Source organism: Methylobacterium planeticum (assembly GCF_008806345.1).
Classification (GTDB): Bacteria; Pseudomonadota; Alphaproteobacteria; order Rhizobiales; family Beijerinckiaceae; genus Methylobacterium; species Methylobacterium planeticum.
The window spans coordinates 164,023-274,725 of the sequence record NZ_VZZJ01000005.1 but is presented as its reverse complement, the minus strand read 5'-3'; the positions used below and the strand labels follow the sequence as shown (position 1 = coordinate 274,725).

Genomic DNA, 110,703 nt, shown 5'->3' with positions numbered 1-110,703 from the left:
GCCGCGGGCCGGCGAAGGGGTGTCCGGGGAGAGCGCGTCCGCGCAAGCGCACCGAAATCCGGCGCACCTGCCCCTCGGGCGCGATCTCTGCTAGCGTCGCCGTTCGAGCCTCGGGGCGCGCGGCCGGTATCGTCCCTCGACGCGGCGGAGACCTGTTGCATGGCGGGAGTCTGACGGGTGGCAACGTTCAGCATTCTCGTGGCCTTCACGGTGCGCCTGCTCCTCATCCTCCTCTTCCTGCCCTTCAGCGCCCTGGACAAGATCCTCAACTTCCGGGGAGCGGTCGGGCAGGCCAGCGAGGCGGTGTCCTCGCGCCCTGCCGCCACGGCCCTGATCCTGACCGGGCTGTTCGTCGAGATCGTCATGTCGCTCGGTATCCTGACCGGCATCGCCGACCGCGCCGCCGCCTTCGTCCTCGCCGGCTATTGCGGCGTCACGGCCCTTCTGTGGAAGCAGTTCTGGAAGCCCGGCGACTTCTGGGCGGGCAGCGACAGCCGTGCCCGCGGGCTGTTCTGGGACTTCCTCAAGAACTTCGCCCTCGCGGGCGGCTTCCTGCTCGTGACCTTCGGAACGGGCGCGGCGACGGTCGACGCGTTCCTCTCCGACCCCTTCGCGTCGTCGCACCCGTACCGGCTCGCCGACCAGCCGGTCCGGCCGTGACGGGGGACTGAGCGGCCGGAGCCGGTCTGAAGCGCGTTCAGGCGGTGCCCCCGCCCGCACCGTTGTCAGGCCGCGCGGAACCGCCCAGACAGGTCGGCGATGCGTCGCGGGACGGACCGCGGCGGGGATCCCGGAGAGGTCACGCCATGGCCCACTTCATCAACGCACGCGAAACCCTCGTCACCGACGCCATCGACGGCCTGATCGTGGCGAGCGGCGGGCGCCTCGCCCGGCTCGACGGCTATCCCGAGATCCGCGTGGTCCTGCGCGCCGACCCCGATCCGGACAGGGTCGCGGTGGTGTCCGGGGGAGGCTCCGGCCACGAGCCGGCCCATGCGGGGTTCGTCGGGCCGGGCCTCCTGAGCGCGGCCGTCTGCGGCGACGTCTTCGCCTCGCCGTCCGTCGATGCGGTGCTGGCGGGGATCCTGGCGGTGACGGGGCCGGCCGGATGCCTGCTCGTCGTCAAGAACTATGCGGGCGATCGGCTGAATTTCGGGCTCGCGGCCGAGCGCGCCCGCGCCCGGGGCCTGCGGATCGAGACCGTGCTCGTCGCCGACGACGTCGCCCTGCCGGAGGCCAAGCAGCCGCGGGGCATCGCCGGCACGCTGTTCGTCCACAAGGTCGCGGGCCACGCCGCCGCCTCCGGCGCCGCGCTCGATTCCGTCGCGGCGCTCGCCCGCCGCGCGGCCTCGGCGGTGCAATCCCTCGGGATCGCGGTCTCGACCGCGACGATTCCGGGCGCCGAGCCCCAGCCGCGCCTCGCCCCGGGGCAGGCGGAGCTCGGGCTCGGGATTCACGGAGAGCCCGGCGCCGAGCGCATCGCGCTGCCATCCGCCGCGGACCTCGCAGGGCTGATGACGGCGCGCTTCGGGCCCCCGGTCGTCGGGGCGGAGCGGCTCGCGCTCCTCGTCAACAATCTCGGCGCGACGACCGCCCTCGAGATGCAGGTGCTGACCCGCGCCGTGCTCGACACGGACCTCGGCAGGCGCGTTCGCCTGCTGCTCGGCCCGAGCCCGGCCATGACGGCGCTCGACATGCACGGCGCCTCGCTCTCCTTCCTGCCCCTCGACGACGCGCTGGAGGCGGCGCTGCGCGCGCCGGTTGCGGTGCCGGCCTGGCCGCGCGCGCAGCCGGTGGCGCCCGCGGCGCCGGCGCGGCCCCTGCCCGAGGGACTGCAGCGCGAGGCCTTCGCGCCCTCGCGGGACGCCCTGGTGGCGGGACGGATCGAGGCGGTGGCGCGCGCGCTCGCCGCCGCGGAGGCCTCGCTCAACGCCCTCGATGCGCGGGTCGGCGACGGCGATACCGGCACCACCTTCGCGGGGGCCGCCCGCGCGGTGCTGGCCGATCTCGATCGCCTGCCGCAGGCCGACGCGCCCGCCCTCGCCCGGGCGCTCGCCGAGCGGATCGGCCGGGCCGCGGGCGGATCGAGCGGCGTGCTGGCCTCGATCTTCTTCGCCGCGACCGGCGCCGCCCTGGCCGGCGGGGCGGCCTGGCCGCGGGCGCTGGCGGACGGGGTCGCGCGGGTCCGGAGCTACGGCGGTGCCGCACCCGGCGACCGCACCCTGCTCGATGCCCTGATCCCGGCTGTCGCCGCCCTCGAGGCGGGGGGACTGGCCGGGGCGGCCCGCGCCGCGCAGGACGGCGCCCGCGCCACCGCCGCGATGGAGCGCGCCGCCACGGGCCGCTCGAGCTACCTCGCCGCAGGCGATCTCAGGGGCATCGCGGATCCGGGCGCCGCGGCGGTGGCGGAGGCCTTCTCGGCTCTGGCTTCGGCCTGACCGGCTGCGGCGGGCGGGCTATCGTCCGTCGGCCTTCACGATCCGCGCCAGATCGTCGGACTTTTCCAGCACCGAGAGCCAGAAGCCGCGCGGTTCGAGCTCCTCGGCGGCGCCCGCCTTCAGGTAATCGTCCAAGGCCGTGATGGCTTCCAGCCGCTCCAGCCCCGTCTCATGGGCGGCGAGGTAGTCGCTCAAAGCGGCACCGATCGCGTCGTCCGTCGTGACGCCGTGATCGGCCATGGTCTTCAAGGTGCTGAGGCAGTTTTCGAGATCATTCATCGCGTGAGCGTATCAACACGCCCGGCGGGTCGCCAGATCATCGGCCAGCGATGTTCACAAGCAACGCTGCGCTCAACAGAAAATCTGCGGTACTTGCATGGGTTATTCCGACCGTGCCGGATCTTGTGCTTTGGTGCAAGGCGGCGAAGAATCGGCATCCTCGACGCGCTCGGGATCTTGATCGCCGCGATGGGCTGATCGATGGATTGGCCCTCACGCCAATAGGGAGTTTCGTGTGCCGGACCCTGCCGAAGCGACAGCCGTCGACTTGTTTGGACTGACGGCCGACGTCGTCGCCGCCTACGTTTCCAATAATGTCGTCTCCGCCGCGGACCTGCCGGCGCTGATCCGCGGCGTGCATGCGGCGATGGATGCGGCCGCCAACAGCAACGTCCTGCAGGCGGCCGCCCCCGTGAGGCCGAGCGCCGCCCAGATCCGGAAATCCATCACCCCCGACCATCTCGTCAGCTTCGAGACCGGGGGCCGCTTCAAGTCCCTCAAGCGCCACCTCGCGAAGCTCGGCCTGAGCGCGGACGCCTATCGGGTCAAGTGGGGGCTGCCCGCGGATTACCCGTTGGTGGCGCCGGCCTACTCGGCGCGCCGGTCCGAACTCGCGCGCCAGATGGGATTGGGGAAGGGCCGAGGCGGGGCGGCGCGCGGCGACGAGCCTTGAACAGGCCGCCCCGGATGGTCGTGGTGCCGTGGTCTAAGAGGAATATAAGTCTCGACCCCTCTTTTCTCGGTTGCAGCGTGCTGCCATATAGGTCTCAGAAGTTCACACGGAGAGAAGCCATGAAGTGGTCCGCCCCCATCGTCCAGGAAGTCTGCGTCGGCATGGAAGTCACCAGCTACGAGTCGGCTGAGATCGACACCTTCCACTAAGCAGAGTTTCAGGTCATCGACTGATCAGGGCGGCCCGGTTGGGCCGCCTTTTTTGTTGCCGGATCGTGACGACTTGATCGATGCCGGCCCCTCGCGCCGGCGGGCTTCGCCTGAGCGTACCGAGCCCCGCCTGGATTGTGTGGCATGGACCCTGGGCCTGCCGTGCGGACCGGATCGATCGAGGCTTCGGGTCCCTGCACAGAAAAAGGGCCGCCCCTGAGGACGGCCCAAGTCTAGGGAGGAAACGCCCGCTAGGGCGGGTCGCAGGCATCGCGACGCCATCGCGATGCTGCAATGCGGAAAACCCGGCACGCGCGACCTTGTTCCCGATGAAGCAACCTCGGGCCCCGGCCCGTGCGAATGTGGGCCGTCCGGAGAGCGCCCGGATTGCGGGTCTCGACCGGCGGCGATCCGCGCGCGCCTTGCTGAGGACCGTCCCGCGACACCGACCCGACGCGCGGACGGGGCGCATCTCGATGGGGTCGCCGCGAGTTTTGGTCGGATTCGTACCGAACGGCGCGGCCTCTCGACGAGGCTCGATCCCGGCTTGAGCCAAATTTGTCCGAAGACTAGCCTGTCTGCCCAGATCGGTTCGGAGCGGTGTCATGAATGACGAGGGCCGCCTTCTCAACGCAGCGCTGATCCGTGACAGCCGGCAGGCTCGGGCCGATCTCGCGCGGGCGATTCAACGCTCGCGGGATCAGGTTCTGCGGTCTCGCGCGCTTCTCGGCGATTCGCCCGGGCCTCCGCCCGGCCTGCCGGCGCGCCCCCGCTCCGCGGTCGCGATGGCGATCCCCCGATAGGGCCGTCGGTCGCCGCCACCCGTCCGGCCGACGCAAGGCCCCGCAGTGATGAGCCCGGCGGGCTCCGGACGGGGCGCGTGCGTCACCCGCGCGGCGTGGCCGCGCGCACGGGAGCCTGCGAATTCCGGTGGAGGGAGGCCGTCAGGACATCGCCTCTCGGCGGCCCTCAATGCAGGAGGCCGAACGTCCGCGGGGCGCAGAGGCAGGCCTCCGAGAACGGCAGTTCCCAGATGAGCACCCCCCGTGCATCCGTCACGAGCAGCGTGGCCGAGGCGAGCTGCGCGTTTCCCTCGAGGCGCGCGTTCAGGAGTCCGACGACCTGCCGCCCGGTCGTCCAAGCCCCGCCGTCATCCGCCAGCACGACGCTTCGGATCGGCTTCACCGCGCCGTCGCCGAACCGGACACTGAACTGATACTGCGCCATCCTGCCGACAGCCCGTCATTTCGTGGAAAAGAAAATGCAAAATCTGCATTTTCGTTCCTTCGTCGGCTCAGCTCGAATTTTTTTCAGTATTTTACCGCTTGGGTAATCGCGCTCGACGTCTCAGCGCCCGCGAACTTGCGTGTATATCACTCCGCATGGAGGTTCGGTGAACACGCTTTGGTTCGTCATCGCCGCGATTCTTGTTCTTGCGATCAGCTCCAGCTACGCGTCGGTACGCTACTCACAACATCGACGTGGCTTCGAATTTCTCGCAGGAACGCTGCTTCTGGTGAGCTTGGGAATGATCAGCCGCAATCTTCATCTGTTCTTCTGAAGACGCAAATTCCGTCTCAGCGCGACGACATGCGGACCTGCCCGCGATGACGGCGCCCGGATACCGGCCGGCGCGATCCCGGGCGCTGCCGAGGTGCAGACCCGGACCCGCGGACGCGGCACGCCCCGCGTGACGTCAGGCGGCGGCGGCCTGGCTGTGATCGATGTGCCAGGCAGTCGAGAGGTCGAGGGCCGCCGTCAGGACGATCCGGTCCGCGGCATCGCGCACGACGACGCGGAGCTTCTGGTTGAGGTATCGCTCGGGCTGGTCGGCCGCGATCTGGCACAGGGCGCGGAGCGCCTCGTCGGAGATGGATTTCCGGTCGGCGCAGTCGGTCCCTTCGTGGTCGCAGGCCGACAACTTCAGATCGTGCACGTCAAAGAAATACCGAGCCACGGATCGATCTCCTGAACTGTGTTGGATGGTGGGGAACCGCCGCGCGCTCGGCTTGGCGAATCAAGTAGATGATTCACTATATCCGAGATCACCTAAGCTAAATCAACAGGTTAGAGCGTACGATGCGGTACGCTCGTGCCAAAATCTCGGCGTTAACGGATTTTTAACCTTTCGTGCTCGGGTTGAAAAACGTCGTCATCACAGCAATTTGCCTCCAGCCTCTCAGGCGATCAGCCATGTCCTGACGTGGCAGCTGGTGTGCGAGGCCGCGCGGCGATCGCATCCGCACCGCGCGCCGATCTCGGGCGATGCGGCGCGTGCCGCCCGGATGACGAAATCCGCCTCAGTGGAGCGGCGTCGCCGGCGGCGGCAGGCCGAGCGCCCTGGCGACGTGGCGGAGCTTGTCGGGGTTTCGCGTGATGAAGATGCCCGCGACCTTCCCGTTCTCGACGGCGAGCGCCGTCACCTGCAGGACGCCGCCGCGCTCGAGGCTGGCGAAGCCGGGCAGGCCGTCGACCCGGATCGCCCTGAGGAAGGTCGCCGGCTGGACGGCCTTGCGGGCGAGGCCGCGGAACAGGCGCAGGATGCGCTCCGCCCCCGCGATCGGGTTGGGAAAGGCGTGGACCTTGCCGCCCCCGTCCGAGCGCATCACCACGCCGTCCGACAGCATGGTCCGGAGCGCGCCGAGGTCGCCGCTGCGCGAGGCCGCGAAGAAGGCCTCGGCGATGCGGTCGCCCTCCTCCCGGGCCACGGGATAGCGCGGGCGGTCGGCCTGGACGTGCCTGCGGGCACGCACCGCGAGCTGCCGGACCGCCGCGGGATCGCGGTCGAGGGTCGCGGCGACCTCGCCCAGGGGCAGGCCGAAGACGTCGTGCAGGAGGAAGGCCGCCCGCTCCAGCGGGGACAGCCGCTCCAGCGCCATCATCAGCGTCAGGGTCAGGTCGTCGCCCGCTACCGCCCCCTCCTCCGGCATCTCGACGAGCGGCTCGGGCAGCCAGGACCCGACATAGGTCTCCCGCCGGGCCCGGGCCGACTTCATGGCGTCGAGGCAGAGCCGCGTGACGATGCGGGACAGGAAGGCCGGGGGCGCCTCCACCCCGGCATGGTCGACCTGCCACCAGCGCAGCCACGCGTTCTGGACCACGTCCTCGGCCTCGGCCACCGAGCCCAGCATCCGGTAGGCGAGGCGGAGGAGGCGCGCGCGGTGCGCCTCGAAGACGTCGGTGCCCGCCTCATCCGGCATCGCGCGAGGGATCCGGGTTCTGGACGCCGCGCAGGCCGACCTGCAGCCGGTTCCACAGGTTGATCGCCCCGATCTGCAGCGTGAGCTGCACCTGCTCGTCCGGCGTGAACGCGGCCTCCAGCGCCGCGTAGACCTCGTCCGGCGCCCCGGTCTCGGCGATCCGGGTCAGGGCCTCCGTCCAGGCGAGCGCCGCCCGCTCCCGGTCGCCGTAGAGGGTCGATTCCCGCCAGGCGTTCAGCAGGTAGATCCGCATCTCGCTCTCCCCGTGCCGGCGGGCCTGCGTCGCGTGCAGGCCGATGCAGTAGGCGCAGCCGTTGATCTGCGAGGCGCGCAGCTTCACGAGTTCGAGCAGGCCGCGCTCCAGGCCGCTCGCCTGGATGCTGGCCTCGAGCGCCATCATGGCCCGGATGCCGGCCGGCGCGTGCGCGTAGGGATTGTCGACGCGTGGGGTCATGATTCGTCCTCCATCTCGGCGGCGGGTCCGGTGACCTCAAGGGACCGGGGTCGTGAGGGTCGTCTCGCTGGTGTCGACGACGAAGACGGCGAGGAGCCGGGCGGGCTCGCTCCGGCTCGCGTTGGCACTGACGCCGTGCCGGTCGCCCGGCAACTCGGCGAAGCTCTCCCCGGCCCGGTAGACCCGCTCCGGCCCGTCATTGACCTGGCTGCGGATCGCGCCCTCCAGCACGGTGGCGTAGATGAAGGCGCTCGGTGGATGGGTGTGCGCGGGGGACGCGCCGCCCGGCCCGTAGGCGACGAGCACGCCCTTCAGGCTCTTGCCCGGAACGTTCGGGAGCGCGTGGTCGAACACCACCGTCACGGTCGCGTCGACCGTCCCGGTCGCGTCGGCGGTGGCGCCGGGGTGGGGGGCCTCGTGCGCGCCGGCGGCGCCGGCGAGGGCTGCCGCCAGCGCGACGGTGCAGATGAGTCTCTGGAGCATCGGACATCTCTCATGGGGTCGAGCATGCAGGGGGTCGGGCAAGCATGGGTCGGGCAAGGCCGGCCGGGCGATCCGGCAGCCTTCCGGGGCGCGGATCCGGGCGCAGGTTACGCCGGGACCGGGTGTCGGCCCAGCCACGTCCCGAAGCGCGTCGCGGCGAGGCGCGCGTCGGGTCCGGGCACCAGGGAGCGCGCCTCGAGCGTGACGCCGAAGTAGCGGGCGCTCGGGTCCGTCACGACCATGCGCGCGTCGCCCAGGGTCCCGAGGTAGCGGCGGACGAGGTCGTCGAGGCGCAGCACCTCGGGACCGGCGATCTCGATCTGACCGTCGGCGGGGCTCGCGAGCGCGATTGCGGCGAGGGCCGCCGCCACGTCGTCCGACGCGATCGGCTGCACCAGGGCCGAGGACAGGCGCACGGTCTGCCCCTCGGTGGCCGATCGGGCGATGCCGCCCACGAACTCGAAGAACTGCGTCGCCCGCACGATCGTGTAGGGGATGGGGCCGCCCCTGATCAGGGTCTCCTGCGCCAGCTTCGCGCGGAAGTAGCCGCTGGCCACGAGCCGGTCGGTGCCGACCACCGAGAGGGCGACGTGATGCCTCACGCCGGCCGCGGCCTCGGCGGCGAGCAGGTTGCGCCCCGAGCGCTCGAAGAAGTCGAGGACCGCCCGATCCTCGAACGAGGGGGCGTTCGCCACGTCGACGACGATGTCGGCGCCGGCGAGCGCGTCCGCGAGCCCCTCCCCCGTGACGGCGTTGACGCCCGTTCCCGGCGAGGCCGGGAGGACCGCGTGGCCCCCCTGCCGAAGCCGCTCCACGAGCTTCGCCCCGATCAGCCCGCTGCCGCCGATGACCACGATCTTCATGCCGGTCTCCCGCGTCCTCAGTCGCGCGCCCCGCATTCTCCGGTGCGCATCCGGACACAGGACGAGGCAGCCTCGGCGGCTGTGACATCGCGGCGGAATTTCTTCGACGCGGGACGCGGCCCCGCGACCGGCGCGAAAACCCGCCGGCGCGCCGTCAACCCGTCCCGTCGCCCCGCAGGGCCGCCTGGAACTCCGCCTCGGGGAGCAGCGCCCCGCCGGTGGTCCAGACCACGTGCGTCGCACGGTCCCCGCCCGGGGGGGCCGGCAGGGCGGCGAGGAAGGGCCGCACCGCCGCGAACCCGGCCGCGGCGGAGGGTTCGAGGCGCAGTCCCGCCCCGGTCCAGAGCTCGCGCAGCCATGCGCTGAGATCGGCGTCCGACACGGTCACGACCGCCTCGATCAGCGGCCCGACCGTCCGGGCGACGCGCATCGACGCGCTCGCCACCGCGAGGCCGTCCGCTTCCGTGCGGTTGTCCAGCCCGACCTCGTAGACGCTGACCGGCCGTTCGAGCCCGGCCGCGAGCTGCACCAGCATGCAGGGGGCGGCGACCGGCTCCACGAAGATGCAGCGGACGGCGTCGCCGAACAGCAGCGTCAGGCCGAAGCTCACGCCCCCGGGCGCGCTCCCGACGCCGCAGGGCAGGTAGACATAGAGCGGGTGATCGCGATCGACCGCGACGCCGGCGGCCGCGAGCTGGCGCCTCAGGTCGAAGGCCGCCGTGGCGTAGCCGAGGAACAGGTCGAGGGAATCCTCGTCGTCGACGAAATGGGCGTCCGCCCGGTCCGCGAAGGCGGCCCGGGCCGCCGCGACCGCGCTGCCGTAATCGCCCGCATGCTCGACGACCTCGGCGCCGATCTCGCGCAGGCGCTGCTTCTTCCAGGCCTTGGCGTCGTGGGACATGTGCACCTCGACCCGGAAGCCGAGGGCGCGCGCCATCACGCCGACGCTGAAGCCGAGATTGCCGGTGCTCCCGACCGCGACCGTGTGGGCGCCGAACAGGCGCCGGGCGTCCGGATCCGCGAGCCGCGCATAGGTCTCGCCGGGCCTGAGCAGCCCCTGCGCCAGCGCCAGCGCCTCGGCATAGACCAGGACCTCGTAGACGCCGCCGCGGGCCTTGATGCAGCCCGTGACGGGCAATTCGTGATCGGCCTTCACCCAGACCGCGCCGCCCTGCCCGCCCGCGACGCGCCGGGCCATGGGGGCGGCCAGGGCACGGAAGGGCGAGTCGATCCGGCCGGTCCCGAGGGCGTCGAAGAGGTGCGCCAGCAGCGGGTCGAAGCGGCGCCAGCGGGCCTCCGCCGCCTCGACGTCGGCGCGCGTGAGCGTCAGCGTCGGGAGGATGTCGTCGGCGGCAACCCGGCGCGGGTTGAGCCAGACCGTCGGCCGCGCCTGCCGAACCGCGAGCGGCACCGCCTCGCGGATCTCCGAGGTCCCGATCGACCCCGGCACGGCCCTAGCCCTCGCCCGTCCGCATCCCGTCCGCGACCGCGTCGAACAGGGCCGAGATCGCCCGCATATTCGCCCCGCGGATGGCCTCGTCGTAGGTCTCGCCGGCGCCCGGCACGGTCACGTCCGCGAGTTCCGCCGCGAAGCCGCGCCCGAGGGCCCGGACCTTCTCGGGGGTGAAGCCGTGGCCCTCGAAGGTCAGCAGCGCCACCGTCTGAACCAGCACGCGAAGGGCGGACAGGTCCGCGGCCTGCTCGATCGCATCCCGGTTGATCGTCATCCCGGCCTCCTGTGCACGCCCCCGCGCCGCGCGGGCGGACGCTTCGGTCGGCCCCTGCATACCCAACCCCGGCCAGGATGGCGACGCCCCGTCAGGGTCCGTGGAGGAAATCCCCAGGGCGGACGGCCGCGGGCAAGATCGGCTCCCCCGAAGGACGCCGCGAGCACGATCCTTCTTGACACCGAAGCCGACGCAGAAGAAAAAAGGCCGCCCTTGCGGAGCGGCCCGAAGTCTAGGGAGGAAACGCCCAAGAAAGGGCTGCAGCCCGGCGACGCCATCGCCGTGCTGCACTGCAGAAATGCCATCCCGGTTCTGAGGCGGCAAGCCTTTTCTCCTGCTCGCCGATGCAGGTTGTGCGCTTGAGCACATCGATGCGGCGTCCCGGCACCTCCAGCGTGCTTCCGTTAACGGTTTCTTAACCACGTTTGCGCATCGTCGCGCCCCTGCGCTCCCGCATCGGCCTCCGACGCTGATCGCGGTCGCGTGTTGCTCTTTTGTTCTTGTCACCCGAGGGCGCAGGCGACACAACGAACCGCATGCGCATCGTCCTGCTCATACCGGCCCTGATCCTTCTCGGTGTCGAGCCGGGGGTCGCCGCATCCGTCCCGGACCTCCCGGGCCTGGAGCGGGCCTGGCACGGCTGCGTGCGCGAGGCCTACGGCCGGCAGCCGAGCTCGCAGAGCCGGCTCGCCGCCGAGCGCAGCGCCCTGGACGAGTGCAAGGACCGCGAGGATGCCTACGTGGCGGCGATCCTGGCGGCCCGGATCACCGAGGAGGCGGCGCCGGGGCAGGGCGCGCGCGCCATGGCCTCGCGGGCGATGGCCTGGGCCTCCTCCGTCGCGGGCTCCATGATCGATCCGGTCTCGTCCTGGCTGAGGTCCTTCAGGCGCTGAGAGCGCCCGGCCCGATCCCTCAGCGCCGGGCGGAGCGGCCCGAGTGCCAGGGGCGGTCCGGCGGCGGCGCCTTGGCCTCCGCCCGCGGCCGGACCCGGCGCAGCAGCCTGCGCCCCCGCGTCTCGTGCAGGCTCGCCATCGTCATGAAGAGCTGCCGCGCGGCCGGATCCCGGCTCGCGCCGGCGCAGTCCCGCAGGATCATCGCGTATCGCAGGTGCTTGAGAGCCTGTTCGAGCATCCGGGGCCTCCTCCGCCGGGAGGATGCCGGAAAGGAATGGCCCGCCCGTAAACGCCGCGGCGGGTCCGCGATGCCGGCGCCGGGCCGGCGGTCGGGCGGCTCGACGAACGATCACGACCGCCGCGAGGGCTGAAGGTCGGAACCAGGATCGGAACCGGGGTCGGGGCGCGGCCTTCGATCCATGGCCGGCCGCCTCGTCTGCTCCCTTGGGAGTATGACTTGTCCTTTATAGAGCTTTTCGCCCGCGCCCGCGGAATCTAAACTTACTCGATCCAGCAGAGCGCCGCGTTCTGCAGCTATTCGGATCCGGACCGAGCCGCTGTGCGCGAAGTGTGAGGCACGCCATGTCCGACGCGCAGGAGCAACTCGTCTCGATCCTCCGGGTCATCATCGCCGAGTGCGAGGATCCGTGGGCCGCCATCAGCCGGGCCATCGAGGCGGTCGCCTACGAGCCGGCGCGCCTGCGGCCGGTCGCCATCGAGGACGTCCCCGGCCCCTACGCGCCGAATGCCCTGTCGGAGAGCGTCCGCGCGGTGGCGGGCCCGCGCTAGATCCGGCGGCTTCGCAGCGCTCTCCATGATCCTTGGATCACGGGGGGCGCCCCGTCTCTCCGGCATCCCGAATCGCCACGCGCCGAGCCGGCGGCCACCTCGGCGGACGGGCCCCCTAGATCCGCGTGCCGTCGTCCTTCGGCGGCTTGCCGCAGCGGAACCGCTCGACACGCCAGCGGTCGTGCGAGCGCTGCCATTGCGCCATCTGGGGCTGCGCCACGCTCATGCATTGCTGGGGCGTCCACACATCCTCGCCGAAGGTATGGACGCGCAGGACGCAGTGCGTCGGGTTGGAGGCCAGGCAGGTGAGGAAGTACAGACCGTAGAGCATGCGACACGTCTCCGTGGCGTTGCGCGGCGCTCCCTCGCCCGATCGGGTCTCGTTGCCGGGGAATGAGCAAAGGTCGTGCCGCGGACCGTCCGGGCCCCCGCCTCGCCGAGGATCAGGCGGGCCGACCCGCCTGCCCGGACCGGTCAGGCGCGCGGCCCCGATGGGCTCACGCGCCGTGCAGGCGCTGCAGCACGAGGCTGACCGCTACGAAGAGCAGGGCGGCGAGAACGCCGAAGAGAAGCGCAACGAGTAGCGGGCGGGACACAGCACCTCCTGCATCGCCCGATTGAAGGCAGGATTTCCTTAAAATTCGTTGAGATGCGGTCACGAACCTTCTACGACGTATGGACTTTGCTCAACGCCTTCCGGGGCGTTCGACATTCTTCGATGGCGGCCCGGCCGATGAATACTTCCGACCGCGCGCTGTGCGCTCTGTTCGACCATTGGGCGAAGTCCGGATCCTTGGCGGACCGCGCCACCATCACGCGCATCCACATGGCCCTGGAGGATCGCCGCGCCGCCGGAGGCGGCTCCGAGGATTGGCGCGCCCTCCTCGAGGGCGCCCTGCGGGATCTCGGATTCACGATCGACTGGCAGGGCGATGCGGTGAGCCGGATCACGGCTCCGGGGGGCTTCGGAGGCGAGGCCCGCGGCCCCTGCGGCTCCGGGCCCGGAATGACCCTCGCCTAAGGCCCGCCTGATCCCCCGGCGCCGGGCGGGCCGACGTCCCGGACGGGCGGGACCGGGTTTACCGCCTCAGTTGATCAGGCAGAACCCGACACCCGATCCGGCGATCCGATCGGGGCGGCACCAGGGCGTCGCGTCGGCGACCCGGCCCGCCGCGCCCTGGCCGGGCGCGGCCTCCGCCGCCCATCGGGGTGCGGCATCGGGGGGCCAGACGCCGGAGGCTTCGGCCGGCGCGGCGCCCGGCCCGCTCCCGGCAACCCCCGCGGTTCCCGCCGCGGCGGGAACCGCGATCGGCAGGGCGGCGCCGACGCCGACCCTGGCGCGCTCCGGCGTCGGTGCCGGGCGGTCCTGGGCGAGGATCGGGCCCCGCAGGCGGAGGCCGCGCCCGGCGCGCGCCTCGGCGGACAGCAGGGCGGCGGCGAGCAATCCCCCGGCGGTGCCGGTGACAAGCAGGGATCGCACGAGCAAGGATCGCACGAGAAGCCTTCGCATGGGCAGCCTTCGCATGGTTCCTCCTCCGTCGGGGCGACCGTAGGGACCCGGCGTTAACGGCGCGCGAATCCGACCCTTCGCAATCGAGCGGTCCCGGGTTCGGTCCTCTGCGGCCTTCCGTCCCGATGTCCCGCGCTTGCCCCGGGACCTTTCCGGACGATGTCGCGTTCGCCCTGAACCTGACTTGGTCGCGAACGCGGACGGAATGCAGATCCACCTCGATGCGCTCGGCGGCGCGGCCGGCGACATGTTCGTCGCCGCGCTCCTCGATGCCTTTCCGGAGCACGAGGCGGGCGTGCTCGCCAGCGTGCGGACCGCCCTGCCCGGCGTCGCCTGCGAGCTCGCGGGGCACAACGACGGCATCCTGCAGGGGCGCCGCTTCGTCGTGGCGGACCGGGGCGCGGGCGGTGGCGCCTCTCAGGGGCACCCGCACGACCACTGGCACCGGCACGGCGATCGTTCCGGAGACCCGGCCCACGAACCCGGCCAGCCGCAGGAGCAAGGGCAAGGGCGAGGGCACGGGCAAGCGCACGGGCAAGCGCATGGGCAAGCCCACGGCCACCGGCCCTGGTCGCAGATCCGGGATGCGCTGCAGCGGGCCGACCTCGCGCCCGCCATCCGGACCCACGCCCTCGGCATCTTCACGCATCTGGCCCGGGCCGAGGCGCGGGTTCACGGCATCGCGGTCGAGGCGGTGGCGTTCCACGAGGTCGGCGCCTGGGACTCGATCGCCGACATCGTCGCGGCGGCCCACCTGATCGCCGCCCTCGGCGCCGATGCCTGGAGCGTGTCCGCCCTCCCCCTCGGGTCCGGGCGGGTGCGCACGCAGCACGGTCCCCTCCCGGTCCCGGCACCCGCCACCAGCCTGCTGATCGAGGGCTTCGCCACGATCGACGACGGGGTTCCGGGCGAGCGCGTGACGCCGACGGGCGCCGCGATCCTGCGCCACCTGCGGGAGGTCGCGCCGGCGCGCGCGGCGGCCCCGCGCGTCCTCCTCCGGTCGGGGATCGGCTTCGGCACCAAGGTGCTGCCGGGCCTGAGCAATTGCCTGCGCGCCCTCGCCTTCGAGGAGGCCGCGCCGGCCTCCGCGCCGCGCCACGGCGCGCACCGCGACCTCGGGGTGATCGAGTTCGAGGTGGACGACCAGTCGGGCGAGGACCTCGCCATGGGCCTCGACCGCCTGCGCGGGCACCCCGACGTGTTCGACGTGGTCCAGATGCCGGTCTTCGGCAAGAAGGGGCGGATGATGACCCATGTGCGGGCGCTCGCCCGGGCGGAGGCCCTCGAGGCGGCCATCCTGGCCTGCTTCCGCGAGACCACCACGATCGGCCTGCGCCACCGCATCGTCTCGGGCGCCGCCCTGCCCCGGACCCACACCACCGTCGCGGTCGGGGCCCATCCCGTGCGGGTCAAGATCGTCGAGCGGCCCGGCGGCCGCACCGCCAAGGCGGAGGCCGACGACGCCCTGCCGCGGGAGGGCCACGCGGCGCGCGTGGCCCTGCGCCGCGAGGCCGAGCGGCGCGCCCTGCGGGGCGGGCCCGCCGACGAGCGCGAGGCAGACGAGCGCGAGGCATGAGCGGCATGAATCCCCAGAACACCCGCGACGCCCTCGAGGCCGTCATCGCCGGGATCGGCCCCCTGGCGGTCGCGGTCAGCGGCGGCGTCGACAGCCTGACCCTCGCGGCCCTGGCCCGGCGGGTGCTCGGCCCCGGCCGCGCCCTCATGGTCCACGCGGCCTCCCCCGCCGTGCCCGGCGAGGCGACCGAGCGGGTCCGGGCCGAGGCCCTGCGCGCCGGCTGGTCCCTGCGGGTGGTCGAGGCCGGGGAGTTCGCCGATCCGAGCTACCGGGCGAACCCGGTCGACCGCTGCTTCTTCTGCAAGACCAACCTCTACGGCACGATCCGCGCCGTGACCGACCGCCCGATGGTCTCGGGCGCCAACCTCGACGACCTCGGCGAGTACCGCCCCGGCCTCGACGCGGCCCGCGCGCACGGCGTGCGCCACCCCTACGTGGAGGCGGGGCTCGACAAGGCCGCGGTGCGCGCCCTGGCGCGCGACCTCGGCCTCGGCGCGGTGGCGGAGCTGCCCTCCGCTCCCTGCCTGTCGAGCCGGGTCGAGACCGGCATCCGGATCGAGCCCGAGACCCTGGCCTTCATCCACGCCGTCGAGCGCCTCGTCACCGACAGCCTGGCGGCCGGAAGTCCCGGGGCGCAGCGCGCCGTGCGCTGCCGCGTGCGCGCCGCCGGCATCGTGGTCGAGCTCGACCCCCGGAGCCTCGCGGCCCTCGACGGGGCGATGCGCGGCCGCCTCGAGGCGCGCATCCGCGCCGCGGCGCCGGCCGGCCTCGCCCGGGGGCCGGTGGGCTTTGCGGCCTACCGCACCGGCAGCGCCTTCCTGACGGACCGCCTGCCGGACCGCCTGCCAGCGCGCGGGGGCGTGGCCGCGAGGGTGCCCGGATGAGCGTCGCCGACGAGTTCGTGCTCGATTTCGCCCGGCCCGAGCGGATCGGCCTGGAGGAGGCGGTCTACGCCGCCGGCAAGTCGCCCGCCCAGATCGACGCGATCCTCGACGCCGCCGCGGTCCGGGAGGCCGCGATGCTCCTCACGCGCCTCGAGCCCGGGAAGCACGCGGCGCTCGCCGACCGGCACCGGGCGCGCCTCGACTATTGCGCGGTCTCGCGCACCGCGATCTTCGGCCGGCCCCGGCCGGTGCGGGGCCCGGCGCGCATCGGGATCGTGGCGGCCGGCACCTCGGACATCGCCGTGGCGCGGGAGGCCGAGCGCACCCTGGCGCATCAGGGGCACGCCACGACGCTGTTCGCCGATGTCGGGGTCGCCGGCCTGTGGCGGCTGACCCGGCGCCTCGCGGAGATCCGGGCCCATCCGGTGCTGATCGTGGCGGCCGGCATGGATGCGGCGCTCCCGAGCGTCGTCGGCGGCCTCGTCGCGAGCGCCATCATCGCGGTGCCGACCTCCGTCGGCTACGGGGTCGCGGAGGGCGGCCGGACGGCGCTCGACGCCATCCTGGCGAGCTGCGCGCCGGGCCTCACCGTCGTCAACATCGACAACGGCTACGGCGCGGCCTGCGCGGCGATGCGGCTGCTGCACGCCGCCCGCGCCCTCGCGCCCGACCCGGCGCGCCCCGGGGAGACGGCCTGAGATGGCGCGCCGCTCCGCCCCCGCACCGACATCCCGGCCCGCAACACGGAGACCATCATGGAACGCCGCAGCTTCCTTCAGGGCGCCGCCCTCGGCGCCGGCCTCGCTGCCACGAGCGGCGCGGGCGCGGCCGTGACCGCCCCCGGCCTGCCGCCGACCCGGCCGCGCGACCCCGCCGACCTGCCCCTCCTCACCGATCCGGGCGAGCGCCGGGGCGAGATGCTCTACCGCCCCTTCGGCCGGCACCCGGAGAGGATCTCGGCGATCGGCATGGGCGGGTTCCATCTCGGCAAGAGCGCCGTCTCGGACGCGGAGGCGACGCGGCTGATCCATGCCGGGATCGAGCGCGGCATCACCTTCATGGACAATTGCTGGGACTACAACGAGGGCCGCTCGGAGCTGCGCATGGGCGCGGCCCTGAGCCAGGGCGGCTACCGGGACAAGGTCTTCCTGATGTCCAAGATGGACGGGCGGACGAAGCAGGAGGCGATGCGTCAGATCGACGAATCGCTCAGGCGCCTGCGCACCGACCGGATCGACCTCGTCCAGCACCACGAGATCCTGCGCTACGACGACCCCGACCGGGTCTTCGCCGAAGGGGGGGCCATGGAGGCGTTCGCGGAGGCGAAGCAGGCGGGCAAGCTGCGCCATATCGGCTTCACCGGGCACAAGGATCCGCGCATCCACCTGCAGATGCTGGAGGTGGCGGCCGAGCGCGGGTTCCACTTCGATTCCGTGCAGATGCCCCTCAACGTGATGGATGCGCATTTCCGCAGCTTCGGCCACCTCGTGCTGCCCTACCTCGTCCAGCACGGCATCGCGGCGCTCGGCATGAAGACCTTCGGCGACGGCGTCATCCTGAAGAGCGACGCCCCGATCAAGCCGCTGGAGTACCTGCACTTCTCCCTCAACCTGCCGACCGCGGCGGTGATCACCGGGATCCAGAACCAGCGCGACCTCGACCAGGCCTTCGAGGCGGTGAAGACCTTCAGGCCGATGGACAAGGCCGCGGTCGCCGAGCTCCTCGAGCGCAGCCGGCCCTATGCCGAGCAGGGCAAGTACGAGCTGTTCAAGACGAGCGCCACCTTCGACGGCACGGCCAAGAACGCGGCCTGGCTCGGCGAGGACGTGCCGGGGGTGCAGAAGCTCGCCCCGACGATGGAATGAGATTCGCGAGGCCGTTCGAGCCGTCGCCCGACCCGTCCCCCGCTGGAGCCCGTCCGACCATGCCCACGCCGTCTCCCTCGTCCACTGCCCGCCGCCTGAATCCGGTCACCGGAATCCTCGGGCTCGCGCTCCTGACGCCCGGTGCGGCCCTGGCCCATCCCGGCCACGGCGAGGCCCTGGGCCTCGCGGCCGGCCTCGCCCACCCCCTCGCCGGGCTCGATCACGTCGCCGCCATGGTGGCGGTCGGGCTCATCGCGGCGCTGCGCGGCGGGCGGGCCCTGTGGCTGCTGCCGCTCGTCTTCCCGGCCATGATGGCCCTGGGCGCCGGCGCCGGCATGGCGGGCCTGGCGCTGCCCTTCGCCGAGGTCGGCATCCTCGCCTCCCTGGTCGCCTTCGGGCTGCTCGCCATCCTCGGCCGCGGCCTGCCGGTCGCCCTCCTGGCCGCCCTCCTCGGCGCCTTCGCGGTGTTCCACGGCTACGCCCACGGGGTCGAGATGCCGGAGACGGCCTCGGGCCTCGCCTATGGTCTCGGCTTCCTGGCCGCGACCGGGCTGCTGCACCTCGCGGGTCTCGGGCTCGGCCTGCTCATCGGCCGCGCGCGGGGGCTCAACCCCGGCATCGGGTCCGGCGCGGCCCGGTCCTGAGCGGCCGCGGCGGCTGATCCTGCGCGGCCGATCCCGCGCGGGACGCGCCGAACCATTTCGCAAGGTTTTTCGGGCAGAGCCTGATCCGGGGAGCGATGCCCGGAATGAGGTCTGCCATGCGTGCGCTCGTCCTCGACGATGGTGAGCTGAACAACCTGCTGATGGTCGAGGCCCTCCGGCCGATCCCGGGCTGCGTGCCGCACGACTTCACCCGGCCGGCCGACGCGCTCGCCTTCGCGGAAACCTGCGCGCACGAGATCGGCGTCGTCATCACCGATTACGACATGCCGCTCATGAACGGGGTCGCCTTCATCCAGGCCGCGCGGCGGATCCCGGGCCTCGCCCACGTGCCCTTCGTGATGGTGACGAGCATCGATCAGCGCAGCCTCCGGCGCGAGGCCCTGGAGGCCGGCGCGACGGATTTCCTGACGAAGCCCTGCGATCCGGTCGAGATCCGCGCGCGGGTCTCCAACCTGCTGGCCCTGAGCCGGGCCTACCGGGATCAGCGGAACCACGCCGCCGAGCTGGCGCGGGAGGTCGCGGCCGCCGTCGCCACGATCGAGGCGCGCGAGCGCGAGATCATCATGCTGCTGATGCGCGCCGCCGAGCATCGCGACACCGACACGGGCAACCACATCGCGCGCGTCGCCGCCTATGTGGGGCTGATCGCCGAGGCGCTCGGGTTCCCCGCCGCGGAATGCCGCCAGCTCAGCCTCGCCTCGACGATGCACGATGTCGGCAAGATCGCGGTGCCGGATTCGATCCTGCTCAAGCCCGGCCCCCTGACGGCGGACGAGCGCTCCGAGATGGAGCGCCACGCCGAGCGGGGACAGCGCATCCTGGAGAGCAGCGCCTCCTCCATCGCCCGCCTCGCGGCCGAGATCGCGGGGAGCCATCACGAGCGCTGGGACGGGACCGGCTACCCCCACCGGCTCAGCGGCCAGGCGATCCCGCTCTCGGGCCGCATCGTCGCCGTCGCGGACGTGTTCGACGCCCTCACGACCGAGCGCCCCTACAAGAAGGCCTGGTCCCTCGACGCGGCGCGCGCGCATCTCGTCGCCGAGGCCGGCCGGCACTTCGACGCCGCCGTCGTGGAGGCCTTCCTGAGCCGCTGGCCGGAGGTCGCCGCGCGGGTGGCCCGGCCGGCCAGCGAGGCGGCCTGAGAGCGGCCGCGAGGGACCGATGGGCCGTTCGAGGGCTGGGCCGATGGCAGGGATCAACCGCGCGGGCACGACGCCCCACCGCTCGCTCGCCCGGCGGCTCGGCCGGGCGGTCGTCGCGGCCGTCCTGATCGCGCTCTCGGTCGGCACCGGGCTCAGCGTCTGGAACGAGCTCGACCGCTACGCCGCCGACAAGCGCGCGGCGCTCCACGCCCTCGCGACGGTCTTCGCCAGCGCCAGCGCCAAGGCGGCGGCCGCCCGCGACCCGTTGCCCGTCGAGGCCGCCCTCCGGGCGATCGCCGGCCAGCCCAACCTCGTCTACGCCGCCCTCGTCCTGCCGGACGGCTCGCTCCTGGCCGAGCAGGGCCTCGGCCTGCGCCTCTCGGACGATGTCGACCTCGACCGCCGGGAGGGCGTCTCGGCCCTCGACCTCGCGCTGACCCGGACCGTCCGCCTCAGCGTGCCGGTGATCTCGGGCGCCCGCGAGGTCGGCCGCGTCACGGTGATCGCGGAGACGGCCGACCTGTCGGCGAGCCTGCTGCGGGTGCTCGGCAACGCGGCGGTCGCGGCGAGCCTCGCGCTCCTCGTCGGGCTCCTGGTCTCCTGGCGCCTCCAGAAGACCCTGACGCGCCCCCTCATCGCCCTGACCGAGACCATGAACGCGGTGCGGGCGAACCACGATTACGCCACCCTCGCCCCCGTCACGACGAACGACGAGGTCGGGGCGCTCGCCACCACCTTCAACGGGCTCCTCGGCGCCGTGCGGACCCGCGACCAGGCCCTGGCCGCCCACCGCGCCACCCTGGAGCAGGAGGTCAGCGACCGCACCGCCGACCTGAGCGAGGCCAAGCAGGTGGCCGAGGCGGCCAACGCCGCGAAATCCACCTTCCTGGCGACGATGAGCCACGAGATCCGCACGCCGATGAACGGCCTGCTGGTCATGGCCGAGCTCCTGGCCGCCGCCGACCTGCCCCAGCGCCAGCGCCGCTACGCCGAGGTGATCGCCCGCTCGGGGCAGAGCCTGCTCGCCATCATCAACGACATCCTCGACTTCGCGAAGGTGGAGGCCGGCAAGCTCGAGCTGGAGCGTATCCCGGTCACGACCGCGGAGGTCACCGACACGGTCGTGACCCTGTTCGGGGAGCGCGCCCGGGCCAAGGGGCTCGATCTCGCGGCCGAGATCGGATCGGGCGTGCCGAGGGCCTTCCTGGGCGACCCGGTCCGCCTCGGCCAGATCCTCGGGAACTTCGTCAACAACGCCCTCAAGTTCACCGAGGCGGGCCACGTCCTGATCCGGGTCGGCGCGCGCGAGGCGGGCCGCGTGATCGAGCTGAGCGTCGCCGACACCGGGATCGGCATCCCGGCCGAGACCCTGCCGACGATCTTCTCGGCCTTCTCGCAGGCCGACCAATCCACCACCCGCCGCTTCGGCGGCACCGGCCTCGGCCTCTCGATCGCGCAGTCGCTCGTCGCCGCGATGGGGGGCGAGATCGGGGTGGCGAGCGAGCCCGGCCGCGGCTCGACCTTCTGGATCCGCCTGCCCGTCGAGGTCCTGGCGATGCCGGAGGCGATCCGCCGGGACCCGGCGGTCTCCGCCGCCGTCCGGATCGAGGGCCTCGGCAGCGCGACCGCCGCCGTGGCCGAGGCGGGCCTGCGCGCGGCCGGCTTCGCGCCGGGCCCGGAGGCGGAGCACTGGATCCTCCCCGCCGACGCGCTGATGCGGCGCGGCGCGCGCCCCGGCGGGGCCCGCCGCGTGCTCGCCGTCGCGCCGATGGGTGACCCGAGCGGCCAGGAGGTCCTGCGCGCCGGCCTCGCCGACGAGGTGCTGCGCTGGCCCCTGGTCCAGGCCGAGTGGCGCCCGGCGCTGGCCGCCCTCGCGGGCGGGACCCCCTTCGCGGCCCCGGCGCAGCCGGCCGGGGCCGGCGCCGACCTGCCGCGGTTCCCCGGCGCGCGGGTGCTCGTCGCCGACGACAACGTGGTCAACCGCGAGGTCGCGGCGGAGGCCCTGAACCGGTGCGGCGTCACCGAGATCGTCCTCGTGGAGAACGGCCGGGAGGCGGTCGAGGCCGCGCGCGGGGGCGGCTTCGACCTCGTCCTGATGGACGGCAGCATGCCGGTCCTCGACGGGTTCGCCGCCACCCGGGCGATCCGCGCCGAGGAGGTGCGGGCGGGCACCGCGCGGGTCCCGGTCGTCGCGCTCACCGCCCACGTCATCGGCACGGCGGCCGATGCCTGGCAGGCGGCCGGGATGGACGGGGTGCTGGTGAAACCCTTCACCCTCGCGGACCTGGCGCGCATCCTCGCGGCGACGCTGCCGCATCGCGCGGGGAGCGTCGCCCAAGCGGCGCAGCCGGGTCACCCGGCCCCGCAGCCGGGTGCAGGGCCGGTGCTGCCCGCAGGGGCGGTCCCCCGCCTCCTCGACCCGGGCACCCTCGCGAGCCTCACCGAGATCGCCGAGCAGGCCGGCATGCCCTTCATCGAGCGCCTCCTGCGCCTCTTCGGCGAGCACGGGCCGGCGGCCCTCGACGGCCTCGAGGCCGCGCTCGCGACCGGCGACGTCCCCGCGGTCGCGAGCGCGGCGCACGGCCTCAAGTCGATGAGCGTCAATGTCGGCGCGGGCGCGCTGGCGCAGGAGCTCGCCCGGATCGAGCAGCAGGCCCGCGTCGACGGGCTCTGCCCGGAGGCCGGCACCGTGTCGCGCCTGCGGCCCCTCCTGGCCGACAGCCATGCGGCGCTCCGGCGCCATTTCGAGACGCGGCGCGCGGCCTGAGGCGCCGTCTCCGGCGGCGGGGATCCCGCGGAGGCTCCGGTCAGGCGCCCGGCGGGAGGGCCGGACAGGGCTCGCCGCCCGGCAGCACGACCTCCTCCTGGCCGTTGACGCGCACGCCCTCGCGCACGGGCCAGACCTTCGTGTAGGTGAATTGCCAGCCGTTGAGGGCGGGGAAGATCGTGAAGATCGCCCGGTAGCGCATCTTCACCTCGGCCACGACGTAGCGGGCCCCGTTCGTCCCCATGCCGGCCGGGACGCCCGGCATCGCGGTGCCGGGGATGCGCGCCTGGTCGTTCTGCGCGGCGCTCGAGCAGGCCCTGGCGATGAAGCCGCCCGGGGTCTCGTAGACGCCCGCCGCCGTCAGCACGATGCTGGCCGAACCCACGTCGTAGGGCGCCGCGATCGTCCGGGCGGCCGCGTAGACGTCCGCCAGCGTGCCGAAATCGCCGCGCGAGATCAGGTCCGCCATCGCGCCCGTCGAGAGGGCGAGGCGCCGGCCGGTGGTGTAGGCGCGGGGGATGTCGATCGCGGCCATGAACATCAGGATCAGGCTCGGGGCGATCAGCCCGAACTCGACCGCCGACACGCCCTCCCGGGCGGCCGCGAAGCGCCGCAGCCGGGACGTCACGTGCACGACTTCCCCGCATAGGGCTCGGCCCGGAAGATCATCGTGGTGGTCAGGAGCTGGCGCCCCCCCGCCATGGTCTGGCCGCTGAAGTCGAGGGTGCTGAACGGCCGCATCACCGGCACGGCGGCCCGCAGGGCGATGACGTCGCCGCCGGAGGGGCAATCGAACCGCGTGCCGAAGCCGACGACCCAGTCCTTCTTGGTGGTGTCGTAGGGCTCCGCCGGCTGCGCCGCCGCGAAGCCGGCGGAGCGCCGCACGTCGAGGCGCAGGTCGTCGCACCGGAAGAACACGGCGCCGTTCCGGCACATCAGCCGGCGCATCCGCTCGGTCGGCTCCGTCCCGTCCGCGGCGTCCTGGAACGCGCCCGTGCGCAGGCCGCGCACGGCCCGGTCGACGGCGCCGTCGAGGGTCTGCTGCGAGAGGAGCAGGAAGGTGGCCTCGACGATGACGCAGAGCAGGCCGAGGAACGGGACCGCCAGGAGCGCGAACTCCACCGCCGTGGCACCGCGACGATCGCCCGCGAGGCCGCGCCAGCACGCGGCGACGCGCCAGCACGCGGCGACGCGCCAGGACGCGGCGACGCGCCAGGACGCGGCGACGCGCCAGGACGCGGCGACGCGCCAGGACGCGGCGATGCGCCAGGACGCGGCGACGCGCCCGCGGCGGCCGGGGTGCGGGTCTCGTCGCGATGTCCCGCTGCCGCCCCGCATCTCCGCGCTCATGATCGTCCGGTCCGAACGCGGTCGCGCCGCGATCCGCGAAGGGAGACGCTAGACCTCGGGCGGTTGAAAGATCGTTTGGAGGCGCGCGGAATGCGGCGGCCCGCCTGCGGGTTCTCGCGATCCTCCTTAACGGATGATTGCGCGCCGCCGCCCGTAACCGCTCCTTTACCGGAACGACGCGGAATCCGGCCGGCGGCACCGCGCGAGCCCGCCGGGGCGCATCGGGCGCGGGAGCCGTTAACGCACCGGCCCTAAGCTCGCTCGAACGGCGCCGAGACTCCGGCCGACAGCCTGGCCAGGACCGCGGCGCGCAGGAACCGCCCGACGAGAGACGTGGTCGCGTGAACCCGACGCCAGCGAGCCCGACGCCCCCCGCCCGCCCGATCGCCGCGATGCGGCTCCGGCTCGCCGCCCGGCTGCGGGCCTTCGGGGCGGACCGCCGCGGCTCGATCGCGCTCATCTTCGGCCTGAGCGCGATGGTGCTGATCGGCCTGATGGGCGGGGGCACGGACTACGCCCGCCTCACCGCGCGGCGGAACCAGCTGCAGAGCGCGGTCGATGCGGGCGCCCTCGCGGGCGGCAACGCGCTGAAGCTCGCCATGCCGAACGCGGACGCCATCATCGGGCTGACGACGCAGACGATCCGCACGGAGGCGCATGCGCCGGACGACCGGCCCCTGACGATCCAGGTCACGGTCTCCGACGACAAGACCAGCGTCCTCGCCACGGCCGAGGAGCAGTTCACCCTCGCCTTCGGGGCCTATGTGGGCCTGCCGAAGGCCCCCATCGCGGTGAAGGCCCGCGCGAACGTCGTCGGGCGGATGCGGCTCTGCATGCTCACCCTCGACAGCGGCGCGCCGGCCGCCTTCGCGCTCCAGAAGAACGCCCAGGTCACCGCCAACGATTGCGCGCTCTACTCGAACTCCTCGAGCGCCCGCGGCATGATGGGCCAGAACAACGCCATGGCGAAGGCCCAGACGATCTGCTCCGCCGGCGGCTTCGACGGGGCGCGGGCGAACTTCTCGCCGACGCCCCAGACCGATTGCCCGGTGATCCAGGATCCCCTGAAGGACCGGCCGGCCCCGCCGATCGGCACTTGCGCGAAGCCGCCGTTCCCCCTCGACCTGCTGCCCGCCGGCGGGGCCAAGATCGACTTCAACACCACGCTCGAGCCCGGCACCTATTGCGGCGGGCTGCACATCACCAAGGACGCGGTCGTCACGCTGAAATCCGGCATCTACGTCATGCGGGACGGCCCGCTGATCGTGGACAAGAAGGCCACCCTGACGGGGGCGGACGTCGCCTTCTACTTCACGGGCAACCGGGGCGGGCTCGTCTTCGACAAGAAGACCACCATCAGCCTGACGGCCCCCACCACGGGCGTGATGGCGGGGCTGCTGATGGCGGAGGATCGCACCGTCACGGCGCCGGTCGACCCGACCTCGCTGGTCGAGGCGCTCCTCGGCGACATCATCTCGCCGACGCCGCCGGCGCTCGGGCTGACGAAGCCGGTGCGGACCTACCGCATCATCAGCGACAACGCCCGGACCATGCTGGGGACGATCTACCTCCCGGCCGGCCGCCTCGTCATCGACGCGACGCGGCCCGTGGCGGACCAGTCCGCCTACACGGTCGTGGTGGCCCAGCAGGTCAACCTCTACGAGGGGCCGAACCTCTACCTCAACGCCAATTACGAGGCCACGAGCGTGCCGGTGCCGAAGGGGGTCGGGCCGGTGAGCGGCCGCCTGCTCCTGACGCAGTGAGGCGCCGGGCCCGCATCCCGCTCGGGATCCTCGCTCCGGGTCCCGCGGGCGGGGCCGCGATCAGCCCTTCCTCTGGGCCTTCATGTAGCCCGTGATGGCGGATTGGCAGTTCGGGCTGAGCTTGGCCTTGTTCTGCTTGAAGCAGGCATGGACCTCGGGGCTGTCGGGGGCGAGGTCGCCGCAATAGGTCAGGTAATCGCCCGTGCAGTACTGCTTCAGGGCGGCGCGGTCGGGCCCCGTCGCGGCGCTCGGGGCCGCGAGGGCGCCGGCCGTGGTGGCGAGAAGGGCGAGGGCGATACGTGCCAGCAAGGGATCAACTCCACACAGCCCGGCCAGTCCGGGCGCGCCGGGTAGATCAAGGGATCGCGACGAGAATGGGTTAGCTTGGCCGTAGCCGGACCGGCCGGGCGCGATCCCGCCGCGACGCGGGTCGAGCGCCCGGGGAGGCCGCCGCGGGGTCCGGAGAATCCGGCAGGAACATCCCGTGGGTCGGCTTCCCGCCCTCCCAGGGCACGGGGCGGCGCCGGTCCAGAGGCGCCGCCGGCCGTGCCGGCCGGTGCGGGTCAGCATCCCGACGAACGCGTCCCGGCCCTCGAACAGCAGCGCCCCGGCGCCCTCCCGGTCCGGCGCGGTGTCGATCGGCTGCCAGGTTCGCGCCACGCCCTGCCCTGCCCTGCCCTGCCCCTGATCCGGGAAGCCCCCAGCCGGACCCTGCGGCGGGCCGCCCGATGGTTCCGGGCGCGCCACCGCGTCCGGCTCGCCCGCAAGCCCGGGCCTTGCCGATCCGCGCGCCCGGCACCCCGGCATCGCCGCCGCGTCCCGATGTGCCAAACGGCACGACGTTCAGTTGAGCGGAGGACTACATCGGCATCACACAAGAACTCACGGCCAGCCGCCCTCTGACGGAGACCGCGACACTCGATCGGATACCGTTATGAACACTCGTCTTGCTTCCGCCCTGGTTGCCGTCGTCTTGAGCGCCGGTGCCCTGGCCTCCCCGGCTCTTGCGCAGAGCTACACCGCGCCCGCCGGCATCCCGGCCGCCGCGGCGCCCGGCGGCCTCGAGGGCCGCGCCGGCTTCCGCAACGCCGATCAGGCGGCGGTCCGCTCGGTCGGGGTGCCCGGCACCTACGACACCCTGACCACGGGTTCGGTCCGCGGCGGCCACGGCGCCTACGCGCCGAACAGCCACCGCTACGGCGCCCGCGGCGAGCCCTTCGCCGACTGATCCCGCAAGTCAGGCACCCGCAAGTCAGGCACCCGCAAGTCGCGCATCCGCAAGACAGGAGGTTCTCATGATCGATCGTCTGCTTTCCGCCCTCGTCGTCGTCGCCGCAACCTCGGCGGCGACCTTGGCGGCAACCTCGGCGATGGCCGCCGGGACGGACCCGGCCTACCGCTATTCCGGGGCCCATGCCGGGGGACCGGCCGCCGCGCTGATCCCGAGGGCCGCGGCGCAGCCCGTCGAGCGCCCCTGGACCGCGCCGGCCTACCGCTATTCCGGGCCGCACGCGGGCGGCCCGGCCAACGACCTGCCGCGCAACTGACCCTTGGGCGTCCCGCCTGGACGGGCCGTCGGTCCCCCCGGCGGCCCGTTTCGCTTGCGCGGCGCCCCTCTGCCGGCCGCCGGGTCCGGGTCCGGGTCCGGGTCCGGGTCCGGGTCCGGTTCTGGTGTCCGGTTCTGGTGTCTCTTGGCGCAGGTGACTAGGCTCGCGCGGGTCCGAACCCTGCCCGAAGGCTCATCCATGCGGCCCATTCCCCGGCGTCATCGCCGACGCGCCCGCCTGCTCCTCACCCTCGCGGTCGCGGGGCTCGGGGCGGCGCCGGTCCGCGCGCAGACGCCGCCCCCGGACGCCGCCGCGCCGGATGAAGCGGCCTTCCGGCGCTGCCTCGGGGAGGTCGCGCCGCTGGCGCAGGCCCGGGGGATCTCGCCGGCGACCGTCTCCGGTCAGCTCGACGCCCTCTCGCCCGATCCCGGGATCCTCGCGCCCGCGCGCAACCAGGCCGAGTTCGTCAGGCCGATCTGGGATTACCTCGACGCCACCGTCACGCCCGCGCGCGTCGCGCAGGGCCAGGCGAAGCTCGCCGAATGGGAGCCCGTCCTCGCCCGGATCGAGGCGGCCTACGGCGTCGACCGCCACATCCTGGTGGGGATCTGGGGCGTCGAATCGACCTACGGCACGGTGCTGGAGGATCCCACGATCGTCCGTCCGGTCGTGCGCGCCCTCGCGACCCTGGCCTGCGGCGATGCGGAGCGGCCCGCCTACTGGCGCGACGAGCTCCTCGGGGCCCTGCAGATCCTCGACGAGGGCCGGATCGCGCCCGAGCGCATGACCGGCTCCTGGGCCGGCGCGATGGGCCACACCCAGTTCATGCCGACGACCTACCTGCAGCACGCGGTCGATTTCGACGGCGACGGCCGGCGCGATATCTGGGGCTCGGTCCCCGACGCCCTCGCGTCGACGGCGAACTACCTCAAGGTCTCGGGCTGGCGCCCGGGCGAGGGCTGGGGCTTCGAGGTCCGCCTCCCCGAAGGATTCGACTACGCGCTCGCCGACGAGGTGACCGAGCGCAGCGTCGCGGACTGGCTCAAGCTCGGCCTGCGCCCCGCCGGGCCGGCCGCCGCGCCGGAGGCGCCAGGGGGCGCCGTGCTGGTCCTGCCCGCGGGCGCGCGGGGGCCCGCCTTCCTGCTCCTGCCGAACTTTCGGGCGATCCTGCGCTACAACACCGCCCTCGCCTACGCGTTGAGCGTCGCGCACCTGTCCGACCGTGTGCGCGGGGAGCCGGCCTTCGCGCAGGCCTGGCCGCGGGGGGACCGGCCCCTCAGCACCGAGGAGCGGCGCCAGATCCAGGCGCACCTCGCCGGGCGCGGCTTTCCGGTCGGCGGCGTCGACGGCAAGATCGGCCCGAAGACGCGCGCGGCCATCCGCGCCTACCAGGCCTCCGCCGGGCTCGTCCCGGACGGCTACGCGGACGCGTCCCTGCTCGAGCGGATCGGGGCCGAGCGCTGAGCCCCACCCTGCTGGCTTGCGTCAGCCCGCGTCCTGCGGGGCCCTGAACGGCGCCGGGTCGCGGCCGAGGGCCAGCAGGATGGCGTCGAGCCCGTCGGTCAGGGCCGCAGGCCCGGGCTGCAGGATCAGGGACGACTTGATCTCGACGATCCGGCCCCCCGCCACCGCCGGGATCGCGTCCCAGCCCGGCCGCGCCGCGATCCGGGCGGGGACGACCCGCTTGCCGCACCAGGAGGCGAGGATCAGCTCGGGCGCCGCCGCCACGACCGCCTCGGACGCCACGATCCGGTCCTGGGCGGCCGGCTGGCCGGCCCGGTCCGGAAACACGTCCGCGCCGCCCGCGATGCCGACGAGCTCCGACACCCAGCCGATCCCCGAGATCAGGGGCTCGTCCCATTCCTCGACATAGACCCGGGTCCGCGGCCGGCCCCGCGCCCCCTCGGCGACCGCGGCGAGGCGCGCCGCGTAGCCCCGGGCCAGCGCCTCGGCGCGCGCGCCCGCGCCGACCAGGGCCCCGAGGGTGCGGATCATCGCCAGGATGCCCGCAACGTCGCGCTGGTTGAACAGGTGGACGGCGATGCCCGCCCGCGCGAGATCGGCCGCGATCCCGGCCTGCAGGTCCGAGAAGGCGAGGACGAGGTCGGGGGCGAGCCGCAGGATCTTCGGCAGGTCGGCGCTGGTGAAGGCCGAGACCCGGGGCTTCTCGCGCCGGACCCGGGGCGGGCGCACGGCGTAGCCGGAGACGCCGACGATGCGGTCCTGCTCGCCGAGGAGGTAGAGGGTCTCGACCGTCTCCTCGGTCAGGCAGACGATCCGCTCCGGCGGGAATCGGCGCACGGGCCCGGGCTCAGGCGGCCCGCGGCCGGGCGCGGGCGAGAGGGGCCGGCAGGCGTCCTGTCATGGTCGATCGTCCGGGCTCCCGTGTCCGGCGCCAGCCTACGGCACCGGCGCCCGCCCGGATAGCCGGCCCGGCCGAAACCGCCCCGGCGGGCCGCGAGCGGGCCCGCTCCGAGCCCTCGATCCAGGACATCGCTCCAAGCCCTGCCAATTCCCGCCAAGCCCTGCCAATTCCCGCCAAGCCCTGCCAATTCCTGCCAAGTCCTGCCGATTCGTTCCGGGCCTGTCCGAGCCCTCGATCGCGGCGATCGCGGTGACCGCGCGACGCACGACCGGCCCGCGCGCGGCACGGCTATTTTTCATTCCGTCGTCTTGAAAGACCGTCGCGATTGATGTCGATTGGCGAAACCCTGCGTGAGAATAGGGCGAGCGAGCGTGATGCGATGTGCAGACGACCTCAGGGCTGCCGCCTTGATCGACGAGACGATCGCGTTCGAATTGAATGCCGCGGCCGCCTATTTCGATAGGCAGGGCAGCGCCGTGGTGGCCGAGGCCCTGCGGGACCAGGCCGAGACCCTTCGCGCCGAGGCCCTGCGCCTCCAGGACGACGCCGCCCGCCTGTTCCGGCAACGGGCCGCCGACCCGTGCCCGACCGTTCTCCTGGTGGAGGACGAGGTGCCGCTCCTCAAGGTCGTCACCGACGAATTGGAGGATGCGGGCTTCCACGTGCTGCAGGCCGGCAGCTACGAGGTCGCCGACCTTCTCCTGCGCTCGCCCGCGACGGTCGACCTGCTCCTCACCGACATCCGCCTGCCGAGCGCCTATACGGGCTGGGACGTGGCCGAGCGGGCGCGCAGCCGCTTCCCGAACCTGCCGGTGATCTACGTGACCGGCTACAGCGTCGAGGCGCCGCGGCGGGTGGAGGGCAGTATGCTGATGATGAAGCCCTACCGGCCCTCCGCCCTGCTCAGCGCGATGCAGCAGCTCGGCGTCGTCTTTCCGGCCTGAGCCGCCGAGGCCTCGGGCGAGGCAAGAGCCTCGGGCGCGGCAAGAGCCGCGGTGCGCGGCGGGCCCCATGTCCGTGCGGGCCCACACGGCGCGACAGCCGCGGGAATGCAGCGTCCGTGCCGGCGCCTCAGATCACGGCCTCGATCAGGCCGAGCTCCCGCGCCTCCTCGGCCTCGAGGTACCAGTTCGCGGGCGCGCGCTCGAGGACCTCGTCGAGGCTCACCTTCGATCCCCGGACGAGGTTCTCGAAGCCCTCGTTCTGGATCGCGATCGAGCACTCGATCTCGTGCAGCGTCGCCTTGACGGTGGCGACGCAGCTCGTCAGCGGACCGTAGATCTTCAGTTCCTTCGACAGCTTGCGCTCGTGGATCATCAGGCGGGTGCCCCGCGTGAGGTAGCGGTTCGGGCGCGCGAAGAAGCTCATGAAGGTGGTGCCGGCGGAGTAGATCGCGGCCTTGCCGAGGAAGACGAAGCGCCGGTCCGGCACCACCTCGCTGTTGAAGCGGATGTCCTCGCCCATCATCCGGGCGACCTCGGGATCGCCCCCGAGGGTGGTCAGCTCGACCACCACGAGGTCCTGCTGCGAGGCCTGGTCGAGCTGGCGCCGGAAGTCCTTGTACATGTCGTAGTCGACGGTCCCCGACAGGAGGATCGCCGGGGCCTTGAAGGCGGGCGACGCGAGCGCTGTGGTGTCCATGGGAGCCTCCTGATCGGCGGCGGGCAACAGCAGGATCCGTGCCGGCAGAATCCGTGGCGGCAGGATCCGTGACGGCCCCGCCCCGCGCAGCTCAACGCCGGCGCGGTGGCGAGGCTCCGCCCTGGGACCGCGCAGACGGGCCCGCGCCGAGGGATCAGGCCGGGGATCGGGCCGGGGATCGGGCGAGCGGCGCGTCGGCCCGCCGGCGCCCGACGGCGCCTTTTTCAGATCTGCGCAGCGTCTCCCGGCCGGGCTCGGCAATCCAGAGCCGCCCGCGCGCAATCTTCGTGCGTAGACGGTCCGCTTCATCGACGATTCCGTGAGTTGAACCTGTCTGGCACGTCTCATGCTCAACCCTGAGACGCGCGCCGAATGATCAACCACGAGGCAGATCCATGCTTCTGCCCGGAATACGGGATGGCGATCTGGCCGAACCTGCCCAGCTGACGCTCTGGCCGGAGGGGCTCGACGGTCCGAAATCGGTCGAGCCGACCGAGGTCGCGAGCCTGCGCGAGGCCCTGGGGACGGCCTCCGCGGTCCTGCGCGCGGGGACCGCCTCGCCCTGGATCATCACCGCGAGCGGCATGATCCTGAGCCCGTCCTGGCTGATGGGCGCCCTGCCGCAGGCCCGCGCCGCGCCGCCTCCACCGCCGCCGCCGCCCTGCCGCGCCGGATCCGCGCGCCGGACGCGCGGCCCGTCTCAGTCGAGGTCGCCGTCATAGGCGCCGTAGGGGGCCGGCCCGCGCGGGCGGTACACCCGGCGCGGCGCCGGGGCGTCGCCGTCGATCGCCTCGACGCCCATCTGCATCCCGGCCGACATGACGCCCCCGGTCTCGTAGGCGCGCGCCCGGCGGCTCGCCGTGCGGGCGCCCCCCGACCGGCCGGCGACGCGCGGCTCGCTGCCCTCGATGCTCACGCGGGTGTTGCCGAGGCCCTGGGCCTTCACGAGGCTGAACAGCGTCGCGGCGTTCCGCGGGGAGAGGCGCACGCAGCCATGCGAGGCCGGGCGGCCGAGCTGGCGGGTGTGGTTGGTGGCGTGGATCGCGTGGCCCTGCGCGGTGAAGAAGATCGCGTGGGGCATCGGCGCGTCGTCCCATTCCCGGGAGAAGTGGGTCCGCTCCATCCGGAACGGCCGGTAGCGGCCGTCCGGGGTGTCGTAGGCGTCGACGCCCGTGGAGACCGGCCAGGAATAGCGCGGCCGGCCATCGACCGCGACGGACATGCGCTGGTCGTCCTTGTCGATCCGGATGCTGACCTCCGCCGAGGCCGGCGGAAGCGCGGCGAGGAGCCCGAGGGACAGGATCCCGGCCGACAGGAGCGCGGAGCGAGCGTTGCGCATGGACAGCCTTCGAGACAGCGACGGTGACGCTGTCCGGGCTACGCCGTGGAGGCCGGGAAGTTCCGGCCGGGATCGGGCGCGAAAAATTACGCAGGCTGCCGTAAAAACGCGCCGGCTCCTCACGCATTTTGGACATACCGAGGCTCGGGACGTCTTGAACCGCCCCGACGGCCTTCGTAGCGTCACGCCGGCATCGCCGGGCCCGTGCCCCGCGACCGGCCCATGCCCCGCGACCGGCCCATGCCCCGCGACGGACTCCTGCCCCGCGACCGGCCCGTGCCCCGCGACCGGCCCGGGGGCCGCCGGGACGGGGACGCCCCGGCCGGGCTGCGCCGGCTCCCGCGGAGGCCGCCCGCCTGTCGAGAGGATTGAGAATGCTGCCCAGGATCCTCGACCTCGCGAGCCTGCGCGACCTCTACGGCCGCGGCCGCCTCACGCCCCTCGCCCTCGCCGAGGCCCTCGCCGACCGGATGGCGGCCCATCCGGACAAGGCCGTCTACATCACCCCGGTCGGGCGCGAGGCCCTGCGGGGGGCGGCGGCCGCGCTGATGGCCGCCCATCCGGAGCCGAATTCCCTGCCGCTCTGGGGCGTGCCCTTCGCGGTGAAGGACAACATCGACGTGGCGGGCCTCCCGACCACCGCCGCCTGCCCGGCCTTCGCGTACGAGGCGGCGGCCGACGCCCACGTGGTCGCCCGCCTCCGGGACGCGGGGGCGCTCGTGACCGGCAAGGCCAATCTCGACCAGTTCGCCACCGGGCTGAACGGCACGCGCTCGCCCTACGGGGCGCCCCGCAGCGTGTTCAGCCCCGACCACGTCTCGGGGGGGTCGAGCTCGGGCTCGGCGGTGGCGGTGGCGGCGGGGCTCGCGAGCTTCGCCCTCGGCACCGACACGGCGGGCTCGGGCCGGGTGCCGGCGGCCTTCAACAACGTCGTGGGCATCAAGCCGACGCCGGGGCGCCTCGGCACCACCGGCCTCGTGCCCGCCTGCCGCAGCCTCGACTGCATCACGGTCTTCTCCGCCACCGTCGCGGACGGCCTCGCGGTGCGGCGGATCGCGGAGGGGCCCGATCCGGAGGATCCCTATTCGCGGCCGATCCGGCCCGTCTCCCTGCCCGCCTCGCCCCGGGTCGGCATCCTGGCCGAGGCGGACCGGGCGTTCTTCGGCGACACCGAGACGGCCCGCCTCTACGACGCCGCGGTGGCGCGCCTGCGCGCCCTCGGCGCCGCCCCGGTGCCCTTCGACTACGCGCCCTTCCGGGAGATCGCGGCGCTCCTCTACGACGGCCCCTGGGTGGCCGAGCGCCTCGCCGCGATCGAGGGGTTCTTCGGCGAGCACGAGGCGGAGGTCGAGGCGAGCGTGCGGGCCATCATCGGCTCCGCCCGGCGCTACAGCGCCGCCGACGCCTTCCGGGGGGCCTACGCGCTGGAGGCCCTGCGGCGGCGCACCCGGGCGACCTGGGAGGCGGTCGACCTGCTGCTGCTGCCCACCGCCCCGACCACCTACACGGTGGCCGAGATGCGGGCGGACCCGATCCGCCTCAACGCCCATCTCGGGCATTACACGAACTTCACCAACCTGCTCGGCCTCGCCGCCATCGCGGTGCCGGCGGGCCTGCGGGCGGACGGGCTGCCGGCCGGCGTCACCCTGATCGGGCCGGGCTTCAGCGACGACGCCCTCGCGCCCCTCGCCGACGCGCTCCACCGGGGCGCCGGGACCGGAATGGGCGTCGACACCGCGGCGCCGATCCCCGGCAAGCCGCCGGGGCGCCCGGGCGGCGGCGCCATCCACCTCGTCGTGGTCGGGGCCCACCTCTCGGGCCTGCCCCTCAACCCGGAGCTGAGGCGCCTCGGCGCCACCCTGGTGCGGGAGAGCCGCACCGCCCCCGATTACCGCCTCTACGCCCTGCCCGGCACCGCGCCGCCGAAGCCCGGCCTCGTGCGCGCGCCGGGCTTCGGCGGGCCCGGCCTCGCGGTCGAGATCTGGGCCCTCGATCCGGAGGCTTTCGGGCGCTTCGTGGCCGAGATCCCGGCGCCCCTCGGGATCGGCAAGATCACCCTCGCGGACGGCAGCCGCGTCTCGGGCTTCCTCTGCGAGGGCCACGCGGTGGCGGACGCGCAGGAGGTCACGGGCTACGGCGGCTGGCGCGCCTACAGCGCGGCCCTGGCGAAGGGCTGATCCGGGCTCCGCCCAAGCGATCGGCCGGAGCGGGCGGCGCGACGGGCCCCCTCTCCCGTCCGGGAGAGATGGGACGGGCCGCTGGTCGCGCCATGCCGTTCGAAGGCGCGGGTGGCGCGACGGGCCCCTCTCCCGTCCGGGAGAGGGTTGGGGTGAGGGGTGCGCGCTGTCCGGAGAGGTCGCACCCCTCACCCGGTGCGCGTGCCGCGCACTCGACCTCTCCCGGACGGGAGAGGTGGGGCGCACCGCCGTCTCCCGCGCCTGGAAGGCCAGGGGGGGGCCCCTGGGGCGCTCCCTCAGGCGATGCCGAGGCTCCAGATCAACGCCAGGCTGATGGCGATGAGGACCAGGAGCGAGAGAGTGACGGCGGCGGTCACCCGGCCGCCGACGCGGGCGAGCACCCGGACGTCGACGCCGAGCCCGAGCGCCGCCATCGACGCGACGGTGAGGAAGCCCGCCACCCGGGTCAGCGGGCCCAGCGCCGCGTCCGGGATCAGCCCGAGGGAGCGCAGGCTCGCGAGCAGCAGGAAGCCGAGGATGAACCAGGGCACGAGCTTGGTGAAGCCGAGCCGGCTCGCCCCGCGCGCACCCTCCCCCGCCCGGCGCAGGCGCGGCGCCAGGAGGGAGAGGACGACCACGACGGGGCCGAGCATCAGCACCCGCACGAGCTTGACCAGGGTGCCGACCTGGGTGCTCGCGAGACCGGCCGGCACGGTCGCTGCGAGGACCTGCGGCACCGCGTAGACGGTGAGCCCGGCCAGCACCCCGTACTGGTTCGCCGACAGGCCCGCGAGGGGGATGAAGAGCGGCAGGCCGAGCACCATCAGCACGCCGAGGACCGCCGTGAAGGCGATGGCGGCGGCCACGTCCTTGCTCTCGGCCCCGATCACCGGCGCGACCGCGGCGATCGCCGAGTTGCCGCAGATGGCGTTGCCGCAGGCCACCAGGATCGCCATCCGGACGGGCAGCCCGAGGGCGCGGCAGATCAGGCAGCTCGCCCCGATGGTGAGCACCACCGTGCCGACGATGCCGGTCAGGAGCGCCGGGCCGGAGGCCAGGATCGTCGCCAGGCTCAGGGAGGCCCCGAGCAGGGTGACGGCCACTTCGAGGACCTGCTTGGCGCTGAAGGCGATGCCGGGCCGGAACGGCTCGCTCGGAGCCCAGGCGGTGCGCACCGCGATGCCGAGCAGGATCGCGATGACGAGGGCCTCGATATAGGGGTGGCCGAACTGGTGCTCCTCGAAGGCCTGCGCCCCCATGGCGAGGCCCGTGAGGGCGAGGCACAGGATCAGGCCCGGCACCAGCCCCAGGGTCGTGGCGCGCGGCCCCGGGACGGCCCGCGCCGACGGGCTCGACGTCTCCGCGCTCATGAGATCATCCCGCGCATGGAATCATCGCATCTGGAATCATCGCACGCATGGGATGTTTCCCCATCCTGGATTCGTCGCGGTCACGAGGCCGGCTCCGGGCGCTCGGGAAGAAACTTCCGTGCCGGCGGTCCCTCAGAGAAGACCGATCTCCCGCACAGGGTCCTTCGAAGACCGAATCCATCGTCCGCGCAAGCCCCCGGCGCGAATGATCGGGGCGCGGCGCGCGCCGCGCCGGGCCCCGTGCGCGGGACGGCCCCGGCCGCCGCGGCGTTCCGCCGGGCGGGGAGCCCGCTCGAGCCCGGCCCGGCTCAGCGGGCGGGCGCCTCCTCGGAGAGCTGCATCACGAGGCGGGTCGCGAGATAGAGGCGCGGCGTCAGGCTGTCGAGCACCGCGAACTCGTCGGCGCTGTGGTAGCGCCCGCCCACGACCCCGAGGGATTCGAGCACCGCGGGCTTGCCCGGCGAGGCCGGCTGGAAGGCGTAGGCCGCGTCGGTGCCGCCGCCGATCTCGACGAGCTTCAGGTCGCCGCCGATCTCGCGGTAGATCGCCTGCGCCCGCGCGCCGAGGGCGCGGGTCTCCGGGTTCGCCGGCAGGGGCGGCCGGCCCTTGTTGAGCCCGAACGTCACCTGCGTGTCGGGGACCCGGTGGGCCTCGGCGATGCGGCGGCCCTGCGCCAGGACCCGGTCGTACTCGGCCTCGTCGAAATAGCGCATGTCGCCCTCGGCCCTGGCCTGGTCCGGGATGATGTTCGGCTTGGTCCCGCCCGCCACCACGGTCCAGTGCAGGCTGGTGCCCTTCCGCGGGTCGCCGAGATCCTGCAGCTGCAGGATCTGGTGGGCGAGCTCGGTGACGGCGTTGCGCCCCGCCTCCGGCGCGCCGCCCGCATGGGCGGAGCGGCCCGTCACGGTGAGGCTCGCGTAGTTGATGCCCTTGGTGGCGATCGTGGCCGCGTCGACCGCCTCGTCGGCGAAGCTCGGCTCGAAGGACAGGACCGCATCCTGCTCCGCCGCGACCGCGTGGATCGTGTCGTGCGAGCCCCGGGAGCCCCGCTCCTCGTCCGGGTTGAACACCACCGTGATGGTGCCGAAGCGCGCGAAGTCGAGGGTCTTCAGGGCCGCCAGAGTGTGCAGGATGAGGGCGATGCCGCCCTTGGCGTCGGCGACGCCGGGGCCGTAGGCGCGCCCGTCCCGCTCCGTGTAGGGGCGCTTGGCGGCATCCCCCTCGCCGAAGACCGTGTCGTAATGGACGAGCAGCATCAGCTTGCGCGCGCCCGTGCCCTTGAGGGTGCCGATCAGGGTGTTGCCGCCGAAGGTCGGCGCCGGGCGGATCTCGACCTCGGCCCCGAGCGCCTCGAGCCGCGCCCGCAGGGTGGCCTCGACCCGGGAGAGCCCCGGCACGAAGCCCGTGCCGGTATCGACGTCGACGAGCCCGGCCAGCGTCTCGCGCAGGGGCGCCTCCTGCGCCTTCACGGCGGCGAGCACCCGGGCATCCGGCTCCGCCGCGACGACCGGGGAGACGAGCGCCACGGGGACGAGAACCACTCGGACGAGCGCCACTCGGACGAGCGCCAGGCGGACGAGCGCCAGGGGGGCGAGCGCCCGCGCGGCGGCGAGGGCGAGGCGTCGGGTCATGCTGCGGGTCATCTGGCGGCTCATCCTGGGTCAGGTCCTGCGTCTCGGGGGGGATCCACGTCCGGCCCGAGGCGTCAGGGGCGAGGTAGGGTGCCGGGCCGCCGGGGCGAGCCCGAGCGCGAGACAGGCGCGGGCCGACGCCAACCCGCTTCCCCTACGCCTCGGGTTTCCCGTCCTCGCCCGAGGGGCAATCGGGGAAGGGCATCCAGTCCGTGAACGCGTCCGTCGGGTAGCTGTGATCGCAGGAGGAGACGTGCCAGGGGCGGGCGTCGCCGAAGCGCTTCGGGTCCCAGCGGATCACGGCGCGCCGGTCCGGCTCGTGGCGGCTGATGGCGATGATCCAGCGGCCATCCTGTGGAGCCCGACCCATGGACCTCCAGGTGAACATGACACCCTCCCGCCTGCTCTCGCGCCGCACCATCACGGTGCGGAGCCGCACCGTGCCGGCGCGGACCCGCCTCGTGATGGCGCAGGAACGCATGAAGCCCCGAAACCGTTCGTGCGGTCAGTGGCGATCGGGCGGGCGTGCTCTCGCGACAAGACGCCGCCCCGACGCCAAGCTCCCGTGTAGTGTCCGCAGGCAGGATCGACGATGCCGCTTCGTACCGCGACAGTTCTCATTGGCACGATGCTCGTCTCTTCGACGATCCATGCCGAGGAGGACTGTCCCAAGAATTTCCAGAACTACGGGGTCTTCCTTCAGGCGAAGCAATCCTGCGGACGCGAGATCGAATACCCGTTCATGACGGTGATGAAGGCCTGCGCCAAGGAAACCCCGCGGGAGAAGGCCGTCGCGCTGATCGATGGCGGGCGGCGCACCTTCGCCCGCGGGGTGATGCGCAGCAGCCTCGGCAGCATGTGCGAGGAGGTGTTCGCGCAGCTGCCCGCCCCGAAGCCCGCCCGCAAGCGCTGAGGCGGGCCGCCGGCCCGGGTCTCCGCGCCGGCCCGGGTCTCCGCGCCTGCCTAATCCTCCGCGCCGGCCTAAGCCTCCGCGCCTGCCCGGGTCTCCGCGCCGGCTCAGCGCGACCAGCGGTCGTGGTAGTCCGGCGCCAGGGTCAGGCCCGAGGGCGGGGTCAGGGACGGCGGCGGCGCGGTGATCCCCTGCTCGAGGTACTTGAGCACCGCCTGGAGGCCGCCGGAGGTGTAGGGCTTGGCGATCACCCCGAGGGCGCCCACGAAATCCTCCGGGATCAGCTTGGCGTTCGCCGTCATGAACACCACCGCGGCCCCGGTCTCGCGGCCGAGCCTGTCGGCGACCTCGACCCCCGTGACGCCGTCCGCGAGATGGATGTCGACGAGGGCGAGATCCGCGGTGCCGGTCTCGATCAGGGCGTTGGCCTCGCTCAGGCAGGTGGCCCAGCCCGCCACCGCGTGCCCGGCATCCTCGATCGCGTGTTCCAGCGCCATGGCGAGGACCGCCTCGTCCTCGACGATCAGGATGTTCATCGGCGTGGAGGCGATCATGCGCCGCGTCCCCGCTGCTCGATCGGCAGGCTGATCTCGACGCGGGTGCCCGGGGCCGCCCCGTGCCAGCCGATCTCCGCCTGGAGCTGGCGCCCGAGCCGCTCGACCAGCCGCTTCCCGTAGGTGGCCGGGCCCTTGCGGGCGGCCGGCATGCCGTGGCCGTCATCCGCGACGGTGATGCGGCAGAGCGCCCCGTCGCGGGCGCTGACCACCCGCAGGGTGCCGCCGCGGCCCCCCGCGAAGCCGTGCTTGAGGGCGTTGGTGATCACCTCGTTCACCATCAGGGCGAGGGGCGCCGCCTTCTCGGCCGGCACCGCGATCGGCGTCAGGTCGAGCCGGACCGCGATGTCGCCGCGCCCCGACGCGGCGATCAGGTCGGAGACGAGGTCGCGCACGAACGCCGAGATGTCGAAGCGGGCGACGTCCCCCGACTGGTAGAAGCGGCGATGGACGGTGCTCATCGCCTCGACGCGGCCGAGCGTCGTCTGCATGGATGCTTTCATGATTTCATCCGTCGTTCCGCGCATCTGCATGCTGATCAGCGAGGCGATGATCTGCATGTTGTTCTTCACGCGGTGGTCGACCTCGTGCAGCAGCGTGGTCTTGGTCTCGAGGGCAGACTTCAACTGACGGTTGGCTTCCTTCAGCTCCCGGGTCCGCGCCTCCACGGCCCGCTCGAACCGGTCCTTGTCCTCGAGGACCCGCATCTCGGTGAGCTTGCGCTCGGTCACGTCCATCTGCGAGGCGAAGAAGAACTGCAGCTCGCCCTCCTCGTTGACGACGGGGCTGATGTAGAGCGCGTTCCAGAACGTGCTCCCGTCCTTGCGGTAGTTCAGCAGGTCGATGCTGACGTCGTGCCGGCTCTCGATCGCCTCGCGGATCCGGGCCACGTCCTCGGGGGCGGTGTCGGGACCCTGCAGGAACCTGCAGTTGTGCCCCGTCACCTCCTCGCGGGCGTAGCCGCTCATGTGCAGGAACGCGTCGTTGGCGAAGGTGATCGGGTTGTCCGGCAGGCGCGGATCCGTGATGATCATCGGCATCCGCGTCGCCCGCACGGCCGCCGCGAAGGGATCGCCCTTGCCGTGCTCGGCCTGCAACCGGTCGGTGATCCGCCAGGCGTCCTGATTCTCCACGCTGTGGGTGTCTTTCCTGGGAATGCGCTGCGTGGGCGGGACGCTCGCTCCGGTTCATTGGCCCGGTTCGGAAGCCCCCTGGCCGGGCCTTGGTTCCATGGCCCACGGGAAGGTGAGCGGGGCCGCCCTCCGCCGCGGGGCCGGATGACGCAGCCCGTTGGTACTCAGTCGACCATCGCGCCTCCCCTGTGCAAGACTGGAGGCCTCGGCCGATCCCGCGCCCGCCACGGACGGGAGCCCCGGGCACCGACGGAGTGGGGGAGGTACAGCGATGGTTCGTCTGAACGTGAACGGCACCCTGCGCGAAGTCGAGGCCGAGCCCGACACGCCCCTCCTCTGGGTGCTCCGCGAGCAGATCGGCCTCACCGGCACCAAGTACGGCTGCGGCATCGCCCAGTGCGGCGCCTGCACGGTGCATCTCGACGGCACGGCCGTGCGGTCCTGCTCCGTGCCGGTCTCGGCCGTCGCCGCCGAGCAGAAGATCGTCACCATCGAGGGATTGTCGGCGGGCGCGGATCACCCGGTCCAGAAGGCCTGGGCCGCCCTCGACGTGCCGCAATGCGGCTTCTGCCAGTCCGGCATGATCATGGCCTCCGCCGCCCTCCTCGCCCAGAACCCGCATCCGAGCGAGAGCGAGATCCGCGCCGAGATCACGAACATCTGCCGCTGCGGCACCTACAACCGGGTGCTCGCAGGGATCCAGCGCGCCGCCGAGAGCGGTCAGGGCAGCCGCGGTTGAGCGTCCGGGAGAGATCGATGAGCATCGACACGCGTCCGGGGTCCGCACCCGCGCCAGCCCCCTCCCCCGTGCGGCCCTCGCGCCGCGGCTTCCTCGCCGGAGCGGCGGCTGCCGCCGGCGGGTTCAGCCTCGGCTTCCACCTTCCCGGCACCGGCGAGGCCATTGCGGCTCCCGCGGGAGCGGCGCCGGAGGTCAATGCCTGGGTGGTCGTTCGCCCCGACGAGACCGTGGTGATCCGCATCGCCCGCTCCGAGATGGGCCAGGGCACCCTGACCGGCCTCGCCCAGCTCGCGGCCGAGGAGCTCGGCTGCGACTGGGCCCGGGTCACCACCGAATATCCCACCCCGGGCCAGAACCTCGCCCGGGCCCGGGTCTGGGGCGACTTCTCCACCGGCGGCAGCCGCGGCATCCGCGAGTCGCACGAGCTCGTCCGGAAAGGCGGCGCCGCCGCCCGGATGATGCTGATCGAGGCCGCCGCGCAGGGCTGGGGCGTCCCGGCCTCGTCCTGCCGGGCCGAGAAGGGCGTGATCACGCACGCCGAATCCGGACGGACCACCACCTACGGTTCCGTCGCGGCCGAGGCCGCCAAGCTCCCGCCGCCCAAGGACGTGGTCCTCAAGGACCCGAAGGACTGGACCATCGCGGGCCAGCCCCTGAAGCGGCTCGACACGCGGCCGAAGCTCGACGGCAGCCAGATCTACGGCATGGACCTGTCGCTGCCCGGGATGTTGAACGCCGCGATCCGGGACTGCCCCGTCACCGGCGGCACCGTGAAGAGCTTCGAAGCCGAGGCCGTCTCCGGCATGCCGGGCGTCAAGCGGGTGGTGCAGGTCGGCGAGACGGGGGTGGCGGTGATCGCCGACACGTTCTGGCGGGCCAAGACCGCCCTCGACGCGCTGCCGATCGTCTGGGATGAGGGCCCGAATGCGGGCGTCTCGAGCGCGAGCATCGCGGCGGTGCTCCGCGAGGGGCTCGACGCACCGGAGGCCTATATCGGCAACAAGGCGGGCGACGTCGAGGCCGCGCTGAAGGGCGCCGAGCGGGTGGTCGAGGCCGTCTACAGCGTGCCGTTCCAGAACCACGCCACGATGGAGCCGATGAACGCGACGGCGCGCTGGACGCCGGAGCGCTGCGAGGTCTGGACGCCGACGCAGAACGGCGAGGCCGCCCTCGCGGCGACCGCCGAGGCCGCGGGCCTCTCGGCGGCCAAGTGCGAGGTCTACAAGATCCATCTCGGCGGCGGCTTCGGGCGTCGCGGTGCCACCCACGATTGGGTGCGCCAGGCGGTGCTCATCGCCAAGGAGATGCCGGACACGCCGATCAAGCTGATCTGGACCCGCGAGGAGGACATGACGCATGGTCGGTACCATCCGATCACGCAGTGCCGGCTGCGCGCGGCACTCGACCGGAACGGCGACCTCACCGGGCTGCACATGCGGATCTCGGGGCAGTCGATCCTGGCCGCCATCATGCCGCAGCGGATGGTGAACGGCCGCGATCCCGTCACCTTCCAGGGCCTCAACCCGAGCGGCCCGGAGGCGACCCTCGGCTACGCGATCCCGAACATCCTCGTCGATCACGCGATGCGCAACCCGCACATCATCCCGGGCTTCTGGCGCGGCGTGAACATGAACCCGAACGCCATCTATCTCGAGTGCTTCATGGACGAGCTCGCCCATGCGGCGGGCCAGGATCCCCTCGCGTTCCGGCGCAAGCTGATGGCGAACCACCCGAAGCACCGCGCCGTCCTCGACGCCGTGGCGGACAAGATCGGCTGGTCCACGAAGCCGCCGGAGGGCGTCGCCCGCGGGATCGCCCAGATGATGGGCTTCGGAAGCTACGTGGCCGCCGCCGCCGAGGTCTCGGTGAGCCCGGACGGCAAGCTGAAGGTCCACCGCATCGTCGCGGCGACCGATCCCGGATACGCCCTCAACCCGCAGCAGATCGACGCGCAGATCGCCGGCTCCTTCGTGTACGGGCTCTCGGCCGCGCTCCACGGGGCCTGCACGGTGAAGGACGGCCGCATCGAGCAGACGAACTTCGACACCTACCCGGTGATGCGCCTCGACGAGATGCCGGCGGTGGAGACGATCATCATGCCGTCCGGCGGCTTCTGGGGCGGGGTCGGCGAGCCCACCATCGCGGTCGCGGCGCCCGCGGTCCTGAACGCGGTCTTCGCCGCGACCGGCAAGCGGGTGCGCGATCTCCCCCTGGCCAACACGGACCTGCGGCGCGCATGAGGCCTGCGGCGCGCATGAGGCTCGCGGCGCGCGTGCGGGCCGTCCCCGCGCTGTCAGCGCTCGCGCTCCTGCTCGCGCCCGCCCCGACGGGTGCCACCGAGGGGCGGCCGCCCCCGGGGGCGACCTCCTGCACCGGCTGCCACGCGACCGGGGCCGCGATGCAACCGATCTCGGGGCGGCCCGCGCCCGAGATCGCCGCGGCACTCGCCGAATACCGCTCGGGGGCGCGTCCGGCGACCGTGATGAACCGTATCGCCAAGGGCTTCACCGAGGCCGAGAGCCAGGCGATCGCGGCCTATTTCGCGCAAGGCGGGCCCGAGCGATGAGCCGGCGCCTCGTGCAGACCCGCCGGAGCCTCCTGGGCAACGCGGCCTCGGCGGCATTGGCCCTGGCCGGCCCGGGCCTCGCGCGCCCGGCGCTCGCGGGCACCGCGCCCCGGGTCGTCGTCATCGGCGGCGGCTTCGGGGGCGCCACCGCCGCGCGGGCCCTGCGGCAGGGCGGCGTCGACGTCACCCTCGTGGAGGCGAGCGGCACCTACGTCTCCTGCCCCTTCAGCAACGAGGTGATCGTGGGGCTGCAGCCCCTCTCGGCGCAGCGCTTCGGCTACGACAACCTGACCCGGACCGGGCTCACCCGCGTCCAGGCCAACGCGACGGGCGTCGACCCGTCCGGCCGCCGGGTGACGCTCGCGGACGGCACCACGCTGCCCTACGACCGCCTCGTCCTGTCGCCCGGCATCGACCTGCGCCTCGACGCCGTGCCGGGCTACGGCGCGGAGGCGGTCGCCGCCATGCCGCATGCCTGGAAGGCGGGCGAGCAGACGGCGCTCCTCGCCCGCCAGCTCGAAGCGATGCCCGAGGGCGGCACCGTCGTTCTCAGCGCGCCGGCCAACCCCTATCGCTGCCCGCCCGGTCCCTACGAGCGCGCCAGCCTGATCGCCCACTTCCTCAAGACCCGGAAGCCGCGGGCCAAGCTCATCCTGCTCGACGCCAAGGACACGTTCTCGAAGCAGCGCCTGTTCCAGTCCGCCTGGGCGGCCCTCTATCCCGATCAGCTCGAATACGTGCCCCTCGCCTCGGGTGGCCAGGTGACGGCGGTCGAGCCCGCCGCCATGACGGTCCGGACCGACTTCTCCGAGTACAAGGCGGACGTCGCCTGCATCATCCCGCCCCAGCGGGCCGGACGCATCGCGGCGATCGCCGGGGCGGCCGACCGGAGCGGCTGGTGCCCGATCGATCCCGTCACCTTCGAGTCGAAGCTGGTGCCGGGCATCCACGTGATCGGCGATGCCGCGATCGCCGGGGCGATGCCGAAATCGGCCTTCTCCGCCAACGCCCAGGCCAAGGTCTGCGCACAGGCGGTGATCGACCTGCTGGCGGGACGCGCGCCGGAGGAGCCGAAGCTGATCAACACCTGCTACAGCCTCGTCGCGCCGGGCTACGGCATCTCGATCGCCGGGGTGTTCCATCCGGTCAACGGCCTCCTTGCGGATGTCGAGGGGGCTGGCGGGATCAGCCCCGTCGACGCACCGGCCTCGGTCCGGGAGCAGGAGGCCGTCTACGCCGCCGACTGGTATCGGACGATCACCCGGGAGGTCTTCGGGTGAGGGTTCGGCGCCCCGCCGCGCTCAGGCTCCTGGCCCTCGCGTCGGCGGCGGCGGCTTCCGCGACGCGGGCCGAGGAGATTGCCCTGCCGCTCCGGCCCGTCGCGGTCGTGGGAGACGCCATTCCGGCCTCACTCACCGAAGAGGCCGGCGATCCGGCCCGCGGGCGCGCCATCGTGCTCGACCGGACCCGCGGCCTCTGCCTCCTCTGCCATCCGGGACCGTTTCCCGAGGAGCGCTTCCAGGGAAACCTCGCGCCGGATCTGACTGGGGTCGGGGCGCGCCTGTCCGAGGGCCAGCTGCGGCTGCGCATCGTCGACGGCCGCCTCTTGAATCCGCAGACCATCATGCCGTCCTATTACAGTCTCGCGGGCCGGCTGCGGGTCGCCGCGGCCTGGCAGGGACGGCCGATCCTCGCGGCGCGCGAGATCGAGGATGTGGTGACCTTCCTGACCGGCCTGCGCGATCCGGCGCCCGGAGATCGAACGGCCCCCGTGATGCGGCCGGCTCCATGAAGCGGAGGAGGCGATGAAGAGCGATCACGGGGCGGGCGCGATCAGCCGCCGGCACCTCCTCGCCGGCGCGGCGGGTTCGGCCGTTCTGGTCACGCTCCGGCCGGCCGGAGCGGCTCCGGCGAACCGGACCGAGACGACCGAATCCGCCATCCGGCGCTTCGCGGGCGATGCCGAGATCCGGAGCGGCCGGGTCAGCCTCGACCTGCCGCCGCTGGTCGAGAACGGCAACACCGTGCCCCTCACGGTGTCGGTGGAGAGCCCGATGACGGAGGCCGACCATGTCCGCCGGATCGGGGTCTTCAACGAGAAGAATCCGCAGCCGAACGTCGTGACCCTGCATCTCGGCCCCCGGGCCGGCCGCGCCCATGTGGCGACCCGGATCCGGCTTGCCGACACGCAGCGCATCACCGCCATCGCGGAGATGAGCGACGGCACCTACTGGTCGGCGAGCGCGGACGCGATCGTCACCCTCGCGGCCTGCCTGGAGGGCTGAAACCGTGGCGCGCGCCCTGATCAACCTGCCCAAGACCGCAAAGGCCGGCGACGTCATCGAGATCAAGACCCTGATCTCCCACCCGATGGAGACGGGCTTCCGGCCCGGGCCCGACGGCCGGATCCTGCCGCGCAACATCATCACGGAGTTCCTGTGCCGCTTCGAGGGCGAGGAGATCTTCCGGGCCGAGCTGTTCCCGGCGGCGTCCGCGAACCCCTATCTCACCTTCACGACGACCGCGACGCGCAGCGGCACCTTTCAGTTCACCTGGCGTGGGGACGGCGGCTTCGACCAGACCGAGACCGCGACCGTCACGGTGGCCTGAGGCGCCCCGGGTGATCCGGAGCGCGGTCCTCGTCCTCGCGGGGCTGATCCTCGCCGCGGAGCCGGCATTCCCGGGCGGGATCGCCCCCTCGGACAAGCGTTCGGGACTGGCCGAGATGGGCCCGGAACTGCAGGCCATGCAGCGCGACGACACCGCCCATCCGGGCATGCTGTGGGTCCAGGACGGGGCCGATCTCTGGGCCCGCGCCCCGACGGGGGGCGCTCCGGCCTGCAGCGGCTGCCACGGGGAGGCCCGCGCGAGCATGCGGGGCGTCGCGGCGCGCTATCCCGCCTGGGATGCCCGAAACGGTCGTCCGATCGATCTCCAGGACCGGATCAATCTCTGCCGGCGCACGCATCAGCACGTCGAGCCCCTCGCCTACGAGAGCGCCGATCTCCTCGGCCTCACGGCCTTCGTCGCCACGCAGTCGCGCGGGATGCCGATCGCGCCGCCCGAGGACCCCCGCCTCGCCCCGGCACGCCGGGAGGGCCGCGCCCTGTTCGAGGCCCGGATGGGGCAGCTCGGCCTGTCCTGCGCGATCTGCCACGACGACCATTGGGGCCGCCACCTCGGGGCGGCCGCCATCCCGCAGGGTCACCCGACGGGCTATCCGCTCTATCGCCTCGAATGGCAGGGCATGGGCTCCCTGCAGCGGCGGCTGCGCAACTGCATGAGCGGGATGCGGGCGGAGCCGTACCCGTTCGGGGCACCGGACTACATCGCCCTCGAACTCTACCTCGCCGAGCGCGCGGCGCCGCTGCCCGTGGAAACGCCCGCCCTGCGCCCTTGAGGGCCCGGAGCCTCAGGCCGGGAGCCGCCCCTCCTCGGCGGCGTGGCAGGCCACCCCGTTGCGGAGTTCCGGCACCTCGCTGCGGCAACGCGCGTTCGCCAGCGGGCAGCGCGGGTTGAAGGTGCAGCCGGGAGGCGGGTCGATCGGGTTCGGGATCTCGCCCGCCACCGGCACGCGGCTGCGCCCGATATGGGCGAGGTCGGGCACGGCATCGAGGAGCATCCGGGTGTAGGGGTGGCGCGGCTGGACGAAGATCTCGCGCCCGCCGCCGACCTCGACGAGGCGCCCGAGATACATCACCCCGACCCGGGTCGCCATGTGGCGCACCACGGCGAGGTTGTGGCTGATGAACAGGTAGGTCAGCCCGAGGCGGTCCTGAAGGTCGCGCATCAGGTTGAGGATCTGGGCCTGCACCGAGACGTCGAGGGCCGAGGTCGGCTCGTCGCCCACCAGGAACTCGGCCTCGGAGGCCAGCGCCCGCGCGATGGCGATGCGCTGGCGCTGGCCGCCCGAGAAGGCGTGCGGGTACTTGCGGGCATCGTCCGGGTGCAATCCGACGAGTTCCAGCAGCGCGCCGACCCGCGCCCGGATCGCCGCCTCGCCCTGGATCAGGTCGAAGGCCCGGATCGGCTCCGCCACGATCGCGCCGACGCGCCAGCGCGGGTTCATCGAGGCATAGGGGTCCTGGAAGATCATCTGGATCCGGGCGCGCAGGCGCCGCCGGGCCGCCGCCTGGCGCGGATCCGTCATCGAGATGCCGGTGATCCGGACCTCGCCGCCGCTCGGGGGCAGGAGGCCGACGACCATCCGGGCCACCGTCGACTTGCCGGAGCCGGACTCGCCGACCAGCGCGAAGGTCTCGCCCCGCGCGATGCTGAAGGCGACGCCGTCCACGGCCTTGAGCGTCTGGCGGGGTGCCCGCTCGATCATCCGGTTGAGCCAGGGCTTCGACACGTCGAAGACCCGGCGCAGGCCATCGACCTCGACGTAGGGAGCAGCCGCGCTCATCGGACCTGCAGGGGTTCGGCATGGAACGCGACGGGGGGCTCGCCACCCGCGGGAGCGGGTCGGTCCGCCGCATCCGGATCGTAGAGGTGGCAGGCGACGGCGCTGGGGCTGCTGCTGGCCGGGTCCGATCCGGTCCGGGCCGGGGCGGCATCGGTCCGGATCGGTTCCGGCCGGTCGACCCGGCAGCGCCCGAACACCTTCGGGCAGCGCGGGTGGAAGGCGCAGCCGGGAGGGATCGCCGTGAGCCGGGGCATCGCGCCGGGGATCTGGGCGAGGCGCCCGCTCCCTTGCGTCAGCGTCGGGATCGCGCCCATCAGCCCCACGGCGTAGGGGTGCCGGGGATTGCGCACCACGGCTTCGACGGGGCCGATCTCGGCGATGCGCCCGGAATACATCACGGCGACCCGGTCGGCGGCCTCGGCGATCACCCCCATGTCGTGGGTGACGAGCATCACGGCGGTGCCGTGCTCGCGGCAGAGGCGCTTCAGGAGCGTGATCACCTGGGCCTGGACGGAGACGTCGAGCGCGGTGGTCGGCTCGTCCGCGATGATCAGCTCCGGCTCGGCCGCGAGCGCCAGCGCGATCACCACGCGCTGGCGCATGCCGCCCGAGAACTCGTGCGGGTAGCCGTCGATGCGTCGCTCCGGCGCCGGGATGCCGACCTCGGCCAGGAGGTCGATCGCCCGCGTCCGCGCGGCCCTGGCCGAGAGGTCGGTGTGGGTGCGGATCGTCTCCACGATCTGCTCGCCGACGCGGTAGAGCGGATCGAGGGAGGTCAGCGGGTCCTGGAAGATCATGCCGATGCGCCGGCCCCGGACCCGGCGCATGCGCTCGGGCGGCAGGGTGTCGATGCGCTCGCCCCCGAGGCGGATCTCGCCGCCGACGATGCGGCCCGGCGGGTCGAGGAGCCCGATCACCGCGGAGCCCGTCACCGACTTGCCGGCTCCGGATTCGCCGACGACGCCGAGGATCTCGCCCCGCCCGATGTCGAAGGAGACGCCGTCGATCGCCGGCAGGGAGCCGCGCCGCGTCTCGAAGGCGACCCGCAGGTCGCGCACGGAGAGGATCGGCTCGCTCATTGCAGCTTCGGGTTCAGCGCGTCGCGCAGCCAGTCGCCCAGCAGGTTGATCGCCAGCACGAGCCCGGCCAGCGCCGCGCCCGGGAAGGCGACGATCCACCATTCCCCCGAGAACAGGAAGCGGTTGCCGGTGCGGATCAGGGTGCCGAGCGACGGCATGGTCTCGGGCAGGCCCGTGCCGAGGAACGACAGGGTCGCCTCGGTGATGATCGCGAGGGCGAGGTTGATGGTGGCGATGACGAAGACCGGCCCGGTGACGTTCGGCAGGACGTGCCGGACCATGATCACCGGGGAGGACAGGCCGATGAGGCGCGCGGCCTGGACGTAGTCCTTGCCCCGCTCGACCATCACGGAGGAGCGCACCGTGCGGGCGTACTGCACCCAGAACGAGAGGCCGATCGAGACCACGATCAGCAGGATGGTGGCGTTGGTGTCGAGCGCGCCACCGAAGGCCGCCTTGGCGACGCCGTCGACCACGAGGGCGATCAGGATGGCCGGGAAGGTGAGCTGCACGTCGGCGACCCGCATCACCACCGCGTCGACGATCCCGCCGAAATAGCCCGCGACGAGCCCGAGGGCGATCCCGAGCGTGCCCGAGACGGCGACGCCGAGGAGGCCGATGATCAGCGAGAGGCGCAGGCCGTAGAGCACGGCGGAGAGCACGTCGCGGCCCTGGTCGTCGGTGCCGAGGACGAAGGGCGCCTGGCCGTCCGCCGCCCAGAGCGGGGGCAGGTTGGAGTTGATCAGCTCGAGCTGCGCCGGGTCGTAGGGGTTCTGGGGGGCGATCCAGGGGGCCGAGAAGGCGAGCCCGAAGAGCAGGACCGTGACGGCGAGCGCCCCCATGGCGAGCTTCGAGCGCTGGAAGCTCGCCCAGAGGTCCGAGCCGAGGAACCGGGCGAAGCCGGAGCGCGGCGCCTCCGGGGCGAGCGGCGCCCCGGTCGGCAGGGGCGGCGCGAGGGCGGCCTCGTCCACGGAGGTGCTCATGCGGTGCGCCCCGTCGACAGGCGCAGGCGCGGGTCGACCACCGTGTAGAGCAGGTCCACCGCGAGATTGATCGTCACGAAGATCGCCGCGACGAGGAGCAGGTAGGCCGCCATGATCGGGATGTCGACGTTCTGCACCGCCTGCACGAACAGCAGGCCCATGCCGGGCCACTGGAACACCGTCTCGGTGATGATCGAGAAGGCGATGACGGAGCCGAGCTGCAGCCCCGCGATGGTGATGACCGGCACGAGGGTGTTCTTGAGCGCGTGACCGAAATGCACGGCGTGGGTGGTCAGGCCGCGGGCGCGGGCGAAGCGGATGTAGTCGGTGCGCAGCACCTCCAGCATCTCGGCCCGCACGAGGCGCATGATCAGGGTCATCTGGAACAGGCCGAGGGTGATCGAGGGCAGGATCAGGGCCTTGAGGCCGGTGAGGGTGAGGAAGCCGGTGGTCCACCAGCCGAGCCGCACCGTGTCGCCGCGCCCGTAGGAGGGCAGCCAGCCGAGGGTCACCGAGAACAGGAAGATCAGCAGGATGCCGATCAGGAAGGTCGGCAGGCTGACGCCGACGAGCGACACCGCCTGGAACAGCTTGGCGAGGACCGTGTCCCGGCGCAGCGCGCAGTAGACGCCCATCAGGATGCCGACCGTGAGGGCGAACACGGTGGCGCAGAAGGCGAGTTCGAGGGTCGCCGGCATGCGCTCGGCCAGGAGCGCCGCCACCGGCTGGCGGAACTGGTAGGAGATGCCGAAATCGCCCCGCAGTACGTTGCCGGCGTAGCGGCCGAACTGCACCAGCGTCGGATCGTCGAGGCCGAGACTCCTGCGGATCTCGGCCCGCTCGGCGACCGGCGTGTCGGGCCCGACGATCTGGTTCACCGGGTCGCCCGCGAAGCGGAACATCGAGAAGGCGATGAGCCCCACGACGGCGAGCACGACGACGGATTGGAAGGCGCGGCGGAGAAGGAAGGCGAGCACGACCTACGCGCCTCCGCTCACGGCTGTTTCGACACCCAGTACAGCATCAGCATGTTGTCGGGGCGCTGGACCAGAGTGACCTTCTTGGAGACGCCCCAGGCGAGCGCCTGCTGGTGGAGCGGGATGTAGCCCCACTCGCCCTGGATCGTGTCGAAGCCGTCCTTGATCTCGGCGTCGCGCGCCTTCGAGTCCGTCTCGCCCTCGACCTGATCGGCCAGGGCGTCGACCTTCGGGCTGCAGTAATTGCCGAGGTTCCACCCGCCGCGGCCCGATTTGCCGTCGCCTCGGCAGCCCGCGATCTCGTACAGGATGTTGTGGCTGTCCTGCGAGGACGGGGTCCAGCCGACGAGGTAGAACGAGGTGTCGTAGGCGGGCGCCAGGACCTTGGCGAAGTACTTGGCCTTGGGCTGCGCGTTGAGGTTCACCTTCACGCCGATGCGGGCGAGCATCGAGACGACCGCCTGGCAGATCGCCTCGTCGTTGACGTAGCGGTCGTTCGGGCAATCCATAGTCAGGCTGAAGCCGTCGGGGTAGCCCGCCTCGGTCAGGAGCGCCTTGGCCTTCTTGGCGTCGTAGGCCGGGCGCTTGAACTCGCCGGAGCGCGCGTAGAGCGACGGGGCGATCAGGAGGGCGGAGGGCGTCGCCTGTCCGCGCATCACGCGCTTGGCGATCGTGTCCTCGTCGATGGCGAGGTAGAAGGCCTGACGGACGCGGGGATCCTTGAACGGGTTCTTCCCCTTGACGCTCGAATCCTTCAGCTCGTCGCGCCACTGGTCCATGCCGAGGAAGACCGTGCGCAGCTCGGGACCCGCCATCACCACGGCGTTGCCGCTGGATTCCACCCGCGGCTGGTCCTGCAGCGGCACCGGGTCGATCCAGTCGACCTCGCCCGAGAGGAGCGCGGCGACCCGCGTCGCCGCGTTGCCGATGGTGGTGAAGACGGCCTCGTCGACATTCGACTCGACGTTGCCCCAATAGCCGGGGAATTTCTTGAACACCGTGCGGACGCCCGGCTGGTGCTCGGTGATCACGAAGGGACCGGTGCCGTTCTCGTGGAGGGCGGCGTAGCTCGGCGAGGCGGCGCTGGCCGGAGAGGGCGCGGTGGCGCCATTCTTTTCGGCCCAGGATCTCGACATGATGTACCAGGTCGAGAACTGGAAGATCGCGATCGGGTTCGGCTTCTTCAGCACCATGTCGACGGTGTGGTCGTCGACCTTCACGAACTCGGCGTCCGAGGGCACGTTCGTCTGGAAGTTCGAGCCCGCCGCACGCACGCGGGCGGCAGAGAAGATCACGTCGTCGGCGGTGAAATCCGTGCCGTCGTGGAACTTCACGTTCTTGCGCAGGTGGAAGCGCCAGCGGGTCGGCTCCGGTGTCTCCCAGGACTCGGCGAGCTGGGGCGCGAGGTTGAGGTCCTTGTCGCGGGTGACCAGGGATTCGTAGGCTGCCCCGTGCATCCCGATCGTGAAACTCTCCTTCAGCGAGTAGGGGTCCAGCGACTTGATGTCCCCCTGGAAGGCGAACCGAAAGACGTTCGCGGCCTGTGCCGAGGAAGCTGTGGCCAGGCCAAGGCCCAGCGCGACACCGAAGGCGAGCAGTGCTGTCTTTCTGTGCATCCTCGTAACATCACACCGCTTCTGCTTCATGTCCACGCATCAAGGTTCAGGAGGAATCGGATTTCCGGAAAGGCTGCGCAGGGCGCCCGGAGCGTGATGCGGGACTCGTGCCAGCGAAGGCGTTGGGTTCTGAACCCGAATAATCAATCGGCTCTCGATGAAGGCCGTGCGCCGTTTTATAGGAATTGCATCGATTTTCTCAATCAATCGGAATAGAAAAATCGATCGTTATGCGATGAGAAATCCGATGGATTTTCAGAAAATCTTCAAACGGAGGGAGATTCGGGCGGAACGCGTGCTTACCGGCTGATGGAGACCGATTTCGCCCTGCCTGAGGCCGGCTTCGAAGCCGGTGGGGTGCGCAGCCGGGATCGCCCGCCGCGCAGTTCGCCGCAGGCCTGTCCCATCGGCCCGGACCAGGCGTTGTCCCGGCATGCGAGGGAGAAGCGCGCGATGGGATTGCCGGCCGATGCTTTCGCTCACCCGAGCCTGCTCGGGCAGCCCCATATCCGGGTCGAGGGAGCCGCCAAGGTGACGGGGGCCGCCCTCTATTCCTCGGACGTGCACTTGCCCGGCCTCGTCCACGCGGCCCTCGTGACCAGCACGATCCCGCGGGGGCGCATCACCGGCTTCGCGCTCGACGCCGCCCATGCCGTTCCCGGGGCCCTTCGGATCTTCACCCACCGGGATTTCGCCGGCGCCATCCGGCCCGTGAAGCACCTGATGGCCGGCGGCTACGCCAACAGCTCCCACCTGCCCCTCGGCTCCGACGCGGTGGCGTATCACGGACAGATCGTGGCGCTCGTCGTGGCGCAAACGCCCGAGGCCGCCGCGGAGGCCGCCGGCCGCGTCGGCGTGACCTACGCACCGACCCCGTTCTCCGCGACCTTCGAGGCGCCGGGCGCCGAGACCGTCCCGCTCGCCGAGCTGAAGGACAAGCACGCCGATCCGCGCAGCGGCGACGCCGACGGCGCCCTAGCGTCGGCCGCCGTCCGGATCGCGGCCCGCTACGAGACGCCGGTGCAGCACCACAACCCGATGGAGCTGTTCACCACCACCTGTGCCTGGGACGGGCCCCGTCTCACCGTGCACGAGCCGACCCGCTATATCGGCGCGGTGCGGCACGGGCTCGCCGCGCAACTCGGCCTCGACCCGGCCGCCATCCGCGTGTTCGCGGGCCTCATCGGCGGGCATTTCGGCTCTAAATTCGCCCTCTCGCAGCACACCGCCCTGGTGGCGCTCGCCGCCCGGCATCTCGGGCGCCCGGTCTCCCTGGTGCCGACGCGGCGGCAATGCTTCACCATCGCCAATTATCGGCCCGAGACGCGGCACGACATCCGCCTCGGCGCCGACCGGGACGGGCGCTTCACCGCGCTCATCCACGAAGCCGCAATGGCGACCTCGCGCTTCGACCCCTTCGCCATGGAGGGCACGGACGTCACCGCCAGCCTCTATGCCTGCCCCAACGTGCGCACGGCCGAGCGCGCCGTGCGCGTCGACCGCAACACGCCGGGGCCGATGCGGGCGCCCCCCGAGGTGCCCTACCTGTTCGCCCTCGAGAGTGCCATCGACGAGATGGCCGTCGCGCTCGGCCTCGACCCGATCGCCCTGCGCCGGCGCAACGACACGATGGCGGACCCGATCTCGGGCAAGCCGTTCTCCTCGCGGCCCCTGATGCGCTGCTTCGATGCGGGCGCGCAGGCCTTCGGGTGGACGCGGCGCACCTCCGAGCCCGGAACGCTGCGGGACGGCCCCTGGCGGGTCGGGCTCGGCTGCGCCGCCTCGGTGCGCCCCGTGAAGATCTCGCCCGCCACGATGCGGGTCGCGCTGGCGCCGGATGGCGGCGTCCGCGTCGAGACCGCCCATCACGAGATCGGCAACGGCATCACGACCCTGCTTGCCCTGGCGGCGGCCGAGTGGCTCGGCGTGCCGGTGGCGGCGGTCACGGTCCGCCTCGGCGACACCGCGCTCCCGCCGGCCGGCGTGTCGGGCGGGTCCTCGACCACCACGAGCCTCCTGCACACCCTGGCCCTCGGCTGCGAGACCCTGCGCACCCGGCTGATCCGCTGCTGCCTCGAGCCGGACGGTCCCCTGGCCGGGGCCGCGCCCGCCGCCCTGCGCCCGGAAGCCGGGATGATCCGGGCGGTGGACGGGCGGGCCGTGCCGCTCGCCGCCGCCGTCGCGCGCCTGCGGCCGGGGGAGGCCGAGACCCTCGCGGAGTTCGTGCCCGTGGGCGGCGGCCCGGAATCCCTCGCGGCGATCCGGGACGGCCGGATGGCGCTCGCGAGCGGCGGGGCGGCGCTCTCGTGGTCCTTCGGGGCGCAATTCGCCGAGGTGCATGTCCACGCGCAGACCGGGGAGATCCGGGTGCCGCGCCTTCTCGGCGCCTTCGCGGCGGGGCGGATCCTGAACCCGCTGACGGCCCGCAGCCAGCTCACCGGCGGGATGATCTGGGGGCTCGGCTCGGCGCTCCTCGAGGAGACGCTGCTCGACGGCGGCAGCTATCGCAACCCGGACCTCGCCGAGTACCTCGTGGCCACCGCGGCGGACGCGCCGCGCGTCGAGGCCCTGATCGTGGACGATCCCGACACCGGCGTGAATGCGCTCGGGCTGAAGGGCCTGGGCGAGCTCGGCATCATCGGCGTCAACGCCGCCGTCGCCAACGCGGTCTTCCACGCCACCGGCCGACGGCACCGTCGCCTGCCGATCCGCATCGAGGACGTGCTCTAGGACGCGCCCTGCCCCGCCGCGACCCAGACGGCGTCCCCGACGAGCCGCACCGGGTAGGTGCGCAGCCGACGGAAGGACCAGCCCGGGGAGACCGCCCCGTCCGCGAGCGCGAACGAGGCCCGATGGTGCGGGCAGAGCAGCCGGCCGCCGGCGCAGCGCCCGCCCGCGAGGTCGGCGCCCTCGTGCGGGCAGGCCCGCTCGACGGCGAAGACCCGGTCGCCGTCGCGCACCAGGAGGAGGGCCTGCCCGGCGGCCCGGACGGGAACGATCGGGCCGGCCGCGAAGGCCGCCAGGACGGCGACGCGGGTCCAGACCGCCTCCCCGCCAATCCCGCGGTCCGGGCCGGTCGGCGGGATCGGATCGGGCACGCGCCTAGCCGCCGAGATAGGCTTCCCGGACATGCGGGTCGGCGATCAGCGCGGCCCCCGTCCCGGCGAGCACGATGCGCCCCGTCTCGAGCAGGTAGGCGTGGTCGCAGAGCTCCAGGGCCGCGAAGGCGTTCTGCTCCACGAGGAGCACGGTGGTGCCGGCATCGCAGACCGTGCGGATGACCGAGAACATCCGCTCCACGATGTTCGGGGCGAGGCCGAGGGACGGCTCGTCGAACAGCACGAGCTTGGGACGCGACATCAGCGCCCGGCCGATCGCCAGCATCTGCTGCTCACCCCCCGACAGGGTCCCGGCCGCCTGGTGGCGCCGCTCGGCGAGGCGCGGGAACTCGCCGTAGACACGGGCGAGGTCGGCCGCGACGCCGGCGCCGTCGCGGCGGCGATAGGCGCCCATGGCGAGGTTCTCGGCGACGCTCATCTGCGGGAAGACCCGCCGTCCCTCCGGACAATGGGCGATGCCGGCGCCGAGCACCCGGCGGGGCTCGGCGCCGGTGATGTCGCGCCCCTCGAAGAGGATGGCGCCGGAGCGGGGCGGCACCAGCCCCGAGATCGCCCGCAGCGTCGTCGACTTGCCGGCCCCGTTGGCGCCGACCAGCGCCACGAGCTGCCCCGCCTCGACCCGGATCGAGATGCCCTTGAGGGCGCTGACATGGCCGTAGCCGCAGACGAGGTCGCGGATCTCAAGCATGGCTCGCCTCCAGGGCGGCGGAGACGGGTGCGGGCGAGGTCTGCGCGGGCGAGGCCTGCGCGGCTCGCATCGCGGCTTCGCGCGCGGCGCTGCCCTGTCCGAGATAGGCCTCGATCACCGCCGGATCGCTGCGGATCGCCTCCGGGGGGCCTTGCGCGATCAGCCGGCCGTAATTCAGCACGGCGATGCGGTCGGAGACCGCCATCACCATCGGCATGTCGTGCTCGACGAGGAGGATCGTGACGCCGCGCTCGCGGATCGCGCGGATCAGGCCCACGAAGACGCGGGTCTCGGAGGCGTTCATGCCCGAGACGGGCTCGTCGAGGAGGAGCATCGCAGGTTCGGTGGCGAGCGCCAGCGCCACCCCGACGAGGCGCTGCTCGCCGTAGGCCAGGGCGCCGGCCTTCTCGTCGGCGCGCGCGGTCAGGCCGACCCGGTCGAGGAGGTCGCGGGCCTCCGCGCGCAGGCGCCGCTCCGAGGCGCGGTCGCGGCCGAGCAGCGTGTCGAGGAGGCGCGCGGGTGTGCGGCGGTGGAGGCCGATCAGGACGTTGTCGAGGACGCTGTCGTCCGGGAAGACGCTGGTGCGCTGGAAGGTGCGGGACAGGCCGAGCCGCACGATCTCGTGCGGCTGCAGGCCGGCCAGCGCCGTGCCGCGGAAGCGCACGACGCCCTGGCTCGGCCGCAGGAAACCCGTCATCACGTTGAAGGCAGTGGTCTTTCCGGCGCCGTTCGGGCCGATCAGGCTGACGATCTCGCCGGGCTGGACGTCGAAATGCAGGTCCGCGATGGCGACGAGGCCGCCGAAGCGGACCCCCACATGCTCGACCGAGAGGATCGGGGACGGGGGTGAATCCATGGAAGAAATCATGAACGGACCTCCACCGGGCGGGCCCCGGCATGGGCCCCGGGGTGGGCCCCGGCATGGGCCCCCGCATGGGCCCCGGCATGGGCCCCCGCATGGTCGCCGGCGGGGCGCGGCGGCGCGCCGGCGGCGCGGCGGGGCCTGATCAGGCCGGCGAGGCCCGGCACCAGGCCGCGGGGCATCACGAACAGGATGGCGATCAGCACGAGGCCGTAGACGATCCACTGGGCCTCGGGCGCCATCACGGGCCTGAGGGCGACGGGCAGGAGCCCGAAGACGAGGCCGCCGACCACCGGGCCCATCAGGGTGCCCTTGCCGCCGCCCACCACCATGATCACCATGGTGACGGTGGTGGCGAACAGGAACACGTCGGGGTCGATGATGCGCAGGTAATGCGCGTAGAGGCTGCCCGCCGCCCCCGCCATCGCGGCCGAGATCACCGCCGCGACCGTGAGGGTGCGGGTGGCGTTGATGCCCACCGAGAGCGCCAGGGACTCGTTCTCCTTGAGGCCCCGCATGGCGCGGCCGAAGCGCGAGCCGACGAGGCGGGCGATCAGCAGGTAGCAGAGCGTGCCGACCGCGAGGACGAGGTAGTAGTTCTGCACCTTGGTGCGCAGGGTCCAGCTGCCGAGCCCCGGCAGGCCGAGGCCGAGGGCCGGGATGCCGGTGAGCGCCAGCGGCCCCTGGGTCAGCTCGACCCAGTTCAGGGCCACGAGCCGCACCACCTCCGCGAACGAGATCGTCACGATCACGAAATAGGCGCCCCGCACCCGGAAGGAGAGCCGCCCGATCAGCCAGCCGCAGAGGCCCGCCGCCGCCACCCCGAGGAGGAACCCGAAAGCCGCCGGCCAGGGCTCGTGCACCACGCGGACGCCGAACCCGATCTCGACGTCGAAGCCGAGGCTCGTCAGCGCGCTGACATAGGCGCCGATGCCGAAGAAGGCGATGTGGCCGAGGCTGAGCTGCCCGGTGAAGCCGAGGAGCAGGTTGAGGCTCATGGCCCCGATGGTGAGGATGCCCGTCGTGATCAGGGCGTTGAGGAGGTACGGGTTGGCCGCGAGCCCGAGGGGCAGGAGGGCCAGCCCGGCCAGCAGGGCGAGGGGCAGGAGGGCGGGAGGCAGCAGGGCGGGCGAGAGGAGCCGGGTCATCCGATGCGCTCCGCCCGGGCGAACAGGCCGGTCGGCCGGAACGCCAGCACCGCGATGATGATGAGGAAGCCCATCGCGTCCCGGTAGCCCGAGGAGATGTAGCCGGCGCCGAGCTCCTCCGCGAGGGCCAGGATGAAGCCGCCGATCGCCGCCCCCGTGATGTTGCCGAGGCCCCCCAGGATCACGATCGCGAAGGCCTTCAGCTCGGCGAGGCCCCCCATCTGCGGGAACACCACGTAGACGGGCCCGAGCAGCGCGCCCGCCGCCGCCGCGAGGCTCGAGCCGATCGCGAAGGTCGCGGTGTAGATCAGCCGCACGTTGACGCCCATCAGGGCCGCCGTGTCGTGGTCCTGGAAGGTCGCCCGCATGGCGAGGCCGAGCCGGGTCCGGTTGATCAGCCCGTAGGTCAGGCCGATCAGCGCCAGCGCCGCCCCGAGCACGAACAGGCGCAGCCACGAGACCGAGACCGGCCCGAGATGCAGGGGCGCGTCCGGGAAGGGCGTCGGCACGGACTTGGCGACGCCGCCGAAGACCCAGAGGGTGCCCGATTGCAGCACGATGCCGGCGCCGATCATCACCAGCATGGTGGTGTCGATGTCCGAGCCCCGTAAGGGGCGCAGGAGCACGAACTCGATCGCGGCGCCGAGGACGAGGCCCCCCAGGATCGCGGCGGGGAGCGCCAGGAAGAAGCCGAGCCCGAGCGCCGTGACCGCGAGGTACATCAGGTAGGCGCCCATCGTGTAGAGCGCCCCGTGGGTGAAGTTCACGACGTTCATGATCCCGAAGATCAGGGTCAGCCCGATCCCCAGCAGGGCGTAGGTGCCCCCGAGGATCAGGGTGTTGACGAGGTGCTGGAGCAGCTGGTCCATGCGCGGCGCTTCGCTCATCCGGAGGGGCGGGCCGGCCGCGGCGGGGCGCGCGGCCGGGTGGGCGTCTCGGGGCTCGGGCCTCGGGGCTTGGGCGTCCCGGGGCTTGGGCGTCCCGGGGCTTGGGCGTCCCGGGGCTCGGGCGCCCTCAGAGCTCGGGCATGACCACGCGGCCGCCGTCGATCCGGATCAGGTAGATTTCGGGCTTGCTCTGGCCGCTCTCGCGCCCGGCCGGGCCGGACTTGGCGAAGCGGATCTGGCCGTTGAGGCCGGTGAAGTCGACGGACCAGAAGGCGGCCTTGATCCTGGCCGCATCGGTGGAGCCCGCCTTCGCGATGGCCTGCGCGATGGTGCGGATGCCGTCGTAGCCCCGGAAGCTCTCGGTGACGCCCGCGAACTGGAAGCCGCGCTTCTTCCACTCCTCGATGAAGTAGGCGGTCGCCTTCGGGTTCGGGGTCTTCTCCGGGTACCAGGGCAGGAAGGTGGTGAGGTGCAGGGTGCCGTCGGCGGCCCCGCCCGCCTGGGCGATGATCTGGTCGGGGTTCTGCGAGCCGCCGGTGGTGATGACGCGCTTCTTCAGGCCGAGCGCCGACATCTGCTTGAACAGCAGCGTGAGCTGGTCGACCGCGCTCGTGATCATGATGGTGTCGGCGTCCGAGCCCTTCAGCTTCGCGAGCTGGGCGCTCATGTCCTGCGCGCCCTGGTCCATGGTCTCGACGAGGCCGATGGCGACGCCCTTGTCCTTGAGCATCTTGGCGAAGTCGGCCGCGGCGCCCCGGCCCCAGTCGTTGTTGATGACGATGAAGTCGACCTTCTTCAGGCCGATCTTCTCGACCATCGGGGCGAAGGCCTCCGCCTCCAGCGCCGAGGGGGGCGAGATGCGGAAGACGTAGGGGTTGCCCGAGGTGGTGATCTTGCCCGACGAGGAGGTCTCGACCAGCATCGGGGTCTCGTAATCGGCGAGCTTGGGCATCACCGCGAGGGTCAGGCTGGAGCCCCAGGCGCCCATCATCACCGGGGTCTTGTCGCTGGTGATCAGCTTCTCGGCCACCGCCGCGGCCTCGGTCGGGTTGCTCTTGTTGTCCTCGATCACGAGCTCGATCCTGCGGCCGAGCACGCCGCCCTGGGCGTTGATCTCGTCGGCGGCGATCTTGGCGCCGTTGACCACGTAGGTGCCCGACGCCGCGAAGGGGCCGGTCAGCGGCTCGTTGACGCCGATCCGGATCGGGCCGGTCTCGGCGCCGGCCGGCCCGGAGGCGAGGGCCAGGGCGAGGCCGACACCGAGGCCGAGGCCGAGGGTCAGCGAGGGCATCGTCGCCGGGAACAGGGTGGGCTTGCGCATCGGGGTCGTCTCCGGGGCCTGGAACGGGATCGGGAAAGGGGGTGGCCGAGGGGGTGGCAGAAGGGGTGGCAAATCGGAATCGTGGTCACGGGCGCCCGCGCCAGGCGGCCCAGCGGGCGCGGACGAGGTCGAGGAGCAGGCGCAAGGGGTTGAGGCCCGGCGCCGTCGCGGGGGCGGCGCGGCCCGAGAGCCGGGCCTCGAGGTTGCGGGCGAATTCGGCGGTGAGCCGGCCCGCGAGGTCGCGCACGAGGCCGGGGCGGCCGAACTGGGCGAGGGGGCCCTTCAGGGTGTAGCCGACCGCGAGTTCGACCCGCGCGCTGCCGGGGGCCTCGCCGGGGCCGACCCGGTAGCGGATCTCCCCCTCGGTGGCGGAGCGCCCGCCCGCGTCGCTGCCGGCCCCGAGGATGCGGCCGGACCGGGCCGCCTCGTCCCGCTCGATCCGGGCGCGGCCCCGGAACAGGGCCTTGATCGGGCCGATCCGGACCTCAAGGCCGCCCTCGACCCGGTCGGGGGCGGGCCGGGCGGTGAGCACGGCGCCGGGCAGGCAGGCCGCCACCGCCGCGACGTCGCCGAACAGGGCGAAGACGGCCTCCGGCGGGTGCGAGACCGTGAAGTCCTGCGCGAAGCTCTGGGCCGGCCGGAAATCCGTCGCCAGCTCGTCCACCTGGGCAAGCGCCGGCGCGGCGCCCGCAGCGGCGGACGCCGCGCCGGCCGTCGCGAGGGGCGTGCGGGCCGCGGCGGCGGCGCCGAGGCGGGCGCCGACCGGGCCGAGGCCGCGCTCGGCCCCGGCGCCGCGGGCCGGGATGCCGCGGGCGCGCCGGTCCGCGATGACGCCGCGCACGGCCCGGACGATGCCGACATAGCCGGTGCAGCGGCAGAGGTTGCCGGACAGCCCGGCCCGGATGCGGCGCTCGTCCGGCTCGGGCAGGCGCAGCACGAGGTCGCGGGCGGCCACCAGCATGCCGGGGGTGCAGTAGCCGCACTGGAGGGCGTGCTCGCGGTTGAAGGCGGTGCGGAGCTCCCCGGCGATCTCGTCCGCGTCGAGGCCCTCGATCGTCGTGACGCTGGCGCCCTCGCAGGACCCCGCGAAGGTGAGGCAGGCCCGGGCCGGCTCCCCGTCGAGGAGCACCGTGCAGGCGCCGCAGACCCCGTGCTCGCAGCCGAGATGCGTGCCCGTGAGGTCGAGATGGTCCCGCACGAGGTCGCCGAGATGCGTGCGGGGCTCGACCCGGACGCGCACCGCGCGGCCGTTCACCGTCAGCCCCACGGGCATCGGCTCGTCCAGGATGGTCTCGGCCGACAGCGCGCTCATGCGGCCTCGCTCAGGCGTCCGGTGGCGGTGGGGGCGGGGCCGGCGGAGGGCCGGGCGGCCTGCGCCACGGCGCGGGCCAGCACGGTGACGTGGACGTGCCGGTCGACCGCGTCCGCCATGCCGGCGGCGCGCAGCGCGGCCTCGGCGGCGGCGGGATCGAAGGCCCCGGCGAAATCCGCCCCGATCCGGCCGCCGAAGAGCGGGCGGGCATCGGCGATGAGCAGGGGCGCCCGCTCGATCGCCCCGATCACGGCGCGGCCGGTGCCCGCGGCCGCGTCGATCCGCACGGCCCCGATGGCGTGGGCGAACTCGCCGAGCTTGGCGCAGTGCTTGACGTAGCCCCAGGCGGCCGAGGGCGGCAGCGCCGGGACCCGCACCGCGGCCAGGACCTCGCCGGGCTCCAGCGCCACGTCGAGGGCGCCGGTGACGAAGTCCTCGAGGGCGAGGCGGCGGCGCCCGGAGCGGCCGGCGATCTCGACCTCGGCCGAGAGGGCGGTGAGCGCCGTGACCCAGTCGGCGGCGGGGTCGGCGTGGACGAGGCTGCCCCCGACCGTGCCGCGGTTGCGCACCGGGCGGTAGGCGATGGCCGAGGCGACCCGGGCCATGGCGCCGCCGGTCACGTCCGGCACCCGGCCGTCCTCGATATCCGCGTGGGTGACGCAGGCCCCGAGCACCAGGGTGCCGCCGTCGAGGCGCGCCGCGCGCAGCTCCGGGATGCCCGTGATGTCGATCACGAGGCCCGGCTCGACGAGGCGCAGGTTCAGCATCGGGCCGAGCGACTGCCCGCCGGCGATCAGCTTGGCGGGCCCCTCGGCCTCGGCCAGGCGCCCGAGGAGCGCGGCGAGGTCGCGGGGGCGCTCGAAGGCGAAGGGGGCGGGCTTCATGCGGCGTCCCTCGTGCCGATGGGGCCGGCCCGCTCCGGTGCATCGGCCGTGCCGCCCGGACGGGCCGTGCCGCCCGCACGGGCGGCCAGCACCGCCTCGACGATGCGGCGCTGGCTCACGGGGGTGTGCAGCATCGCGACGCCGAGGGGCCGCAGGGCGTCGTTGATGGCGTTGGCGATGGCGGCCGGGGGCGCGATGGCGCCGCCCTCCCCGATCCCCTTCACGCCGAAGCGCGTGTAGGGCGAGGGCGTCTCCATGTGGTCGATGCGGGGCTCCGGCACCTCGGCGGCGCCGGGCAGGAGGTAGTCGGCGAAGGTCGAGGCGAGGGGCTGGCCGCGATGGTCGAAGCGCATCTCCTCGTAGAGGGCCGTGCCGATCCCTTGCGCGAGGCCGCCGTAGATCTGCCCGTCGACCACCAGGGGGTTCACCAGGACGCCGCCATCCTCGGCGATGCAGTAATCGAGGATCTCGACCGCCCCGAGATCGGGGTCGACGGCCACGAGCGCGGCGTGCGCCGCGTACGAGAAGGTGCCGGAATCCCGCTGCGGCTTGTAGCCGGCCGTGACCTCGAGGCCCCCCGGATCCACGTCCGGGGCGAGGTCCTGCGGGCGCCGGTACCAGGTGCGGGCGATGGCCTCCAGGGACACGTCGCCCGAGGGACCGACCACGTGGCCGCCCTCGAAGCGGCACGCCTCGGGATGGGCCTGGAGCAGGTGGGCGCCGATCCGCAGGGCGCGGTCGCGCAGCTCCGTGCAGGCCGCCGCGACCGCGCCCCCCGCCATCACCATCACGCGCGAGCCCCAGGAGCCGGTCGAGTAGGGCGTCATCGCGGTGTCGCCGTGGACGAGGCGGGTGCGCGCCACCGGCACGCCCAGGATCTCGTGGGCGACCTGGGCCAGGGTGGTCTCGAGGCCCTGCCCGTGCGAGTGGGCGCCGATCCGCAATTCGAGGCCGCCGTCGGGGGTGAGCCGGGCGCCGGCCTGCTCGTGGCCCGGCACCATCGGGATGCCCCAGCCCGAATAGACCGAGGTGCCGTGCGCGGCCTGCTCGCAGTAGATCGACAGGCCGAGCCCGATCCGGCGCCCGTCCGGCTCCCCGGCCTCCTGGCGGGCGCGCACGGCCGCGACGTCGATGGCCTTCAGGGCGCGGGCCAGCGCCTGGGGATAGTCGCCGCTGTCGAAATGCTTGTTCGTGATGTTGTCGAAGGGCATCTGCTCGGGGCGCACGAGGTTTCTCTCGCGCACGGCCTCCGGGGGGAGGCCGGCCTCGGCCGCCACGGCGTCGAGGACGAGCTCCAGGGCGAAGCAGACCCCCGTGCGGGCGACCCCGCGATAGGGCAGGATCGGGCACTTGTTCGTCGCCACCGACCAGGTGCGGCAGCGGTAGGACGGGAAGTCGTAGGGGCCGGGCAGGATGCTGGCCACCTGCGCGGCCTCGAGGCAGGCCGAGAACGGGTAGGCCGAGTAGGCGCCGGAATCGACGGTGGCCTCGCAATCGATGCCCCGCAGCCGCCCGTCGCGCTCGGCGTAGGCGGTGATGCGGTAATGGTGCTCGCGGCAATTGGCGTTGGCGGTGAGGTGCTCGCGCCGGTCCTCGAGCCAGCGCACCGGGTGGCCGCAGCGGAGCGCCAGCCAGGCGAGGCAGACCTCCTCGGCGAGCAGGATCGCCTTGTAGCCGAAGCCGCCCCCGACATCGGGCGAGACGATCCGGATGCGGCCCTGCTCCAGCCCCAGGCATTCCGCGAGGCCGTTGCGCACGATGTGCGGCATCTGGCTCGCGGTGTGGACCACGACCTGGTCGAGGCGGTGGTCGAGATGGACCACCGCGCCGCGCCCCTCGATCGGCGCCATGCACTGGCGGCCGGTGGAGATCGTGCGGGTCACCCGGATCGGCGCGTCGAGGGCGGCCGCGATGTTCACGTCGACCAGGGTCTCGAGGAAGACGTTGTCGCCCCAGTGCTCGTGCACCAGGGCGGAGCCGGGCTCGCGGGCCTCCAGCATGTCGTGGATCGCGGGCAGCTCCTCGAGGTCGAGGACGATCGAGGCCGCGATGTCCTCCGCCTCGGCCCGGGTCGGGGCGAGGCAGAGCGCCACGAGCTCGCCGACCTGGCGCACCTTGCCGGTCGCCAGGACCGGCTGCTCCGAGGCCTTGAAGCCGGGCAGCCCCGACACCGCCCGGATCGGCGCGACGCCGTCGAGGTCGGCCGCGGTGAAGACCCGGCCGCGATGGGCCTCCGGCACGTGGATCGCCCGGATGCGGGCGTGGGCGAGCGGGCTGCGCACGAAGGCGACGTCCTGCAGGCCGGGCAGCCGGATGTCGCCGACATACTGGCCGCGCCCGCGCATCAGGCGGTCGTCCTCCTTGCGGGGCAGGCGCGCGCCCACGCCCTCGCCGGATCGCGGCGCCGTCGCGGGGGGGCGCATCAGGCCGCGATCGCCTGCGGCAGGATCGGCGAATCGGCGTCGAAGCGCCGGCCCGCGCGCAGGCAGAAGGCCGGGCGCAGCAGCCGGTCGGCGATCACCCGCGTGTCCTCGTTGTCGCGCAGGAGGAAGCGGCCGCGGTCGTCGTGCAGCACCGAGACGTCCGCCGCGAAGCCCGGCGTCAGCGCGCCGATCCGGTCCGAGAGCCCGAGCATCGCGGCCGGGTGCGTCGTCACCATCGGCACCACCTGCTCGAGGGGGATGCCGAGCGCCATCATCGAGCTCATCGCCTGGGTCAGGCTGAAGCGGGCCTGGCCGAGGAAGGGGTGGTTCTCGTCGTCGTGGTGCTCCTCCGGGGTGCCGGCGGGCTTGGGCACCTCGGTGTTGTAGCCGTGCATGTCGGCGCCGAGGGTGTAGGGGACGACGCCGGCGGGCAGCGAGGCGCGGGCGACCCGGTAGGAGAAGTGGCTGCCGTGCCCGACATCGACCTTCAGCCCCGCATCCATCGCGGCCCGGATGATGGGATGGACCTCGCCCGCCTCGTTGATGAAGCCGCCGGGATGCCGGGTGAAGGGGTGGGCCAGCACGTCGCCGGGGCGCAGCAGCGGGATCACCCGCTCCATGATGGTGTCGGCGTCCTCGCCGTTGGCGCCGCTCTCGGGCAGGCCCCAGAGCTGGCCGAAATGCACGTAGAGGGGCAGGTCCGAGCGCCGGCTGATCTCGGCCGCCATCTCCATCACCCGGATGCCCCAGCGGGCGAAGCCCCCGATCTCCGCGTGGCCCTTGATGCCGCGCACGAGGTCCCGGTTCTCGGTGGCCGACTTCACGGTGGCGTCGATGTCGACCCCCTCCGGGCTGTAGAGGTTCGGGTAGAAGTGCCCCTCGAGCCCGCCGACGAGGTAGGCCGACAGGAAGGCGTAGACCCGGGTCTCGGAGCGCTCGGCGATGAAGTGGCGGAAGCCCGGCAGGGTCATGCAGGAGGGCCCGCCCTGGTCCACCACCGTGGTCACGCCGGAGCGCACCCCGACCATGTCGGGGTTCAGGCCGAAGCGGCCGGTGACGTACTGGTAGACGTGGGCGTGGGTGTCGATCAGGCCCGGCAGGACGAGCTTGCCCGACACGTCGACCACCTCCGCGGCCGCCGAGGGCAGGATCGTGTCCGCGACGGCGGCGATGTGCCCGTCGCGCACCGCCACGTCCCGGACCCCGTCGATGCCGGAGGCCGGGCAGATCACGCGTCCACCGCGCAGGAGCAGGTCGTACCGGGTGTCGTCCATCTCACCACCTCGTCGGCCGGGTCGGGGATCGCGGCGCGCCGCGATCCCGCGATCAAGAACGGAATGCGCAAAAGCGAAGTATGCTTCGCATCTACGCTAGCATATGGCATGCCAAATGGAAGTGCGCTCCGAACGGGGGCCGGCGGTGCAGGATGGAGTCGAGGGATTGGGTAAGATCAGCGACGTGCTCGCGAAGCAGGCAGGTCTGTCGTCCGATGCGGCAGCGCAGGCCGATCCGGCGGCACCGCCCTGGCCCCTCTCCGAGCGGCCCGGCTTCCTCGCCCGCCGGCTGCACCAGATCCATGTCAGCCTGTTCGCCGAGCGCTGCGCCGCGTTCCGGATCACGCCGCTGCAATACAGCCTGCTGTCGCTGCTGGCGGAGATCGGCGACGCCGACCAGACCACCCTGGCCCATGCGGTCGCCCTCGACCGGACCACGACGACCGGGGCCCTGAAGCGCCTCGCGGCGCGGGGCTACATCCGCCGGGCGACCTCGGATGCGGACCGCCGCGCGCGGCAATGCGCCCTGACGGACGAGGGCCGCGCGCTCCACGCCGCGATGGAGCAGGCCGCCCGGGCCGCCCACGAGGCCACCGTCTCGGCCCTGTCGCCGGCGGAGCGGGAGACCCTCGTGCGCCTGATGAAGAAGGTCGCCGCCGTCCACGCCCAGCGCCTCGGCGCGGCCGACCTGCTCGGGTGAGCGGCCCGGGGCGCCGCGGCGGGCGGGCGCGGGCTCAGGCGGTGAGGCCGTGCTTCGTCAGCAGGCGCTCGGCGCTGTCGTTCCAGACCTCCATGGTGACGATGAGCCCGTCCCGCACGGTGAAGCGGTCGACGTAGCGGTTGCCCTCGAAGCGCTCCCCGTCCGGCCAGGCGCCGTAGAGGGTGCCGAGGCTGTAGACCGTGGTGACCCCCTCCCCCGGCACCACGTCGAGGCGCTCCATCCGCTTCTTGACCCAGGCGTAGCGGCCCCCGTTGAAGGCCGTGACCTCGCGCGGATGCCGGAAGCTGCGGCCCCCCGTGAACACGATCGCGATGCCGGGCGCCATGTAGCGCGCCGCCGTCTCGGGGTCGGGCACCATCGAGGCCTCGAGATAGGCGGTGACGATGGCGGCGTCGCGCTGCGCGGCCTCGCGGCTGTCGGTCGGGTTCGTCATGGTCTCTCGTCTCGAAGGGGCCGGAGGATTCGGGAAGGGGTTCGGGAAGGTTTTCGCGACTTGTTCGCCAGGCAGGGAGCCGCCGGCCGGCGCAACCCGCATGCCATCGGCCCGGGCATCCGGATGCCGGTCCGGCGATGATCCCGGACGGGCCCGCGCGGCGCAAGGCCGCGCCGGCGCCCGGGCCGGTGGCGGCTCCCGATCGCGTCCCGGAGCCCGCCGGGCCGGGCCGGCGTTGCCCTCGGGCCCGGCGCGGGACATGCACCGCGAGGCCCGCACCGCGAGGCCCGCACCGCGAGGCCCGCACCGGGAGGCTCGCGCGACGGGACGGGCGCGGCAGGACAGGGATGGGATGCGCATGGGATCGAGCAACGGACACGGCCGCTACGGCTACAGCGCCCTGCCGGCCCGGCCGGTCTACGACTGGCCGGAGGGCAGGAGCCTCGCGGTCTATCTCGGGCTCAACCTCGAAGGCTTCGCCTTCGGGGAGGGGCTCGGCGCCGAGCTGGCGCCGGGCGGGCCGCAGCCGGACGTGCTGAACTACGCCTGGCGCGACTGGGGCAACCGGGTCGGCGCCTGGCGCATCCGAGACCTGCTCGACGGCCTCGGCCTGCCCGCGAGCGTCCTCGTCAACAGCAACCTCTACCGGGACTGCCCCGGCCTGATCGAGGCGTTCCGCGCCCGCGGCGACGAGATCGTCGGCCACGGCCGCACCAACGCGGAGCGGCAGGGCGTCCTCGACGAGGCCGGCGAGCGGGCGCTGATCGCGGAGGCGACCGAGGTCCTGACGCGGCAGGAGGGCGTGGCGCCGGCGGGCTGGCTCGGCCCCTGGATCTCGCAATCCCGCACCACCCCCGACCTCCTGGCCGAGGCCGGCTACCGCTACCTCCTCGACTGGGCCCACGACGACCAGCCGACCTGGTTCGCCACCCGCGGCGGCGGCCGCATCCTCTCGGTGCCCTACCCCCAGGAGCTCAACGACATCCCGGCCATCGTCGCCCGCAAGGAGACCGGCCGGCAATTCGCCGAGGCGATCGTCGACGCCTTCGACGAGATGCTGGAGCAGTCCCGCGCGGCGCCCCTCGTGATGGGCATCGCGCTCCACCCCTACATCGTCGGGCAGCCCCACCGGCTGCGGCCCCTGCGGCGGGCGCTCGCCCACGTCGCGGCCCACCGCGGGCAGGTCTGGTTCACCACCGCCGGCGCCATCGCCGACCACGTCCGCTCCGCCGGCATCCCGGCCTGAGGCGCGCCACCCGGCGGTCGATCCGGTGCCCGGGTCCCGCGGCGTCGCCCCGCCCAGGGATGGGGTTTGGCCGGTCCGCCGCGTCGCGGAGAGCCGCAAGGTCGGGCATGGCCCGGTGCCCGTCCGGGCGCGGTCAGGGCGCGTCGGCGGGCGATCCGCGTCCGCATCGGGGCCCCGATGCGCCGATCCAGCGGGACCCTGAGGCTCTGAGCGGCCGGCTTCGGGGCGGGCCCTGCCCTCAGGACCGTCCGCGTGGATAATGCTCGGCGGGCTCGGGGATCACGACCCAGGCGTGCTTGCCTTCCTCCCAGGCCGACCGGACGGGGGCCGGGTATCCCGGATCGCAGATCGCCCCGACACTGATCCCGAGCTTCGTCGGGTGCTTTCCGGCGCGGGCATACACGGTCGAGCCGCAGGTGGGGCAGAAGAAGGTCTCGAACGTGCCGCCGGCCGCGGTCGGCCTCGCGTAGCGCGTCGCCTCACCCGTGATCGTGACGCTCTCGTCGGGGTAGTAGGCGAGCACGCCGAACGGGGACCCGCTCCGGCGCTGGCAGTAGCCGCAATGGCAAGCGACGACCGACGCGCTCGGGCCGGGCAGAGCGACGGAGAGCTGCCCGCACTGACACCTGGCTTCCATCACGCGGCCTCCGCCCCTCGGCTTCCACCCCTTCGCTGCCATCCCCTGGCTTCCACCCCTCGGCACCCCTCTGGGGCGCCCGCCCGCGCGCCTTGCGCCGCCGGATGCGAGGTCCGCGACGGGGGCGGGACCCGACGGGGCGAAGCGCCGGATCCGGGGCCACCCGGGCCCCTCAGGGGCGGCGCGCCAGGTCCGCCAGCAGGCTCGAGGCGACGACGGCCTTCGAGACCGTGAGGCCCGAGGCCGCGATGGCCTCGACGGCGCCCCGGATGCGCGCGAGGGCGGGGCCCCGCGCGGCGCTCCAGGCCTCGACCGCCTCGGCGCCGGCGCCGACATCCCCCACCACCTCGGCGGTCAGGCCGCGATGGGCGCTCGAGATGCCCGCCACCGCCCGCTCCAGGGCGACGTGGTCGAAGGTGTCCGTCACCGGCACCTTGCGGGCCTCGGCCGCGAGGTCGTCGAGCCGGAAGGCGTGCTCGATGGCGAAGTGGGTCGCGGCGATCTCGGGCACCGAGTGGCCGTCGGTCTCGGCGACCCGCACGATGTCGGGGGCCGAGATCAGCGCCTTGAGGGAGGCGAAGCGCCGGGCCGCCTCCTCGTCCATGCCCTGGCCCACGAGGGCGGCGCGGCGCGCCTCGATCGCCGCCGCGGCCTCCGGGTCGAGGATGCGCGGCAGCGCCTCCAGCACCGCCGCGATGCCCTCGCGGTAGCGGGCGACCACGGGGGCGATGCCGCCGCCGAGGTCGAGGTTGCGGATGAACCAGACGATGCGGTTCTGCAGCAGGTCCTGCACCTCGGCGTAGAGGCCGAGCTGCTCCTGGCCGGGCATGCGCCGGTCCGGCGTCGCCGCGTCGAGGGCGTCGATGGCCTGGTTCAGCTCCATCAGCCCGAAGGCGTCGCGGGTCACCGCGTAGGCCTTGGCGATGGTGGCGGCGTCCGCCCCCGTCTCGTCCATCAGCCGGGTGACGAGGGTCGGCCCGCCCCGGTTGACGATGATGTTCGAGAGGGCCGTGGCGATGATCTCCCGGCGCAGGCGGTGCCCCCTCACGGCGTCCGGGAACTGGCGCTTGAGGGCCTGCGGGAAGTAGCGCTGCAATTCCCGGTCGAAATAGGGATCGTCCGGCACCGGGCTCGCCAGGATGGCGTCGTAGAGCGAGAGCTTGGCGTAGGCGATGAGCACCGCGTATTCGGGCCGGGTCAGGCCCTCGCCCCGGCGCAGGCGCTCGCCGAGGGTCGCGTCGTCCGGCAGGTACTCGACCGCCCGGTCGAGGCGGCCCTCCGCCTCCAGCGCCTGCATCACCCGCACGGCGAAGCCCGTCTCGGCGGTGCCGCGGCGCAGCGCCAGGGACAGGGCGAGGGTCTGGAGCTCGTTGTTGCGCAGGACGAGGCCCGCCACCTCGTCGGTCATCGAGACCAGGAGCGCGTTGCGCGCCTCGGGCCCGAGGCGCCCGTCGCGCTCCGGGATCATCAGGGCGATCTTGATGTTCACCTCGACGTCGGAGGTGTTGACGCCCGCCGAGTTGTCGATGGCGTCGGTGTTGAGGCGCACGCCGGCGCGGGCGGCCTCGATGCGCCCGCGCTGGGTCAGGCCGAGATTGGCGCCCTCCCCCACGACCTTGGCGCGCAGCATCGCGCCGGTGATGCGCACCGCGTCGTTGGCGCGGTCGCCCGCCTCCTCGTCGCTCTCGGCGGCGGCCCGCACGTAGGTGCCGATGCCGCCGAACCAGAGCAGGTCGACAGGGGCGCGCAGGATCGCCTGCATCACCTCGGCCGGGCTCGCCTGCGCGGCGGTGACGCCCAGCGCCGCCCGGATCTCGGGGGAGAGCGGGATCGTCTTGAGGCTGCGCGAGAACACGCCGCCGCCCCGCGAGATCAGGCCCGTGTCGTAGTCGCCCCAGCTCGAGCGGCCGAGGCCGAACAGGCGCTGGCGCTCGGCGAAGCCCGCGGCCGGATCGGGGTCGGGGTCGAGGAAGATGTCGCGGTGGTCGAAGGCCGCCACCAGCCTGAGGCTGCGCGACAGCAGCATGCCGTTGCCGAACACGTCCCCCGACATGTCGCCGACGCCCGCCACCGTGACGGGGTCGCGCTGCACGTCGACGTCGATCTCGCGGAAATGCCGCTTCACCGCCTCCCAGGCGCCCCGCGCGGTGATGCCCATGCCCTTGTGGTCGTAGCCCTGGCTGCCCCCCGACGCGAAGGCGTCCCCGAGCCAGTGGCCCTTCTCGAGGGAGAGGCCGTTGGCGATGTCCGAGAAGGTCGCCGTGCCCTTGTCGGCCGCCACCACCAGGTAGGCGTCGTCGGCATCGTGCCGGACGGTGTCGGGCGGGGGCACGATCGCGTCGCCCACGATGTTGTCGGTGAGCTCGAGCAGCGTCCGGATGAAGATCCTGTAGCTCTCGGTGCCCTCCGCGAGCCAGGCGGCGCGCTCGGAGGCCGGGGGCAGGCGCTTGGGGAAGAAGCCGCCCTTGGCGCCGACCGGAACGATGACGGCGTTCTTGACCTGCTGGGCCTTCACGAGGCCGAGGATCTCGGTGCGGAAATCCTCCGGCCGGTCGGACCAGCGCAGGCCGCCGCGGGCGACGTAGCCGTAGCGCAGGTGCAGGCCCTCGACGCGGGGGGAATAGACGAAGATCTCGAAGAAGGGCCGCGGCAGCGGCATGCCGGAGACCTGGGCGCAGGCGAACTTGAACGCGATGGTCTCGCGCGGCTGCCCGTCCGGGTCGCGCTGGTAGAAGTTCGTGCGGATCGCCGCCTCGACGAGGTTCACGAAGCGCCGCAGGATCCGGTCCTCGTCGAGGCTCGTCACCTGCGCCAGCGCGGTCTCGATCTCGGCCCGGATCGCGCCTTGCGCCGCCGCGCGGTCGCCCTCGGCGGCCGGATCGAAGCGGGCCCGGAACAGGGCGGCGATGCGGGCCGCGAGCGCCCCGTGGCGGCTCAGGGTCGCGGCGAGGTAGTCCTGGCCGTAGCGGATGCGCAGCTGGCGCAGGTAGCGGCCGAGCCCCCGCATCAGGGCGGTGTCGCGCCAGTCGAGCCCGGCCTCGAGGACGAGGCGGTTGTAGCCGTCGGACTCGGCCCGGCCCTCCGACAGGGCGAGGAGCGCCGCCTCGAGGGGCTTCTCGGCCCGGGCGAGGTCGATGGCCGCCCCGGTGGCGCGCTCCAGCAGCATGTCGTGCAGCCAGATCCGGGCCTCGCCGGCCCCGTGCTCGATCCGGTAGGTGCGCTCGTTGATGACGCGGAAGCCGAGATTCTCCAGCGCCGGGACGCGCTCGGAGAGCGGCAGCGCGGCGCCCCGGGAGAAGACCTTGAGGCGCACCTGCGCCTCCGGGTCGGTGTCGCGCCGCTCGAGGTCGACGGCCCGGGGGGCGGCCTCGCTCAGGCGCTCCAGGATGGCGATGTCGCGCACCGCCGCCTCGGGGGTGAAGTTCTCCCGGTAGCTCACCGAGAAGGCGTCCGCGTAGCGCCCCGCCAGCGCCCGGGCGGCCTGGCCCGGAAGCGTCGCGGAGAGCGCCTCGCGCAGGCCGTCGCCCCAGGTCCGGACGATGCGGGCGACGCCGGCCTCGAGGGCGGCGGGGTCGCGCTCCCGCGTGCCCTTGCCGGCGAAGCCGACGATGTAGTGGGTGCGCGCCAGCGGCCCCTCGGGGAAGGCCGGGTAGGCGGCCGAGGGGCGCCCGCCGTACTCCTCGGCGAGGTAGGCGCCGATCCGGGCCCGCACGGCCGAATCGTAGCGGTCCTTCGGCACGTAGACGAGGAGCGAGACGAAGCGGCCGAACCGGTCGGGCCGCGACAGCACGCGGATGCGCGGCCGGTCGGCGAGGTTCATGATCGCCAGGGCGAAACGGTGGAGCCGGTCGACGTCGATCTGGAAGAGGTCGTCGCGCGGGTAGGTCTCCAGCACGTCGATCAGGGTGCGGCCGGCATGGCTCGTCGGGTCGAGGCCGGCGCGGTCGGCCACCTCCGCGACCTTGCCGCGGAGATAGGGCACCTCGCGGGCCGGGCTCGAATAGGCGGTGGCGGCGAACAAGCCGACGATGCGCATCTCGCCCGAGAGGGCGCCGGCCGCGGTGTAGAGCTTGACCTCGATGTAGTCGAGATGGGTCGGCCGGTGCACGCGGGAGCGCGCGCTCGCCTTGGTGACGATGAGCGCCTGCGGCCCCTGCAGGAAGGCGGCGATCTCCGGCGTCATGTCGACGAAGCTGCGCCCGAGGCGGAGCACCTCCACCTTCGGGTCGCGCAGGAGGCCGAGGGCGGTGTCGCCGACGACCGGGTGCGACTGCCCGTCGAGGCCGTGCGCGCGCATCCCCAGCAGGGTGAAGTGGCCGTCGCGCAGCCATTCGAGGAAGGCCAGCGCCTCGCGCGCCTCCGATCCGGGCAGGGGCGGCGGCGCGCCCCGGTAGGCCTCGATGATGGCGTCGAGGAGCCCGAGCATGTCCTCCCCGTCGTCGGTCGCGACGGCGACGTCGGTGTAGACGCGGGTCAGCCCCTCGGTGAGGCGCTGGCGCGCCTCCGCCTCGTCGAGGCGGTCGAGGTGGATGTGGATGAAGCTCTCGCGCCGGAAGGCGCCCTGGGCGTCGGCCGTCGTCTCGCCGACGACCCGGGTGAGCGCGCCGGCCCCGTCGCGCTCCACCCCGAAGATCGGATGCGCCACGAGGAGGGGCGTCAGGCCCTGGTTGGCCAGTTCCGCCAGGGTCGAGTCGAGGAGGAAGGGCCGGTTGTCGTTGATGACCTCGAGGATCGTCAGGTCGCGGGCGCGCCCCCCGGGCCCGGCGCCCTCGGCGGAGACGTCCCGCAGCCGCAGGGCCGCCTCCGCGTGGAGGCCGCGCGGGGCCGAGAGGTAGCGCCGCGCCGCGACCGCGAGCTCCGCCAGGGTCTCGGGGGCGTAGGGGGCGAGATCCTCGGGCAGCACGCGCCCGAACAGGTCGCGCACGAAGCCCCCGGGCTGCCCCTGCCCCTCGACCAGGGCGGCCGCGGCCTCGATCAGGCCCGTGCGCGCCGCTTTCCCCTCCGTGGAGGTCAGGGCCGTCGCCGCTTCAACCGTCATCGCCGATCTCCTGTCGCGCGTGCCTGCCGGCCCGCCGGATGCCCCGGCCTCGCAGAACTTCGTGACGGAACGCCGACGCCGAGCCGCCGACGATCCCCGACGGGGGGCGCGGTCTCCGCCCGCGCGCGGCGATCCCTCCGGCGTCACGTCCGCACATGACGCCCCGCGGTCCGGAGCCCGGGCCGCGGGGATGCCGATCAGAGAACAGATTCGAGGGTGGGGGGAAAGCCCGCGCCCCCCGCCCGCGTCCCGGAGGCCGGCTTTTGGGTGACAGGGCCGCCCGGCCGTCACGGCGCCCGCCGCCACGGCCCCCGCCGTCAAGGCGCCGGCTCTGGTTCGGGCTCCGGCCCGGCGGTTTGTCTGGGATCGTACGCAGGATCGGCGAAATCTTCCGGAGTAGTTCCGATGCGGCTAGCGTCGGGGGGCTGATTTGCGGGGGGGCAATGATGGCTGGTGTGGTGGGGGTCGTTCGTCTGGCGACGGCTTGGTTTCGGCGCGACATCAAGATCCTGCGCGGCGGCATGATGATCGCCGGGGCGCGGATCGACGGGTTCCACCCTTCGGTCCATTGCCTGACGACGCCCGAGCTGATCGAGATGGCGCGCGCCTCGCGGAAGCCGTCCCCGCGCGCCTAGGCCGCGACCGCCTCGACGCGGCGCCGGCCCCCGCCCGGATCCATCCCGGACCTGCCCCGGACCCGCATTGCGCGCCGTGGGCGCGCGCCGCCGCCCGCCCGCCTGCGGAGAGGGAGGAGCATGGCCGAGCTCGTCTACACGCGTCTGCAGGACCACCCGCGGGAGACCTATTTCGCGACGAGCGGGGCCCTGATCGTCGGGCGGATCGACTGCATCTGCCCGGACCCGCCGCCGGCCGAGCAATGGGGCTGGGGCATGAGCCTCGACATCGGCGCGCTGCCCTTCCGCCGCGGCGGGGTCTCGCCCGCGCGGGAGGCCGCGGCGGCGGCCCTCGGCGAGGCCTGGGAGCAGTGGAAGGCCTGGGCGGGCCTGCGCGACGTCGCGGCGACGGATCCGGAGATCGGCCAGGAGGCGGTTGGCCGACAGGAGATCGGCCAGGAGAAGCCCGGCCCGAAGGTGATCGGCCCGTGAGGCGCCCCTCAGCCTGAGGCCCTCGCAATGCCTCAGCCCGGGCGGGCCTTGGCGCCGTAGCGCCGGGTCCACTCGCGCAGGATGCGGGCGCGGTTGGCCGCCCCCCAGGCGAGGTCGTTGCGGATCATCCGGGCCTCCGCGTGGGGCGGGTAGATCGAGTGCGGGTTCGAGACGTCCGGGTCGGCGACGACCGCGAAGCTGCGGGCGTAGATCTCGTTGGCCTCCCGCGAGGCCGCCCAGTCGACGATCCGCTGGGCGAGCGCGCGGTGGCGCGTGCTCCCCAGGATCGCGACGGCCTCCTGCTCCCAGCCGACGCCGTCCACCGGCACGATGATGTCGATCGGCGCCCCGTTCGCCTTCTCGGTGGCGGCCCGCATGTCGAAGGAGAGGCCCGCGATCACCTCCCCGCGGGCGGCGGCGTAGCAGGGGGCGGAGCCCGAGGGGAGATAGGCCGAGACGTTCTGGTCGAGGGCATCCATGTAGGCCCAGCCGCCCGCCTCCCCCATGCTCTGCAGCCAGCCGGCCACGAGCAGGAAGCCCGTGCCCGAGAGGTTGGGGTTCGGCATCGCGATCTGCCCCTTCAGGCCGGGGGCCAGCAATTCCCGCCAGAGCTGCGGCGGCAGCAGCCCCGCCGCGGCGGCCCGCCCGGCGTTGAAGCAGATCGCCCCGAGATAGGCATCCATCCCGGTCCAGGCATGGGGCGGCGTCGGGTCCCGGAAGAGCGAGCGCAGGCCCCCGGCGCCGGGGGGCTCGTAGGCGGCGAGCAGCCCCGCCTGCTTGAGGAGGGTCAGGCTCGAGGCCGCGAGCCCGAAGACGAGGTCGGCCTGCGGCTGCGCCGCCTCGGCGAGCAGCCGGTCGGTGATCACCCCCGTCGAGCCCCGCGTCCACAGGGGCTCGACCTCCGGCACGGCGCGGCGCAGGCCCGCGTCGATCGCGGCGATCTGCTCGTTCTCGATCGCCGTGTAGATGGTGATCGGGATGCGCTCGCCGGCCGCCGCGCCGCCGGCCGCGGCCGTCAAAATGACGATGGCGGCCAAAGCCAGGCCGGCCCGGGCGAAGGCGCGCAGGGTCCGGCGCCGCCAAGATCCCCCCGTCCCGCCGCCGTCCATCGAGCGTTCCCCGCGCGGATCCGGCCGCGCGGGCGCTCGATCCAATCCCGGTCTGGCTAGCAGAAATCCCGGCGCCGGCGAAACCGGCCCCGGGCACCGCTGCCGCGCCGCGCGGGCGCCGGTCCCGCGCCGCACCCGCGCCGCGCGGGTGCCCTGGCACACCGGGGATCGGGGCGGGTGCTAGGTTCCTTCAGGAAGTGGCCGTAGCGTCCCGGGCCGGGGGGACGATCATCATGGTGCCGCGATGCCGCTTCGCACGCTCGTCCGCTCGCTCGGCCTCTGCGCCGCCCTCCTCGGCCCGGGGGCGGCGCGGGCGCAGGCCACCCCGGACGTGCAGGGCTGGCTCTCGGACCTCGTCACCCGGATCGACAAGGCGGACCGCGCCCGGAGCGACCCGTCCGGCGCGAAGGCCCGCGGCACCGTGACGATCCGGGTGCAGGTCGCGGCGGACGGCTTCGTGAACCGGGTCTTCGTCGAGCGCAGTTCGGGCTCCCCCGACCTCGACGCGCGGGCGCTCGCTGCCGCGCGGTCCGCGAGCCCCTTCACCCCGCCGCCGCCCGCGCTCCTGACCCGGGCCGGCATCACCGAGCTCAGCTTCCCCCTGCGGCTCGCGCGCAGGCCGTGACGGCCGGCGCCTCGCGAGGACGTCCGAGCCAGGCCCCGAGGGCTCTGCTGCGGCGCGGCGCGAACCGGGATGCCGGGAATGAGAGAACGCGCCCCGGATGGCTCCGCGGCGCGTCGGTCGGATCGTCGGATCAGGGGCCGGCAGGATTGAGGGCCGGCAAGATCGGGGGTCGGCAAGATCGGGGGCCGGCAAGATCGGGGCCGGCAAGATCGGCCCGGCGGGGCCGGAGTGACCGGCCCGGCCGCGGATTACGCGGCGGCCCTGGCCCGGACCGGGCTGTTCTCGTTGACGGCGATCGGCGCGCCTGCCGAGACGGGGGCGCCCGCGGCGGGGGTCAGGCGGTCGGCCACGAAGGCGACCAGGGAGACGTTGAGGGCGGAAACGGCGATCAGGGCGGCGACGGACAGGGTGATCATCGGAGAATGTCCCGGTGGGCGATTGCGATGAGGCCGATATGGCACTGCACAACGCGGATTGGCATACCACATCCCACACATCATCTATGCACTGAAAGCATGTCTAGCGCCGGATTGCGACCGCATCAGTCCGTGAGCGCGTAGCCGGCCCCGTCCTGCAGGATGCGCCCGGCTCGGAGCCGCCGGGGGGACGAGCGCCGCGTCCCGGCGATCGCGCTGCGCCTCGCCCAGACGATCGTCGGGCAGATCGGCATGGCCCGCGAATCCCCCGTCGGCCTCGTCCCGGAGACGCCGTTCCGGCCGGAGCGGAGGGAGACCCGGAGGGAGTCCGCCGTGATCGGGCGGCGCAGCAACCCGGCGGTGCCGGCCAAGTTCCCGCTCCGGGCCCTCGATTGCGGCGGGGGCCGGCCCCGGGAGGTCGGGCAGCCGATCCCGCGCACGCGTCTCCGCGGGGCGCGCAGGTTTCGCCGGATCAAGGCCGGGTCGTGCCTTGCCGTGATGGCGACGTGCCGAGACGCGGCGCGTCCGATTGTGACGCCGATCGCCCGGGGCGATCGATCGCGCTTCGTTCGGAAGGGTCCCGGGCCGGACGGGTGAATCGTCGGTCAAGGGGTGCCCCGGCCCCCTCGCCGGAGGCCCCCGAGCGTGGCGAGGCTGCAACAGGCTTCGCCCCCCGCCCTGCCGGAATCCGGACAGGCCGAGGGGCCGGGGTCGGGGTTCCGGCCGGGCGCGGCCGGCTCAGGCGCCGCGGAACTCCGGAAGGGACCGGCGCTGGCGCCCGGCCGCGTCGAAATTGCCGGGGTCGAGCCAGGCCGCGAAGGCCTGGCGCAGGCGCGGCCACTCGGCGTCGGTGACCGAGAACCACGCCGTGTCGCGCGAGCGCCCCTTGGTCACGACGGCATGGCGGAAGACGCCCTCGTGGGTGAAGCCGTAGCGCAGAGCCGCGGCGCGCGAGGGCGCGTTCAGGCTGTCGCACTTCCACTCGTAGCGCCGGTAGCCGAGCTCGTCGAAGGCGCGGGCCATCATCAGGGCCATCGCCTCGGTGCCGGCGGCCCGGCCCGCGAGGTCCGGCCCGAAATGGATGTGCCCGACCTCGATCACCCCGTGGGCCGGCTCGATCCGCAGGTAGGCGGCGAGCCCGAGCGCGCGGTCGCCCGCGGCGTCGAGGATGGCGTGGTGCAGCGGGTCCGTGCTCGCCGCGATCCCGGCGAGGCGGTCGCGGTAGGCGGCCGCGCTCGCGGGGGGCTCGGCGGGCAGGTAGGTCCAGCGCGCCGGGTCCGGGCTCAGGGCCGCGTAGAGGTCGGCGGCGTGGCGGTCGGGGTCGAGGGGCACGATCCGGCAGAGGCGGCCCTGCATGGAAGCGCGCGGCGGCCGCGGCCGCGGCGTCCAGCCCGGCAGGGCGGGGCCGATCGGCTGGCCCGCGGCATTGACGCGCGCGCTCACGACGCCGTCCCGGCGGCCCGGCCGCCCCGCGCCGCGACGAGGCGGGCCATCGGGTCGTCCGCCCCGGCCTCCCGCGTCAGGCCCGCCACCACGCCGGCCCGGTCCGCCTCGGGCCGGTTCTGGCTCACCTTCCACTTTCCGGCGAGCCGGGTGAGCGCGATCTCGATCCCCACGATGCCGCGCAGCTGCGCGGCCGTGAAGGCGGGCGGCGCGTCCGCCACCGACCAGGGCGCGGCCCGCCCCGCCTCCTGAGCCCGGGTGAGGTCGTCGATCTGCCGGCGCAGCCAGGCCGGATCCTCGACGAGGCGCGGCCGGCCCCAGGCCTGGACGGTGGCGTAGTTCCAGGTCGGCACCACTTTGCCGGTCTCGCGCTTGGTCGCGTACCAGGAGGGCGTCACGTAGGCCTGGGGGCCCTGGAACACCACGAGGCACTCGGCGAGCCCGTCGAGGTCGCGCCACTGCGCGTTGGCGCGGGCGAGATGCGCCCGCAGCGTGCCGGGACCGTCCCCGTCGGCGTCGAGCAGGAAGGGCAGCGGGTTCGCCATCAGCCCGCCCGCGCCCGCGCTGATCAGGAGCCCGAGGGGATGGGTGCGGATCAGCGCGTGCTGGGGGGCGCGGTCGTCCTCGCGGAAATGGGGGGGCTGGTACACGGGGGCCTCGGCTCGGGGCTGCGGGTGGAGCCCGCACCTTGACGAAAGGCGGCCCATCCGGAAGGTCCATTTTCCCGCATCCGACTGGACCACTTCCGCCGTGACGGACCCCATGAGCACCCGCTCCCGCCCTCGCTCCCGGGCCCCCTCCCAGGCTCGCTCCCAGGCTCGCTCCCGGGCTCGCTCCCAGGTCCCCGCCCGCGCCGAGCTGCCGCTGCAGCTCGGCCTCGATCCGGCCGCGCCACAGCCCCTGCACGCGCAGCTGCGGGAGGCCCTGCGCGGCGCGATCCTGGCCGGGCGGCTCGCCCCCGGGGCGCGCCTGCCCGCGTCCCGCGTGCTCGCGGCCGATCTCGGCTGCGCCCGCGGCACCGTGCTGCTCGCCCTGGAGCAGCTCGCCGCCGAGGGCTACCTCGCGGCCCGCCCCGGCTCCGGCACGCGGGTGGCCGCGTCGCTGCCGGACGACCTCACGGCCGGGCCGCCCGCCCCGGACCCCGCCCGGACCCCCGCCGACGCCGCGCCGGTCCTGTCGCGGCGCGGCGCCCGGCTCGCGGCCGGCGAGGCGGAGGGCCATGCCGGGGATCCCGGCCTCCCGGACGGCGCGACCCCCGACGCCTTCGCGCTCGGCCGGCCGGCCCTCGACGTCTTCCCGTTCGAGACCTGGGCGAAACTCCTCGCGGCCGAGTGGCGCGACGGCGCCTCGGCGCAGGCCCACGCCCTCGGGGATCCGCGCCTGCGCGCGGCGGTGGCGGCCTATCTGGCGGCCGGGCGCGGGGTGCCCTGCAGCGCGCAGGCCGTGATCCTGACCGCGAGCATCCGCCAGAGCCTGCGCCTCCTGGCCGAGCTCCTGCTCGACCCGGGCGAGGCGGCCCTCGTGGAGGAGCCGGGCTTCCCCGGCATCGCCCGGGCGCTCCGGGGGGCGGGCCTGCGCATCGTGCCGGTCCCGATCGGCCCGCAGGGCTTCTCCGCCGCGCGGGCGCGGGCCCTCGCCCCCGGGGCCCGGCTCGCCGTGGTGACCCCCGCGCAGCATTATCCCCTCGGCACCGTGATGAGCCTGGAGAACCGCCTCGCGCTGCTGGCCTGGGCGGAGGCGGCGGGGGGCTGGATCGTCGAGGACGATTACGACGGCGCCTACCGCTACACCGGCCGTCCGGTGGCGCCCCTCAGCGCCCTCGACCGGAACGGGCGCGTCATCTATGTCGGCAGCGTCTCGAAGGTGCTGCTGCCGGCCCTGCAGCTGAGCTACCTCGTGCTGCCCCCCTCCCTGATCGAGCCGGTGCAGCGCGCCCTGCGCCGCGCCGGCGTCGCGGCCTCGGCCCTCGGCCAGGGGGCGCTCGCCCGCTTCATCGCCGAGGGGCACTTCGCGAGCCACCTGCGGCGGACGCGCAAGCTCTACGCCGCCCGGCAGGCCGCCCTGGTGGAGGCGGCCGGCCGCCACCTCGCCGGGACCCTGGCGATCCCGCCCCTCGACGGGGGCCTCCACCTCGTGGCCCGGCCCGACCCCGGGTTCGGTGCCCCCTTCGACGACGTCGGCGCGGCCGCGGCCTGCGCCCGCGCCGGCCTGACGGTGGCGGCCCTCTCCCCCTATTTCGCGGATGCGTCGGCGGCCGAGCCCGGCCTGCTCCTCGGCTACGCGGCCCTGCCCGAGCGGGCGATCGCGCCGGCGGTGCGGCGCCTCGCTGAGGTGCTGCGGGCGCGCCCGTGAGGGGGGCGCCCCCGACTTCGTGCGCCTCGACCTGCGCGGCCCCGCCGCCTTCGCGCGGGCGCACCTGCCGGGCGCCCTCAGCCTGCCCGACCGGGAGACCGCGCCCGCGCGCCTGGCGGCCTGGCCCGGGGACACCCTGTCCGTGGTCTCTTGCGCCGGCCCCCTTGCAACGCCGCCGACAAGGCGGCCCTCCGCCTCGCCCGCTGCGGGCGGCCCGTGAAGCGGATGCTCGGCGGGGTGGCGGGCTGGCGCCACGAGGGCTTCGCCCGCGCGCCCTAGAACCGCCCGGACGGCCCCCGATCAGGACCCCTCCGGCTCCGCGTACTGGGCCCGGCCGTGCCCGAAGGACCAGTTCTCGGGCTTCACCTCCACGAGGTTGATGAAGACGTCCTCCGGGCGCAGGCCGGGATCGGCCGAGAGCCGCGCCGCGATGGCCCGGTAGAGGGCCCGTTTCTGCGCCGCCGTGCGGGTGTCGTTGCAGGTGATCTGGATGATCACGAGGTCGTCGCTGCGGGGGATGCCGAGATACGCGGCCCCGTACGCGAAGGCGCCCGCCCCGTGCTCGTGGATCATCATGAAGCGGTCGTCCTCCGGCACCCCGAAGGTCTCGCGCATGGCCTCGTAGACCCCGTCCATCAGGGCGGCGTGGTAGGCGGCGGGCTTGCCGGCGCGGAGCGACAGGCGGGTCAGGGGCATCGGGTCACTCCGGGTCGCGGGTGGCGAGGGCGGCCCAGCCGGGCCGGGCGAGGTGCAGGATCTCGTAGGCGTTCGCCTGTTCCGACCGGGCCGGCGGCTCGGCCGAGAGGGTGAGGCGCAGGAGGCGCCAGGTCCCGGTATCGAGGGCCGAGATCGCGGCGAGGCGACCCTCCCGGGCGAGGGCGGCGCGGTTGCGCTCGGCCTCCGCCGCCCGCAGGGCCCCGAGGCCGGTGCCGGGCGCGACCGGGACCGCCTCGCGGATCAGGGTGCGGGCGGGGCCCGCTTGGGCCGCCCGGGCGTCGAGGGCGAGCCAGCTGTCGATCCGGGGCCGCCCGAAGGTCTCGACCACGCTCGCGAAGCGCGCGTCGGTGAGGAAGTCGAGGGCGGCCCCCGCTTCCCGCCACAGGTAGAGCGAGGCGTAGGCGTTCTCCTCCGCCCCGAGCCGTCCGCGCTCGCGCAGCACGAAGGCCTTGAAGCCGAGGCCGGGGGTCTCGTCCCAGGCGGGCCCCCGCTCGGCGACGCGCCCCCGGATGCGCGCCATTGGGTAATCCGCCGGCAGCCGGTGCCGGTACTGCATGGCCAGCATGTCCTGTCCCCTCGCCGCGCCGATCGCGGCGGGGACGGGCTTGCCAGCCCGGAGAGATTAAGAAAACATATGGCCGTTTATATCTGAGATGAGACTTCGTTATGACGGTGCCGCTGCGGGCCATCGACCTCGACACCGTGCAGGCCTTCGTGCTGGTGGCCGACCTCGGCAGCTTCACCCGCGCCGCCGAGACCCTCGACACCTCGCAGGCGGCGATCAGCCTGAAGCTGAAGCGGCTCGAGGACCGGCTCGGCTGCCGCCTGCTCGAGCGGACGCCCCGGCACGTGCGCCTGTCGCCCGAGGGGGAGCGCTTCCTGGCGCCCGCCCGCGACCTCCTGGAGGCGCATGAGCGGGCGCTCCGCGGGATCGTCCCGGCCCCGCCGGGGCGCCTCGTTCTGGGGATCAGCGACCACGTCGCCGGGCCCGAACTGCCCGGCCTCGTCGCCCGCCTCGCGGCCACGGATCCGGGCCTTGTGATCGAGGTGCGGATCGCCCCCTCGCGGGACCTCGCGGCGGCCTTCGAGCGGGGCGAGATCGACGCCGTGATCGTCCGGCGCGAGGGCGAGCGCCGGGACGGGCGCCTGCTCGCCGAGGAGCGCGTCGGCTGGTTCGCGGCCCCGACCTGGCGCCGGCGCCCGGGCGAGCCCCTGCGCCTCGCGACCCTGGCGGCGCCCTGCGGCGTGCGGGCGGTGGCGACCCGGGCCCTCGACGCGGCCGGGATCCCCTGGACGGAGGTGTTCGTCGGCGGCGGCGTCCTGGCGGTCGGCGCCGCGATCAGCGCGGGGCTCGGGGTGGCGGCGCTCGCCGGGCGGGTGGCGCCGGCGGGCGCGGTCGAGGTCGGGGCGGAACTGGGCCTGCCCGCGCTGCCGCCCTCGCGGGTGGTCCTGCGCACGCGCCTCGCCGATGCCCGGGCGCGGGAGGCCCTGCGCGTCGTCGGCAGCGCCTTCCGCTCCGCGATCCTGCGCTGAGGGCTTCTGCGCCGAGGGGTTCTGCGCCGCATCATTTTACAGCCAGGGGTTGTCGATCGCCCGGGAACCCGTAGCCTCACGGGGTGCCGCCGACCGGAAAATCCCTTTCCGTCCGGGACGGCGGGCGAGGGGGACGGGATGGCCGGCACCGGGGCTGAGGCGGACACCTACAAGTTCGGGATCGAGGAGGAGTTCTTTCTCGCCGATGCGGGCACGCGGGGCACCCCGCGCGAGACCGTGGAGGCCTTCCACGAGGCGGCGCAGGCGGGGCTCGATTCCGTCAGCCGCGAGCTGCTGCAGAGCCAGATCGAGATCTGCACGCCGCCCTCCGGGCGCTTCGCGGAGGCGCGGGCGCGGCTGCAGGGCCTGCGCACCGGGCTCGCGGACCTCGCCGCCCGCCACGATCTCCTGGTCTTCGCCGCCGGCACCCACCCGACCGCGACCTGGGCGAACCAGGCGGGCACCGAGGCCGCCCGCTACCGGGGCATCATGGACGACCTGCGCATGATCGGGCAGCGCACCGTCGTGTGCGGCCTGCACGTCCACGTGGAGGTGCCGCGCCCGGAGGCCCGGATCGACATCGCCAACCGGCTGATGCCGTTCCTGCCCGCGCTGCTGGCCCTCTCCACCGCCTCGCCCTTCTGGCAGGGGCGGCGCACCGGCCTGATGGGCTACCGCCTGCGGGCCTACGCGGAACTGCCGCGCACGGGGCTGCCCGAGCTCTTCGACGACGCGGCCGATTACGGGCGCTACGTCGACGTGATGACCCGGGCCGGCGCCATCGCGGATGCGAGCTTCCTGTGGTGGCACGTCCGGCCCTCCCTCAAGTACCCGACCCTGGAGCTGCGCATCGCCGACAGCTGCACCCGCCTCGACGACACCCTGGCGGTCGCCGCGCTCTACCGCTGCCTGGTGCGCCTGCTCGAGCGCCGGCCCGACCTCAACGCGCGCATGACCGGGGCCTCGCGGGGCTTTGTCATGGAGAACCTGTGGCGGGCCGAGCGCGACGGCGTCCGGGCGGAGCTGATCGACGCGGCGGCGGCGCGGGCCGTGCCGCTGGCCGAGGGGATCGAGGCGATCCTCGGCCTCGTCGAGGCGGATGCCGACGCCCTCGGCTGCCGGCCCGAATGCGAGCGGGCGCGCGCCATCGTGGCCGAGGGGTCGAGCGCCGACCGCCAGGTCGCCCGCTACGAGGCGGCCCTCGGCCGGGGCGAGGCGGCGGCCCTGGCCGAGGTCGTCGACGGCCTCGCGCGGGAAACCGCCGGGGCCCCCTGATGCCATCGCGGGCCCCCGTCTCGCCAAGGGGACCCCCGTCTCGCCAAGGGGGCCCCCGCCCCGCCGGCCCGGTCAGGTCCGCAGGGACAGGCGGTAGGCGTAGCTGTCGCCGCGGAAGAGCCCCTCGACGTACTCGATCATCCGGCCCGTGCCCGCGTAGGAGCGGCGCTTGATCAGGAGGCAGGGGACCGGGGCGTCGAAGCCGAACAGGGTGCATTCCTCGGCGGTCGGGAAGGCCGCCTCGATGGTCTGCTCGCAATGGGTCAGGGCCACGCCCTCCCGGGCGAGGGCGGCGTAGAGGGAGCCCGTCAGGTCGGCCCCGGCAAGGCCCGGGGCGGCGCCGAGGTCGTACCACGCCATCTCGTGGGACAGGGGGATGCCGTCGCCCCGGCGCACCCGGACGAGCTTCAGGAACGGCGTGTTCGAGGGCGCCCCGAACACGGAGGCGATGGCCCGGTCCGGGCCCGCCACCCGCTCCAGGATGTCCGAGGACGGCACCTTGCCGAGCTCCCGCATCTCCTCGGTGAAGCCCTTGAGCCGGTCCATGCCGGGATTGAGGGGCTTGGTCCGGCCCTCGACCACGAAGCCGAGCCGCCCGTGGGCGCTGAGGAGGGCCTGGTCGCGCAGGGTCCCGTAGCAGCGCTTCACCGTGGTGCGGCTGATGCCGAGGGCGTCCGCCAGCACGCGCTCCGCCGGCAGGGTCGCGCCCGCCGCCAGCACCCCGTCGCCGATCAATTGCCGGATCTGCGCCTCGAGCTGCTGGTACATCGGCTGCGCCGTGTCGGTGCGCAGGCGCAGCAGGCTCGCGAGGCTCGGCTGTTGCGGCCCGGTGGGCTCAGAGGCCATCCTGAGGGCCCCTGGCGATCCGCGCGCGGGTTCCGGATCCGGCCGCGGACGGGACCGGAACCCGCCGCCCGGCCGGGGGCCAGGGAGCCAGCCGATGCCGCCCGACACCCCGTCGCCCGAGATCCTGTTGCCCGGAAGCCGTTCGCCGGAGGCCGCCCTGCCCCGGCTGTTCGTGCTGGCGAGCTTCATCGCCGCGAGCGCCATGCGGGTGGGGCGCCTGCCCGAGCCCGGCCAGTCCCTCGAGGCCTCCGCCTACACCTTCGAGGCCGGCGGCAAGGGCCTCAACCTCGCGGTCGCGGCGCGCCGCCTCGGGGCCGCGGTCGACGGCCTCATCGCGGTCGGCAGCGATCCCCTGGCCGCCCTGGCCGAGCCCGCCCTGCGCCGGGCCGGGCTGCCGCCCGGCATGCTGCGCCGCTTCGAGGCGCAGACGGGGGCGGGCATCGGCTTCACGCAGGATGACGGCGAGAACTGCCTCGCGGTCTTCCTCGGGGCCAACCGGCTGCTCGACGCGGCCAGCATCCGCGGGGCCGCGGAGGGGCTCGCGGCGGCCGACCTCGTCCTGGCGCAGTTCGAGGTCGGGGACGCGGCCATCGCCGAGGCCTTCCGGCTCGCCCGGGCGGCCGGCCGGCCCACCCTGCTCAACCCCTCGCCGTTCCGCCCGATCGAGGCCGGGATCCTGCGCGACACCGCGATCCTCGTGGTGAATGCGAGCGAGGCGCGGCTCCTCGCCGCCGCGCTCGACCGGTCCGGGGCGGACGAGGCCGCCCTCGCGGCGGCCCTGCGGGCGCGGGGCCCCGACCTCGTGGTGATCACCCGCGGGGCCGGCGGCGCCACGGCCTACCCGGCCGGCTCGGCACCCCGGCATCAGGCGGCCTTCCCGGTCGCGGCCGTCGACACGCTGGGGGCGGGCGACGCCTTCGCGGCGGGGCTCGCCGTGAGCCTGTCCGAAGGGCGCGGCCTCGCGGAGGCGATGCGCTGGGGCGCGGCCTGCGGCGCCCTCGTGGCGATGCGGCTCGGCGTCTTCGACGCCCTGCCCGACCGGGCGGCGGTCGAGGCCTTCCTGGCGGCGGCGGCTCCCCTCGCCCCGCCCTGACCGAACCTGGCCGCCTCCCCCATCCGATCCCCGCTGCTGATGACACAAATTCTGTTCAATGGCCGTCGGATAAGCCTTTACGCCGTCGCGGCTTGCGAATAAAGTGCCATAAAGTATCCAAAAAAATCCCTGGCACCACGGTGCCCTCAGACCCGATCTCGAACGGGTGCGTCGACCGGTCCCGGGGCGATGCGCGGCGAACGGCGGCTCTGACCTGTGCGAGGGTGTCATGATCGGCATTTCCGATCCGAGGATGGCGGGACGGTTCATGGGCGCGCAGGACGGCGCGATGCCCAGCGTGCTGCTGATGCGGCTCGAGCACGCCGCCGCCCTCGGCCCCTGCGACCGGGCGGCCCTCGCGGCGGCCGTGAGCACGTTCGAGCGGGTCCCGGCCCGCTCGGTCCTGGTCCAGGAGGCCGACCGCCCGCGCACCGGCTACGCCATCGTCGAGGGCTTCGCCTGCCATTACCGGCAGGGCCGCGACGGCAAGCGCCAGATCACCGCCCTGCTCCTGCCGGGCGACCTCTACGATCCGCAGGCGAGCATCCTGGGGGGCGCCGATTACGGCGTCGCGACGCTGACGGGCTGCCTCGTCGCGGCGATCGGGGCCCCGGCCCTGGAGCGGCTGAAGCTCGAGCATCCCCGCATCGCCCGGGCGCTCACCTGGGCGCTCCTGACCGAGGCCAGCACCGCGCGGGAATGGATCGTCGGCCTCGGCACCCGCCCGGCGGGCAAGCGCTTCGCCCACCTGATCTGCGAATTGCAGGCGCGCCTGCAGGCGGTGGGGCTCGCGAGCGAGACGCGCTACCGCCTGCCCCTGACCTGGGAGGACCTCGCCGACACCCTGGGGATCTCCCTCGTGCACATGAACCGGGTCGCCCAGGAATTGCGCGACACCGGCCTGATCATCTTCCGGGACAAGATCCTGACGATCGAGGATCCGGCGCGGCTGCGCGTCTTCGCCGATTTCAACCCGGCCTACCTGCACCTGACGCCGCCCGCGGCCTGAGGCCGGGGCCCGCCCCGCTCCCCCGGGGCCGCGACCGGCAGGATCGTGCATTGCCGCCCCGCCGCGGGGCAGGGCACGGGATCCTGGCACGGGATCCTGGCGCGGGATCCTGGCGCGGTTTGGCGGGGAGAACGCTTTCGAAAGCGAAACGGGGCGCTGCCATCGGGCCGCGCCCGCCCTATCCTCCCGGATTGCGACGCCCCCCGCTCCGACCGCCGAGGCCCCCCGCCGTGACACGTCCCCCCGACCGGACCGAGATGACGGGCGTCGAGGCGCGCCGCTCAGCCATCGTGGCGGCGGTGCGCCAGCGCGGCTTCGTCACCATCGAGGCGCTGGCGAGCCAGTTCGGCGTCACCGTGCAGACCATCCGGCGCGACCTGAACGAGCTCAGCGCGGAGGGGCGGCTCGAGCGCTACCGGGGCGGGGGCGGCCTGCCCTCCAGCGTCGAGAACATCGACTACGCCGACCGCCGCATCACCCTCTCGGCGGAGAAGACCCGGATCGGGCGCCTCGCCGCCCGCCACATCCCCTCCCACTGCTCGGTCTTCATCAACATCGGCACCACCCCGGAGGCGGTGGCGCGGGAGCTGATGCGGCACGACGACCTCAGCGTCATCACCAACAACCTCAACGTCGCGATCTCCCTGGCCGAGGCCACCGAGTTCCGCATCGTCGTGGCCGGCGGCACCGTGCGCAACCGGGACGGCGCCGTGCTGGGGCAGCTCACCTGCGACACGCTCAGCCAGTTCCGGGTCGACGTCGCGGTGATCGGCACCAGCGGCATCGACGCCGACGGGGCGCTGCTCGACTACGATTACGAGGAGGTGCGGGCGACCCAGACCATCCTGGCCCAGGCCCGCAGGACCTTCCTGGTGGCCGACCACACCAAGTTCACCCGCCGCCCGATGGTGCAGGTCGGCCGCATCGCGCAGATCGACACCTTCTTCACCGACCGGCCCCCGCCCCCGGAGATCGCCGCCCTGATGGAGCGCCACGGGGTCGGGCTGGCGATCGCCGACGCCCGGGACTGAGCGATACCGAAAGTTCTGATTTTCTCTTGCGAAAATTGCCCGAGGGAGCAATATCCTGCCAACCGGCGATTCGATCGGGACGGGAGGTGGACCTTGGCGGCAGCTGCGCACGATCCGGCCGGAGCCTACGACCTGCTCGTCATCGGCGGCGGCATCAACGGCACCGGCATCGCCCGCGACGCGGCGGGGCGGGGCCTCAGGGTCCTGCTGTGCGAGCGCGGCGACCTCGCCGAGTTCACCTCCTCGTCCAGCACGAAGCTGATCCACGGCGGCCTGCGCTACCTCGAATATTACGAGTTCCGCCTCGTGCGCGAGGCGCTGGCGGAGCGCGAGCGCCTGCTGCGGCTCGCCCCCCACATCATCTGGCCCCTGCGCTTCGTGCTGCCCCACGACGAGGGGCTGCGGCCGGCCTGGATGCTGCGGGTCGGGCTGTTCCTCTACGACCACCTGGCCCGGCTGCGAACGCTGCCGGGCTCCAGGATGGTTCGCTTGCGAACATCCCCGGTCGGCGCGCCGCTGCAGGCCCGCCTGACCCGGGGCTTCCTCTATTCGGATTGCTGGGTCGAGGACAGCCGCCTCGTGGTGCTCAACGCCATGGACGCGCAGGCCCGGGGCGCCGAGATCCGCACCCGCACCGGCGTCGAGGCGGCCCGGCGCCAGGGGGAGGGCTGGATCGCGACCCTGCGGGACGGCGCCAGCGGCCGCAGCGAGACGGTGCGGGCGACGGCGGTCGTCAACGCGGCCGGCCCCTGGGTCAGCGAGACCCTGGGGGGCACGCTGGGCATCGACAGCCGCGCGGCGGTGCGGCTGATCAAGGGCAGCCACATCGTGGTGCCCAGGCTCTACGAGGGCGAGCAGGCCTACATCCTGCAGCAGCCCGACACGCGCATCATCTTCGCGATCCCCTACGAGCGCGACTTCACGCTGATCGGCACCACCGACGTGCCCTACGAGGCCGAGCCCGGCCCCGTCGCGATCTCGCCCGAGGAAACGCGCTACCTCTGCGACTGCATCAACCGCTCCTTTGCCAGGCGAATCGGCCCCGAGGACGTGGTCTGGAGCTATTCGGGGGTGCGCCCGCTCTACGACGACGCGGCGGCCAACGCCTCGGCGGTGACCCGGGACTACGTCCTCGACGTCGCGGAGGCGGACGGAACGCGGCCCGCGCTCTCGGTCTTCGGCGGCAAGATCACGACCTACCGGCGCCTCGCCGAGCACGCCATCGAGAAGCTGAAGCCCTACTTCCCCGGCCTCGCGCCGGCCTGGACCGGCGACGCGCCGCTGCCCGGCGGCGCCATGCCGGGGGCGGATTTCGACGCCTTCCTGGCCGCGCTGCGGCGGGAGGCGCCCTTCCTGCCGGACGAGACCGCCCGGCGCCTCGCCCGCGCCTACGGCACCAACGCGCGGGAGATCCTCCGCGGCGCCCGCAGCCTCGCCGACCTCGGCGAGGCCTTCGACGGCGGCCTCACGGGGGCGGAGGTCGATTACCTCGTGCGCCACGAATGGGCGCGCACCCCCGACGACATCCTCTGGCGCCGCTCGAAGCTTGGCCTGCGCACGGGCCCCGACAGCGCGGCCCGCCTCGCCGCCCACCTCACCCGCGGCCGGGCCGAGGCGGCCTGAGCCGCGGCCGCGGCCGCCTCACCATCGGCGGGCAGCCGGCACCAAGACCGGCCCCGTCCCCATCACAGCCTTCAACAGGGAGGGCCAGTCCTATGAGCCAGTATGTCGGCGCCATCGACCAGGGGACCACGAGCAGCCGCTTCATCGTGTTCGACCGCGCGGGGCGCATCATCGTGTGCAAGCAGCGCGAGCACGCGCAGATCTACCCGCGCCCCGGCCAGGTCGAGCACGACCCGCGCGAGATCTGGACCAACACCCAGGCGGTGATGCGCGAGGCGCTCGACGAGGCCGGGCTCGAGCCGAGCAGCCTCCTGTCGGTCGGCATCACCAACCAGCGCGAGACCACCCTGATCTGGGACCGGCGCACGGGCGAGCCCCTGCACAACGCCCTGGTCTGGCAGGACACTCGCAACGACCGCCTCGTCGCCGAGTTCGCCCGGGAGGGCGGGCGCGACCGCTTCCGCGGCATCACCGGCCTGCCGCTGGCGAGCTACTTCTCGGGCCTCAAGCTGCGCTGGCTCCTCGACCATGTCGAGGGCGCGCGGGAGAAGGCGGAGGCCGGCGACGTCCTGTTCGGCAACATCGACACCTGGCTCGTCTGGAACCTCACGGGGGGCCCGGACGGGGGGCTCCACCTCACCGACGTGACGAATGCGAGCCGCACCCAGCTCATGGCCCTCGACACCCTGGCCTGGGACGACGGCATGCTGGCGGCCTTCGGCATCCCGCGGGCGATGCTGCCCGGGATCGTCTCCTCCTCGCAGGTCTACGGCGAGACCAAGGCGCCCTTCGCGGGCGTGCCGATCGCCGGCATCCTGGGGGACCAGCAGGCGGCCCTGTTCGGCCAGACCTGCTTCCAGCCCGGCGAGGCCAAGAACACCTACGGCACCGGCTGCTTCGCCCTGATGAACACCGGCGAGGCGCCCGTGCCCTCGACCTGCGGCCTCGTCACCACGGTGGGCTACAAGCTCGACGGCAAGCCGGCGGTCTACGCCCTCGAGGGCTCCATCGCCATCACGGGCGCCCTGGTGCAGTGGCTGCGCGACAATCTCGGGATGATCCGCGACAGCGCCGAGGTCGAGACCCTGGCGGCCACCGTCGCGGACAACGGCGACGTCTACTTCGTGCCGGCCTTCTCGGGCCTCTACGCGCCGCACTGGAACGAGGGCGCGCGCGGCCTGATCATCGGGCTCACCCGCTACGCCAACAGGGGTCACATCGCCCGCGCCTGCCTGGAGGCCACCGCCTTCCAGACCCGCGAGGTGCTGGAGGCGATGGAGACGGATTCGGGCATCCCCGTGCGGGAACTGCGCTCGGACGGCGGCATGGTGGCCAACCGCACCCTGATGCAGTTCCAGGCCGACATCCTCGACGTGCCGGTGGTGCGCCCGCAGGTCGCCGAGACCACGGCGCTCGGCGCGGCCTACGCGGCCGGCCTCGCCACCGGCTACTGGAACAGCCTCGACGACCTCGTCCGGAACTGGGGCGTCGACCAGCGCTGGGAGCCCGACATGGACCCCGCCCAGCGCCGCCGCATCGTCTCGGCCTGGGGCCGCGCCGTGAAGCGCTCCTTCGACTGGACCGTCCAGGAGGATTGAGAGGCTTCGCGCGGGAGGGTTTTCGCGGGAGGGCGGACCGCGCGCAAAAGCCCGCTCCCGGACCCGAGGCGCGGCGCGCCCGCGCTCCCGGGGCCCCGCGACGCCGGCGGCGGCGCAACCAGACCCAGAACCCTGATCAACCGGAGGACATGCCATGACGCCCCCCTTCACCTCCCCGTTCCTGGGCGAGCTTCTCGGCACGATGGTGCTGATCATCCTGGGCAACGGCGTGGTCGCGGGCGCGCTCCTGCGCGGCTCGAAGGCCGAGGGGGCGGGCTGGATCGCGATCACGGCCGGCTGGGCCTTCGCGGTGCTGGCCGGCATCTTCGTGGCCACCGCCACCGGCAGCCCCGACGCCCACATCAACCCCGCCGTGACGCTCGCCGGCGCCATCGTGTCCGGCGACTGGTCGAAGCTGCCGGTCTACGTGCCGGCCCAGATGCTCGGCGCGTTCCTGGGCGCCACCGTGGTCTGGCTGCACTACCTGCCCCACTGGGGCGCCACCGAGGACGAGGGCCTGAAGCGGGCCTGCTTCTGCACCGCGCCGGCGATCCGCCGGGCCCCCGACAACTGGATGAGCGAGATCATCGGCACCTTCGTGCTGATCCTGATCATCAGCGCCCTCCTGTCGAAGGCGGTGGGCGCGGCGGGCAGCATCCCGACCGGGCTCGCCCCCTACCTCGTCGGCATGGTGGTCTGGGGCATCGGATTGTCGCTCGGCGGCACCACCGGCTACGCCATCAACCCCGCCCGCGACCTCGGCCCCCGCCTCGCCCACGCGGTGCTGCCGATCGCCGGCAAGGGCGATTCGGACTGGGGCTACGCCCTGATCCCGGTCGCCGGGCCGGCGGTCGGCGCCGCGGTGGCCGCCCTCGTGGTGCGCGGGCTCGGGATCTGAGCCCGCACGGGCGCGCGATCCGAGTCCGCAGGGGTTCGGGATCCGAGTTCGCGACGGGCGCGCGATCCGAGCCCGCACGGGCTCGCGATCCGAGTTCGCGACGGGCGCGCGATCCGAGCCCGCGTCAGGGCGTGCGCGCCGTCGGCGGCGCGGCCTGGGGGCACTCGGCCGGGCGCGGGCCCTTGTCGTAGCCGACCGGGTCGCAGGCGGGGATCGCGGGCTTACCCGCCGCGTCCTCCCCGGCAGTCCGGAACTGGCCGGTGGCGCGCAGCGCCAGCACCGCCACCGCGACGGTGATCAGGAGGGCGACCGCGAGGAGCGCGATCCAGCGAAATCCAGTCATGGCCAGGTCCGTTGCTGAAGTCCGTTGCTGAGGTCCGTTGCTGAGGCCCCCTGCTCCAATCCGCCCCGGCCCTCCGGGATCCATGCCGCCGAGGGCGCCTCGTCTCGCCGGTCCGGAAGACGGCATCGCGCCCCCCGCGCCGGCTCCGCCAGCCGCGGCGCCATCCCGGGTGCGCAATGGCGACCCGGAACGCCGTGACGCGGACGGTGCGCCCCACCTCTCCCGTCCGGGAGAGGTCGAATGCGCGGCACGCGCACCGGGTGAGGGGTGCGACCCCTCCGGACAAGGCGCCTCCCTCACCCCAACCCTCTCCCGGACGGGAGAGGGGGCGCGTCGTGCTGCCCGCGCCGACCACGGAACCACACATCACTCCGGACGGGCGAGGGCACGCGGCGGATCCGGACCCCAGCCCCGGCACGGCGCGCGCCCTTGCTCCGGCCTAGAGGAGGAACTTCTCTACTTGCCGTGTAGCGTTGGAAGATTCGTCCAAGTTCCTGAGGAAAAACGCCGAAAGCCATCCATTGCTTTGGGGGGTCGCTCCACGACATGAGTGGACGACCCCGAATGTACGGCCCCGATCATGTCCGAGACCCATTTCGACCCCTTCGGCGAGCCGGTGGCCCAGGCCCCGCGCGGCGAGGCCGTGGCGCCCGCGGCGGGCTCGGCCGGGCTGATGCGGGCCGGCACCGCCCTGTTCTGGCTGCTCGTGGTCGGGATCCTGACGGCGCGGGTCGCCTATTTCGATCCGGATTTCGCCGAGCGCTTCGGCAGCTTCGCGGCCCTCTCGAACACCCTCCAGGCCTTGCTGAACGGCTGAGGGCGCGTCAGCCCGGCAGCCTGGCCGCCTCGAGGATGCGCCGGGCGATGCCCGGGTAATCGCCGTCGAAATGGTGGCCGCCCTCCAGGCGCAGGCGGCGCACGGCGTCGAGGGCGGCGTCGGTGCAGCCCGGCTCCTTCTCGGCCGAGCCGTAGAGGCAGAGCACCTTCTCGGCGGGCATCGCGGCGATCTGCGGCACCACCGCGTGCGCGCCCCCGAGGCCGAGCCAGCCCTTGACCGAGACGCTGAAGCCCGTGGTGCGGCCGGGCCCGAGCAGGGCCACGAGGCCGATCCGGTTCTGCAGGTCGCGGCCGAGATGGGGCCAGGCGAAGGGGAAGACGTCGGCCCCGAAGGAGTAGCCGAGCACCAGCACCGGCAGCCGGCCGCCCGGATCGGCCGCGCGCACGATCGCGGTGGTGTCGGCCGCCACCGTCTGCGGACTCTTGTCGGACCAGAAGTAGCGCAGGGCGTCGACGCCCACGACGTGCACGCCCTGGCGGGCCAGCCACTCGCCGATGGTCTTGTCGATGTCGCGCCAGCCCCCGTCGCCCGAGAAGAACACCGCCAGCGCCCGGGGCGTGCCCGCGGCCGGGTGGTCCACCAGGGGCAGCGCGCCGGTGCCCGCATCCTGCGCCGCGAGGGCCGCCGCGGCGTCGACCGCCCGCTGCAGCCGGGCCTCGTCCTCGGCCACCCGGATGGTCTCGGGAACCAGGGTGCCGCGCCGGGCCCCGGGCGTCCCAGGGGGCGTCTCACGGGGCGTCTCACGGGGCGTCCCAAGGGGCGTCCCAAGGGGCGTCTCACGGGGCGCCCCGCCGGGGACCGGCCGGGCGGCCGGCGCCGCGGGGACGTCGCCCGTGACGAACACCATCGCGGCCTGGAGGGGCGCGGCGCGGTCGTAGCGGAAGCCGCCCGCGGGGGCGGGCACCGCCGGGGCGCCGTCGCAGGTCGGCCGGGCGGTCTCCAGGGTCTCCGCCGGGTCGAGGGCGACGCCCCCCGCCACGGTGGCGGCCAGCGCCTGGCCCATGACGGCGTGGACCAGGGCGCCGCCCTCCCCCGTGCCGATCAGCACCGGGTGGAAGTAGCGGCTCGCCTTGAGGGCCCGCTGGGTCTCCTTCGAGAGGTCCTCGACATCCGACATCGGGCGGATGCAGGGGCCGGCATCGCGGTCGAGCCCGGCGCGCCAGGTCTCGGGATCCAGGCGGAGCACCATCAGGCCGCGCCGGAGCAGCGCCCGCGCCAGGGCCTCCCCCCGTCCCTCGGGGGCGTCCCGGCCCTCGGGGGCGTCCCGGCCCGTCACCAGCATGGCGAGGCCGACGGGGGCGCCGGCCGGCATCGCCACCGGCACGTCCCGGAAATGCGCCGAGGCGACCCGGACCGGGTTGGCGGCAGCGATGTGGGTCGGCGCGGGCGGGCGCGAGGCCAGGAGCAGGGCGAGGCCGGCGGCGGCCACCGCCCCGAGGCCGAGGATCAGCCGGATCCGCGGCGGCCCGCCCCCGGGGATCATCGCCGGATCAGCCCCAGCGGCGAGCCGTTGACCAGGGTCGCGACGTCGAGGAGCGCCTTCGGGGTGCCGAGGCCGCCGGGGCAGATCAGGTAATAGGGCGTCCAGACCGGATCGAACTTCTGCTTGAAGGCCCGCAGCCCGTCGAAGCTGTAGAGGTCGGCCCCGCGCCGGTACAGGAAGGCGCCGAAGCGGTTCCAGCGCGAGGCCAGCCGGCGGTCGTCGAGGCCCGACAGGGGCGCGGCCCCGAGGTTGAACCAGCGGTAGCCCTCCGCCTTGGCGGCGAGCAGGAGGTTGGCGAACAGCGCGTCCATGATCACCCGCGAGGCGTCGGGGGTGTAGCGGATCAGGTCGATCGCCATCTCGTGCCGGTCGGCCCCGCGCCAGAGATTGGCGAAGGCGACGATGCGGCCGGCCTTGCGCATCACCGCGAGGTCGAACTCGGCGAGGTAGGCCGGGTCGAAGACGCCGAGGGAGAAGCGCTTCTCGCTGCCCGATTTCAGCGCCAGCCAGGCATCCGAGACGGCGCGCAGCTCCGGCATCGCCTCCGGCACCGCGGACCGGGGCAGGATTGCGAAGGTCAGCCCCTCCTTCTCGGCCCGGCGGGCGCCGTAGCGCAGGTCGTGGCGGGCCGGGCCCTTCAGGGAGAACGCCGCGAGGGGCACGCGGGCGACCTCGCCGAGCTTGAGGGCGGCGAGCCCCATGTCGAGGAAGAGGGGCAGGTTCTCGGGGCCGACCCCGTAGAAGACCGGGCGCGCGGCGGCCCGGTCGGCGTGCTCCCGGAAGGCCCAGGCGAGCTCGGCCGCGCGGCTTTCCGGGCCGACCGGCTCGCCGAGCGCCACGAGGCTGCGGCCGGCGCGGGCATACATGACGAAGCCCTGCCCGTCGGCGGAGGTGATGAACTGCTTGTCGCCGAGGAGCGCCAGCGAAGCGGCGGCGCCGGGCGCCCGGGCCACGGCCGCGCGCACCGCCGGCGGGATCCCGGCCTCCGCCCCGGCCGCGAGGCCGCGCCGGTTGACCGCGCTGTCGAAGCCGATCGCGGCCACGCCCGCCATCAGGGCGAAGGAGGCGCGCAGGAGGCTCGGGGCGTCCCCGTCCCAGGCGACCTGCCACCAGAGCGCGTCCGCGTCGGCGCAGTGGCGCCAGAGGACGAAGCCGAGCCCGATCGCGGCCGCCACCAGGGCGGCCGCCCCCGCGAGCCCGGTCGGGCGCCAGGCCAGGCTCGCCACCGAGACCGAGCGGGCCGCCAGGGAATGGGCCGAGAGCGAGCGGCCGAGGAAGGGGTTCACCTGCGGGCAGCGGTAGAACGAGGCGCGGAACACCGCCAGGAGCGCCGCCAGGGTCCCGAGGAGGAGCGCCTCCTCCCAGTCGAGGCCCTTGCCGAGGGAGAAGGCGGCGCCGAGGACGAGCAGGGTCAGGGCGTAGCGCCAGGCCCGGGCGAGGCGGCGGTTGAGGCCGCGGGCCAGGACCAGCAGGGCGAGGCCGACGAGGCTCGCGGCGAAGTGGGAGGCCTCCACGAAGGGCAGCGGCACCACCTGCGACAGGATCTCGATCCGGGTCGCGAGGTCCCGGGTGGCGCCGGAGGCGAGGAGCACGAGGCCCCCCGTCAGCGCGATGCCGGCGGCGGCGCGGGGCACCATCGGCTCGAGGAAGCGGCCGAGGGCCCGGGCGGGCGCGGCGACCAGGGCCCGGCGGCGCAGGCCCTCGACGAGGGCGAGGCCGAGGAGCGCCGCCCCGAAGGGCAGCAGCGTGTAGACGATCCGGTAGGCGAGGAGGCCCCCGATCACGTCGGCCCGGCCGGTGACGCCGAGGCTCGCGATCAGGGTCGCCTCGAAGGCGCCGAGGCCCCCCGGGGCGTGGCTGGCGATGCCGACCACGGTGGCCGCCACGTAGATCAGCGCGAAGGCCGGGAAGCTCCCGACCGCGTCCGCCGGCAGGAGCACGTAGAGGGTCGCGGCCGCCGCCGTGAGGTCGACGATTCCGGCCCCGATCTGGACGAGGGCCGCCCGGGTGGTGGGCAGGCGCAGGCTGGCGCGGCCGAGGCGGAGCACGCGCTCGCGCGCCCCGAGCCAGGCCACGAGGCCGATCACGAGGCTGAGGATCGTGGCGCCCGCGGCCCTGTGCAGGACCGGGTGCAGCCCCGGCAGCCCGGGCAGGTTCGGCGGCCCGACGAGGAGCGCCAGCGCAGTCATGGTGACGAGGGAGACGAGGAGGGCGAACCACGAGGCGCCGAGCACCCGGCCGACATCCGCGATGGCGACCGCGCGGGGGCCGTAGAGGCGGTAGCGCAGGGCCGCCTGCGTCAGGAGCGGGAAGCCGAGGGCGTTCGAGACGGCGTAGCCGGCGGCCCCCGTGGCGGCCGCGAGGGGGCGGGGCAGGCGGCCCGGCGCCACGGTCTCGACGGCCACGAGGTCGTAGAGGCCGATCGCCGCGAAGCTCACGAGGGTGAAGGCGAGGGCGAGGCCGAGGGCCGCGGCGGGGATCTGCGCCAGCGCCCCCGAGACCGCCTCCAGGGTGACGCTGCCGAGGGTCCGGTGGATCACCGCGAGGGCCAGCAGGGTGACGCAGAGCCCCGCCATCGGGGCGATCGCGCGCTTCAGCCGGGCCCGCAGCCCGGGATGGCCCGGGCCGGTCCGCGGCAGGTCGCCCTCCCGGAGGGGCAGGGATTCGGAGCTCGTCGGCATGCGCGTCGTCAAGGTCGGCTGGGCTCGATCCGGGGACCGGGGCGGCGGGACGTGCCGGCCGGGCGAGGCGCCCGCGGAGATCGCGAGCGAATCATGCATCCAATGTGATCAGGAAAGCTGGATATTGCCTGAACGGCGCGCACGGGTGCCCGGTCCGGCGGCGGGGATTTCGCGCAGGTCTTTGGCGGAAATCAGGCATCGGCCGCGCGGATCGAGCGCTGCCGGTTCGACCGGCGCCGGCGCCCGCGCCTCCCTGCGCGATGCCGAGGGTCCGGGGGGATTCGCGGCGTCCGCAAGGCCGGTCAACAAGGTTTCCTCGCGGCGGACCCATGTGCGCAACGCGGGAGACTTTGCCGGCCACAAGGGCTTATACGGCGCCTCCCGAATCACAGAGGACCAAGGCCCCGAGCGGATGAAAGATGCGTTGTGGACGGAGGAGGCGACCAGGGCGGCGGTCGCCATGTGGGTCGCCGGCAGCGATCCCGCGGCGATCGCCGAAGCGGTCGGCACCAGCCCGGAGGACGTGATCCGCCGGGTGGCGCAGGCCGCCCTGACGCTGCCCGCCAAGCCCCTGGCCGCCAAGCCGCTGCCCCCCAAGCCGGCGGCGAAGCCCGAGCCCGCGGCCAGGGCCGAGAAGGCGGCGCCGGCCAAGGTCCAGCCCGCCCGGGTGCCGGCCGCCAAGTCCATGTCTGCCAAGCCTCTGGCCGCCAAACCCCTGTCTGCCAAGCCTCTGTCTGCCAAGCCTCCGGCGTTCCGGCCGGGCTTCGGCAACGCGGCGGCGAAGGGCCCGGCGCCCGCGCCCGTCGCGAAGGCACCCGCCCCGAAGCCCGCGGCGCCCGCGCCCGAGCCCGCCGCCGCGAGGCCCGCGCCGGCGCCGCGGCCCATCGTCGTCGCGCCGCCCCCGGCCGCCCTCGCCCCGAGCCTCATCCTCGCAAGCCCTTTGCCCGCAAGCCCTTTGCCCGCAAGCCCTCTGCCCGCGAGCCCCTTGCCCGCGAGCCCCGCCGCCGGTCCCCTGCCCCCGGCGCTGCCCGGCGGCGTGGTGCCGCCGACCCCGCTGTCGCGCCGGCCGCTGATCGCCGCCGACGGGGGCGAGGGCATGCCCTTCATGAAGGCCGGCCTCCTCGATTGCGTGTTCCCGCTCTGGTCGGATCACGAGCCGGTCTCGATCGAGGGCAAGCGCGTCTGCGGCTGCCGGGTCGTCACGGGCAAGCGCTGGTGCGCCCAGCACTACGCCGTGGTGTTCGAGCCCCTGAGGAAGCCCCTGCGCGCCGCCTGACCGGCCGGGATCCCGGCCGCCCTTCCCCGCCCGCCTCAGCCGGCGGCGGCCCGGGCCGGCGCGGGGGCCCGTCCCCAGTTCCGGATCAGCCAGGGGATGCGGGTGCCGATCATGGGCTTGGCGTAGCGGTAGCCCTGGGCGAAGTCGCAGCCCATGGCGCGCAGGCGGTCGGCCTGGCCCTGCGTCTCGACGCCCTCGGCGGTGACCTGCGTCTGCAGGGAGCGGCCGAGGCCGATCACCGCCGCCACGATGGCGGCGTCGTCCCCGTCCTGCTCCAGCCCCCGCACGAAGCTCTGGTCGACCTTGATGTGGTCGACGGGGAACTGCTTCAGGTGGGTGAGCGAGGCGTAGCCGGTGCCGAAATCGTCGAGCGCCACGGTGACGCCGCTCTCGTGGAAGCGCCCCAGGATGGCGGCGACGCAATCCGAGCCGCGCCCGAGGAACACCGTCTCGGTCACCTCGATCTCGAGGCGCGTCGCCGGGACGCCGGCCGCCGCGAGGACGCCGAGCATCGTCTCGGCGAGGTCGGGCTGGTGGAACTCGGCCGAGGAGACGTTGACGGCGACGCGGCCGAAATCGAGCCCGCTCGCGAGCCAGCCCCGCATGTCGGCCGCGACGTGGCCGATCATGCAGGCCCCGATCGCCCGGGCGAGCTCCGGATCCTCGAAGGCCGAGCCGAAATAGCCCGGCGCCCGGATCCCGTCGGTGGGGTGGCGCCAGCGCGCCAGGGCCTCGAAGCCGACGATCCGCTTCGTCGCGAGGCAGACCTTGGGCTGGTAGAACGGGATGATGCGCCCCTGGTCGAGGGCCTCGCGCATCTCCCCGGCGATCGCGACCCGGCGCTCGGTCAGGGCGCGCATCTCGGGGGCGTAGACGGCGACGCGGTTGCGCCCGGCGGATTTCGCCCGGTAGAGCGCGATGTCGGCGTCCTTCATCAGCTCGTCGGGCAGGCGGTGATGGGTGGGGTAGCCCGCGAGCCCGATGCTGACCTTGCTGGACAGGGGCCGGTCCCGGTAGCGGAAGGGCTCGCGCAGGCGCGCGACCAGGTGCTCGGCGAAGCCTGCCGCCTCGGCGAGGCCGGAGGGCTGCGCCAGCACCACCGCGAACTCGTCGCCGCCGAGGCGCGCCACCGTGTCGGCGGGGCGGATCAGGGCCGAGAGGCGCGCGCCCATCTCCTTGAGCATGGCGTCGCCCGCATCATGCCCGAGGGTGTCGTTGACGTCCTTGAAGTCGTCGATGTCGATCAGCAGCAGGCCGACCGGGGTGCCGCGCCGCTCGGCCTCCGCCAGGGCCGTCCGGAACCGGGCCTGGAACAGGGCGCGGTTCGGCAGCTCCGTCAGGGGATCGTGGTTGGCGGTGCGCCAGAGCCGCGCCTCCGCCCGCTTTCGGTCGGTGATGTCGAAGGTGATCCCGACGATGCGCTCCGGCTCGGCCTGCTCGGCGCGCATGCAGAGCCACATCTCCGGGGCCTCCGGGGGCCGGAACCGGAACTCGACCGCGTCGAGGCTCCCGCCATAGGCGCTGAAATCCCCCACATGCGCCCGGTCGTCGGGATGCACCCGGTCGAGCAGGTCGGAGATCGGCCCCGAGCCGATCCCGAGCAGCTCGCGGGCGTTGTCGGAGCGGGTGGCGAGGCCGGTCCGGAGGTCGCGCTCCCAGGCGACCATGCGGCCGGCCCGGAGGGCGAGGCGCAGGCGCTCCTCGCTGGCGCGCAGGGCGGATTCGGAGAGCCGGCGGGCGGTGACGTCGTGCAGGGCGCCGACCATGCGCAGGGCGGTGCCGGACTCGGAGCGGATCACGAAGCCGCGGTCGAGCACCTGCGCGTAGCTGCCGTCGCCGCGCCGGAAGCGGTACTCGCCGCCGTAATGGTCCTCGGTGCCGTCGACGACCCGGGCGATGCTGGCCCGGGCGCGGTCCCGGTCCTCGGGGTGGATGCGCTCCATCCACTGCGCCCCCGTCAGGGCCGCCTCGGCGCTGCCCCGGCCGAACAGGGTCTCGGCCGCGTCGCTCCAGGTGACCGCGTCCGAGACGAGGTCCCAGTCCCAGATCGCGTCCTTGGTGGCCAGGGCGGCGAGGCGGTAGCGCTCCTCGCGCTCGGCGATCTCGCGCTCGGCCCGGTGCAGGCGCAGCTGCGCCACCACGATCGCCGCGAGGTCCCGGAGCTGGCGCCGCTCGGCCTCGGAGAAGCGGCGCGCCACCACGTCCTTGAGGCAGAGGGTGCCGACCTGCAGGCCGGGCCCGAGCGTCAGGGGGGCGCCGGCGTAGAAGCGGATATGGGGCGGCCCGGTGACCAGGGGGTTCTGCGCGAAGCGCGGATCCAGGGTCGCGTCCTCCACCACGAGGACGTCCTCGGCGAGGATCGCGTGGGCGCAGAAGGCGATCGCCCGCGAGGTCCGGACGAAGTCGAGGCCGCAGCTCGCCTTGAACCATTGCTCGTCCGCCTCGACCAGGGAGACGAGGCTGATCGGGACCGAGAACAGGGCGGCGGCGGTCCGGCAGACGGCCTCGAAATGCGGCTCGGGCGGCGTGCCGACGATCGCGAGATCCCGCAAGGCCCTGAGCCGGGCGGCCTCCTGCGGTGCAACGGGAAACATGCGCGACTCTCCGAAGCCCGTGCCAAAGCCCGTGCGGGCGCCCTGCGGGCGCCCTGCCCGCTCCACCGGAGCGGCGCCGGATCCCGGTGTCGCGGCCGCGTCCGCAGGGTCGACACAATCTGTAGTTGCGGAGATTCTAGGTCCTGATCCTTAAGGAAATGGTTGCGGCGTCCACGATCCGGCGCCTCGCATCGCGCCGTCCCCCGGCGAGGTCCGCCCGCACCTGGTCCCCGGCCGCCCGCGGGGCCGGCCAGGCCCTCGCCGTCGACGGCGGCCAGACGGCGTGGCGCCGGGGAGGCGGGACCCGCGGCGGCGCCGGTTCCGCCCTAGTCGCGGAACGGCCCGACCAGGCGCTCGTACTCGGCCTCCGCGAAGCCGTAGCTGGTGCCCGCGAGGCGGACGAGCTTGTCGCGGTCGAGGACCGTGATCACGCCGCGGCGGGTCGCGATCATGCCGCCGCTCTCGAGCTCGTGGACCGCCACCGTCACGCCCGGCCGGTGCACGCCGAGCATCATCGACAGGATCTCGTGCGTGATCGCGAGGTCGTTGCCCTCGATGCGGTCGTGCACGAGGAGGAGCCAGCGGGCGAGGCGCTCCTCGGTCTTGTGCCGGCGGTTCGAGAGGGCGGTCTGGCTGGTCCAGAGGTTGACCACCTGGACGTAGCGCAGCAGCAGGGCGCGCAGGCCCTCGCTCCGGGCGACCGCGGCCGCCAGGACCTCGGCATCGAGCCGCAGGGCCTGGCCGGAGACCCGGATCTCGGTGTCGAAGGGGGTGCGGTCGACCCCGAGCAGGAGCGCCGGGCTGACCATGCCGTCCCGGCCGAGGATCGCCACCTCGAGCCGCCCGCCCTCCCCGGTCGAGAGGCTGACCGAGGCGAGGCCGCTCTCGGGGAAGTAGACCTGCCGGATCGGCGTGTTCGCCGCGATGATGCGCGTCCCGAGATCGAGGGGCACGCCCTCGAGATGCGGGCGCAGCCGGTCGAGGTCCTCCGGCGCGAGGGCGCGGAGCAGGCGGTTCTGGATGGTGGATTCGGCCATCGCGGACGCGGTCGGGGGTGGGGGCGAGTCCTGGAGCACGAGCGTGTCCATCGGGGTTGAACCGCCCTCCACTCACCCCCACAGCGGGCGCTGCACACGAGGCCGGCCGGGGATGAGTGGGCCGGCCGGGCCTCAGTACTTAGCCGGTGGAGACTCGCGAAGGGCATTCACCAAAGTTAAGGGGCGGAGTGGCGAAGCGGCTTCGTACTGTCCTGAACGCTGGCTCGAAAACAAATGCGGAACCGCGTGCCCGGCGTGCGGCCCGGGCGCCCGGGACCGCGCCCGCCCCGGCGCACCGGGGCGGGGGGCCGGCGTGCGCCTCAGAGGTCGCGGAGCGGGGTGCCCTCGAGGCCGCGCGGGCTCCCCGGCGCCGGGTTGAGGGTCTGCGGCAGGTGGAGGTAGCTGCCGTCGAACATCGCGGCGCTCTGCAGGGCCGGGAAGTCCAGGATGGTGAGCTCCCGCCCGCGCAGGCAGATCAGGCCGTCGCTGCGCAGCTGCTGCACCGTACGGTTGATGTGGACCGCCGAGAGGCCGAGGGCGTCGGCGAGCTCGCCCTGCGTCAGGGGCAGCTCGCACCGGGTCCCCTGCGTCAGCCCGACCGCGCTCAGCCGCACGAACAGCTCGCAGAACAGGTGCGCGATGCGCTCGTAGCCGGTGCGCTGGCCGATATTGACGATCCATTCCCGGTGGACCGCCTCCTCCACCAGGGCGTTGCAGGCCAGCGCCCGGGTGAGGCGGGGATGCTCCTCGACCAGGGCCGCGAAGGCCTGGCGCGGGATCACCGCGACCGTGGAGGCCGTCAGCGTCACCACGCTCTCGTCGCCGAGGTCGAGGTCGGGCAGGCAGCGGCCGCAGAGGTCGCCGGGAATGAACAGGGTCAGGATCTGGCGCCGCCCGTCGGGCAGGATCTTGTAGCGGCAGGCATTGCCCTCGATGATCAGGCAGACCGAGCGGGACAGGCCGTTCTCGAGGCTGAGATGCTCGCGCGCGCCGTGGTGGCGCTGCTGCCGGCCGAGGTCGTTCAGGGCCTCGCGCTCCGGCCCGGACAGCTCGACGAAGTTGCCGAGCTTGCGCGCCAGAATCCCACCGGCCACCTCGCCTCCCCCTTCGGGTGCCCCGCCGGGCCGCCGGCCCGTCGGGGCCGGCGCTGTGCCGGTGCGCAGGGGCGACACCGCGTAGCGCGGCAACGTTTCCATTCTGTGCCTCCCTTCGCCCGCCTCCCCGCCCGCGGCTGCCCTGCCGCCGACGGAGCCCCGGGCCCCTGGCGCGATCCGCGGGGCATGGGCGCCCCGCGACCGCGGCCATCGCTGGGCGATCCGCCCCGGACCGGCCGGACCGCATCGCCGCCGGGCTCCCCGTCCCGGCTTCGTCTCACGTCTGGGATTGCGGCGGCAGCGGCTGATTCCGTGAGGCTCGCCGCCTTCTGCGGCGTCCGGATCGGCTCGGTCGGCAATCGAACTCCCAAGGCCGCCGCGGACCACCTCATCCGATGCGGGTATCGTGCGATACAGGCGTATGTTAGCAATAATTCTGTTCTTTTCAAACACCGCTCGTGGGTTATGCGCCCTTGAATCCGGCTCGACGCCCGGGTGTCCCAGTCAGCCCAGACATTCATCCGGCCGAAGACTCGCGAAAATCGCCGGTTTGTACGAAATGAGACTGTCGGCGGGCCGGATCCGGCCGATCTGACCAGTCTTGGTCGAGATCTGGCCGAGATCCCGGCCAGATCTCGCCCCGGAACCGGACGGCCGGCCGGCAACCTATGATGCCGGATCGACCCGAGGCCGCACGGGCCCGGGTGCCGACGACCGGCGCGGCCGCGGCCGCGGCCCGGACCGGGGCGCCCCGCACGGCCGCGCTTGTGGTCGCGGGCCGCACGGCGGCGCCCCCGGCCGGCACGCGGCGGACCGGCTACCTCAAATTGTATCGGGTGGCGCTGTTCGCGCAGGCCGGCGCGGATCGGGGCCGGCCCCTCCGGTCCGGATCGTCCGGAGGTCGTTCGACGCGGGCGGGGCCGCGGGACCCCGCGAACCTGCGGGATCGTTCATGAAATGTTCCGTTCCGAAAACGGCCGGGCCGGCCCTCGCGGGCCGGTCCTGTGCCGCATCTCGCACGTCCCCGGGCAGGCCCCCGGGACGGTGACGACGCCTCAGCGGCGCGTCTTGACCTTGGCCTTGCGGGCCGCGTAGCGTGCATCGCGCAGGGTCTTCTTGGCGGCGAGCTCCGCAGCCTTGCGCTCCTGGGATGCGGCGGCCTCGGCCTCCGCCCGCGCGATCTGGGCGGCGAGTTCCGCCTCCTCGCGGGCGCGCTTCGCTTCCGCAGCCTGCGTCTCGGCGGCGATGCGGGCGGCGTCACGCTCCCGGATGCGCTCCTCGCGGGCCCGGGCAACCTCTTGACGCGCCTTGGCTTTGGCGATCATCTCGGGGTCGTCGACCGGCGGGCGGGCCTTGAACTTGGCCAGCAGGGCGGCCTTGGCGTTCGCGGAGTTCTGGCGGCGGTCGTCGAAATTCCTGTAGTCGAATGCGCTCATCTGACCTTTCTCGTCCGGTGTCTCGGTGTGATGCTTCGCGGGATCGCCGCGGGCCCATCAGCAAGGACGGGGCCAGCGCAGCCTCCGGTTCGAAATCTGTCCAGCGAAGTCGGAATGCCAATGCCCCAGCCTCCGGCGCGACGCAACTGAGGCGGCTCCGGGCGCGGGCGACATCGACCGAATTCTCCGTCACCGACCCGAAAAGATCGGTGACGGTCTCCCAAAAGCCTCACACGGCCTGGAGGTTGCCCGCCGATTGCTTGCCGGTGCGGCGGTCGCTCTCGATCTCGTAGGAGACCTTCTGGCCCTCGATCAGGTTCCGCATCCCGGCGCGCTCGACGGCGGAGATGTGGACGAACACGTCCTTGCCGCCGTCATCCGGCTGAATGAATCCGTAGCCCTTGGTCTCGTTGAACCACTTCACGGTACCCGTGCTCATGGCGTTCTCCTCCAGTCAGTGAGGTTTAGGAGACCCGCCCGCCCCGGCGGCTGTCCGCGCAGGAGCGTAAAGGGCGGGTCGGTCGATATGGGAACGGGTCGATGCGGCGCCCTTGGGGACAGCGGAGACGATGGGGCGAGGCAACCCGGCATGAGCCGGCCACGGATCGATGAGAGGCTGAGGTAGGTCGCCGCCGCCGTTCTGGCAAGTCGGCGTTTGCCGGATTTCGTGCTGCCGCGCACCTGCGGGGATCGGGCGCGGGCGCTGCCGGATTCGTGAGCCGCTGCGGCAGGTTGAGAGGGGCCCGGCCCGGCGCGCCATCGGGCGCCGGGCGGCGCCATCCCCCGCGAAGGTTGCTCGCGCAAGGCCCGGCGGCTAGGCTTCGCGCGAGGTGCGCGGCACCGTGAGCGCGGCACCATGGGCATGGCTCCCCGGAGCCTGGGGCATGGGCGGGACGCGGGCTCTCCGGGCTGCGGGGCCCCATTCGCGCGGGCCGGCATCGAGCGGGGGCTTGAGATGACGACGCAGACGAACGTCCGGATGGGCGCGCCCGTGGGGCCGCGGGCCAGCATGCCGGAGCCTGTCGCGTTCGGCCGTTGCGCGGCCTGAGCGACGAGATCCGTTCGCGCGTGGCTCAGGTGACCCCGAAGCGGGGCCGATTTCCGACGATCCGCCGGCTCGGACGGGCTTCGACCTGGGCTTGGGCCTGTGTTGGGCTCGTCCTCGCCTCGACGCAGCCGGCGCCGGCCTTCGATCTCTTCGGCCTGTTCGGATCCGAGGAGGAGCCGCCGGCTCCGAGCGCGGCGCTCCTGCCCTACGGCGTGAAATTCTCAGGCGCCGACGACGAGGACCTGCTCAAGGCGCTCCAGGACACCTCCACCCTCCACCGCCTGCGCCAGGAGCCGCCGCCCGACGGCGAGGGCCTTGTGCGCCGGGCCGAGGCGGATCTCCGGCGCCTGCCCGAGGCCCTGTCGGGCTACGGCTACTACGCGGGACAGGTCGCGATCCGGGTCGACGGCGTCGCGGTCGGCGGCGAGGCGTCCCTCGCCCCCGCCGCGCGGGCGGCGGAGCGCGCGCGCAACCGCGCGCTCGTTCCGGTCAGGATCGCCCTCGATCCCGGTCCCCTCTACACCCTGCGCAGCATCACGGTCCGCGACGTGCGCGGCCGGCCCTTCACCGCCGAGGTGCTGCCCGCGCGCGTCACCCGCGTCGACGACGAGGTCCCGGCGCGGTCCGCCACGGTGCTGGCGCGGGAAGCACGGATCGTCGACCGCTTCCGCTCGCTCGGGCATCCCTTCGCCAGGGTGGTCTCGCGCGACCCCGTCGTCGACGATGCCGCCCACGTGATGGACGTGACCTTCACGGTCGATCCGGGGCCGCTCGCCGGCCTCGGCGCGGTGGCCCTGAGCGGAACCGAGGCGATCGATCCGGCCGTGGTTCGTTCCTTCATCTACGCGGAGCCGGGCGATCCCTACTCCCCGAAGGCGATCGCCGACATCCGCCGTTCGGTCGCCAAGGTGGAGGGGCTCGGCTCGGTGCGGGTGCGCGAGGCGCACGCCCTCGATGCAGAGGGCAACCTGCCGATCTTCGTGGAGGTGACGGAGCGGGAGCGCAACCTGATCGGCGTCTCGGCCCGCTACTCCACCGTCGATGGCCCGGGCATCCGCGCCTACTACGCCAACCGCAACCTGTTCGGCGGCGGCGAGACCCTGCGGATCGATGCCGACATCTACTATCTCGGCAACGACCTCTACGCGACGCAGCGCAAGCTCGCGGGCATCGACTCGAACGGCCTCGGCGGCCGCCTCTCGGCGACCTTCGTCAAGCCGGCCCTCTGGGGCACCCGCAACGATCTCGTGGCCAACCTCTTCGCCGGGCGCGAGGCGCAGCAGAGCTACGTCGCCGATGCGGTCGGCGGCACGGTCGGCATCCGGCACCGCTTCTCCGACACCTTCTTCGCGCAGGTCGGCGTCGACGGGCAGGCGGGCCGTTCCCAGGACGCGTTGGGCAAGGTCGATTACCGGCTCGTCGGCGTGCCCGTCTCGGTCTCGTACGATTCGACCGACAACCTCCTCGATCCGACCGAGGGCGTGCGGATCACCGCCTCCGCCACGCCCTATGCGGGATTCCTCGGCTCCGATCCCTCGATCTTCGTCGCGAAGGCGCAGGGATCGACCTATTACGCCTTCGACGACGAGGCGAAGTACATCCTCGCCGGCCGCGTCGGCTTCGGCTCGATCTCGGGCGCGCGGCTCGAGGACATCCCGGCCAACATCCGCTTCTTCGCGGGCGGCGGCGGTTCGGTGCGCGGCTTCGCGTACCGGACCCTCGGCCCCCGCGGCCCCTTCAACCTGCCCGTCGGCGGCCGCAGCCTGCTGGAAGCCTCGGTCGAGGCCCGCATCAAGGTCACCGACACCATCGGGGTGGTGCCGTTCTTCGATGCCGGCACCGCCTTTGCCGGCAGCCTGCCCGATCTCGACGAGCGGATCCGGTACGCGGCCGGCATCGGCCTGCGCTACTACACCGGGATCGGGCCGATCCGCGTCGACCTCGCCTTCCCGCTCGACCGGATCAAAGGCAATCACGAGCGTCCGGTCGCCCTCTACATCAGCCTGGGACAGGCCTTCTGATGGCTCCTTTCCGCATGCTGTCCCGCCGCGCGAGCCGCGGCCGAGCGTTGAGCGCGGCTCTGTGCGCGCTCGTCCTCGCGGCCTGCCTCGGGGCCGCGAGCTCGTCCCGCGCGGCCGACGAGGGCGAGAAGTCGGTGCTCGGCGGCCTCCTGTCGAAGGCCCTCTCGACGCCGAGCTCCCGCGTCGCGATCGGAGCGGTCGACGGCGCGCTCTCCTCGGACGCGACGATCCGGGACGTGGCGATCAGCGACCGGGACGGCGTCTGGCTGAAGCTCGACCGGGCGCGCATCGTCTGGCGCCGGCTCGCGCTCCTGTCGGGGCGCCTGGAGATCGACAGCCTCGAACTCGGCCGCCTCGAGGTGATGCGCCGCCCCCAGCCCGCCCCCGTCGCGGACACCCCGGAACCCGATGGGTCGCTGCTGCCGGACCTGCCCGTGAAGGTCGAGATCAAGGGCTTCCGCCTCGCGGACCTCGTTCTCGGCGAGGCGGTCGCGGGTCAGCCCGCCCGCCTCGAGGCGGAGGGCAAGGTCAAGCTCGGCGCACCCGCCGAAGGTCTCGACCTCGATCTCGGCATCCGCCGGCTCGACGCCGCCGGCCAGTTCGCGGCGCGGCTCCTGTTCGTGCCGAAGGGCGAGCGCCTCGAGGTGAAGGCAACGCTGACGGAGCCCGCCGGCGGACTGCTCTCGAAGGGGCTGAACGTGCCGGGTACCCCGCCGATCAACCTCGACCTCGACGGGCGCGGCACCCTCGACGCCTGGAATGCCCGCCTCGATTTCGATGCGGGCGAGAGCATCGGAGCCAAGGGCGGCGCGAAGATCTCGCGCGTCGGGGCGGAGCGCCGCCTCAGCCTCGACCTCGCCTCGCGCATCGAGGGCCTGCTGCCGGGCCCGGCCGCCGCCGTGTTCTCGGGCACGACCCAGCTCGGCGGCTCCCTACGCTTCTCCGACAGCGGCAGTCTCGGCATCGACCGCCTCGAGCTCACCTCGCGCACGGCCCGTCTCGACGCGCGCGGCAGCCTCAGCGCCGACCGCGTGGCCGATTTCACCGTGTCGGCGCGCGCCGTCCCGACCGAGGGCGGCGTGACGAAGGCCGCCGAGACAGAGCTGCAGAGCCTCGTCTTCGACGGCAGCCTGAAGGGACCGCTCGTGCGTCCGCAAGTGCGCGGCGCGCTCAAGGCAGCGGGTCTCCGCACGCGCGACAGCCGGCTCGATCGGATCGAGGCGAGCGTGCAGGCCGAGCCCGCAGGGACGGAAGCCGCGAGCCGCTTCGCCCTGAGCGCGGATGCCCGGGTCGAGGGCCTTGCCCTGGCCGATCCGGCGCTCGCCGGTGCTCTCGGCTCGCACGCTGTCCTGACCCTGCGAGGGACGATCGAGCCCGACAGCACGCTCGCCGTCTCGCGCCTGCGCATCGCCGGGCCGACCGCCGAGGTGAGCTATGCCGGCCGGCTCGGCCAGAATACCCTGACCGGAACGCTCGAGGCGCGCCTGCCCGATCTCGGTGCCTATTCGCGGCTCGCCGACCGTGCCCTCGCGGGCAGTCTCTCGGCGAAGGCGATCCTCAGCGGCGACCCGGCCCGCAAGGCCGTGACGGCCGATGTCGACCTGCGCACTCAGGATCTCG

At 73.5% G+C, this 110,703-nt stretch carries 109 protein-coding genes (1 of these 109 only partly in view); 51 read left to right on the top strand and 58 right to left on the bottom strand.

The window, feature by feature from the left end; all coding sequences use genetic code 11:
- Positions 1–177 precede the first annotated feature (177 nt).
- Entirely contained in the window at positions 178–660 is a 483-nt protein-coding gene (locus F6X51_RS08705; protein WP_150962826.1) for a DoxX family membrane protein, read from the top strand.
- A gap of 146 nt (positions 661–806) precedes the next feature.
- Positions 807–2,438, top strand: coding sequence for a dihydroxyacetone kinase subunit DhaK (locus F6X51_RS08700; RefSeq protein WP_150962825.1), 1,632 nt, complete (start codon positions 807–809; stop codon positions 2,436–2,438).
- Positions 2,439–2,456: 18 nt separating this feature from the next.
- Here the strand turns inward: F6X51_RS08700 and F6X51_RS08695 are convergent, their stop codons facing one another.
- Complete coding sequence (locus F6X51_RS08695) at positions 2,457–2,717, bottom strand: hypothetical protein (protein ID WP_150962824.1); 261 nt, start codon at positions 2,715–2,717, stop codon at positions 2,457–2,459.
- Between the two features lie 235 nt (positions 2,718–2,952).
- On the opposite strand from F6X51_RS08695, the gene F6X51_RS08690 reads away from it, so the two are divergent.
- Both F6X51_RS08690 and pqqA read left to right on the top strand, forming a co-directional pair.
- Positions 2,953–3,390: a MucR family transcriptional regulator gene (locus tag F6X51_RS08690; protein ID WP_150962823.1), complete on the top strand. Its 438-nt coding sequence runs from the start codon at positions 2,953–2,955 to the stop codon at positions 3,388–3,390.
- Between the two features lie 119 nt (positions 3,391–3,509).
- Positions 3,510–3,599, top strand: a complete 90-nt coding sequence (gene pqqA, locus F6X51_RS08685) for a pyrroloquinoline quinone precursor peptide PqqA (protein WP_109888207.1) — start codon at positions 3,510–3,512, stop codon at positions 3,597–3,599.
- Positions 3,600–4,568: 969 nt separating this feature from the next.
- Here the strand turns inward: pqqA and F6X51_RS08680 are convergent.
- Positions 4,569–4,826, bottom strand: coding sequence for a hypothetical protein (locus tag F6X51_RS08680; protein ID WP_150962822.1), 258 nt, complete (start codon positions 4,824–4,826; stop codon positions 4,569–4,571).
- A 166-nt stretch (positions 4,827–4,992) separates the two neighbouring features.
- On the opposite strand from F6X51_RS08680, the gene F6X51_RS27775 reads away from it, so the two are divergent.
- On the top strand, positions 4,993–5,160 hold the full coding sequence (locus tag F6X51_RS27775) for a hypothetical protein (RefSeq protein WP_191970043.1): 168 nt from the start codon (positions 4,993–4,995) through the stop codon (positions 5,158–5,160).
- A 135-nt stretch (positions 5,161–5,295) separates the two neighbouring features.
- On the opposite strand, the gene F6X51_RS08675 is transcribed toward F6X51_RS27775, so the two are convergent.
- The 7 genes from F6X51_RS08675 to F6X51_RS08645 form a co-directional block, all read right to left on the bottom strand.
- Entirely contained in the window at positions 5,296–5,556 is a 261-nt protein-coding gene (locus tag F6X51_RS08675; protein WP_150962821.1) for a DUF6894 family protein, read from the bottom strand.
- 343 nt (positions 5,557–5,899) lie between these two features.
- On the bottom strand, positions 5,900–6,799 hold the full coding sequence (locus F6X51_RS08670) for a sigma-70 family RNA polymerase sigma factor (protein ID WP_150962820.1): 900 nt from the start codon (positions 6,797–6,799) through the stop codon (positions 5,900–5,902).
- Positions 6,789–7,253: a carboxymuconolactone decarboxylase family protein gene (locus F6X51_RS08665; protein WP_150962819.1), complete on the bottom strand. Its 465-nt coding sequence runs from the start codon at positions 7,251–7,253 to the stop codon at positions 6,789–6,791. Before F6X51_RS08665 ends, F6X51_RS08670 begins: the two co-directional genes overlap by 11 nt.
- Before the next feature lie 36 nt (positions 7,254–7,289).
- The gene (locus F6X51_RS08660; RefSeq protein ID WP_150962818.1) at positions 7,290–7,736 is read right to left on the bottom strand and encodes a cupin domain-containing protein; all 447 of its coding nucleotides are present in this window, start codon (positions 7,734–7,736) and stop codon (positions 7,290–7,292) included.
- Between the two features lie 107 nt (positions 7,737–7,843).
- On the bottom strand, positions 7,844–8,599 hold the full coding sequence (locus F6X51_RS08655; protein ID WP_150962817.1) for an SDR family oxidoreductase: 756 nt from the start codon (positions 8,597–8,599) through the stop codon (positions 7,844–7,846).
- A gap of 154 nt (positions 8,600–8,753) precedes the next feature.
- Positions 8,754–10,049: a D-serine ammonia-lyase gene (locus F6X51_RS08650; RefSeq protein WP_150962816.1), complete on the bottom strand. Its 1,296-nt coding sequence runs from the start codon at positions 10,047–10,049 to the stop codon at positions 8,754–8,756.
- A 4-nt stretch (positions 10,050–10,053) separates the two neighbouring features.
- Positions 10,054–10,326 (bottom strand): hypothetical protein, encoded by a 273-nt coding sequence (locus F6X51_RS08645; protein ID WP_150962815.1) that lies wholly within the window; start codon positions 10,324–10,326, stop codon positions 10,054–10,056.
- Between the two features lie 536 nt (positions 10,327–10,862).
- Here F6X51_RS08645 and F6X51_RS08640 point away from each other — a divergent pair.
- Positions 10,863–11,219 carry a hypothetical protein gene (locus tag F6X51_RS08640; RefSeq protein WP_150962814.1) on the top strand — a complete coding sequence of 119 codons (357 nt, stop codon included), beginning with the start codon at positions 10,863–10,865 and terminating at the stop codon, positions 11,217–11,219.
- Positions 11,220–11,238: 19 nt separating this feature from the next.
- Here F6X51_RS08640 and F6X51_RS08635 read toward each other — a convergent pair whose 3' ends face one another.
- On the bottom strand, positions 11,239–11,457 hold the full coding sequence (locus tag F6X51_RS08635) for a hypothetical protein (RefSeq protein ID WP_150962813.1): 219 nt from the start codon (positions 11,455–11,457) through the stop codon (positions 11,239–11,241).
- 344 nt (positions 11,458–11,801) lie between these two features.
- Between F6X51_RS08635 and F6X51_RS08630 the strand changes: the two genes are divergently transcribed.
- Entirely contained in the window at positions 11,802–12,008 is a 207-nt protein-coding gene (locus F6X51_RS08630; protein ID WP_150962812.1) for a hypothetical protein, read from the top strand.
- A 115-nt stretch (positions 12,009–12,123) separates the two neighbouring features.
- On the opposite strand, the gene F6X51_RS08625 is transcribed toward F6X51_RS08630, so the two are convergent.
- On the bottom strand, positions 12,124–12,339 hold the full coding sequence (locus F6X51_RS08625) for a hypothetical protein (protein WP_150962811.1): 216 nt from the start codon (positions 12,337–12,339) through the stop codon (positions 12,124–12,126).
- A gap of 402 nt (positions 12,340–12,741) precedes the next feature.
- On the opposite strand from F6X51_RS08625, the gene F6X51_RS08620 reads away from it, so the two are divergent.
- Positions 12,742–13,029: a hypothetical protein gene (locus F6X51_RS08620; RefSeq protein ID WP_150962810.1), complete on the top strand. Its 288-nt coding sequence runs from the start codon at positions 12,742–12,744 to the stop codon at positions 13,027–13,029.
- A 66-nt stretch (positions 13,030–13,095) separates the two neighbouring features.
- Here F6X51_RS08620 and F6X51_RS08615 read toward each other — a convergent pair whose 3' ends face one another.
- The gene (locus F6X51_RS08615) at positions 13,096–13,488 is read right to left on the bottom strand and encodes a hypothetical protein (RefSeq protein WP_150962809.1); all 393 of its coding nucleotides are present in this window, start codon (positions 13,486–13,488) and stop codon (positions 13,096–13,098) included.
- A 235-nt stretch (positions 13,489–13,723) separates the two neighbouring features.
- Here F6X51_RS08615 and larC point away from each other — a divergent pair, with 235 nt between their 5' ends.
- The 7 genes from larC (at position 13,724) to F6X51_RS08580 (ending at position 22,417) form a co-directional block, all read left to right on the top strand.
- A complete protein-coding gene (larC, locus tag F6X51_RS08610; protein WP_150962808.1) occupies positions 13,724–15,094 on the top strand; it encodes a nickel pincer cofactor biosynthesis protein LarC in 1,371 nt (456 codons plus the stop codon).
- Positions 15,091–15,978, top strand: a complete 888-nt coding sequence (locus F6X51_RS08605; RefSeq protein WP_407658482.1) for an adenine nucleotide alpha-hydrolase family protein — start codon at positions 15,091–15,093, stop codon at positions 15,976–15,978. The genes larC and F6X51_RS08605 overlap by 4 nt, the downstream gene beginning before the upstream one ends.
- Entirely contained in the window at positions 15,975–16,676 is a 702-nt protein-coding gene (gene larB / locus F6X51_RS08600) for a nickel pincer cofactor biosynthesis protein LarB (protein WP_150962807.1), read from the top strand. The genes F6X51_RS08605 and larB overlap by 4 nt, the downstream gene beginning before the upstream one ends.
- Before the next feature lie 57 nt (positions 16,677–16,733).
- Entirely contained in the window at positions 16,734–17,843 is a 1,110-nt protein-coding gene (locus F6X51_RS08595) for an aldo/keto reductase (protein ID WP_150962806.1), read from the top strand.
- 59 nt (positions 17,844–17,902) lie between these two features.
- Positions 17,903–18,487 (top strand): HupE/UreJ family protein, encoded by a 585-nt coding sequence (locus F6X51_RS08590; protein WP_150962805.1) that lies wholly within the window; start codon positions 17,903–17,905, stop codon positions 18,485–18,487.
- Positions 18,488–18,603: 116 nt separating this feature from the next.
- Complete coding sequence (locus F6X51_RS08585; RefSeq protein ID WP_150962804.1) at positions 18,604–19,650, top strand: HD-GYP domain-containing protein; 1,047 nt, start codon at positions 18,604–18,606, stop codon at positions 19,648–19,650.
- Positions 19,651–19,693: 43 nt separating this feature from the next.
- The gene (locus F6X51_RS08580; RefSeq protein ID WP_150962803.1) at positions 19,694–22,417 is read left to right on the top strand and encodes a hybrid sensor histidine kinase/response regulator; all 2,724 of its coding nucleotides are present in this window, start codon (positions 19,694–19,696) and stop codon (positions 22,415–22,417) included.
- Positions 22,418–22,457: 40 nt separating this feature from the next.
- On the opposite strand, the gene F6X51_RS08575 is transcribed toward F6X51_RS08580, so the two are convergent.
- Both F6X51_RS08575 and F6X51_RS08570 read right to left on the bottom strand, forming a co-directional pair.
- Positions 22,458–23,045, bottom strand: coding sequence for a TadE/TadG family type IV pilus assembly protein (locus tag F6X51_RS08575; RefSeq protein WP_246696695.1), 588 nt, complete (start codon positions 23,043–23,045; stop codon positions 22,458–22,460).
- Positions 23,042–23,767, bottom strand: coding sequence for a TadE/TadG family type IV pilus assembly protein (locus F6X51_RS08570; protein ID WP_246696694.1), 726 nt, complete (start codon positions 23,765–23,767; stop codon positions 23,042–23,044). The genes F6X51_RS08575 and F6X51_RS08570 overlap by 4 nt, the downstream gene beginning before the upstream one ends.
- 392 nt (positions 23,768–24,159) lie before the next feature.
- Here F6X51_RS08570 and F6X51_RS08565 point away from each other — a divergent pair, with 392 nt between their 5' ends.
- The gene (locus tag F6X51_RS08565) at positions 24,160–25,530 is read left to right on the top strand and encodes a TadE/TadG family type IV pilus assembly protein (RefSeq protein WP_150962891.1); all 1,371 of its coding nucleotides are present in this window, start codon (positions 24,160–24,162) and stop codon (positions 25,528–25,530) included.
- Between the two features lie 60 nt (positions 25,531–25,590).
- On the opposite strand, the gene F6X51_RS08560 is transcribed toward F6X51_RS08565, so the two are convergent.
- Complete coding sequence (locus tag F6X51_RS08560; RefSeq protein ID WP_150962801.1) at positions 25,591–25,839, bottom strand: hypothetical protein; 249 nt, start codon at positions 25,837–25,839, stop codon at positions 25,591–25,593.
- A 625-nt stretch (positions 25,840–26,464) separates the two neighbouring features.
- Here F6X51_RS08560 and F6X51_RS08555 point away from each other — a divergent pair.
- The 3 genes from F6X51_RS08555 (at position 26,465) to F6X51_RS08545 (ending at position 28,541) form a co-directional block, all read left to right on the top strand.
- Entirely contained in the window at positions 26,465–26,758 is a 294-nt protein-coding gene (locus tag F6X51_RS08555; protein WP_150962800.1) for a hypothetical protein, read from the top strand.
- Positions 26,759–26,825: 67 nt separating this feature from the next.
- Complete coding sequence (locus F6X51_RS08550) at positions 26,826–27,077, top strand: hypothetical protein (RefSeq protein WP_150962799.1); 252 nt, start codon at positions 26,826–26,828, stop codon at positions 27,075–27,077.
- A gap of 198 nt (positions 27,078–27,275) precedes the next feature.
- Positions 27,276–28,541 carry a lytic murein transglycosylase gene (locus F6X51_RS08545; protein WP_150962798.1) on the top strand — a complete coding sequence of 422 codons (1,266 nt, stop codon included), beginning with the start codon at positions 27,276–27,278 and terminating at the stop codon, positions 28,539–28,541.
- 21 nt (positions 28,542–28,562) lie between these two features.
- On the opposite strand, the gene F6X51_RS08540 is transcribed toward F6X51_RS08545, so the two are convergent.
- The gene (locus F6X51_RS08540; RefSeq protein WP_150962797.1) at positions 28,563–29,378 is read right to left on the bottom strand and encodes a cobalamin-binding protein; all 816 of its coding nucleotides are present in this window, start codon (positions 29,376–29,378) and stop codon (positions 28,563–28,565) included.
- A gap of 438 nt (positions 29,379–29,816) precedes the next feature.
- Between F6X51_RS08540 and F6X51_RS08535 the strand changes: the two genes are divergently transcribed.
- The gene (locus tag F6X51_RS08535; protein WP_150962796.1) at positions 29,817–30,386 is read left to right on the top strand and encodes a response regulator; all 570 of its coding nucleotides are present in this window, start codon (positions 29,817–29,819) and stop codon (positions 30,384–30,386) included.
- 127 nt (positions 30,387–30,513) lie between these two features.
- Here F6X51_RS08535 and F6X51_RS08530 read toward each other — a convergent pair whose 3' ends face one another.
- Entirely contained in the window at positions 30,514–31,083 is a 570-nt protein-coding gene (locus F6X51_RS08530; RefSeq protein ID WP_150962795.1) for a ClpP family protease, read from the bottom strand.
- A gap of 395 nt (positions 31,084–31,478) precedes the next feature.
- Between F6X51_RS08530 and F6X51_RS08525 the strand changes: the two genes are divergently transcribed.
- On the top strand, positions 31,479–31,805 hold the full coding sequence (locus tag F6X51_RS08525) for a hypothetical protein (RefSeq protein WP_191970042.1): 327 nt from the start codon (positions 31,479–31,481) through the stop codon (positions 31,803–31,805).
- Here F6X51_RS08525 and F6X51_RS08520 read toward each other — a convergent pair.
- Entirely contained in the window at positions 31,784–32,422 is a 639-nt protein-coding gene (locus F6X51_RS08520; protein ID WP_150962794.1) for a L,D-transpeptidase, read from the bottom strand. The genes F6X51_RS08525 and F6X51_RS08520 overlap by 22 nt on opposite strands.
- A 374-nt stretch (positions 32,423–32,796) precedes the next feature.
- Here F6X51_RS08520 and atzF point away from each other — a divergent pair, with 374 nt between their 5' ends.
- Positions 32,797–34,599 (top strand): allophanate hydrolase, encoded by a 1,803-nt coding sequence (atzF, locus tag F6X51_RS08515; RefSeq protein ID WP_150962793.1) that lies wholly within the window; start codon positions 32,797–32,799, stop codon positions 34,597–34,599.
- Between the two features lie 296 nt (positions 34,600–34,895).
- Here the strand turns inward: atzF and F6X51_RS08510 are convergent, their stop codons facing one another.
- The 3 genes from F6X51_RS08510 to F6X51_RS08500 all read right to left on the bottom strand — a co-directional run bounded on the left by F6X51_RS08510 (position 34,896) and on the right by F6X51_RS08500 (position 37,970).
- The gene (locus F6X51_RS08510) at positions 34,896–35,969 is read right to left on the bottom strand and encodes a YeiH family protein (RefSeq protein WP_150962792.1); all 1,074 of its coding nucleotides are present in this window, start codon (positions 35,967–35,969) and stop codon (positions 34,896–34,898) included.
- Between the two features lie 308 nt (positions 35,970–36,277).
- Complete coding sequence (locus F6X51_RS08505) at positions 36,278–37,612, bottom strand: glutamate carboxypeptidase (RefSeq protein ID WP_246696693.1); 1,335 nt, start codon at positions 37,610–37,612, stop codon at positions 36,278–36,280.
- A gap of 142 nt (positions 37,613–37,754) precedes the next feature.
- A complete protein-coding gene (locus F6X51_RS08500; protein ID WP_246696692.1) occupies positions 37,755–37,970 on the bottom strand; it encodes a hypothetical protein in 216 nt (71 codons plus the stop codon).
- A 222-nt stretch (positions 37,971–38,192) separates the two neighbouring features.
- Here F6X51_RS08500 and F6X51_RS08495 point away from each other — a divergent pair, with 222 nt between their 5' ends.
- The gene (locus F6X51_RS08495; RefSeq protein ID WP_150962790.1) at positions 38,193–38,513 is read left to right on the top strand and encodes a hypothetical protein; all 321 of its coding nucleotides are present in this window, start codon (positions 38,193–38,195) and stop codon (positions 38,511–38,513) included.
- Between the two features lie 104 nt (positions 38,514–38,617).
- On the opposite strand, the gene F6X51_RS08490 is transcribed toward F6X51_RS08495, so the two are convergent.
- Both F6X51_RS08490 and F6X51_RS08485 read right to left on the bottom strand, forming a co-directional pair.
- On the bottom strand, positions 38,618–39,064 hold the full coding sequence (locus F6X51_RS08490) for a response regulator (protein WP_246696691.1): 447 nt from the start codon (positions 39,062–39,064) through the stop codon (positions 38,618–38,620).
- Positions 39,061–40,197 (bottom strand): PAS domain-containing protein, encoded by a 1,137-nt coding sequence (locus F6X51_RS08485; protein WP_246696690.1) that lies wholly within the window; start codon positions 40,195–40,197, stop codon positions 39,061–39,063. Before F6X51_RS08485 ends, F6X51_RS08490 begins: the two co-directional genes overlap by 4 nt.
- Positions 40,198–40,468: 271 nt before the next feature.
- Between F6X51_RS08485 and F6X51_RS08480 the strand changes: the two genes are divergently transcribed.
- The 8 genes from F6X51_RS08480 to soxA are packed head-to-tail and all read left to right on the top strand — an operon-like array spanning position 40,469 to position 46,902.
- The gene (locus tag F6X51_RS08480) at positions 40,469–40,936 is read left to right on the top strand and encodes a (2Fe-2S)-binding protein (protein WP_150962789.1); all 468 of its coding nucleotides are present in this window, start codon (positions 40,469–40,471) and stop codon (positions 40,934–40,936) included.
- 17 nt (positions 40,937–40,953) lie between these two features.
- Entirely contained in the window at positions 40,954–43,176 is a 2,223-nt protein-coding gene (locus F6X51_RS08475) for a xanthine dehydrogenase family protein molybdopterin-binding subunit (protein WP_150962788.1), read from the top strand.
- A 14-nt stretch (positions 43,177–43,190) separates the two neighbouring features.
- Complete coding sequence (locus F6X51_RS08470; protein ID WP_150962787.1) at positions 43,191–43,502, top strand: c-type cytochrome; 312 nt, start codon at positions 43,191–43,193, stop codon at positions 43,500–43,502.
- Positions 43,499–44,782 carry an NAD(P)/FAD-dependent oxidoreductase gene (locus tag F6X51_RS08465; RefSeq protein WP_150962786.1) on the top strand — a complete coding sequence of 428 codons (1,284 nt, stop codon included), beginning with the start codon at positions 43,499–43,501 and terminating at the stop codon, positions 44,780–44,782. Before F6X51_RS08470 ends, F6X51_RS08465 begins: the two co-directional genes overlap by 4 nt.
- On the top strand, positions 44,779–45,294 hold the full coding sequence (gene soxX / locus F6X51_RS08460) for a sulfur oxidation c-type cytochrome SoxX (protein ID WP_210250290.1): 516 nt from the start codon (positions 44,779–44,781) through the stop codon (positions 45,292–45,294). The genes F6X51_RS08465 and soxX overlap by 4 nt, the downstream gene beginning before the upstream one ends.
- A 13-nt stretch (positions 45,295–45,307) precedes the next feature.
- Positions 45,308–45,787 (top strand): SoxY-related AACIE arm protein, encoded by a 480-nt coding sequence (locus tag F6X51_RS08455; protein WP_150962785.1) that lies wholly within the window; start codon positions 45,308–45,310, stop codon positions 45,785–45,787.
- A 4-nt stretch (positions 45,788–45,791) separates the two neighbouring features.
- Entirely contained in the window at positions 45,792–46,112 is a 321-nt protein-coding gene (soxZ, locus tag F6X51_RS08450) for a thiosulfate oxidation carrier complex protein SoxZ (RefSeq protein WP_150962784.1), read from the top strand.
- A 13-nt stretch (positions 46,113–46,125) separates the two neighbouring features.
- Entirely contained in the window at positions 46,126–46,902 is a 777-nt protein-coding gene (gene soxA, locus F6X51_RS08445; RefSeq protein WP_407658490.1) for a sulfur oxidation c-type cytochrome SoxA, read from the top strand.
- Between the two features lie 12 nt (positions 46,903–46,914).
- Here soxA and F6X51_RS08440 read toward each other — a convergent pair whose 3' ends face one another.
- From F6X51_RS08440 to F6X51_RS08420, 5 genes are read right to left on the bottom strand one after another with little or no spacing between them, the layout of a single operon-like run.
- Positions 46,915–47,910, bottom strand: a complete 996-nt coding sequence (locus F6X51_RS08440; RefSeq protein ID WP_150962783.1) for an ABC transporter ATP-binding protein — start codon at positions 47,908–47,910, stop codon at positions 46,915–46,917.
- The gene (locus F6X51_RS08435; RefSeq protein ID WP_150962782.1) at positions 47,907–48,989 is read right to left on the bottom strand and encodes an ABC transporter ATP-binding protein; all 1,083 of its coding nucleotides are present in this window, start codon (positions 48,987–48,989) and stop codon (positions 47,907–47,909) included. Before F6X51_RS08435 ends, F6X51_RS08440 begins: the two co-directional genes overlap by 4 nt.
- Entirely contained in the window at positions 48,986–49,972 is a 987-nt protein-coding gene (locus F6X51_RS08430) for an ABC transporter permease (protein WP_150962781.1), read from the bottom strand. Before F6X51_RS08430 ends, F6X51_RS08435 begins: the two co-directional genes overlap by 4 nt.
- On the bottom strand, positions 49,969–50,949 hold the full coding sequence (locus F6X51_RS08425) for an ABC transporter permease (RefSeq protein WP_150962780.1): 981 nt from the start codon (positions 50,947–50,949) through the stop codon (positions 49,969–49,971). The genes F6X51_RS08430 and F6X51_RS08425 overlap by 4 nt, the downstream gene beginning before the upstream one ends.
- A gap of 17 nt (positions 50,950–50,966) precedes the next feature.
- Positions 50,967–52,565: an ABC transporter substrate-binding protein gene (locus F6X51_RS08420; protein ID WP_150962779.1), complete on the bottom strand. Its 1,599-nt coding sequence runs from the start codon at positions 52,563–52,565 to the stop codon at positions 50,967–50,969.
- A gap of 453 nt (positions 52,566–53,018) precedes the next feature.
- Here F6X51_RS08420 and F6X51_RS08415 point away from each other — a divergent pair, with 453 nt between their 5' ends.
- Complete coding sequence (locus tag F6X51_RS08415) at positions 53,019–55,295, top strand: xanthine dehydrogenase family protein molybdopterin-binding subunit (protein WP_150962778.1); 2,277 nt, start codon at positions 53,019–53,021, stop codon at positions 55,293–55,295.
- On the opposite strand, the gene F6X51_RS08410 is transcribed toward F6X51_RS08415, so the two are convergent.
- The 10 genes from F6X51_RS08410 to F6X51_RS08365 all read right to left on the bottom strand — a co-directional run bounded on the left by F6X51_RS08410 (position 55,292) and on the right by F6X51_RS08365 (position 66,483).
- Positions 55,292–55,663, bottom strand: coding sequence for a Rieske (2Fe-2S) protein (locus F6X51_RS08410; RefSeq protein WP_246696689.1), 372 nt, complete (start codon positions 55,661–55,663; stop codon positions 55,292–55,294). The two genes, F6X51_RS08415 and F6X51_RS08410, sit on opposite strands and share 4 nt — an antisense overlap.
- A 4-nt stretch (positions 55,664–55,667) precedes the next feature.
- Positions 55,668–56,372: an ABC transporter ATP-binding protein gene (locus tag F6X51_RS08405; RefSeq protein WP_150962776.1), complete on the bottom strand. Its 705-nt coding sequence runs from the start codon at positions 56,370–56,372 to the stop codon at positions 55,668–55,670.
- Positions 56,365–57,228: an ABC transporter ATP-binding protein gene (locus tag F6X51_RS08400; RefSeq protein WP_150962775.1), complete on the bottom strand. Its 864-nt coding sequence runs from the start codon at positions 57,226–57,228 to the stop codon at positions 56,365–56,367. The genes F6X51_RS08405 and F6X51_RS08400 overlap by 8 nt, the downstream gene beginning before the upstream one ends.
- A gap of 8 nt (positions 57,229–57,236) precedes the next feature.
- A complete protein-coding gene (locus F6X51_RS08395) occupies positions 57,237–58,382 on the bottom strand; it encodes a branched-chain amino acid ABC transporter permease (RefSeq protein ID WP_246696688.1) in 1,146 nt (381 codons plus the stop codon).
- Positions 58,379–59,251 (bottom strand): branched-chain amino acid ABC transporter permease, encoded by an 873-nt coding sequence (locus F6X51_RS08390; protein ID WP_150962774.1) that lies wholly within the window; start codon positions 59,249–59,251, stop codon positions 58,379–58,381. Before F6X51_RS08390 ends, F6X51_RS08395 begins: the two co-directional genes overlap by 4 nt.
- Positions 59,252–59,396: 145 nt before the next feature.
- The gene (locus F6X51_RS08385; RefSeq protein ID WP_407658488.1) at positions 59,397–60,560 is read right to left on the bottom strand and encodes an ABC transporter substrate-binding protein; all 1,164 of its coding nucleotides are present in this window, start codon (positions 60,558–60,560) and stop codon (positions 59,397–59,399) included.
- Positions 60,561–60,675: 115 nt separating this feature from the next.
- A complete protein-coding gene (locus F6X51_RS08380) occupies positions 60,676–61,902 on the bottom strand; it encodes a xanthine dehydrogenase family Fe-S subunit (protein ID WP_150962772.1) in 1,227 nt (408 codons plus the stop codon).
- Positions 61,899–62,786 carry an FAD binding domain-containing protein gene (locus F6X51_RS08375; protein ID WP_150962771.1) on the bottom strand — a complete coding sequence of 296 codons (888 nt, stop codon included), beginning with the start codon at positions 62,784–62,786 and terminating at the stop codon, positions 61,899–61,901. The genes F6X51_RS08380 and F6X51_RS08375 overlap by 4 nt, the downstream gene beginning before the upstream one ends.
- Positions 62,783–65,209 carry a xanthine dehydrogenase family protein molybdopterin-binding subunit gene (locus tag F6X51_RS08370; RefSeq protein ID WP_246696687.1) on the bottom strand — a complete coding sequence of 809 codons (2,427 nt, stop codon included), beginning with the start codon at positions 65,207–65,209 and terminating at the stop codon, positions 62,783–62,785. The genes F6X51_RS08375 and F6X51_RS08370 overlap by 4 nt, the downstream gene beginning before the upstream one ends.
- Positions 65,209–66,483: an amidohydrolase/deacetylase family metallohydrolase gene (locus F6X51_RS08365; protein ID WP_150962770.1), complete on the bottom strand. Its 1,275-nt coding sequence runs from the start codon at positions 66,481–66,483 to the stop codon at positions 65,209–65,211. The genes F6X51_RS08370 and F6X51_RS08365 overlap by 1 nt, the downstream gene beginning before the upstream one ends.
- A 166-nt stretch (positions 66,484–66,649) precedes the next feature.
- Here F6X51_RS08365 and F6X51_RS08360 point away from each other — a divergent pair, with 166 nt between their 5' ends.
- Positions 66,650–67,183 (top strand): MarR family winged helix-turn-helix transcriptional regulator, encoded by a 534-nt coding sequence (locus tag F6X51_RS08360; RefSeq protein ID WP_407658481.1) that lies wholly within the window; start codon positions 66,650–66,652, stop codon positions 67,181–67,183.
- Positions 67,184–67,217: 34 nt separating this feature from the next.
- Here F6X51_RS08360 and F6X51_RS08355 read toward each other — a convergent pair whose 3' ends face one another.
- The gene (locus F6X51_RS08355) at positions 67,218–67,637 is read right to left on the bottom strand and encodes a nuclear transport factor 2 family protein (RefSeq protein ID WP_150962768.1); all 420 of its coding nucleotides are present in this window, start codon (positions 67,635–67,637) and stop codon (positions 67,218–67,220) included.
- A 358-nt stretch (positions 67,638–67,995) separates the two neighbouring features.
- Here F6X51_RS08355 and F6X51_RS08350 point away from each other — a divergent pair, with 358 nt between their 5' ends.
- Positions 67,996–68,883 (top strand): polysaccharide deacetylase family protein, encoded by an 888-nt coding sequence (locus F6X51_RS08350; protein WP_150962767.1) that lies wholly within the window; start codon positions 67,996–67,998, stop codon positions 68,881–68,883.
- Positions 68,884–69,121: 238 nt separating this feature from the next.
- Here the strand turns inward: F6X51_RS08350 and F6X51_RS08345 are convergent, their stop codons facing one another.
- Together F6X51_RS08345 and F6X51_RS08340 are read right to left on the bottom strand one after the other, a co-directional pair.
- Positions 69,122–69,520 (bottom strand): GFA family protein, encoded by a 399-nt coding sequence (locus F6X51_RS08345; RefSeq protein WP_407658480.1) that lies wholly within the window; start codon positions 69,518–69,520, stop codon positions 69,122–69,124.
- Positions 69,521–69,692: 172 nt separating this feature from the next.
- Positions 69,693–74,558 (bottom strand): NAD-glutamate dehydrogenase, encoded by a 4,866-nt coding sequence (locus F6X51_RS08340; RefSeq protein WP_150962765.1) that lies wholly within the window; start codon positions 74,556–74,558, stop codon positions 69,693–69,695.
- Positions 74,559–75,016: 458 nt separating this feature from the next.
- On the opposite strand from F6X51_RS08340, the gene F6X51_RS27770 reads away from it, so the two are divergent.
- Both F6X51_RS27770 and F6X51_RS08335 read left to right on the top strand, forming a co-directional pair.
- Positions 75,017–75,193: a hypothetical protein gene (locus tag F6X51_RS27770; RefSeq protein ID WP_191970041.1), complete on the top strand. Its 177-nt coding sequence runs from the start codon at positions 75,017–75,019 to the stop codon at positions 75,191–75,193.
- A 120-nt stretch (positions 75,194–75,313) separates the two neighbouring features.
- On the top strand, positions 75,314–75,664 hold the full coding sequence (locus tag F6X51_RS08335) for a hypothetical protein (protein ID WP_150962764.1): 351 nt from the start codon (positions 75,314–75,316) through the stop codon (positions 75,662–75,664).
- A 32-nt stretch (positions 75,665–75,696) separates the two neighbouring features.
- Here the strand turns inward: F6X51_RS08335 and F6X51_RS08330 are convergent, their stop codons facing one another.
- The gene (locus F6X51_RS08330; protein WP_150962763.1) at positions 75,697–76,773 is read right to left on the bottom strand and encodes an extracellular solute-binding protein; all 1,077 of its coding nucleotides are present in this window, start codon (positions 76,771–76,773) and stop codon (positions 75,697–75,699) included.
- 244 nt (positions 76,774–77,017) lie between these two features.
- Between F6X51_RS08330 and F6X51_RS08325 the strand changes: the two genes are divergently transcribed.
- The gene (locus F6X51_RS08325) at positions 77,018–77,398 is read left to right on the top strand and encodes an energy transducer TonB (protein ID WP_150962762.1); all 381 of its coding nucleotides are present in this window, start codon (positions 77,018–77,020) and stop codon (positions 77,396–77,398) included.
- Between the two features lie 248 nt (positions 77,399–77,646).
- Here F6X51_RS08325 and F6X51_RS27765 read toward each other — a convergent pair whose 3' ends face one another.
- The 4 genes from F6X51_RS27765 to F6X51_RS28335 form a co-directional block, all read right to left on the bottom strand.
- A complete protein-coding gene (locus F6X51_RS27765; protein WP_191970040.1) occupies positions 77,647–77,814 on the bottom strand; it encodes a hypothetical protein in 168 nt (55 codons plus the stop codon).
- A 125-nt stretch (positions 77,815–77,939) separates the two neighbouring features.
- Entirely contained in the window at positions 77,940–78,185 is a 246-nt protein-coding gene (locus F6X51_RS08320) for a hypothetical protein (protein WP_150962761.1), read from the bottom strand.
- A gap of 367 nt (positions 78,186–78,552) precedes the next feature.
- Positions 78,553–79,257, bottom strand: coding sequence for a GNAT family N-acetyltransferase (locus tag F6X51_RS28340; RefSeq protein WP_150962760.1), 705 nt, complete (start codon positions 79,255–79,257; stop codon positions 78,553–78,555).
- Positions 79,254–79,907, bottom strand: a complete 654-nt coding sequence (locus F6X51_RS28335) for an FMN-binding negative transcriptional regulator (RefSeq protein WP_150962759.1) — start codon at positions 79,905–79,907, stop codon at positions 79,254–79,256. Before F6X51_RS28335 ends, F6X51_RS28340 begins: the two co-directional genes overlap by 4 nt.
- A gap of 112 nt (positions 79,908–80,019) precedes the next feature.
- Between F6X51_RS28335 and pdxR the strand changes: the two genes are divergently transcribed.
- Positions 80,020–81,609 (top strand): MocR-like pyridoxine biosynthesis transcription factor PdxR, encoded by a 1,590-nt coding sequence (gene pdxR, locus F6X51_RS08305; protein ID WP_150962758.1) that lies wholly within the window; start codon positions 80,020–80,022, stop codon positions 81,607–81,609.
- 150 nt (positions 81,610–81,759) lie between these two features.
- Positions 81,760–81,888, top strand: coding sequence for a rhodanese-like domain-containing protein (locus F6X51_RS28870; RefSeq protein ID WP_281407634.1), 129 nt, complete (start codon positions 81,760–81,762; stop codon positions 81,886–81,888).
- A 21-nt stretch (positions 81,889–81,909) separates the two neighbouring features.
- On the opposite strand, the gene F6X51_RS08300 is transcribed toward F6X51_RS28870, so the two are convergent.
- Positions 81,910–82,305, bottom strand: coding sequence for a tautomerase family protein (locus F6X51_RS08300; protein ID WP_150962757.1), 396 nt, complete (start codon positions 82,303–82,305; stop codon positions 81,910–81,912).
- 4 nt (positions 82,306–82,309) lie between these two features.
- Positions 82,310–82,891, bottom strand: coding sequence for a DUF4865 family protein (locus tag F6X51_RS08295; RefSeq protein ID WP_150962756.1), 582 nt, complete (start codon positions 82,889–82,891; stop codon positions 82,310–82,312).
- A 101-nt stretch (positions 82,892–82,992) separates the two neighbouring features.
- On the opposite strand from F6X51_RS08295, the gene F6X51_RS08290 reads away from it, so the two are divergent.
- Both F6X51_RS08290 and F6X51_RS08285 read left to right on the top strand, forming a co-directional pair.
- Positions 82,993–83,859 carry a LysR family transcriptional regulator gene (locus F6X51_RS08290; protein WP_150962755.1) on the top strand — a complete coding sequence of 289 codons (867 nt, stop codon included), beginning with the start codon at positions 82,993–82,995 and terminating at the stop codon, positions 83,857–83,859.
- 138 nt (positions 83,860–83,997) lie between these two features.
- Positions 83,998–85,134 carry a carboxylate-amine ligase gene (locus F6X51_RS08285; protein WP_150962754.1) on the top strand — a complete coding sequence of 379 codons (1,137 nt, stop codon included), beginning with the start codon at positions 83,998–84,000 and terminating at the stop codon, positions 85,132–85,134.
- Between the two features lie 72 nt (positions 85,135–85,206).
- On the opposite strand, the gene F6X51_RS08280 is transcribed toward F6X51_RS08285, so the two are convergent.
- A complete protein-coding gene (locus F6X51_RS08280; RefSeq protein ID WP_246696686.1) occupies positions 85,207–85,980 on the bottom strand; it encodes a GntR family transcriptional regulator in 774 nt (257 codons plus the stop codon).
- A gap of 94 nt (positions 85,981–86,074) precedes the next feature.
- Between F6X51_RS08280 and F6X51_RS08275 the strand changes: the two genes are divergently transcribed.
- From F6X51_RS08275 to F6X51_RS08250, 6 genes are all read left to right on the top strand, one after another.
- The gene (locus F6X51_RS08275; protein WP_150962753.1) at positions 86,075–87,073 is read left to right on the top strand and encodes a ribokinase; all 999 of its coding nucleotides are present in this window, start codon (positions 86,075–86,077) and stop codon (positions 87,071–87,073) included.
- Between the two features lie 229 nt (positions 87,074–87,302).
- Positions 87,303–88,082, top strand: a complete 780-nt coding sequence (locus F6X51_RS08270; RefSeq protein WP_150962752.1) for a Crp/Fnr family transcriptional regulator — start codon at positions 87,303–87,305, stop codon at positions 88,080–88,082.
- Positions 88,083–88,339: 257 nt separating this feature from the next.
- Positions 88,340–89,113 carry a DeoR/GlpR family DNA-binding transcription regulator gene (locus F6X51_RS08265; RefSeq protein ID WP_150962884.1) on the top strand — a complete coding sequence of 258 codons (774 nt, stop codon included), beginning with the start codon at positions 88,340–88,342 and terminating at the stop codon, positions 89,111–89,113.
- A gap of 93 nt (positions 89,114–89,206) precedes the next feature.
- Positions 89,207–90,736 carry a glycerol-3-phosphate dehydrogenase gene (glpD, locus tag F6X51_RS08260; RefSeq protein WP_150962751.1) on the top strand — a complete coding sequence of 510 codons (1,530 nt, stop codon included), beginning with the start codon at positions 89,207–89,209 and terminating at the stop codon, positions 90,734–90,736.
- Between the two features lie 92 nt (positions 90,737–90,828).
- Positions 90,829–92,334, top strand: coding sequence for a glycerol kinase GlpK (gene glpK, locus F6X51_RS08255; RefSeq protein WP_150962750.1), 1,506 nt, complete (start codon positions 90,829–90,831; stop codon positions 92,332–92,334).
- 154 nt (positions 92,335–92,488) lie between these two features.
- Positions 92,489–93,232 carry an MIP/aquaporin family protein gene (locus tag F6X51_RS08250; protein WP_150962749.1) on the top strand — a complete coding sequence of 248 codons (744 nt, stop codon included), beginning with the start codon at positions 92,489–92,491 and terminating at the stop codon, positions 93,230–93,232.
- A gap of 124 nt (positions 93,233–93,356) precedes the next feature.
- On the opposite strand, the gene F6X51_RS08245 is transcribed toward F6X51_RS08250, so the two are convergent.
- A complete protein-coding gene (locus F6X51_RS08245) occupies positions 93,357–93,575 on the bottom strand; it encodes a molecular chaperone-like protein (RefSeq protein ID WP_150962748.1) in 219 nt (72 codons plus the stop codon).
- 580 nt (positions 93,576–94,155) lie between these two features.
- Between F6X51_RS08245 and F6X51_RS08235 the strand changes: the two genes are divergently transcribed.
- On the top strand, positions 94,156–94,392 hold the full coding sequence (locus F6X51_RS08235; RefSeq protein ID WP_150962746.1) for a hypothetical protein: 237 nt from the start codon (positions 94,156–94,158) through the stop codon (positions 94,390–94,392).
- A gap of 7 nt (positions 94,393–94,399) precedes the next feature.
- Here F6X51_RS08235 and F6X51_RS28865 read toward each other — a convergent pair whose 3' ends face one another.
- From F6X51_RS28865 to F6X51_RS08220, 3 genes are all read right to left on the bottom strand, one after another.
- A complete protein-coding gene (locus tag F6X51_RS28865; protein WP_150962745.1) occupies positions 94,400–95,896 on the bottom strand; it encodes an AcvB/VirJ family lysyl-phosphatidylglycerol hydrolase in 1,497 nt (498 codons plus the stop codon).
- On the bottom strand, positions 95,893–98,556 hold the full coding sequence (mprF, locus tag F6X51_RS08225) for a bifunctional lysylphosphatidylglycerol flippase/synthetase MprF (RefSeq protein WP_407658487.1): 2,664 nt from the start codon (positions 98,554–98,556) through the stop codon (positions 95,893–95,895). Before mprF ends, F6X51_RS28865 begins: the two co-directional genes overlap by 4 nt.
- 129 nt (positions 98,557–98,685) lie before the next feature.
- Entirely contained in the window at positions 98,686–98,883 is a 198-nt protein-coding gene (locus F6X51_RS08220; RefSeq protein ID WP_150962743.1) for a hypothetical protein, read from the bottom strand.
- A 106-nt stretch (positions 98,884–98,989) separates the two neighbouring features.
- On the opposite strand from F6X51_RS08220, the gene F6X51_RS08215 reads away from it, so the two are divergent.
- Positions 98,990–99,853 (top strand): hypothetical protein, encoded by an 864-nt coding sequence (locus F6X51_RS08215; RefSeq protein ID WP_150962742.1) that lies wholly within the window; start codon positions 98,990–98,992, stop codon positions 99,851–99,853.
- Positions 99,854–99,888: 35 nt separating this feature from the next.
- Here F6X51_RS08215 and F6X51_RS08210 read toward each other — a convergent pair whose 3' ends face one another.
- The 5 genes from F6X51_RS08210 to F6X51_RS08190 all read right to left on the bottom strand — a co-directional run bounded on the left by F6X51_RS08210 (position 99,889) and on the right by F6X51_RS08190 (position 106,453).
- Positions 99,889–102,447 (bottom strand): sensor domain-containing phosphodiesterase, encoded by a 2,559-nt coding sequence (locus F6X51_RS08210; RefSeq protein WP_150962741.1) that lies wholly within the window; start codon positions 102,445–102,447, stop codon positions 99,889–99,891.
- Positions 102,448–102,773: 326 nt separating this feature from the next.
- The gene (locus F6X51_RS08205) at positions 102,774–103,535 is read right to left on the bottom strand and encodes a Crp/Fnr family transcriptional regulator (RefSeq protein ID WP_246696685.1); all 762 of its coding nucleotides are present in this window, start codon (positions 103,533–103,535) and stop codon (positions 102,774–102,776) included.
- A 269-nt stretch (positions 103,536–103,804) separates the two neighbouring features.
- Positions 103,805–104,680, bottom strand: a complete 876-nt coding sequence (locus F6X51_RS08200; RefSeq protein WP_150962740.1) for a Crp/Fnr family transcriptional regulator — start codon at positions 104,678–104,680, stop codon at positions 103,805–103,807.
- Between the two features lie 953 nt (positions 104,681–105,633).
- On the bottom strand, positions 105,634–106,014 hold the full coding sequence (locus F6X51_RS08195) for a DUF6481 family protein (protein WP_150962739.1): 381 nt from the start codon (positions 106,012–106,014) through the stop codon (positions 105,634–105,636).
- 229 nt (positions 106,015–106,243) lie between these two features.
- Positions 106,244–106,453 (bottom strand): cold-shock protein, encoded by a 210-nt coding sequence (locus F6X51_RS08190; protein ID WP_150962738.1) that lies wholly within the window; start codon positions 106,451–106,453, stop codon positions 106,244–106,246.
- 764 nt (positions 106,454–107,217) lie between these two features.
- Here F6X51_RS08190 and F6X51_RS08185 point away from each other — a divergent pair.
- Positions 107,218–109,083 carry an autotransporter assembly complex protein TamA gene (locus F6X51_RS08185; protein ID WP_246696706.1) on the top strand — a complete coding sequence of 622 codons (1,866 nt, stop codon included), beginning with the start codon at positions 107,218–107,220 and terminating at the stop codon, positions 109,081–109,083.
- On the top strand, positions 109,083–110,703 hold the start of the coding sequence (locus F6X51_RS08180) for a translocation/assembly module TamB domain-containing protein (protein ID WP_150962737.1). The gene runs 2,735 nt beyond the window's last position; only the first 1,621 of its 4,356 coding nucleotides appear in the window; its start codon is at positions 109,083–109,085; its stop codon lies beyond the right edge, outside the window. The genes F6X51_RS08185 and F6X51_RS08180 overlap by 1 nt, the downstream gene beginning before the upstream one ends.

Coding starts and splice junctions, on each gene's coding strand:
- F6X51_RS08435 (WP_150962782.1), bottom strand. CDS start 48,989: ATGAGCGAGCCGATCCTCTCCGTGCGCGACCTGCGGGTCGCCTTCGAG.
- F6X51_RS08400 (WP_150962775.1), bottom strand. CDS start 57,228: ATGGATTCACCCCCGTCCCCGATCCTCTCGGTCGAGCATGTGGGGGTC.
- F6X51_RS08645 (WP_150962815.1), bottom strand. CDS start 10,326: ATGACGATCAACCGGGATGCGATCGAGCAGGCCGCGGACCTGTCCGCC.
- F6X51_RS08580 (WP_150962803.1), top strand. CDS start 19,694: ATGGCAGGGATCAACCGCGCGGGCACGACGCCCCACCGCTCGCTCGCC.
- F6X51_RS08620 (WP_150962810.1), top strand. CDS start 12,742: ATGAATACTTCCGACCGCGCGCTGTGCGCTCTGTTCGACCATTGGGCG.
- F6X51_RS08280 (WP_246696686.1), bottom strand. CDS start 85,980: ATGGCCTCTGAGCCCACCGGGCCGCAACAGCCGAGCCTCGCGAGCCTG.
- F6X51_RS08245 (WP_150962748.1), bottom strand. CDS start 93,575: ATGACTGGATTTCGCTGGATCGCGCTCCTCGCGGTCGCCCTCCTGATC.
- F6X51_RS08510 (WP_150962792.1), bottom strand. CDS start 35,969: ATGAGCGCGGAGACGTCGAGCCCGTCGGCGCGGGCCGTCCCGGGGCCG.
- F6X51_RS08660 (WP_150962818.1), bottom strand. CDS start 7,736: ATGCTCCAGAGACTCATCTGCACCGTCGCGCTGGCGGCAGCCCTCGCC.
- F6X51_RS08200 (WP_150962740.1), bottom strand. CDS start 104,680: ATGGAAACGTTGCCGCGCTACGCGGTGTCGCCCCTGCGCACCGGCACA.
- F6X51_RS08380 (WP_150962772.1), bottom strand. CDS start 61,902: ATGAGCGCGCTGTCGGCCGAGACCATCCTGGACGAGCCGATGCCCGTG.
- F6X51_RS08290 (WP_150962755.1), top strand. CDS start 82,993: ATGACGGTGCCGCTGCGGGCCATCGACCTCGACACCGTGCAGGCCTTC.
- F6X51_RS08210 (WP_150962741.1), bottom strand. CDS start 102,447: ATGTTTCCCGTTGCACCGCAGGAGGCCGCCCGGCTCAGGGCCTTGCGG.
- F6X51_RS08550 (WP_150962799.1), top strand. CDS start 26,826: ATGATCGATCGTCTGCTTTCCGCCCTCGTCGTCGTCGCCGCAACCTCG.
- F6X51_RS08390 (WP_150962774.1), bottom strand. CDS start 59,251: ATGGACCAGCTGCTCCAGCACCTCGTCAACACCCTGATCCTCGGGGGC.
- F6X51_RS08205 (WP_246696685.1), bottom strand. CDS start 103,535: ATGGACACGCTCGTGCTCCAGGACTCGCCCCCACCCCCGACCGCGTCC.
- F6X51_RS08270 (WP_150962752.1), top strand. CDS start 87,303: ATGATCGGCATTTCCGATCCGAGGATGGCGGGACGGTTCATGGGCGCG.
- F6X51_RS08680 (WP_150962822.1), bottom strand. CDS start 4,826: ATGGCGCAGTATCAGTTCAGTGTCCGGTTCGGCGACGGCGCGGTGAAG.
- F6X51_RS08355 (WP_150962768.1), bottom strand. CDS start 67,637: ATGACGAACCCGACCGACAGCCGCGAGGCCGCGCAGCGCGACGCCGCC.
- F6X51_RS08655 (WP_150962817.1), bottom strand. CDS start 8,599: ATGAAGATCGTGGTCATCGGCGGCAGCGGGCTGATCGGGGCGAAGCTC.
- F6X51_RS08405 (WP_150962776.1), bottom strand. CDS start 56,372: ATGCTTGAGATCCGCGACCTCGTCTGCGGCTACGGCCATGTCAGCGCC.
- F6X51_RS08665 (WP_150962819.1), bottom strand. CDS start 7,253: ATGACCCCACGCGTCGACAATCCCTACGCGCACGCGCCGGCCGGCATC.
- larC (WP_150962808.1), top strand. CDS start 13,724: ATGCAGATCCACCTCGATGCGCTCGGCGGCGCGGCCGGCGACATGTTC.
- F6X51_RS28865 (WP_150962745.1), bottom strand. CDS start 95,896: ATGATCCCCGGGGGCGGGCCGCCGCGGATCCGGCTGATCCTCGGCCTC.
- F6X51_RS27765 (WP_191970040.1), bottom strand. CDS start 77,814: ATGATCACCCTGTCCGTCGCCGCCCTGATCGCCGTTTCCGCCCTCAAC.
- F6X51_RS08300 (WP_150962757.1), bottom strand. CDS start 82,305: ATGCCCCTGACCCGCCTGTCGCTCCGCGCCGGCAAGCCCGCCGCCTAC.
- F6X51_RS08455 (WP_150962785.1), top strand. CDS start 45,308: ATGAAGAGCGATCACGGGGCGGGCGCGATCAGCCGCCGGCACCTCCTC.
- F6X51_RS08470 (WP_150962787.1), top strand. CDS start 43,191: ATGAGGCTCGCGGCGCGCGTGCGGGCCGTCCCCGCGCTGTCAGCGCTC.
- F6X51_RS08490 (WP_246696691.1), bottom strand. CDS start 39,064: ATGATCGCCTCCACGCCGATGAACATCCTGATCGTCGAGGACGAGGCG.
- F6X51_RS08585 (WP_150962804.1), top strand. CDS start 18,604: ATGCGTGCGCTCGTCCTCGACGATGGTGAGCTGAACAACCTGCTGATG.
- F6X51_RS08530 (WP_150962795.1), bottom strand. CDS start 31,083: ATGGACACCACAGCGCTCGCGTCGCCCGCCTTCAAGGCCCCGGCGATC.
- F6X51_RS08465 (WP_150962786.1), top strand. CDS start 43,499: ATGAGCCGGCGCCTCGTGCAGACCCGCCGGAGCCTCCTGGGCAACGCG.
- F6X51_RS08480 (WP_150962789.1), top strand. CDS start 40,469: ATGGTTCGTCTGAACGTGAACGGCACCCTGCGCGAAGTCGAGGCCGAG.
- F6X51_RS08370 (WP_246696687.1), bottom strand. CDS start 65,209: ATGCGCCCCCCCGCGACGGCGCCGCGATCCGGCGAGGGCGTGGGCGCG.
- F6X51_RS08190 (WP_150962738.1), bottom strand. CDS start 106,453: ATGAGCACGGGTACCGTGAAGTGGTTCAACGAGACCAAGGGCTACGGA.
- F6X51_RS08570 (WP_246696694.1), bottom strand. CDS start 23,767: ATGAGCGCGGAGATGCGGGGCGGCAGCGGGACATCGCGACGAGACCCG.
- F6X51_RS08365 (WP_150962770.1), bottom strand. CDS start 66,483: ATGGACGACACCCGGTACGACCTGCTCCTGCGCGGTGGACGCGTGATC.
- F6X51_RS08505 (WP_246696693.1), bottom strand. CDS start 37,612: ATGACCCGCAGCATGACCCGACGCCTCGCCCTCGCCGCCGCGCGGGCG.
- F6X51_RS08525 (WP_191970042.1), top strand. CDS start 31,479: ATGCTTCTGCCCGGAATACGGGATGGCGATCTGGCCGAACCTGCCCAG.
- F6X51_RS08420 (WP_150962779.1), bottom strand. CDS start 52,565: ATGCACAGAAAGACAGCACTGCTCGCCTTCGGTGTCGCGCTGGGCCTT.
- larB (WP_150962807.1), top strand. CDS start 15,975: ATGAGCGTCGCCGACGAGTTCGTGCTCGATTTCGCCCGGCCCGAGCGG.
- F6X51_RS08385 (WP_407658488.1), bottom strand. CDS start 60,560: ATGCCCTCGCTGACCCTCGGCCTCGGCCTCGGTGTCGGCCTCGCCCTG.
- F6X51_RS08340 (WP_150962765.1), bottom strand. CDS start 74,558: ATGACGGTTGAAGCGGCGACGGCCCTGACCTCCACGGAGGGGAAAGCG.
- F6X51_RS08295 (WP_150962756.1), bottom strand. CDS start 82,891: ATGCTGGCCATGCAGTACCGGCACCGGCTGCCGGCGGATTACCCAATG.
- F6X51_RS08625 (WP_150962811.1), bottom strand. CDS start 12,339: ATGCTCTACGGTCTGTACTTCCTCACCTGCCTGGCCTCCAACCCGACG.
- F6X51_RS08635 (WP_150962813.1), bottom strand. CDS start 11,457: ATGCTCGAACAGGCTCTCAAGCACCTGCGATACGCGATGATCCTGCGG.
- F6X51_RS08440 (WP_150962783.1), bottom strand. CDS start 47,910: ATGAGCGCGGCTGCTCCCTACGTCGAGGTCGATGGCCTGCGCCGGGTC.
- F6X51_RS08395 (WP_246696688.1), bottom strand. CDS start 58,382: ATGACCCGGCTCCTCTCGCCCGCCCTGCTGCCTCCCGCCCTCCTGCCC.
- F6X51_RS08555 (WP_150962800.1), top strand. CDS start 26,465: ATGAACACTCGTCTTGCTTCCGCCCTGGTTGCCGTCGTCTTGAGCGCC.
- F6X51_RS08275 (WP_150962753.1), top strand. CDS start 86,075: ATGCCGCCCGACACCCCGTCGCCCGAGATCCTGTTGCCCGGAAGCCGT.
- F6X51_RS08700 (WP_150962825.1), top strand. CDS start 807: ATGGCCCACTTCATCAACGCACGCGAAACCCTCGTCACCGACGCCATC.
- F6X51_RS08565 (WP_150962891.1), top strand. CDS start 24,160: ATGCGGCTCCGGCTCGCCGCCCGGCTGCGGGCCTTCGGGGCGGACCGC.
- F6X51_RS08325 (WP_150962762.1), top strand. CDS start 77,018: ATGCCGCTTCGCACGCTCGTCCGCTCGCTCGGCCTCTGCGCCGCCCTC.
- F6X51_RS08335 (WP_150962764.1), top strand. CDS start 75,314: ATGGCCGAGCTCGTCTACACGCGTCTGCAGGACCACCCGCGGGAGACC.
- F6X51_RS08695 (WP_150962824.1), bottom strand. CDS start 2,717: ATGAATGATCTCGAAAACTGCCTCAGCACCTTGAAGACCATGGCCGAT.
- F6X51_RS08430 (WP_150962781.1), bottom strand. CDS start 49,972: ATGAGCACCTCCGTGGACGAGGCCGCCCTCGCGCCGCCCCTGCCGACC.
- F6X51_RS08250 (WP_150962749.1), top strand. CDS start 92,489: ATGACGCCCCCCTTCACCTCCCCGTTCCTGGGCGAGCTTCTCGGCACG.
- F6X51_RS08605 (WP_407658482.1), top strand. CDS start 15,091: ATGAGCGGCATGAATCCCCAGAACACCCGCGACGCCCTCGAGGCCGTC.
- F6X51_RS08595 (WP_150962806.1), top strand. CDS start 16,734: ATGGAACGCCGCAGCTTCCTTCAGGGCGCCGCCCTCGGCGCCGGCCTC.
- F6X51_RS08330 (WP_150962763.1), bottom strand. CDS start 76,773: ATGGACGGCGGCGGGACGGGGGGATCTTGGCGGCGCCGGACCCTGCGC.
- atzF (WP_150962793.1), top strand. CDS start 32,797: ATGCTGCCCAGGATCCTCGACCTCGCGAGCCTGCGCGACCTCTACGGC.
- F6X51_RS08535 (WP_150962796.1), top strand. CDS start 29,817: ATGCGATGTGCAGACGACCTCAGGGCTGCCGCCTTGATCGACGAGACG.
- F6X51_RS08235 (WP_150962746.1), top strand. CDS start 94,156: ATGTCCGAGACCCATTTCGACCCCTTCGGCGAGCCGGTGGCCCAGGCC.
- F6X51_RS08640 (WP_150962814.1), top strand. CDS start 10,863: ATGCGCATCGTCCTGCTCATACCGGCCCTGATCCTTCTCGGTGTCGAG.
- pdxR (WP_150962758.1), top strand. CDS start 80,020: ATGAGCACCCGCTCCCGCCCTCGCTCCCGGGCCCCCTCCCAGGCTCGC.
- F6X51_RS08285 (WP_150962754.1), top strand. CDS start 83,998: ATGGCCGGCACCGGGGCTGAGGCGGACACCTACAAGTTCGGGATCGAG.
- F6X51_RS08345 (WP_407658480.1), bottom strand. CDS start 69,520: ATGGAAGCCAGGTGTCAGTGCGGGCAGCTCTCCGTCGCTCTGCCCGGC.
- F6X51_RS08590 (WP_150962805.1), top strand. CDS start 17,903: ATGCCCACGCCGTCTCCCTCGTCCACTGCCCGCCGCCTGAATCCGGTC.
- F6X51_RS08500 (WP_246696692.1), bottom strand. CDS start 37,970: ATGGGTCGGGCTCCACAGGATGGCCGCTGGATCATCGCCATCAGCCGC.
- pqqA (WP_109888207.1), top strand. CDS start 3,510: ATGAAGTGGTCCGCCCCCATCGTCCAGGAAGTCTGCGTCGGCATGGAA.
- F6X51_RS08215 (WP_150962742.1), top strand. CDS start 98,990: ATGAAAGATGCGTTGTGGACGGAGGAGGCGACCAGGGCGGCGGTCGCC.
- F6X51_RS08520 (WP_150962794.1), bottom strand. CDS start 32,422: ATGCGCAACGCTCGCTCCGCGCTCCTGTCGGCCGGGATCCTGTCCCTC.
- glpK (WP_150962750.1), top strand. CDS start 90,829: ATGAGCCAGTATGTCGGCGCCATCGACCAGGGGACCACGAGCAGCCGC.
- F6X51_RS08545 (WP_150962798.1), top strand. CDS start 27,276: ATGCGGCCCATTCCCCGGCGTCATCGCCGACGCGCCCGCCTGCTCCTC.
- F6X51_RS08350 (WP_150962767.1), top strand. CDS start 67,996: ATGGGATCGAGCAACGGACACGGCCGCTACGGCTACAGCGCCCTGCCG.
- F6X51_RS08475 (WP_150962788.1), top strand. CDS start 40,954: ATGAGCATCGACACGCGTCCGGGGTCCGCACCCGCGCCAGCCCCCTCC.
- F6X51_RS08265 (WP_150962884.1), top strand. CDS start 88,340: ATGACGGGCGTCGAGGCGCGCCGCTCAGCCATCGTGGCGGCGGTGCGC.
- F6X51_RS08495 (WP_150962790.1), top strand. CDS start 38,193: ATGCCGCTTCGTACCGCGACAGTTCTCATTGGCACGATGCTCGTCTCT.
- F6X51_RS08375 (WP_150962771.1), bottom strand. CDS start 62,786: ATGAAGCCCGCCCCCTTCGCCTTCGAGCGCCCCCGCGACCTCGCCGCG.
- F6X51_RS08195 (WP_150962739.1), bottom strand. CDS start 106,014: ATGAGCGCATTCGACTACAGGAATTTCGACGACCGCCGCCAGAACTCC.
- F6X51_RS08670 (WP_150962820.1), bottom strand. CDS start 6,799: ATGCCGGATGAGGCGGGCACCGACGTCTTCGAGGCGCACCGCGCGCGC.
- F6X51_RS08415 (WP_150962778.1), top strand. CDS start 53,019: ATGGGATTGCCGGCCGATGCTTTCGCTCACCCGAGCCTGCTCGGGCAG.
- F6X51_RS08630 (WP_150962812.1), top strand. CDS start 11,802: ATGTCCGACGCGCAGGAGCAACTCGTCTCGATCCTCCGGGTCATCATC.